Here is a 112,681-nt window from a genome sequence, read left to right on the forward strand (position 1 = left end):
GGCCGCTCATCATCACGGACCGCCCGGAAACCATGACGCTGCCTGTGGGCCTCACGCTGCTGCAGAACTCCGAGGGCAACGGTTCCGGCTGGGGCATCCTCATGGCGGGCGCGGTGCTGGTGATCGTCCCCATCCTGGTGGTGTTCGCAGCACTCCAGCGCTACATCGTGGCCGGCCTTACCCAGGGCAGCGTCACCGGCTAGGCCCGCAGTCCCGGGCGCATCCCCGCCAAGGCCGCATCCCTTTGGCGGTCAACAACAGCTTTCCCCCGCACCACCTGTCATCCAACCCGTACAACGAGTCAGCATGAGCAATCACCTTTGAGAGGATCCACAATGGGTATGAATCTTGACCGCAGGCATTTCCTGGGGCTTGCCGGTGCAGGAGCCGGCGCCGCTGCGCTGGCAGCCTGCGGCGGCCCGTCCACCGGCGGAACAACCCCCGCGAGCAAAGCCGCCGAAATCGACTTCAGCGGAGTGAAGCCCGCCGCCTCGATCGACTTCTGGACCAGCCACCCGGGTAAGTCCCAGGACGTGGAGAAGTCCATCATCGCGAAATTCCACGCCAAGTTCCCGGACATCAAGGTGAACCTGGTGACGGCAGGCGCCAACTATGAGGAAATCGCCCAGAAGTTCCAGACCTCACAGGCGGCCAAGGAGGCACTGCCCGGCGTTGTGGTGCTTTCGGACGTCTGGTGGTTCCGCTACTTCACCAACGGCAATATCATCCCGCTCGACGGCCTGGTCAAGCAGCTGGACATCAAGGTGGACGATTTCCAGAAGTCCCTCGTGGCGGACTACCAGTACGACGACAAGCAGTGGGCCCTCCCCTACGGCCGTTCCACGCCGCTTTTCTACTACAACAAGGACCACTTCAAGGCTGCCGGCCTGCCTGACCGCGCGCCCAAGACCTGGCAGGAGTTCGCCGAATGGGCCCCGAAGCTGAAGGCCAGCTCGGGCGCGCAGTACGCCTACATCTACCCGGCACTGGCGGGCTACGCGGGCTGGACCCTGCAGAACAACCTCTGGGGCTGGGGCGGCAGCTGGTCCAATGAGTGGACCATCAACTGCGACTCGGCGGAATCCGTCGAGGCACTGCAGTGGGCCCAGGACTCCATCTACAAGGACGGCTGGGCCGGAGTCTCCTCGAAGGAGGCGGCGGACGACTTTGCCGCCGGGATCACGTCCTCCACCATCTCCTCCACCGGTTCACTGCTCGGTGTGCTGAAGTCCGCCAAGTTCAACGTGGGCGTCGGCTTCTTGCCGGGCGGCCCCAAGGTGGAAAGCGGTGTGTGCCCCACGGGCGGCGCAGGCTTGGGCATCCCCAGCGGCGTGAGCAAGGAAGTGCAGCTGGCGGCAGGCACGTTCCTGAAGTTCATGACCGAGCCGGAAAACACTGCGGAATTCTCAGCGGCCACCGGCTACATGCCCACCCGGGTCTCCGCGGACATGACCTCGGTGCTGGCCAAAACCCCGCAGATCAAGACGGCCATGGACCAGCTCGCGGCCACCAAGGTCCAGGACAATGCACGGGTGTTCCTGCCGGGCGCGGACCAGGAGATGGCCAAGGCCGCGGCGAAGATCCTCACCCAGCAGGGCGACGTGAAGGCCACCATGACCGCACTGAAGTCCACGCTGGAGGGCATCTACACGAAGGACGTCAAGCCCAAGCTCAAGAGCTGACGCACCTTTCCGGACGCGCGGTCTCGACGCGCAAGGAGTCCTGCGATACGCAAAATCCCTGGCGCACCCGAAATTCCGGGTGCGCCAGGGATTTTCTGCGTCGCAGGGAACTTTGCGCGTCGCAGGGTAATTTGCCCGTCGCAGGGTAATTTGCGCGTCGCCGGGTAATTTGCGCGTCGCAGGGAACTTTGCGCGTCGCTGCGGTCGCGTCGCCGTGTGCCGGGGGCCTACGGGATCGGGACCGGAACGACGCCCAGCGGCGCAAGCCGCTCCGCACCGCCGTCGGGCGCTGAAAGAACCCAGATGCCCCTTTCATGCACGGCGACTGAGTGCTCCCACTGGCAGGAGCGCTTGCCGTCGGTGGTGACTACGGTCCAGTCGTCCTCGAGCACGGCGGTCTCAATGCTGCCGCGGACCAGCATGGGCTCAATGGCAAGGCACAGTCCCGGGCGGATCTTGGGGCCGCGGTGGCTGGTGCGGTAGTTCAATACGTCAGGCGCCATGTGCATTTCGGACCCGATGCCGTGGCCCACGTAGTCCTCCAGGATGCCCAGCGGCTTGCCGGGGACGGAAGAGACGTAGTCGTCCACCGCATTCCCGATATCGCCCACGAACTTTCCGGTGGCCAGTGCGGCAATGCCACGCCACATGGCTTCCTCGGTGACTTCGGACAACCGGACGTCTTCCGGGTCCGGGGTCCCGACAATCACGGTGCGGGCGGAGTCGGAGTGCCAGCCGTCCACAATGGCGCCGCCGTCAATCGAGATGATGTCGCCGTCGTTCAGCACGCGGCTGCCCGGGATGCCGTGGACGACTTCCTCGTTGACCGAGGTGCAGATGGTGGCCGGGAACCCGTGGTAGCCGAGGAAGTTGGACTTGGCGCCCGCCTCGTCCAGGACTGCGCGGAATACCGCGTCCAGCTGGGCCGTGGTGGCACCGGGGACTGCGGCGGCCACGGCGGCATCCAGCGCGCGGCTCAGGACCAGGCCGGCCTCATGCATGATGCGCATTTGGGCGTTGGTCTTGTATTCAATCCGGGGCTGTCCGAATGCCATTTATACCTCAGTGCTTCGTCTCGCTGGCGGGATGCGTTCATCCCAGGTCTCTGATCCATTCTCCCGCACTTGCGAAGCTGCTCGGGACAGGGTCCACTCCCAGCTCGTCCCGCAGGCGGCGTGTGCAGTAGGTACGCTCGAAGCCGAGCTGGCTAACGGCATAGCGCGTCAGCCGCGGCGGCCTGCGTGTCACGCCGGCCATCGCCTCGAGCGACGCCGCAATCGTCATCGCCGCGCGCATGGGGATAAAGCCGAGTTCGACGTCGGACCGGCCAGTGGCGTCCAGCACTTCCCGCAGGACTCCGCCCAGGGCCACGGGCCGGTGGTCTGCCACGTTGACGGGACCGGTGGCGTCCGAGGTGCAGGCGGCGAGCGCTGCCCGGGCCAGGTTGCCGATGGACGTCAGCTGGTGCAGGACATCGGGACCTCCGACGCTGAGCAACCTGTTATTGTTCACGTTGCTCATGAGGCGGGGCAGGAGGGTCCGGTCGCCCGGGCCGTAGACGCCGTGCGGCCGGAGGATCAGCGCATTGCCGTGCCTCGCTGCCGCTGCCTCCGCAAGGGCCTTTGAACTGGCGTACGCGTTCAGGTACCGGCCCGCCACCGGGTCCTCCGGCCGGTCGACGCACGGCTGCCACCACGGATAGACGCTGGAACTGGAAATGTGGACCAGCCGCGCACGGGGAAAAGTAGCCGCAACGGCCTCGGTCCCGTGTACATTGACGCGGTGGAACAGCTGCGGCGGCCCCCAGTCCGCCACGTGCGCTCCGGAATGCACGACGGCGTCCACTTCCGGCGGGTTGGACAGCGGCCCCGCGCTGAGGTCCCACACCGTTACGCCGGGGAGCCGGCGCCGGCCGTAGCGGACCACCTCCCAGCCGCGTTCCTCGGCAGCTTCGGCAACGGCTCCGCCGACGAAACCGCTGGCCCCGGTCACGGCGATCCTCATGGCGTCCCTCCCGAGGGGCGGGCTCGCGGCGGGGTGCCTACCGGCGGGCTCGCTTCCGGCGGGCGGTCCGCGAACAACGCCCGCAGGGCCACGCGGTCCGGCTTGCGGTGCCGGCCGGACGCCGGCAGCCTGGGCATGACCTCAATCCGGTCGGGCAGGGCCGATTCGTCGATGAGCCGGGGAAGTTCACGGTGGAGGGTCCGCAGCAGCGCCGCCTGATCCTGTCCCTGGTGCGGTTCGACGGCGAGCCACACCGCTTCGTCGCCGATGCCGTCCGGGATGCCGACCATCGCGGCCTGGGCCACGCCGTCGATGCCGGCAATCACCGGCTCATACAGGCCCGGGTAGATGTTGGTCTTGCCCCGGATGATCATGTCCTTCTTGCGCCCCAGCAGGACGAGCCTCGGCGTACCGGACGAGCCGGCCGGGCCGTGGTCCACGCGCACGAGGTCGCCGGTGGCGTGCTCGTCCATGGTGTCCTCGCCGAGGTAACCCAGGCACATGTTGGGCCCGGAGACGATCAGCTCATGGTCCTCAGCCACCCGGAAGCGCACGCCCGGAAGCGGGCCGCCGAGGTAGTCGCCCTCGCCGGAGCCGTCCGCGGTCCGGAATTCCGCGGTGCGTCCGGACGCGAAGTCCAGTTTCTCGTGCCCTTCCGCGATCGCGATGGGCAGGACTTCGGTCATCCCGTAGATGCAATGGAAGCGCACTCCGGGCAGGAGTCCGGCAGCCCGCGCCAGGAACGGGGCCAGCACGGGCGCGGCACCCAGCATCACCGTTTTCAGCGTTTCCGGCCACACCAGCTGTCCTGATTCCACGGCGTCAAGGATCGGCGCCAGCTGCGAGGGCACCAGGAACACGTGGGATGCCGCTTTATGCCCGGGCGAGGAGCCCAGCTCGGCCGCGAACCGCAGCGGATCGATGGTGGCGGACAACCCGTACGACGGCATCGTCCAGTGGGCACCGGCGATCAGGGCCGGCAAGCCCATCATCAGCTGTTCCGAGTGGATGCGGTCACCGGCCGCGAACGTGCAGCGTGTGCTCAGCTGGCCAAAGCCGGCCGCCAGGGTCCCGCGGCTGTGCACCACGCCCTTGGGCTTCCCGGTGGTGCCTGACGTGAAAATGATGACCGCTTCCTGCCCCGGCGCGGCTTCAACCGGCGGGAGACCGTCCGGCCTGCCGCCGTCGTCAGCGCCGCCGTATTGAGCAGCGCCGCTGCGGACGCCGCCGTCGTACTTGCTGTTACGGGAAGCGTTTCGGGACAGGGCACGGATGTTGGTGGACGTGAACGGGACCCCGGGAAGCCAGGGACCGGAGTGGAAGTGCCGGACCTTCATCGCTGCGTAGTCCGGAAGCAGCAGGCCGCGCCGCCGGGCAAGGCGCCGCTGCGGCCCGGGCGCGCTGAGCGCATAAAGCAGCGATTCGGAGGCAGCCCACCGCGGCGATGCGAGCGCCGTCCTGTTCCGGAAAAGTTCGGGACCAACCCCGGGATCGATGAAGACGATGGCCCCGCCGGCCCGGACGGCAGCCAAGGCAAGCGTGAAGGCCGCGGGCCCCGGCCGCACGGAAAACAGCAGGCGCTCCCCCGGACCGAATCCCTCGCGCCGCAGGCCCTCTGCGGTGGATTCAATCCCGGCGGCAAGGTCCCGGTAGCTGATGGTCTTGCCCGGCTTTCCGCTGCGTTTGCCGGGTGCCGTGATGGCCGGGTGGTCCGGGTACTTCGCAGCGGCGTCGTACACAGCGGCGATGAGGTCATCCGGCAGGTCAGTTTGCACGGGTCAGCTCCAGGGACTTGTAGTGCGGAATGAGCACCTTCCGGCTGACGGCCCGCGAGCGGATGCGCCACGCACCGCGGGCGTACTCGTCCAGCAGCACGGTCAATGCGCAGTTGATTTCGGCCATCGCCAGCGGCATACCGATGCAGAAGTGGGCTCCCGCCCCGAACCACAGCTGACGGGCCGCCGGCGGGATCGGCGTTGCCGGGTCGAAAGCGCCCAGGCTCTTGACGGCGTGCACCGTCGACAGCAGGATCCGGTCCCCCGGGCTGATCCGGACTCCGCCCAGCCGCCCGGCCGTTGTGGCCTCACGCAGCATCATCGGCGACGGCGCCGTGTACCGCAGGCCCTCGTTGACGGCGTCCGGGAGGCCGCTGCGGTCTGCTGCCAGCGCGGGCAGCCTGCCGTCGTCGAACAGCATGGCGGCGAGCCGCGGAACGTAGGACACCAGGGTTTCGGTCCCGGCGATCACAAAGGCACTGACAATCCCCACCGCTTCGTCCTCCCCGAGTCCCAGGACTCGGAGGCGGCCCGGAAAAGTGGAGGGGTCGTCGCTGCGGTAGGCGCTCCGTACGGGTCCGGCCAGAATTTCGACGGCGGCCTTCGCCTGTGCGACCTGAGCCGGCGTCAGCCGTGGCCGTCCCAACCGCACCAGCGAGGTGATGGAGGTGCCCAGGGTGAAGAGGTCGCTGTCCGGGAGGCGGCCGGGCGCATCGTCCGGGACACCCAGCAGCCTGCTGATCACTCCACCGGACAGTTCCGTGACAAGCCCAACGAACTCCACCGAGCCGCCATGCTCCAGCCCTGCAGCCAGCCGCTCGTGCAGCCGCTCGCCCGCCGGAGAGACGATGGCTTCAACGGCCCTGGGCGTGAACAGGCCGTTGAGGCGGCGCCGCAGTTCAAGGTGCTCTTCCCCGTGCATGTTCAACAGCGCACGGGGACCCACCACCGGGGTCCACAGCGCGCCGGAGGCCCTGGCGCCGGACTTCGAGTAGCCGGCGTCCATCAGCACTTCCCTGACCAGGGAGGCGTCGCTGACGAGTACCCCCAGCCCGGGCAGCCGAACAACGGGCCGGAGCTTCCCCAGCCCGCGGATCAGCGGGTAGGCCACAGGATGGGCGCCGACGTGGAGCCGCCGCTCCCACGCGGCCAGGGCGCCGGCGGCGGACGACCTTTCGGTCAGCGCGCGTTCCGAAACACCACTCACCGGATGTCCACGTGGTCCGGGCGGAACCGGTGGTCCGCGTACCAGGCGAGGGTGTTGGGCAGGCCCCAGGCCTGAACCCGGCGGGAGGAGCCGAACACCACCACGTTGCGCCGGAGGGCGTAGGAGCGCGTGAGTCTGCGGACCCGGTTGGAAAGCGCACGGTCCTCGTGCAGCTCCTCGATGCTGGTCCGCGGGAAACCGCCCGAGCGCAGATACAGCTCGGCGGTGATGGCCATGTTGCACCCGGGCAGCATCTGGTAGGGGCCAAGGTAGCCTTCCCCCTTGTTTCCCGGGCGGATGCGGCCGAAGAACGACGCGACCTCGACGGCCAGGAGCATCAGCCAGCGGCTGGTCCGAGCCAGGCCTTCATCCAGCCGCGGGTTCAGCTGGCCGGCAATCATCTCCAGGCCGTCGGCGAACGCTTCCATGATGCGCAGTGTCCAGTCGGCGGCCGGGAGGCAGTCCGAGTCGGTGCGCGCCAGCCACCGGGCGCCATTCAGGGCGCCGAAACGCATGCCGGTGTCCGCGGCGGCGCCGGTACCCTTCTGCGGCTCATGGACCAGGCGGATATCCATGGCCGGGTGAAGCCTGGCAAAGTCGGCGACGATTGACCTGGTGGCGTCCGTGGACCCGTTATCCACCACCACGAGCGTGAAGTCTTTGTGAAGCTGGGCCGCTAGCGCCTGCAGTGACTGGCCGATCAGCTTTTCCTCGTTGAGTGCCGGCATCGCGACACACAGCGCCCGCACCGGGGTTTCGTTTCCGGGCACCGGGGGTTGGCCTGCGGGCACCCGATCTGGAACCCGGCCGATCTGCGGTCCCCTCACAACCGCACCACGGCGATGCCCAGGCTCACGCCGCCGGCCAGACCCACCAGCGCCACCAGGTCGCCAGGTCCGCACCGGCCCAGGTCCTGTGCCAGCTTCAGCTGCAGGGGCAGGCTGACCGAGGCCATGTTGCCGTACTCCTCCACGGTCCTGACGAGCATGTCCGGCGGCACGCCTGCCCCTCGGGCGAAGATGTCCCGGTACGGCGCACTCACCTGGTGGACGCACACCACTGCGAAGTCCGTCCATGCCAGGCCCAGCTTCTCCAGGGTCTCGTCCAGGACTCCCCGCCCCAGGTCCAGGAAGGCATCTTTGAGCTTTTCGCCGTCCATGTTGAAATAGGTCGCTTCGAGGTCCCTCGGTGCGACGGAGCCGCCGGTGCCGAGCGTTCCCACGGCCCAGTGGCTGCTCTTCGCGGCGAACCCCGTGCCCAGCACCCGGGACGCGCCGTCGGCGTCGGGGTCTGCCGGTTCCAGCAGCAGCGCGCAGCCGGCGTCGCTCATGGTGTAACCCGGGAAGGCCGCGGCGAAAGTCTCCTGGTCCGGGACGGACCACCGAACGGCCCTGGAGGGCGACTCCCCGCTGACCAGGAGCACGCGCCGGTAACGTCCGGAGCCGATCAGGGCATCGGCTACTTCCAGGCCGTTGAGCAGGCTGTTGCAGGCGTTCTTAATGTCCATCACCGGGCAGCCCATGCCAAGTTTTGCGGCCACCATGTGCCCGGTGGCCGGTTCCACCATGTCCTGGCTGGCCGACGCAAATAGGAGGAGGTCGACGTCGGCGGGCTGGAGTCCGCGGGCCGCCAGCAGTTTCGCAGCGGCTACTGCCGCTAGGTCGGAGGCCTGCTCAGTCGCTGCCATCACAGATCTTGTGCGGATTCCGGTCAGCCGGCCGATCAGGCCCTTCGGGACGCGGAAACCGGGGCTGGCGGCAGCGAGCTGCTGCTCCAGCTGCGCGGTGCCCATCCGGCCTGGCGGCACATAGACTTCGAGGCCGGCGATTTTCGCCGCCCCCGGAAGGGTCTGGTTCATGCAATATCTCCCCACAGACAATGCGTCCGGTGATATCCGGCTCCGGTCCTGGGTGCCTGACGGCGTCACCGGCCCGCGGCGCCAACCCCCAAATCACCCCTCCAAACAAGGAAGGGCGCGTCCCGTACTCGATGGTACGGGACGCGCCCTTCAAGGCACTGGAGGCAAGCCGGATCTGCAGTCAGCCGCGGACCTCCGGCAAATCCCGGATCAGGCTGCCTGTGCTGCCTTGATGGCCTGCATGACGCGGTCGGTGACCTCGTCGATGCCGCCGATGCCGTCAACCTGGGTCAGGATGCCGCGCTCGGCGTACTTGGCCACAACGGCTTCGGTCTGCTCGTGGTAGAGGTCCAGACGGTGGCGGATGACGGCTTCATTGTCGTCGCTCCGGCCGGTCTCCTTGGCGCGGCCCAGGAGGCGGTGCACCAGTTCCTCGTCATCGGCGGTCAGCTGCAGGACGACGTCCAGCTTCTGCTCACCGTTGGCGAGGATCTCATCGAGGTAGTCCACCTGCGCGGTGGTGCGCGGGTAACCGTCCAGCAGGAAGCCGCCGTCGACGTCGTCCTCGCTCAGGCGGTCGCGCACCATCTTGTTGGTGACGCTGTCCGGCACGAAATCGCCGGCATCCATGTACTTCTTGGCCTCGACGCCCAGCGGCGTCTCACCCTTGACGTTGGCGCGGAAGATATCGCCGGTGGAGATCGCAACGACGCCGAGGCGCTCGGAGATCCGATCCGCCTGCGTTCCCTTGCCTGAACCCGGAGGTCCGATAATCAGCATTCTCGTCATCGCAAAAGCCCTTCGTAGTGACGTTGTTGTAGCTGCGCGTCAATCTGCTTGACCGTTTCCAGGCCCACGCCCACCATGATCAGGATCGAGGTTCCACCGAACGGGAAGTTCTGGTTGGCATTGATCAGGACCAAGGCGACCAGCGGGATCAATGCCACGAAGCCCAGGTAGAGGGCGCCGGGCAGGGTGATCCTGGAAAGGACGTACTGCAGATAGTCCGCCGTCGGCTTACCGGCCCGGATACCCGGGATGAAGCCGCCGTACTTCTTCATGTTGTCGGAAACCTCTTCAGGATTGAAAGTGATTGCGACATAGAAGTAGGTGAAGAAAACAATCATGGCGAAATAAAGTGCCATGTAGATGGGGTGGTCACCACGGGTGAGGTTGTTGTTGATCCACTCAACCCACGGTGCCATCTGTTCGCCCTGCTTGGGCTGGTTGAACTGTGAGATCAGGCCCGGCAGGTACAGCATCGAGGATGCAAAGATGACGGGCACGACGCCGGCCATGTTCACTTTGATGGGGATGTACGTGCTCGTGCCGCCCACAGTGCGCCGGCCGATCATTCGCTTGGCGTACTGCACCGGAATGCGGCGCTGGGACTGCTCCACGAAGACCACCAGGGCCACGGTCAGCAGGCCGATGGCCAGGACCATGAAGAAGGTGCCCGGACCCTGTGAGGTCCAGATGGCACCAAGGGAGGTCGGGAAGCTGGCAGCGATCGAGGTGAAGATGAGCAGCGACATGCCGTTACCCACGCCCTTCTCCGTGACGAGCTCGCCCATCCACATGATCAGGCCGGTGCCGGCCGTCAAGGTGATGATGATCAGGATCGTGGTAATGACGCTCGCATCCGGGATGATGTCCAACTGGCAGTTGGGCAGCAACTGGCCGGAACGTGCCAGCGACACCAGCGTCGTGGCGTTCAGCAGGCCCAGTGCGATGGTCAGGTAGCGCGTGTACTGCGTCAGCTTGGATTGCCCCGACGCGCCTTCTTCGTACAGCTCCTGGAAGCGGGGAATGACCACGCGCAGCAGCTGGACGATGATGCTCGCCGTGATGTACGGCATGATGCCCAGGGCGAAGATGGACACCTGTAGCAACGCACCGCCGCTAAACAGATTGACGAGCTGGTAGATCCCGCCCGAGGTCTGACCGCTCTGCAAGCATTGCTGGACATTCTGGTAGTTCACACCAGGCGAGGGGATGAAGGCACCCAAGCGGAAGATTGTGATGATTCCCAGCGTGAACAACAACTTGCGTCGCAGATCAGGCGTGCGAAAGGCCCGGCCAAATGCGCTAAGCAAGCGTCCTCCTGATGTGTAAATAAAGTCGTGTGAGATAGGTCAATAAACCCAACAACCGAGTCTAACGGGTTGATGCGCCGTGCGAATAATCGGTGAGGGTCCAAATGAGAAAAAACTCCCGGTACGCAGGGCCGAAGCCCCGGGTACCGGGAGTTCCTACAACGGGCGTATGCTCCGCCGCCTCTTGTTAGAGGGCGGTGGTGCTTCCGCCTGCTGCTGCAATCTTTTCTGCGGCGCTGGCCGAGAATGCGTGGGCGGTGACGTCAACCTTGACGGTGATGTCGCCGGTGCCCAGCACCTTGACGGGCTGGTTCTTGCGAACGGCACCCTTTTCGACCAGGTTCTCCACGGTGACTGCGCCACCTTCCGGGAACAGCTCGTTGAGCTTGTCCAGGTTTACAACCTGGAACTCAACCCGGAACGGGTTCTTGAAGCCGCGCAGCTTCGGCAGGCGCATGTGCAGCGGCAGCTGGCCGCCGGCAAAGCCAGCCTTGATCTGGTAGCGGGCCTTCGTACCCTTGGTACCGCGACCAGCGGTCTTACCCTTGGAACCTTCACCACGACCAACACGGGTCTTGGCGGTCTTGGCACCCGGGGCGGGACGCAGGTGGTGAACCTTCAGTGCGTTCTGCTTCTCAGCAGCGGCGCCCTGTGCCTTTTCGGCGGTGTTCTTCTCTGCCATTTACTTCGCCTCCTCTACCTTTACCAGGTGCGGAACCGTGTTGAGCATTCCGACGGTCACGGCATCGGCGGTGCGGACAACGGTGTGTCCGATCCGCTTCAGGCCGAGGGACCGAAGGGTGTCGCGCTGGTTCTGCTTGCCGCCAATGGCGGACTTGATCTGAGTGATCTCCAACTGAGTGTCGGAGGGAATCAGGTTCTTAGCCACGACTCAGACACCTGCCTTCTGGTTCATGAGTGCCTTCACCATTGCGGCCGGAGCGATCTCGTCGAGCGGGAGGCCGCGGCGTGCTGCCACTGCTGCCGGCTCTTCGAGGCGCTTCAGTGCATCAACGGTCGCGTGAACGATGTTGATGGCGTTGGAGGAACCGAGCGACTTGGAGAGGATGTCGTGGATGCCCACGCACTCCAGTACTGCACGGACCGGACCACCGGCGATAACACCGGTACCGGCGGAAGCCGGACGCAGCATAACGACGCCTGCAGCGGCTTCACCCTGAACGCGGTGCGGGATGGTGCTGCCGATGCGGGGAACGCGGAAGAAGGACTTCTTGGCCTCTTCAACGCCCTTCGCGATGGCGGCGGGAACTTCCTTGGCCTTGCCGTAGCCGACGCCGACCATACCGTTGCCGTCACCGACGACGACGAGTGCGGTGAAGCTGAAGCGACGACCACCCTTGACGACCTTGGAAACGCGGTTGATGGTTACAACGCGCTCTACGAACTGGCTCTTTTCGGCTTCGCGGCCACCATCGCGGCCACCACGGCCACCACGGTCGCCACGGCCCTGGCCGCGGTCGCCACGCTCGCCACGACGAGCGCCACCACGGCGGTCGTCAGTGGTAGCAGGCGCAGCGGTCTCAGTTGCCGGAGCAGCTACAGCTTCAGTCACCTGAATGTCCTTTTCGTTATTTTCGGTCACAGTGACAGCCCACCTTCACGTGCGCCGTCAGCGACGGCGGCGATCCGGCCGTGGTACTTGTTACCACCGCGGTCGAAGACAACTGCTTCGATACCGGCAGCCTTGGCACGCTCGGCGACGAGCTCGCCAACGCGCTTGGCCTTGGCGGTCTTGTCACCGTCGAATGCACGAAGGTCGGCTTCCAGAGTGGACGCGCTCGCTACGGTCAGGCCCTTGCTGTCATCGACAACCTGGACGAATACGTGGCGTGCGGAACGGTTGACGACCAGACGCGGACGTGCAGCCGTACCGGAGATGCGCTTGCGGATACGAAGCTGGCGGCGGCTGCGCTGGGCAGACTTGCTCTTGTTCGTACGCTTCTTGTTAATTGAGATGGCCATGGTTACTTACCAGCCTTTCCGACCTTGCGGCGGATGACTTCGCCGGCGTAGCGGATGCCCTTGCCCTTATAGGGGTCCGGCTTCCGCAGCTTGCGAATGTTGGCAGCAACCTCGCCGACCTGCTGCTTGGAGATACCTGAAACAGAGAGCTTGGTCGGGGTCTCTACTGCAAAGGTGATGCCGTTCGGTGCCGAGACGTTGACCGGGTGGCTGTAGCCCAGAGCGAACTCCAGGTCAGAACCCTTGGCCTGGACGCGGTAACCGGTACCGACAATCTCAAGCTTCTTCTCGTAGCCTGCGGTGACACCCTGGATCATGTTGGCGATCAGGGTGCGGGTCAGGCCGTGCAGCGAACGTGAGGCGCGCTCGTCGTTCGGGCGGGCGACAGTCAGGGTGCCATCTTCCAGGGTGACCTCGATCGGGCTGGCCACAGTGTGGCTCAGCTCGCCTTTGGAACCCTTGACGCTGACGACAGAGCCGTCAACCTTGACCTCAACGCCGGCAGGAACGGTGATGGGGAGACGTCCAATACGTGACATTATTCTCTTCCTTTCCCGTTACCAGACGTAAGCGAGGACTTCGCCGCCCACGCCCTTCTTGCCGGCCTGCTTGTCAGTCAAGAGGCCGGAAGAGGTGGACAGGATTGCGACACCCAGGCCACCGAGCACGTGCGGCAGGTTGGTGGACTTCGCGTAAACACGGAGTCCCGGCTTGGAAATACGACGAACGCCAGCGATTGAACGCTCGCGGTTCGGACCGAACTTGAGCTCGAGGGTCAGCTTCTTGCCAACCTCAGCGTCTTCTTCTTTCCAGGAGGCGATGTAACCTTCAGCCTTCAGGATGTCGGCAACGCGTGCCTTGAGCTTGCTGTACGGCATAGTCACGGTGTCGTGGTATGCCGAGTTTGCGTTGCGCAGACGCGTAAGCATGTCTGCGACGGGATCTGTCATGGTCATGTTGGGCTCTTGCCCTTCCTCATAACGGTTTCCGCCCTGCCATCCCCGTGGGGACGCGGCAAGGCCGGACCTTCTATGTAGCTAGATTAAGCTTCGGTCTTGAACGGGAAACCAAGCGCCTTGAGCAGCGCGCGGCCTTCGTCGTCGGTCTTGGCAGTGGTCACGACGGTGATGTCCATACCGCGAACGCGGTCGATGGAATCCTGGTCGATCTCGTGGAACATAACCTGCTCGGTCAGACCGAAGGTGTAGTTGCCGTTGCCATCAAACTGCTTGCCGCTGAGGCCCCGGAAGTCACGGATACGCGGCAGTGCCAGCGTTACCAGACGGTCCAGGAATTCCCACATGCGGTCTCCACGCAGAGTTGCGTGTGCACCGATGGGCATGCCTTCGCGCAGCTTGAACTGTGCGATCGACTTGCGGGCCTTGGTTACCTGCGGCTTCTGACCGGTGATCAGGGTGAGATCGCGGACAGCGCCGTCGATCAGCTTGGAGTCCTTGGCGGCATCTCCAACACCCATGTTCACAACGACCTTGACCAGACGGGGAACCTGGTTGACGTTTTCGTACTTGAATTCCTCGATGAGCGTGCTCTTGATGGAATCCGCGTACTTGGTCTTCAGACGAGGAACGATCTTGCTTGCCGGAGTCTCGAGAGTCTCAGTCATTAGATGTCCTTCCCGGAGCTCTTGGCCACGCGTACGCGCACTTCACGCTGCTTGCCGTTGCGCTCAACGGTCTCGGTACGGAAACCGACGCGAGTGGGCTTCTTGGTGGAGGGGTCAACCAGGGCCACGTTGGAGATGTGGATGGAAGCCTCAACGACCTCGATGCCACCGGTCTTGGTGCCGCGCTGCGACTGACCGACCTTGGTGTGCTTGGTTACGCGGTTAATGCCTTCAACCAACACGCGGTTGGTATCCGGGAATACGCGCAGAACCTTGCCCTGCTTGCCCTTGTCGCCGCCGCGCTCAGCCTTGGCGCCAGTGATGACCTGAACGAGGTCACCCTTTTTGATCTTAGCCATGGACTAGAGCACCTCCGGAGCCAGAGAAACGATCTTCATGAACTTCTTGTCACGAAGTTCACGACCAACCGGTCCGAAGATACGGGTACCGCGGGGGTCACCGTCGTTCTTCAGGATCACAGCTGCGTTCTCGTCAAACTTGATGTAGGAACCATCCGCACGGCGGCGTTCCTTCTTGGTACGGACGATGACAGCCTTGACGACATCGCCCTTCTTTACGTTGCCGCCCGGAATTGCGTCCTTGACGGTAGCGACGATGACGTCGCCAATGCCTGCGTAGCGACGGCCAGATCCACCGAGAACGCGAATGGTAAGGATTTCCTTAGCACCCGTGTTGTCGGCGACCTTGAGTCGCGACTCCTGCTGAATCACTATTTACTCCTTGCGTCGCGCTGGTTCTCAGACCGAAAATCTTCCTACGGAATGAGCCTTGCGGAACGGTTGATCGGGGTGTCTCTTGACCTGCCTGGATTTTGCCAGACCAGGCCTAAACTCCCGTGCCAAAAACATTTGCTTCCCAGGCGATTCCGACGGATCGGGGCGCAAGGGGGCACTATGCCGTGGCACGATTGTTTACGAGGTTGATGACGGCGCACGAACGGCGCCATACAAACTCAAAATCTTAGCACGTTTTGGGCGAATCCCCATATCACAGCCCGGGCGCCGGCGCAGGCAGGCCCGCACACGGCGAAACCCCCGCTCCCATAAAGGGAACGGGGGTTTCTTGCATTTCTGCAGGTGTTACTTGGCCTTCTCGAGGATCTCGACCAGACGCCACCGCTTGGTAGCGGAGAGCGGCCGGGTCTCGGCGAGGAGCACGAGGTCGCCGATGCCGGCGCTGTTCTCTTCGTCGTGTGCCTTGATCTTGGCGTTGCGGCGGATGACCTTGCCGTAGAGGGCGTGCTTCACGCGGTCTTCGACCTGGACAACGATGGTCTTTTCCATCTTGTCCGAGACGACGTAGCCGCGCTTCGTCTTACGGTAACCGCGCTCGTCAGCCTTGGCTGCGTCGGAAACAGTTTCCGTCACGTTCTCGTCCTTTTCACTCACTTGGCGTCCTCCTCGGTCTCAACCGTTTCAGCCTTGTCAGCCTTCTTGGTTGCAGCCTTCTTGGACTTCTTTTCTTCCTTGGCTTCCACAACCGGTGCGGCAACCTCGGCACGAATGCCCAGCTCGCGCTCACGGAGAACGGTGTAGATGCGGGCGATGTCCTTCTTTACCGCGCGCAGACGACCGTGGTTCTCCAGCTGACCGGTGGCGGACTGGAAACGCAGGTTGAACAGCTCTTCCTTAGCCTTGCGGAGTTCTTCAACGAGACGCTCGTTGTCGAAACCGTCCAGCTGCGCGGATGCAAGTTCCTTGGATCCTACTGCCATTTCTACTCACCACCTTCGCGACGCACAATGCGTGCCTTCAACGGCAGCTTGTGGATTGCCAGGCGCAGTGCCTCGCGAGCTACCTCTTCACTGACACCGGAGAGTTCGAAGAGAACCCGGCCCGGCTTGACGTTTGAGACCCACCATTCCGGAGAACCCTTACCGGAACCCATGCGGGTTTCAGCAGGCTTCTTCGTCAGCGGACGGTCCGGGTAGATGTTGATCCAGACCTTGCCGCCACGCTTGATGTGGCGGGTCATCGCGATACGGGCAGACTCGATCTGACGGTTGGTGACGTATGCCGGGCTCAGAGCCTGGATACCCCACTCGCCGAAGGAGACCTTGGTGCCGCCCGTGGCAGCGCCGGAACGACCCGGGTGGTGCTGCTTACGGTGCTTGACTCGACGTGGGATAAGCATTTAAGCCTGTCCTCCTTCTACTGCCTGTGCCGGCGCGGCAGAAGCTGCTTCAGCTGCCGGAGCTTCGGCAGCAGGTGCTGCCTCGGCTGCCGGACGGTCGGTACGACGGCGGCGGTCACCACGGTCAGCGCCACCCGGGCGGCCCGGGCGATCGCTGGCACCACGGCCGCGGGACGGAGCAGCAGCTGCCTGCTGAGCCAGTTCCTTGGAGGTGACGTCACCCTTGTAGATCCAGACCTTCACGCCGATGCGGCCGAAGGTGGTCTTGGCTTCGTAGAAGCCGTAGTCGATGTTCGCGCGGAGGGTGTGCAGGGGCACACGGCCTTCGCGGTAGAACTCCGAGCGGGACATTTCAGCGCCACCCAGTCGACCGGAGCAAGCGATACGGATGCCCTTGGCACCAGCGCGCTGTGCGGACTGCATTGCCTTCTTCATTGCACGGCGGAATGCCACGCGGGAAGTCAGCTGCTCTGCAACGCCCTGGGCAACAAGCTGTGCTTCCATCTCGGGGTTCTTGACCTCGAGGATGTTCAGCTGAACCTGCTTGCCGGTGAGCTTTTCGAGCTCGCCGCGGATGCGGTCTGCTTCAGCACCGCGGCGGCCGATGACGATGCCCGGACGTGCCGTGTGGATATCCACACGGACACGGTCGCGGGTGCGCTCGATTTCAACCTTGGCGATACCGGCGCGCTCCATGCCCGTGGACATGAGCTGGCGGATACGGATGTCTTCGCGAACGAAGTCCTTGTACCGCTGGCCGGCCTTGGTGCTGTCAGCAAACCAGTGCGATACGTGATCGGTGGTGATGCCGAGTCGGAACCCGTGCGGGTTAACTTTCTGTCCCACTTAGCGAGCCTCCTCTTTCTCCGGGGTAGCGACTACCACGGTGATGTGGCTCGTGCGCTTCTTGATCTGAAATGCACGACCCTGGGCTCGCGGCTGGAACCGCTTCATGGTCGGGCCTTCATCAACAAACGCTTCGCTGATGATGAGGTCACCTTCGTCAAACGCCACGCCGTCGCGGTCCGCGAGGACCCGGGCGTTGGAGATTGCCGACTGAACTACCTTGAATACCGGCTCAGAAGCTGCCTGGGGGGCAAACTTCAGAATTGCCAGAGCCTCGTTCGCTTGCTTACCACGAACAAGGTTGACGACGCGCCGGGCCTTCATAGGCGTTACGCGGATGTGACGCGCAATTGCCTTGGCTTCCATTGCTTTCCTTCTCTCGTCTTTGACGTAAGTGCAGGCGCCTAGCGGCGCTTGCCCTTACGGTCGTCCTTGACATGGCCGCGGAATGTCCGCGTGGGAGCGAATTCGCCGAGCTTGTGCCCGACCATCGACTCGGTGACAAACACCGGAATGTGCTTGCGTCCGTCGTGAACGGCGATCGTGTGCCCGAGCATGTCGGGGATGATCATCGAACGGCGGGACCAGGTCTTGATGACGTTCTTGGTGCCCTTTTCGTTTTCCCTGTCCACCTTTACAAAGAGGTGCTGGTCAACGAAAGGACCTTTTTTCAGGCTGCGTGGCATGTGTCCAGGCTCCTATCGCTTGTTCTTGCCAGTACGACGGCGACGAACAATAAGCTTGTCGCTCTCTTTGTTTGGACGGCGGGTGCGGCCTTCGCGCTTACCGTTCGGGTTGACGGGGTGACGTCCACCGGACGTCTTACCCTCGCCACCACCATGCGGGTGGTCAACCGGGTTCATCGCGACACCACGGACGGTCGGGCGAACGCCCTTCCAGCGCATGCGGCCGGCCTTGCCCCAGTTGATGTTCGACTGCTCGGCGTTGCCGACCTCGCCGATCGTTGCGCGGCAGCGCACGTCAACGTTGCGGATTTCGCCGGAAGGCAGACGCAGCTGGGCGAAGCGGCCTTCCTTTGCAACGAGCTGGATCGATGCGCCGGCGGAGCGGCCCATCTTGGCGCCGCCACCCGGACGCAGTTCAACTGCGTGGATTACGGTACCGACCGGGATGTTGAGCAGCGGCAGGTTGTTGCCGGGCTTGATGTCAGCACTGGCACCTGCTTCAACTACGTCACCCTGGGACAGCTTGTTCGGGGCGATGATGTAACGCTTGGTGCCATCAACGTAGTGCAGGAGGGCGATGCGAGCCGTGCGGTTCGGATCGTACTCGATTTCGGCAACGCGGGCGTTGACGCCGTCTTTGTCGTGGCGACGGAAGTCGATCAGACGGTACTGGCGCTTGTGGCCACCACCCTTGTGACGGGTCGTGATCTTACCGGTGTTGTTACGGCCACCCTTTTTCGGGAGGGGACGTACCAACGACTTTTCCGGCGTCGACCGCGTGATTTCAGTGAAGTCCGCTACGCTCGAGCCGCGACGGCCCGGGGTAGTCGGCTTATATTTACGGATTCCCATAATTTATTTCCTCGTTAAAGTGGTCTCCGCTACGAGAGCGGACCGCCGAAGATGTCGATTGTGCCTTCTTTGAGGCTCACAATTGCACGCTTGGTGTTCTTGCGGGTACCCCAGCCGAATTTGGTGCGCTTGCGCTTACCGGCACGGTTGATGGTGTTGATCGATTCGACCTTGACGGAGAAAATCTTCTCCACGGCCAGCTTGATCTCGGTCTTGTTCGAGCGGGGGTCCACCAGGAAGGTGTACTTTCCCTCATCGATCAGGCCGTAGCTCTTTTCCGATACGACGGGTGCAAGCACGACGTCGCGCGGGTCCTTGATGGTGGCTGCACTCACTTGGCATCCTCCTCGTTCTTTGCCTTGGCGGCAACGAATGCCTCGTAGGCAGCCTTGGTGAAGACTACGTCGTCAGAGACGAGCACGTCGTAGGTGTTCAGCTGGTCTGCGTACAGAACGTGAACATCTGCGAGGTTGCGCACAGACAGTGCAGCAACATCGTTGGCGCGCTCGATGACAACGAGCAGGTTCTTGCGCTCGGACACGCCGCGCAGCGTTGCCAGTGCGGCGCTGGAGGACGGCTTGGTGCCGGTTACCAGTTCAGCGACAACGTGGATGCGGCCGTTGCGGGCGCGGTCAGACAATGCGCCGCGCAGTGCAGCAGCAATCATCTTCTTGGGGGTCCGCTGGCTGTAGTCACGCGGGGTCGGGCCGTGGACAACGCCACCACCGGTCATGTGAGGAGCACGGATTGAACCCTGACGGGCGCGGCCGGTGCCCTTCTGCTTGAACGGCTTACGGCCTGCACCGGAAACTTCAGCGCGGGTCTTGGTCTTGTGGGTACCCTGACGAGCAGCAGCGAGCTGTGCAACGACGACCTGGTGCAGCAGCGGCACGTTGGTCTGTACGTCGAAGATCTCTGCAGGCAGGTCAACCTTGACAGTGCTAGTCATTGAACTAGGCTCCCTTCACGGCGGTGCGTACGAGGACGACCTGGCCGCGGGCGCCGGGAACGGCGCCCTTGATGAGGAGCAGCGACTTCTCGACGTCAACTGCGTGAACCGTGAGGTTCAGCGTCGTGTGACGAACGGCGCCCATACGGCCGGCCATTTTCATGCCCTTGAAGACGCGGCTCGGGGTGGATGCGCCACCGATTGAACCGGGCTTACGGTGGTTCTTGTGTGCACCGTGGGAAGCTCCAACGCCGTGGAAGCCGTGACGCTTCATAACACCGGCGAAGCCCTTACCCTTGGTGGTGCCAACGACGTCGATCTTCTGTCCGGCTTCGAAGACCTCAACGGAGAGCTCCTGGCCCAGCTCGTACTCAGCAGCATCTGCGGTACGAAGTTCGACAACGTGGCGGCGAGGCGTGACGCCTGCCTTTTCAAAGTGACCAGCCAGCGGCTTGGTGACCTTGCGGGGATCGATCTGGCCGTAGCCGATCTGAACGGCGACGTAGCCATCAACGTCTGCGTTACGCAGCTGGGTGATGACGTTTGAGTCAGCCTGGACAACAGTGACGGGGATGAGCTTGTTGTTCTCGTCCCAGACCTGGGTCATGCCGAGCTTCGTGCCCAGCAGGCCCTTTACGTTACGGGTTGCGGTCATAGTCTCTCAGCACCTCCCTACAGCTTGATTTCGATGTTCACGTCGGCGGGCAGGTCGAGACGCATAAGCGAGTCAACAGCCTTCGGCGTGGGGTCGATGATGTCGATCAGACGCTTGTGCGTGCGCATTTCAAAGTGCTCGCGGCTGTCCTTGTACTTGTGCGGAGAGCGGATAACGCAGTACACGTTCTTCTCCGTCGGCAGCGGCACGGGGCCAACTACCGTTGCGCCTGCGCGCGTGACCGTCTCAACGATCTTCCGTGCTGAAACGTCAATGACCTCGTGGTCATATGACTTCAGCCGGATGCGGATTTTTTGTCCCGCCATGTCGCCTGACTCTCTTTCAGTCTGTGCTTCCCCTGTTTGGGGCTGCCCTGTTTACTTACGCGTTGTGTGGCTGCCGAAGCATTCGAAGTCGTAACTACCACCCGCCGCACAAGCTGAATCCGGAAGAATCCGGGTTCCTCAACCTGCCGGCGTAACCGACCCCCGCGGTCGGGCGTGTCGCGCTCTGCACGCGTACTCGTCCGCAGTTCCATGGGGAGTGGGTTATGTTTGGGCTCCTACTTGGACCCTGGCACCCGGCATTATCCGGATCGGGACGCGAAGGAGCGCTTGAACAACTCATCTAGTATGCCGGATTTTGCGGGGAGAAGCGAATCGCGCTATCCAAGGCAGGGTGCGCCTGCCAGCCTCCCGGGTCATTGCCTTCAGCAACCGTCGAATGGATGATAGGGGCATGACTGTGCAGAACTCTGCGGCGTTGCAGAGCCTGGCCGAGCGGCTGGACCCGGATTTCATCCTGGGTGTGGCCGCAGCCGCGTTCCAAATTGAAGGATCCCTCAAGGCCGACGGCCGCGGACCCTCCGGCTGGGACGCCTTCGCCGAGAAACCTGGCAGCATCATGGACGGCCACTCCCCTGCCGTCGCCTGCGACCATTACAACCGCTCCGGCGAAGACGTCGCCCTGATGCGTGACCTGGGCGTTGACTCCTACCGCTTTTCCATTTCCTGGCCCCGGATCCAGCCTGACGGCCGCGGCGCCTTCAACAGCCAGGGACTGGACTTCTATGACCGGCTGATCGATCAGCTGCTCGACGCCGGCATCTCACCGATGGCCACTCTGTACCACTGGGACACTCCCCTGCCGCTGGAGCACAGTGGCGGTTGGCTGAACCGCTCAACGGCGGAACGCTTCGCCGAATACAGTGCCGCGGCCGGTGAACGGTACGGGGATCGCGTGGCGCAATGGGTGACGCTGAACGAGCCGGTTTCGGTGACGCTTAACGGTTACGCACTGGGTGTGCATGCTCCCGGCCACGACCTGCTCTTTGATGCCCTGCCGGCAGTGCACCACCAGTTGCTGGGCCACGGACTTGCCGTGCAGGCCCTGCGGGCAGCCGGTGTTGTGGGGACCGTCGGGGTAACCAACCTGCACTCCCCGGTGCGTCCGGCGTCGGGCAAGCTCACCGACAGGCTGCTGGCCAAAGTTTTCGACCTGATGCTGAACCGGGTGTATGCCGACCCCATCCTGCTGGGCAAGTATCCGAAGCCGCCGCTGCTCGCCAGGCCGTGGTTCCGGATCCTGTCCGGGGCCAAGGATGCGGACCTCCGGAACATCCACCAGCCCATCGACTTCTACGGCCTCAACTACTACTACCCGGTCAAGGTCGCCACGGGACGGGGGCCGGCCGACAGCCCTGCCGGCACGGCCGAAGCGATGGCCCGGGTGCCCTTCCATTTGGCGGCGTTCCCCGAGTATGACCTGACCGGCTTCGGCTGGCCCGTGGCCCCCGACCACATCGGCGTGCTGCTGCGCGAGATGAAGGACCGGTACGGCGACGCCCTGCCCCCGCTGTACATCACCGAGAGCGGCGCAAGTTTCCCGGAACCGGAACATGTCTCCGGTCCCATTCCGGACACCAACCGTATCGACTACCTGGCCGGCCACCTGAACCATGCACTGGCCGCCACGTCACCCGGCGGCCTCGCCGAGGACGTAAAACTGCTGGGCTACTACGTGTGGACTTTGCTGGACAACTTTGAGTGGGCCGCCGGCTACTCACAGCGATTCGGGCTGGTCCACGTGGATTTTGACACGCTGGAGCGTACGCCCAAGGAATCCTTCTACTGGTTCCAGGCTCTCAGCAGGGCGCGAAAGGCCTGAGTTCAGGCCTACTTGTTCTTGTTGGCCCGGTTGATGCGCTTTGCCCGCTCGATTTCCTGGCGGAAGTGCTTCTTCGCCCAAAACACGCCGGCCACGACCGCCGCGGCGACCAGAAGGAAAATTAACCATTCCATGATGCTGTCCTTTCGTTGTCAGCAACCCTACCAAGGCCGGACGACGAACGGTCCGTCGGGCTGCCGCGGCAACGTCATGGGGGCAAAAAACAGCCCCGCCGCGTAAATACGCAGCGGGGCTGTTGATAAGTCTCAGACGGCCGTCAGGCCTTCCGATCCCTGATCATCCAGTATTACTACTTGATGATCTTGGTGACGCGTCCCGAACCAACGGTGCGGCCGCCTTCGCGGATAGCGAAGCCGAGGCCCTCTTCCATAGCGATGGGCTGGATGAGCGCAACGGTCATCTCAGTGTTGTCGCCAGGCATAACCATTTCCGTGCCTTCCGGCAGGGTGATAACACCGGTTACGTCCGTGGTGCGGAAGTAGAACTGCGGGCGGTAGTTGGAGTAGAACGGGTTGTGACGTCCGCCTTCGTCCTTGGAGAGGATGTAGACGTTAGCCTCGAAGTCGGTGTGCGGGGTGATTGAACCCGGCTTGACGACAACCTGGCCACGCTCTACGTCATCACGCTTCAGACCGCGGAGCAGCAGGCCACAGTTCTCGCCGGCCCATGCTTCGTCGAGCTGCTTGTGGAACATCTCGATACCGGTAACCGTGGTCTTCTGGACCGGACGGATGCCGACGATCTCGACCTCAGAGTTGATCGCGAGGGTTCCACGCTCGGCGCGGCCCGTTACAACGGTGCCACGGCCGGTGATCGTGAAGACGTCTTCGATCGGCATGAGGAACGGCTTGTCACGGTCACGTACGGGGTCCGGAACGGACTCGTCGACAGCTTCCATGAGGTCCTCGACGGACTTGACCCAAACCGGGTCGCCTTCGAGTGCCTTTAGACCGGAAACGCGAACAACCGGAGCCTCATCGCCATCGAAGCCCTGAGCCGAAAGCAGCTCGCGAACTTCCATTTCGACGAGGTCGAGGAGCTCTTCGTCATCGACCATGTCCGACTTGTTCAGTGCAACCAGCAGGTAGGGAACGCCAACCTGGCGGGCGAGCAGGACGTGCTCGCGAGTCTGGGCCATCGGGCCGTCAGTGGCGGCAACCACGAGGATTGCACCGTCCATCTGTGCAGCACCGGTGATCATGTTCTTGATGTAGTCAGCGTGACCCGGAGCGTCTACGTGTGCGTAGTGGCGCTTCTCGGTCTGGTACTCAACGTGGGAGATGTTGATGGTAATGCCGCGCTGACGCTCTTCGGGAGCAGAGTCAATAGACGCGAAGTCGCGCTGCTCGTTGAGAGTCGGGTACTTGTCGTACAGCACCTTGGAAATGGCGGCCGTCAACGTCGTCTTACCGTGGTCAACGTGACCAATGGTACCGATGTTAACGTGCGGCTTAGTCCGCTCGAACTTTGCCTTTGCCACAGGTTCCTCCTAGAACGTTTTCAAATGACTTACCCTCCGGTCGCGCTTGTCGCGGCCGAAACTTCAGTAAGTCTACTTGGGGGGCTTTGGATTGGTGAAATTGCAGATTCAGGAACTAATACTAGTCCCTCGAGTCTGTTCGTGCAGATGGCCGGAAGCCGGCCACCTGCACAGGGCTAGTTTCCGAAAATGGAAACGCACCCGAGTTTGTCGCTTTGAAAGTCCAGTGGACTACTCGCCGCGGTTCTTCTGGATGATCTCGTCGGCGACTGCCTTCGGGACCTCGGCGTAGCTGTTGAACGTCATGGAGTACACAGCGCGGCCCTGGGTCTTCGAGCGCAGGTCACCGATGTAGCCGAACATGCCGGACAGCGGGACGTGCGCACGGATGACCTTGACGCCCTGGGCATCTTCCATGGACTGCATCTGGCCACGGCGGGAGTTAAGGTCACCGATAACTTCACCCATGTATTCCTCAGGGGTGCGGACCTCGACATCCATCAGCGGTTCGAGCAGGACAGGGTTCGCCTTGCGTGCGGCTTCCTTGAAAGCCATACGGCCGGCGATCTTGAACGCCATTTCCGAGGAGTCAACATCGTGGTACGCGCCGTCAATCAGCGTGGCCTTGATGCCGACAACCGGGTAACCGGCCAGGACGCCGTCGTTCAGTGCATCCTGGATACCGGCGTCAACCGACGGGATGTATTCGCGCGGAACGCGGCCACCGGTGACCTTGTTCTCGAACTCGTACATCTCGCCTTCGGACGTGTCCAGCGGCTCGATCGCGATCTGGATCTTTGCGAACTGGCCCGAACCACCGGTCTGCTTCTTGTGCGTGTAGTCGTGACGCTCTACAGCACGCTTGATGGTTTCGCGGTAAGCAACCTGCGGCTTGCCAACGTTTGCCTCGACCTTGAATTCGCGGCGCATGCGGTCCACCAGGATGTCCAGGTGAAGCTCGCCCATGCCGGCGATGATGGTCTGACCGGTGTCTTCGTTGAGGGAGACCTGGAAGGTCGGGTCCTCAGCGGAGAGCTTCTGGATGGCCGTGGAGAGCTTCTCCTGGTCACCCTTGGTGTTCGGCTCGATAGCAACCGAGATCACGGGCTCCGGGAAGCTCATGGACTCGAGGACGATCTGGTTGGCGGAATCGCACAGGGTGTCACCCGTGGTGGTGTCCTTCAGACCGATGGCTGCGTAGATGTGGCCGGCGGTAGCGCCCTCAACGGGCATTTCCTTGTTGGCGTGCATCTGGAACAGCTTGCCGATGCGCTCCTTCTTGCCCTTGGTGGAGTTGACCACCTGAGCGCCTGCTTCCACGTGACCGGAGTACACGCGGATGAAGGTGAGCTGGCCGAAGAACGGGTGCGCGGCGATCTTGAATGCCAGTGCGGAGAACGGCTCTTCAGAGGACGGCTTGCGAGTGAGTTCCTTCTCTTCGTCGCGAGGATCGTGACCGATCATCGGGGGGACGTCGAGCGGGTTCGGCAGGTAGTCAACCACGGCATCCAGCATCGGCTGAACGCCACGGTTCTTGAATGCGGAACCACAGAAGACCGGGTAGATCTCCGAGTTGATCGTCATCTTGCGGATGCCGGCCTTGAGCTCGTCGATGGAGATCTCTTCGCCCTCAAGGTACTTCTCCATGAGTTCTTCGGAGGCCTCTGCAACAGTCTCAATGAGCGTTGCGCGGTACTCTTCGGCCTTTTCCTTGAGGTCAGCCGGGATCTCGCGGATCTCGTACTTGGCACCCATGGTGACGTCACCCTTGGCATCGCCGGGCCAAACCAGTGCGCGCATGTAGAGCAGGTCGACGACGCCGATGAAGTCGTTCTCGGAACCGATCGGCAGCTGCATGACGAGCGGCTTGGCACCGAGGCGGCTGATGATGGTGTCTACGGTGAAGTAGAAGTCAGCGCCCAGCTTGTCCATCTTGTTGACGAAGCAGATACGCGGGACGTTGTACTTGTCAGCCTGGCGCCAGACAGTCTCGGACTGCGGCTCCACGCCTTCCTTGCCGTCGAACACGGCAACTGCACCGTCGAGGACGCGCAGGGAGCGCTCAACCTCAACCGTGAAGTCCACGTGGCCGGGGGTGTCGATGATGTTGATCTGGTTGTTTTCCCAGAAGCAGGTCACGGCGGCAGACGTGATGGTGATGCCGCGTTCCTTTTCCTGTTCCATCCAGTCGGTGGTCGAAGCGCCGTCGTGCGTTTCGCCGATCTTGTGGTTCACACCTGTGTAGAACAGAATGCGCTCGGTGGTGGTGGTCTTGCCGGCATCAATGTGGGCCATGATGCCGATATTGCGGACCTTACTAAGGTCGGTAAGCACGTCCTGTGCCACGGTGTCTCCCTTTCGGATGGACTGCACGTTCGCCGCCGGCTCGAGTGAGCCGGCGGCGTCCGGGAAGTATTACCAGCGGTAGTGTGCGAAGGCCTTGTTGGACTCGGCCATCTTGTGGGTGTCTTCGCGACGCTTCACAGCGGCACCGAGACCGTTCGAGGCATCCAGGATTTCGTTCTGGAGACGCTCGGTCATCGTCTTTTCGCGGCGGGCCTTGGAGTAGCCAACCAGCCAGCGAAGGGCGAGTGCCGTGGAGCGGCCCGGCTTGACCTCAACCGGAACCTGGTAGGTTGCGCCACCGACGCGGCGTGAGCGGACCTCAAGGGAAGGCTTGACGTTGTCCATGGCCTTCTTGAGTGCTGCTACGGGGTCGCCGCCGGACTTGGCGCGGGCGCCTTCGAGGGCACCGTAAACGATGCGCTCAGCGGTGGACTTCTTGCCGTCTACCAGCACCTTGTTGATCAGCTGGGTGACCAGCGGGGAGCCGTAAACGGGATCTAGTACTAGCGGCCGCTTGGGGGCCGGACCCTTGCGAGGCATATTACTTCTTCTCCATCTTTGCGCCGTAGCGGCTGCGGGCCTGCTTACGGTTCTTCACACCCTGGGTATCGAGGGCGCCACGGACGATCTTGTAACGGACACCCGGGAGGTCCTTCACACGACCGCCACGGACGAGCACAATGGAGTGCTCCTGGAGGTTGTGGCCTACACCGGGGATGTAAGCGGTAACCTCAACGCCACCGTTAAGGCGCACACGTGCAACCTTACGCAGAGCCGAGTTCGGCTTCTTCGGGGTGGTGGTGTAGACGCGGGTGCAAACACCGCGGCGCATCGGGCTGCCCTTAAGCGCGGGAGCCTTGGTCTTTGAGACCTTAGGCGTGCGGCCCTTACGGACCAACTGGTTAATCGTAGGCACTCTCGTGTTCTCCGTTTTATCCGGAGCGGCCGCTGACAGCCGCTCTCCTTTTGCTTTGCCCCGCCGCCCGAGCTTTGAAGAATCTCCAGAGCAGCTGAGGCGAAGCCTTAATAGTCGGATCGCAGACCGGGACCCGGACTTGCGTCCTGATCGGTCCCTAGGCATGCAAAAATGTGGCATACGTTGCACAAGAACCCTGCAAACCGGAAACGTCGCTCTGGCTTAGCCTTTCAGCTCAGCCGGCGCACTCATCCACTGCCACAATAACAATTGGTATCCAGTCTAACATGGACGGCCGCCAAGCCTTAATCGGCGGGTTAAACGGGGATGGTCCCCCACCTTGCGGTGCGGGACCATCCCTTGATCAGGCTATGACTGCCGGCTAGCGGAAGTCGCTGCCGAGATCGTAGTCATCCAGCGGGATGGCGTGGAACTCGGGAGCTCCGTCGCCGCCCAGGGTGTCGTAGGAGAAGTCGCTGAATGCGCTGGGACCTGTGAACAGGTTTGCCTTTGCTTCTTCAGTCGGCTCCACCGTGACCTCCGTGTAGCGCGGGAGACCCGTGCCGGCGGGGATGAGCTTACCGATGATGACGTTTTCCTTGAGGCCGAGCAGCGGGTCGCTCTTGCCTTCCATGGCCGCCTGCGTCAGGACGCGGGTGGTCTCCTGGAAGGAAGCTGCCGACAGCCAGGACTCGGTGGCCAGGGATGCCTTGGTGATACCCATGAGCTCAGGACGTCCGGAAGCCGGAGTCTTGCCCTCGGACACCACGCGGCGGTTGGCGTCTTCGAAGCGGCTGCGCTCCGCCAGCTCACCGGGGAGCAGGTCGGATTCACCCGATTCGATGACCGTGACGCGGCGCAGCATCTGGCGGACGATAACCTCGACGTGCTTGTCGTGGATGCCGATGCCCTGGCTGCGGTACACGCCCTGGACCTCGTCCACCAGGAACTTCTGTGCAGCACGGGGGCCCATGATGCGCAGAACCTGCTTGGGGTCGACCGGGCCGTTGATGAGCTTCTGGCCCACCGCGACGTGCTGGCCGTCTTCAATCAGGAGGCGTGAGCGGCGAAGGACCGGGTAAGCGATCTCTTCACTGCCGTCGTCCGGAGTGATGACCAGGCGCATTTGGCGCTCGGACTCTTCGATGGCGATGCGGCCGGCTGCTTCTGCAATCGGTGCGACACCCTTCGGAGTACGTGCTTCGAAAAGCTCCTGGATACGGGGCAGACCCTGGGTGATGTCGTCGCCGCCGCTGGCGGAAACAGCACCACCGGTGTGGAACGTACGCATGGTCAGCTGGGTACCGGGCTCACCGATGGACTGTGCGGCGATGATGCCCACTGCCTCACCGATGTCCACGGTCTTGCCGGTGGCCAGCGAACGGCCGTAGCACAGGGCGCAGGTGCCGACGCTGGACTCACAGGTGAGTACGGAGCGGACCTTGACCTCGGTGATACCGGCTGCAAACAGTTCAGCAATGACGACGTCGCCGCAGTCGGTGCCGCCGGCAGCCAGGACCTTGCCCTTGGAGTCAACGACATCCACGGCCAGGGTACGGGCGTACGCGCTGTTCTCAACGTTCTCGTCCAGCACCAGCTCACCGTTGGCATCAGCCACGGCAATCGGGGTGACGAGGCCGCGTTCGGTGCCGCAGTCCTCTTCACGGACGATGACGTCCTGCGAGACGTCCACCAGTCGACGGGTCAGGTAACCCGAGTTGGCGGTACGCAGCGCGGTGTCAGCCAGACCCTTACGGGCACCGTGCGTGGCGATGAAGTATTCCAGCACCGACAAGCCCTCGCGGTAGGAGGACTTGATCGGACGCGGGATGATCTCACCCTTAGGGTTGGCCACCAGGCCACGGATACCCGCGATCTGACGGACCTGCATCCAGTTACCACGTGCACCGGAGGAAACCATGCGGTTGATGGTGTTCATCGGCGACAGGTTGTCACGCATGACCTGTGCGATTTCGTTGGTTGCCTTGTTCCAGATCTCGATCAGTTCCTGGCGACGCTCGTCGTCGTCGATCAGGCCCTTGTCGTACTGTCCCTGGATCTTGGCAGCGCGCTCTTCGTAACCGGCGAGGATAACCGGCTTCTCGGCCGGAACCTCGATGTCGGAGATGGCGACGGTAACGCCTGAGCGGGTGGCCCAGTAGAAACCGGCATCCTTCAGGTTGTCCAGCGTTGCCGCGGTAACAACCTTCGGGTAACGCTCGGCGAGGTCGTTGACGATACGGGACAGTTCGCCCTTGTCGGCAACAGCCTCAACCCACGGGTAGTCCTCGGGGAGGGTCTGGTTGAAGATGACCTGGCCCAGGGAGGTCTGGACGAGCGCGGTCTGACCCGGCTCCCAGCCTTCCGGAGCTTCCCAGCCGGCGTAAGGAACAAAGCCCTCAAGCCGGATCTTGACCTGGGAGTTCAGGTGCAGCTCGTGCAGGTCGAACGCCATGATGGCTTCCGAAACCGAGGAGAAGATGCGGCCTTCGCCAGCTGAACCGACACGCTTGGTGGTCAGGTGGTAGAGGCCGATGATCATATCCTGCGAAGGAAGGGTCACCGGGCGGCCGTCAGACGGCTTCAGGATGTTGTTGGAGGACAGCATCAGGATGCGGGCTTCAGCCTGGGCTTCGGGGCTCAGCGGCAGGTGGACTGCCATCTGGTCGCCGTCGAAGTCAGCGTTGAAGGCGCCACAAACCAGCGGGTGAAGCTGGATTGCCTTGCCTTCCACTAGCTGCGGTTCGAAGGCCTGGATGCCGAGGCGGTGCAGGGTAGGTGCACGGTTGAGCAGCACCGGGTGTTCGGTGATGATCTCTTCCAGCACGTCCCAAACCTGCGGACGGTAACGCTCGACCATGCGCTTTGCCGACTTGATGTTCTGGGCGTGGTTGAGGTCAACCAGGCGCTTCATCACGAACGGCTTGAAGAGCTCCAGGGCCATCTGCTTGGGCAGACCACACTGGTGCAGCTTCAGCTGCGGGCCGACGACGATGACCGAACGGCCGGAGTAGTCAACGCGCTTGCCGAGCAGGTTCTGGCGGAAACGACCCTGCTTGCCCTTGAGCATGTCGCTCAGGGACTTCAGCGGACGGTTGCCCGGACCCGTTACCGGACGGCCACGACGGCCGTTGTCGAAGAGGCTGTCAACAGCTTCCTGAAGCATGCGCTTCTCGTTGTTGACGATGATCTCCGGAGCACCGAGGTCAAGCAGGCGCTTGAGTCGGTTGTTGCGGTTGATCACACGACGGTAGAGGTCGTTGAGGTCGGAGGTCGCGAATCGGCCACCGTCCAGCTGGACCATCGGGCGCAGTTCCGGCGGGATCACCGGGACGGCGTCCAGCACCATGCCGAGCGGGCTGTTGTTGGTGGTCAGGAACGCGTTGACCACCTTCAGGCGCTTCAGGGCTCGGGTCTTGCGCTGGCCCTTGCCGTTGGCAATGATGTCGCGCAGGAGGTCCGACTCGGCCTGCATGTCGAAGTTCTCAAGACGCTTCTTGATGGCTTCGGCACCCATGGAGCCTTCGAAGTACATGCCGTAGCGGTCACGCAGTTCGCGGTAGAGGCCTTCATCGCCTTCGAGGTCTGCGACCTTCAGGTTCTTGAAACGGTCCCAGACCTGCTCAAGGCGCTCGATGTCGGCGTCGGCACGCTTACGCACGTTGGCCATCTGACGGTCCGCGGAGTCGCGGGCCTTCTTCTTGTCGGCAGCCTTGGCGCCTTCGCCTTCGAGACGGGCAAGCTCGTTCTCGAGGTCGCGGGCGATCGTGGCGATGTCCGAGTCGCGGTTGTCGACCAGCTGCTTCTTCTCGATGTCGTGCTCAACCTGGAGGTTGGGCAGTTCTTCGTGGCGGCTGTCGGTGTCGACGCTCGTGATCATGTAGGCAGCGAAGTAGATGACCTTTTCGAGGTCCTTCGGTGCAAGGTCAAGGAGGTAGCCCAGGCGGGACGGAACACCCTTGAAGTACCAGATGTGCGTGACCGGTGCGGCCAGCTCGATGTGGCCCATGCGCTCACGGCGGACCTTGGCGCGGGTGACTTCAACGCCACACCGCTCGCAGATGATGCCCTTGAAGCGCACGCGCTTGTACTTGCCGCAGTAGCATTCCCAGTCGCGGGACGGGCCGAAGATCTTCTCGCAGAAGAGGCCGTCCTTCTCGGGCTTGAGCGTGCGGTAGTTGATGGTTTCCGGCTTCTTAACCTCGCCGTAAGACCAGCCACGGATGTCTTCCGCGGTGGCGAGGCCGATCTGCATGAGGCCGAAGGAGGATTCGCTGGACATATGGTCCCTGTTCTCTCTTGTTCTCTAAATTCTGAAGTCTTGGGTTACGGGAAGAGGGAGTACGACGGCGGGCAGTCACCCGCCGTCGTACTGCTAGACCTCTTCTACGGAACTGGGCTCTGCACGAGACAGATCGATGCCCAGTTCTTCCGCAGCCGTGAAGACTGCGTCATCAGAGTCACGCATTTCAATTGTGGTTCCGTCCGTGGAAAGCACTTCCACGTTCAGGCACAGCGACTGCATTTCCTTGATCAAGACCTTGAAGGACTCAGGAACGCCCGGCTCGGGGATGTTCTCGCCCTTGACGATGGCTTCGTAGACCTTCACACGACCGTGGATATCATCCGACTTGATCGTGAGGAGTTCCTGGAGAGTGTACGCGGCGCCGTAAGCTTCGAGCGCCCACACTTCCATTTCACCGAAGCGCTGGCCACCGAACTGTGCCTTACCACCCAGCGGCTGCTGCGTGATCATGGAGTACGGGCCGGTGGAGCGCGCGTGGATCTTGTCGTCCACCAGGTGGTGGAGCTTCAGGATGTACATGTAGCCGACCGAGATCGGATCCGGGAACGGCTCGCCGGAGCGGCCATCAAACAGGCGGGTCTTGCCCGAGGAGTTGATCAGGCGGTCGCCGTCGCGGGTCACGTTGGTGGAGTCGAGCAGGCCCGTGATTTCTTCTTCACGCGCACCGTCGAACACCGGCGTTGCAACAGTGGTTGAACCACTCTCGCGCGGCAGGTTCGGCAGCTGCTTGACCCACTCGGGCTCGCCTTCGATCTTCCAACCGGTCTTGGCAACCCAGCCGAGGTGCGTTTCGAGCACCTGGCCGACGTTCATACGGCCCGGAACACCCAGCGGGTTCAGGACGATATCAACGGGGGTGCCGTCGGCAAGGAAGGGCATGTCCTCGATCGGAAGGATCTTGGAAATAACACCCTTGTTGCCGTGGCGGCCGGCGAGCTTGTCGCCGTCGGTGATCTTGCGCTTTGCGGCCACGTAGACGCGGACCAGCTGGTTGACGCCCGGGGGCAGCTCGTCGTCATTGTCGCGGTCGAAGACGCGGACGCCGATGACGGTGCCGGACTCGCCGTGCGGAACCTTCAGGGACGTGTCGCGGACTTCGCGGGACTTCTCGCCGAAGATGGCGCGCAGCAGGCGCTCTTCCGGGGTCAGTTCGGTTTCACCCTTCGGGGTGACCTTTCCGACCAGGATGTCGCCGGCTTCAACCTCGGCACCAATGTGGATGATGCCGCGCTCGTCCAGGCCCGCAAGGACTTCCTCGGACACGTTGGGGATGTCACGGGTGATTTCCTCGGCACCAAGCTTGGTGTCGCGGGCATCGATCTCGTGCTCCTCGATGTGGATGGAGGAAAGGACGTCCTCGGCAACGATGCGCTGCGAGAGGATGATGGCGTCCTCGAAGTTGTGGCCTTCCCATGACATGAATGCCACGAGCAGGTTCTTACCGAGGGCGAGTTCACCCTGGTCCGTTGCCGGGCCGTCAGCGATGATGCCGCCGACCTCCAGGCGCTGGCCTTCGCTCACCAGGACACGGTGGTTGTAGCAGTTGCCCTGGTTGGAACGGGCGAACTTGTTGATGCGGTAGTTGGTTTCCGTGCCGTCGTCGTTGAGCATGATGACGAGTTCAGCGGACACCTCGGTGACCACACCGGCCTTCTTCGCGATGACAACGTCACCGGCGTCGACGGCAGCGGCGCGCTCCATGCCGGTACCGACGAACGGCGCCTCGGAACGGACCAGCGGCACAGCCTGGCGCTGCATGTTGGCACCCATGAGTGCGCGGTTGGCATCGTCATGCTCGAGGAACGGGATCAGCGCCGTAGCCACGGACACCATCTGGCGCGGGGAAACGTCCATGAACTCGACCTCGGCGGCGGGAACGAGCACGGGCTCGCCTCCACCACCACGGGCACGGACCAGGACGGTCTCTTCGGCGAACTTCTTGTTCTCGTCCAGCGGAGCGTTGGCCTGTGCGATCAGGACCTCTGCTTCGTCGTCGGCCGTCAGGTACTGGACCTCATCGGAAACGACACCTTCGGACACGAGGCGGTAAGGCGTCTCGATGAAGCCGAACGGGTTGATGCGGCCGTAGGAAGCCAGCGAACCGATCAGACCAATGTTCGGGCCTTCAGGGGTTTCGATGGGGCACATACGTCCGTAGTGGGACGGGTGAACGTCTCGGACTTCCATGCCTGCACGGTCACGGGACAGACCACCCGGGCCAAGCGCGGACAGACGGCGCTTGTGGGTCAGACCCGACAGCGGGTTGTTCTGGTCCATGAACTGGGACAGCTGGGAAGTTCCGAAGAACTCCTTGATGGCTGCCACAACGGGGCGGATGTTGATCAGTGTCTGCGGCGTGATGGCCTCGACGTCCTGCGTGGTCATACGCTCGCGGACGACGCGCTCCATACGGGACAGGCCGGTGCGGACCTGGTTCTCGATGAGCTCGCCGACGGCGCGGATGCGGCGGTTGCCGAAGTGGTCGATGTCATCGATCTCGACGCGCAGCTCGTGGTCCTGGCCGTCGCGCTTGCCCGTGAGGGTCTTCTCGCCGGCGTGCAGTGCAACCAGGAACTTGATCATCGCAACGATGTCTTCAACGTGCAGGACCGAAGCTTCCTTGTCGCCAAGGGAGCGGTCGATGCCAAGCTTGCGGTTGATCTTGTAACGGCCGACCTTGGCCAGATCGTAGCGCTTGGAGTTGAAGTACAGGTTGTCCAGCAGGGACTGGGCAGCCTCGACGGTGGGCGGCTCGCCCGGTCGCAGCTTCCGGTAGATGTCCAGCAAGGCGTCTTCGCGGGTTTCCGTGGCGTCCTTCTCCAGCGTTGCGCGCATGGAGTCGTACTGGCCAAACTCTTCGAGGATCTGGCCTTCGGTCCAGCCGAGGGCTTTCAGCAGCACCGTGACGGACTGCTTGCGCTTGCGGTCAAGGCGAACGCCGACCTGGTCGCGCTTGTCGATCTCGAGCTCGAACCAGGCACCGCGGGACGGGATGATCTTCGCAGTGAAGATGTCCTTGTCGCTGGTTTTGTCAGCGGTGCGCTCGAAGTAGGCGCCCGGGGAACGGACCAGCTGGGAGACAACGACACGCTCGGTGCCGTTGACGACGAAGGTGCCCTTCTCGGTCATCAGCGGGAAGTCACCCATGAACACGGTCTGCTGCTTGATTTCGCCCGTGTTGTTGTTCATGAATTCGGCTTTAACGTACAGCGGAGCCGAGTACGTAGCGTCCCGGTCCTTGCACTCGGCCATGGTGTATTTGGGATCAGCGAACTCCGGGTCGGAGAAGCTCAGGGACATGGTGCCCTGGAAATCCTCGATCGGGGAGATCTCTTCAAAGATGTCAGACAGACCGGAGCTAGTGGCGACGCTGAGGTCGCCTTCTTCGACGGCCTTCGCAACGCGTGCCTGCCAGCGTTCGTTTCCGACCAGCCAGTCGAAGCTGTCCGTTTGCAGGGCAAGCAGATTCGGAACGTCAAGAGGTTCGTGAATCTTTGCGAATGAGAGCCGGCGAGTGGCACCATCGGTGCTGTCGGCATTGATAGCGGTAGCGTTGTTTACATTAGAGGTGCTCGAGGCGACCAAGAGGGATCCTTCCACAGACCTTCAGGCGTTTTCAGATCTCCCCCGTTGCAAGCCCTGCAGAATGACTCCGCAGCGCTACCAGTCCGGTTCCGCTATATGACCCGGGACCCAGGCTGTTCATTTTGGTGCACGTCTCGGACGGCACGTCGATGGAACAGCTGCTAGGCAAAGCCCACCGCTATATGAAGGCTGAAGGTAAACAGGGAAGACGCAAATATCTACGATACGGCAAAGCGGCGCGCGTGTCTACCCCACTTCCTCGGTTATTGCAAGCACCGTTGCCGGAGGCACCTAGTTGGGTTCTACAGCGTGAGGGTCACGCCCTCGGCGGTGCAGGCGCCGGCGTTGGCAAACACGGCATCCCGGATGGCGTCCTTGGCGGCCTGGCTAACCGGGTCGCCGGTTTCGATCTCCGAGGCCTGGTCCAGGGCGAGGACAGCCATCGATGTGAACAGCCCCTTCAGGTTTCCGGACACTCTGTCCTTGGCGTCGGCCGCCGCCAGGTAGACGTCCTCCTGGGCATTGGAATCCCTCCCGGCCGCCCGGTACTGCACGTAGAGGGAGTTGAACTTCTCACAGGCCTCTTTCACGCCGAGAACTCCGGGATCGGATGCTTCGGAAGAGCGCGACGGCGATACCTGTGAAGGTGCGGGAGAAGCCGCGGCACTGGACGACGTCGTGCTTTCCGGCGCGGGAGTGGAGACGCTGCAAGCGGTAAGTCCTGCAAAGCTTGCCACGGCTGCCATCGCGAGGATTTTTTTCAAGATACTGCTCCCTGTGTTTTGCTGCCGGTGTGCGTTTGTCGTCGCCATCCACCCTACGCAGCCGTTTCCTGTACCGCACGTCGGCCGGATGGGCAACAGTCCCCATGAGGGGCGGAATGGACCCCGCACCGAAGGCGTTTAATGGATAGGTGATCCGGCTCACGATAGCCTTGGCCTACATCGTCACAGATCGGAAGAGATAACCATGAGCAACTCCCCAGACAACAACGATGTTGTCATCCTCGCTGCGGCACGTACGCCGCAGGGCCGCCTCAACGGCCAGATGGCCAGCTTCACGGCGGTGGAACTCGGGGCGCATGCCATCAAGGCGGCCCTCGCCGCAAGCGGCGTCGGCGCCGACAAGGTGGATGCGGTCATCATGGGCCAGGTGCTGCAGGCAGGAGCCGGCCAGAACCCGGCACGGCAGAGCGCCATCGGCGCCGGCATCGGCTGGAATGTCCCCACTGTCACCATTAACAAGGTGTGCCTTTCCGGCCTGACGGCAGTCATCGACGCCGCCCGCATGATCCGCAGCGGTGATGCCGCCGTCGTCGTCGCCGGCGGGCAGGAATCAATGACCCGGGCCCCGCACATCCTGCCGGGTTCCCGGCAGGGCTGGACCTACGGGACCGTCCAGGCACTGGACGTGGCAGCGCATGACGGCCTGACGGATGCCTTCGACGGACAGTCCATGGGACTGTCCACCGAAAGCAAGAACCTGGTCCTCGGCATCGACCGGGCGTCCCAGGACAACGTGGCGGCCCAGTCGCACCAGCGGGCCGCGCTGGCGGCCAAGAACGGCGTCTTCGACGACGAGATCGCTCCCATCAGCGTCAAGCAGCGCAAGGGCGATCCCATTGTCGTCTCAGAAGACGAAGGCGTGCGCCCCAACACGACGGTCGAGTCGCTGGCCGGTTTGCGCGCGGCCTTCGTCAGCGACGGCACCATCACGGCCGGCAACTCTTCTCCCCTCTCCGACGGGGCTTCGGCACTGGTGCTGACCACGCGGAAATTCGCGGAAGACCACGGCCTGGACTACCTGGCGGTTGTCGGCAAGCCGGGCCAGGTCGCGGGGCCGGACAACTCGCTGCATTCGCAGCCTTCCAATGCGATCAGGAATGCCCTCGACCGGGCGGGGTGGACCACCGAGGACCTCGACTTCATTGAGATCAACGAAGCCTTCGGTTCGGTGGCAGTCCAGTCCCTCAAGGACCTCAAGTACCCGCTGGAGAAGTGCAACATCCACGGCGGCGCCATCGCCCTGGGCCACCCGATTGGAGCGTCCGGTGCGCGCTTGGCCGGGCATGCCGCCCATGAACTGAAACGCCGCGGCACGGGAAGGGCCGCCGTATCCCTGTGCGGCGGCGGCGGGCAGGGCGAAGCCCTCCTGCTGTACCGGGACTGAACGTGGCCTCATCCGCGGACGCGGCGGGCAACGCTGACAGCGGCGTCGGCAGGGAGCGCTTCCTGCGCGACGCCGCTGCGCGCGGGCTCGACGTCGAAATAGTGGAGCGGCTCGCAGCGAAGAGCCTTGAGGAGGCCGCCGGCATCCTGGGTATTACGCCGGCGGACATTGTGAAGTCCCTGGTGGTCAAGCACAAGGACGGCAGTTTCCTGTTTGCCTTGGTACCCGGCGACCGGCAGATCTCCTGGCCCAAACTGAGGGGGCTGGTGGGCGTCAACAAGCTCTCGCTCCCGCCGGCGGACGTCGCGCTGGAAGCCACCGGCTATGAACGCGGCACCATCACCCCGCTGGGGAGCACCAGGGCGTGGCCCGTCTACGCGGACGCGACAATCGCGGGGCGGAGGATTTCCATGGGGGCCGGGCAGCACGGCTACAGCGCCTTCGTGGATGCCGACGCCCTGACCACGGCGCTGGGCGCCGTGGTCGCGGACATCAGCGACCCTGCCTAGGTGTGCGGCTGAGGATTCGCACCACTGAGGGACTGACCGTCAACGATTAGCCGTTGACCACCAGCCGCCAGTCGCTCTGAACTTCACCGGTTGTTGGTGCGGGCCGTTCGTGGGGGCGGTTAGTGCGGCCCCGGACGCAGAAAACCCCGCCCACCGGAGTGGACGGGGTTTCCGTGAAGCAGCGTGAGTTACTTGAGGGTAACGGTGGCGCCGGCAGCTTCGAGCTGCTCCTTGGCCTTCTCGGCAGCTTCCTTGGTGACGCCTTCGAGGACGGCCTTCGGAGCGCTGTCAACAACGTCCTTAGCTTCCTTGAGGCCCAGGGAAGTGATTGCGCGAACTTCCTTGATCACTGCGATCTTCTTGTCGCCAGCAGATTCGAGAACGACGTCGAATTCAGTCTTCTCTTCAGCTTCTTCAGCAGCACCGGCAGCGGGGCCAGCAACGGCAACAGCAGCAGCGGTAACTTCGAAGGTCTCTTCGAAGAGCTTGACGAACTCGGAGAGCTCGATGATGGTCAGTTCCTTGAAAGCTTCAATGAGCTCTTCGTTGGTGAGCTTCGCCATGGTGTGGCGTCCTTCCTATAGGTGGTGCTTGGCGGCCTGGGCCGTTGTCCTCGCACCGGAGTCTGGTCTAAAAGAGAGTTAGTTCTCTTCGGTGGCTGCGGCTTCGGCCGGAGCTTCGGTCTCTGCTGCTTCTGCGGCCGGTGCTTCTTCAGCGGCGGGCGCTTCGGCAGCTGCCGGTGCACCGTTCTCTTCTTCAAGCTTGAGGCGCAGGGCGTCGATGATGCGTGCAGCAGCGGCAGCAGGAGCCTTGAGGATGCCTGCAACCTTGGCGAGCTGCAGCTCGCGGGACTCGAGTGCTGCCAGGGCAGCAACTTCGCTGGCGTTCAGTGCCTTGCCCTCGAAGTAACCGGTCTTGATAACCAGCTGCTTGTTGGTCTTGGCAAAATCCGTCAGGCTCTTGGCAGCCGCAACTGCGTCACCCTTGATGAACGCGATTGCAGTGGGGCCGGCGAGCTGGCCGTCGAATGCTTCGACACCAGCTTCCTTGGCTGCAATGGCGGTCAGGGTGTTCTTGACGACCGAGAACTTGGTGTCCTGGCCGAGAGAAACACGCAGCTGCTTGAGCTGTGCAACAGTGAGCCCACGGTATTCGGTCAGGACAGCGGCGTTCGATTCCTTGAAATCGTTTGTGATCTCAGCTACTGCTGAAACCTTTGCAGGCGTTGCCATAACCCTCCTTCCGGGGATAGTGCCGGTATTCCGGGTCCCCGCTCAAGGTGAGCTAAAACTAAAAAACGCCCCGCGCAGATGCACGGGGCTTGGCTCAACACAGATCTAACCGCGGAGCTTTGCTTCGTTCACCTGCGCCGGCCGCCCTATGTTCAGGGTCCTTCGTCCGGAAACCCACTGACTCTCCCGCACACAACTGCAGAATTGAGCGATGCTCAGGAGAGTGGATTTCCAACAACCGACGGTCTTTGGTAGTTCAAGCTTACGGGCAAGGCTGCCCGTACTCCAAATCGGGCAGCTCAGCTGCTGCTGGGCCCGAGGTCCGGTAGGTCCTTCTGCCAGATCCCCGTGACTCCTGCCGTGGTGAACCCCAGCTGCTGGTTGACCTTGAGCAGGTATCGGTTCTCCGGAGCGTTCCAGGTGTAGATGACCCTGGCATCGGGGAACTGCTCGGTGAGCCGTTCCATGTTGGCCACCTTGATCAGCAGGCCCAGCTTGTTGCCCCGGTGTTCCTGCATCACCACCGTGTCGTCCTGGAACACGACGTCCTGCCGCTGGGAAAGAACGCTGATGGTGGTCAGCCCCACCAGCATCCCGGTGGCGATATGTTCGACGGCGGTGACCACCGTGCGCCGACCCTGCGCAATGGTGGCCTCTTCCGCTTTCCTGATCATGGCGCCGTCGAACACCATCTGCTCTTCGGTCCTTGACGACGGTTCAGTGTCCTCGCCTGCCTGGTTTTCGAGGGCGGCCACCCCCTCCAGCCACTGGTCCGGGCACCGGTCCGTCCAGTGATGCAGCCGGTAGCGGCCGGCATTGGCCTGCTCCGCTTCGTCCGCCAGCTCCGCGACCAGCTTGGTGTCCAGCGGCAGCAGGCACGAGCTGAACTGCTCGATGTGCTGCAGGGTGTAGCCGGTCTTGCGGGCAAACTCCACTTCCCGGCTTCCCATCGGAACGAAGCCTAGGCCGGAGCCCGGGACCAACTGGTCATCGACCGCGCTGTTCAACGAGACGCCGGGATGGTTGGTGTCGATCAGGATCGACGTCCGGCCTTCGGCTCGGGCAAACTGCTCTGCCGCTTCAAGCAACTGGCGGCCCACTCCCTGGCGCTGGAACTCGGGCAGGATGTCCAGCGTGAATTCCGCGAGGTCCAGGTTATCGGCCAGAGGCAGGGCGATGTCTGCCGTGCCCACAATTTCGCCGTCCACCCTGGCAACGAGGATGATCTGGCGTTCGTACGGGTCGGCAAGTTCCAGGAGCTTTTCCAGCGGGGTGTAGGCCAGATCGTCACTCCCCCATGTCTGCATCCGCACCTTCCGGCTCACTTCGACGGCGGCCAGGAAATCGTCGCTGTCGGGCCCGTCGAGGGAATCGGGAATCCAGAGTTGTTCGATCCGTACGTCTTTAACCATAGAGGGCGTCATTCCAGTCGTTTCTGCCACTCACCTTCAAAGCCGGCGGGCTTGAATCCAAGCGAAATATTAATCGCCAGCATATGCCGGTTTTCGCTGGCGTTCCATGCCGTCGGCGACGGCGGTGATCGGCAGCCCTTTCACAGCGTCTTCTGCCATTCGCCGTCGTACCCCGCGGGCCGGAAGCCGAGCGCTACATTGATGGACAGCATGTGATCGTTTTCGGCGGCGTTGAACGTGACAATTCGCTCCACCTGGGGATAGCCACCGAGCAGCCGCCGGATGTTGAGGATCTTGACCAGCATTCCCAGGCGGTGCCCGCGGTGTTGGCCGGCCACAAGGGTATCGTCCTGGTTGGCCAGCCACGGCTTCCCGTCCGACACTTGGAGGACGGTGTAAGCGGCCAGCTCTCCCGTTCCCCGATGCCGGGCACTTGCCACCAAGGAGCTCAGGCCGGCCCTCTTCCACGTGGTCTCCACGTGGCGGACCCGGGTCACGTCCCAGGTTTCCTTGTCGTAGTTGAGGGCGCCCACTGGCGTATCCGTGCTCATGCGGGACATCAGGACGGCGAGTTGTTCCGCATATTCCTCGGGGCAATGGTCCGTCCAATGCAGCAACTCGTACTGCTGTGCCGCCTTTTCCGCCGCCTCGCTTTCCAGCGCAGCAAGCGTCCCCTCGCCCACTGGGAGGGACAGGGCGCTGAAGCGTTCCACCTGTTCCAGCCGGTAGCCGGCCCGCAGGGCGAAACGCACCCCGTTCGCGCCTGCGGGCACGCCGCCCGTCCCCGTTGCCGGTTGGAGCAGCCCGGGTCCGTCGGCGTCGAAATCGGCCGGGTGCTCCGTGAACGCCTGAAGGGTGGTGCATCCGCGCGATGCGGCCACCTGCTCGGCGTGCCCCAGCAACGCCCGGCCGATGCCTCGGCCTGAAAACTCCTTCAGTACAGTCACATGCAGGAGTGCGGTCTGGACGTTCTCCTGGACGCCGAAGCGGATCCAGGACCGCGCTACCAGCCGCCCGTCCAGCCGCACAAAGAAGAGCCTCACCTGCGTGTAGGGGCTGTCCCGCCAGTATTGGAGCCTCGTTGCCAGCGGAGCCAGTCGGTCCGCATTACCCCAGGTTTCAAGCACCAGTGCATCGCTCAGCGCTCCGAACTCCAGGAATACGCCAGCATTCGGCGAATCGATTGCGTCGGGCAGGGCAAGCGGTTCGATGACGTACGGCGCTGCATTCACGGGGACAGCCTAACCGGGGGCGGGCTCTCAGCCAATGGAGGTTCCGCCGAGCGAAAAGAGATGGAGACGCAGAAAGACCGCCCCGCAACTGCGGGACGGTCTTTCATGCGGAACTGCTGAGGATTAGACCTCGGTCAGGACCTTGGTGACGTTGGGGTCAACGGAGATGCCCGGGCCGAACGTGGTAGCCACGGTGGCCTTCTGGATGTAGCGGCCCTTGGAAGCGGACGGCTTCAGGCGAAGGACCTCTTCCAGTGCTGCTGCGTAGTTCTCGGCCAGCTTGATGGCGTCGAAGGAAACCTTGCCGATGATGAAGTGCAGGTTGGAGTGCTTGTCGACGCGGAAGTCGATCTTGCCGCCCTTGATGTCGTTGACAGCCTTGGTGACGTCGGGGGTCACGGTGCCGGTCTTCGGGTTCGGCATCAGGTTACGAGGACCCAGGACCTTACCGAGGCGGCCAACCTTGCCCATGAGGTCAGGGGTGGCGACGGCGGCGTCGAAGTCGGTCCAGCCGGCTGCGATCTTTTCGATCAGGTCATCGGAACCAACGAAGTCGGCGCCGGCAGCGATTGCTGCCTCTGCCTTGTCGCCCGTTGCGAAGACGAGGACGCGGGCAACCTTACCGGTGCCGTGGGGCAGGTTGACCGTGCCGCGGACCATCTGGTCAGCCTTGCGAGGGTCTACGCCCAGGCGGAAAGCGACCTCTACGGTGGCGTCGAACTTGGACGGGTTGGTGTCCTTGGCGAGCGTCACTGCCTCGAACGGCGCGTAGAACTTCTCCGCGTCGATCTTGGCGGCGGCTGCCTCATATGCTTTGCTGCGCTTTGCCATGCTGCTTATTCTCCTTGTGCAGTTGTGGTCTGCGGACCGCGCTGGGCCCTGCCACAGTTGGAATCCCGAATGGTTTGTCCGGACCGGATGTCCAACATTTCAATGTTTAGGTGGTGCCGGTTGCCCGGCGGTGCCGTCCGCCGTCGTCATCGGTTTCTTACGTGTCCGAATGCCGACGCCGCATCAGCGGTGGGGAATTAACCCTCGACGGTGATACCCATGGAGCGGGCAGTGCCGGCGATGATCTTCGCTGCGCCTTCGAGGCTGGTGGCGTTGAGGTCTTCCATCTTGGTGGAAGCGATCTCGTTGACCTGGGCCTGGGTCAGCTTGGCAACCTTGACGGTGTGCGGGGTAGCTGAACCCTTGGCGACGCCTGCAGCCTTTTTGATGAGCTCTGCAGCCGGCGGGGTCTTGGTGATGAACGTGAACGAGCGGTCTTCGTAGACCGTGATTTCAACAGGAATAACGTTGCCGCGCTGGGCTTCCGTCGCAGCGTTGTACGCCTTGCAGAATTCCATGATGTTGACACCGTGCTGGCCAAGCGCAGGACCGATCGGCGGGGCCGGGTTAGCGGCACCTGCCTGGATCTGCAGCTTGATGAGGCCGGTGACCTTCTTCTTGGGAGCCAATGTAGGGTCCTTCTCTCAATTTCGTCCTGGGACACAGGAGCGTGCCTCAGGTTGGTGGCCGCCATGGCGAGGCGACCGGCCGCTCATGGCTGCTAAGCGGGCAGCCCTGAGCGAATTCTGGTGGGGTGTTGCTAGATCTTGGTGACCTGGTTGAACGCCAGGGTGACCGGGGTCTCGCGTTCGAAGATGGAGACCAGCACCACGAGGGTCTGCGAATCGATCTTGATCTCGGAGATCGTGGCGGGGAGGGTCTCGAAGGGACCTTCCTTGACGATGACGGACTCGCCGACTTCGAAGTCGACGTCCACGGGAGTGGCGGCGTGCTTGATCGGCTTGCCCTTCTCGGCCTGCTCTTCTTCGAAGACGGGGGCGAGCATGGAGAAGACCTCATCGAGCCGCAGCGGGACCGGGTTGTGGGCGTTGCCCACGAAGCCGGTGACGCCGGGGGTGTGCCGGACGGCGCCCCAGGAGGCGTCAGTCAGGTCCATGCGGACCAGCACGTAGCCCGGGATGCGGACGCGGTTGATGACCTTGCGCTGAGCGTTCTTGATCTCAACGACTTCTTCCATCGGGACCTGGATTTCGAAGATGTAATCTTCCATGTCCAGGGTCTGGATGCGGGTCTCAAGGTTGGCCTTGACGCGGTTTTCGTAACCCGCGTAGGAGTGGATGACGTACCAGTCGCCTTCCTGGCGGCGCAGCTTGGCCTTGAATTCCTCGGCGGGATCAACCTCAGCCTTGGCGGCCGCGGCGGCCAGGGCGTCGGCCTCATCGTCCTCGGAGCCGGCTTCGTCAGAGTCTTCGTCTGCTTCGGCGTCGTCAGCATCAGCGTCAGCGTCGGCCTCAGAGGAATCGTCGGTGGAATCGGGCGCAGCAGACTCAACCTCTGACTCTTCCCCGGCTACCGCCGCGGCGTCTGTTGTGCTGTCCGTGGACCCATCCAGCTCAGTCTCAGTTACCTCGAGCTCCTGCTCAGACACTTGGTCTCCTGCTTCCTCATTGCCTAACATGCCTATTTAAATGGCTCAATTCCGCACACCCCGTGAACGCTTCCGGATTCCCGGAGCATTCCACGCAGTCTGCGGACGGATCGCCTTAGCGGTCCGCGGGGCCTGTGCCGCCGAAGACCCAGCTCACTCCGGTCCCGAAAGCCAAGTCCAGGACGGTAACAATGAGCATCATGATGATCACGAACACCAGCACCACGAGCGTGTAATTGATCAGTTCCTTGCGGGTGGGTGCTACGACCTTCTTCAGTTCGCCGATGACCTGGCGGACGAAGAGTGCGATGCGAGCGAAGAAGCCGGCCTTGGCGGCATTCTTGGCGGGGCGGCCCTTGGAGCTGCTTGCAGCCGTTTCGGTCACCTGGTCCTCACTCATCCTCGCAAAGTCGGATACCCGGCTCTGAACTGAACCATGGTTGCTGCGCTGGCTCCGGCTAACCGCCGGAACCGCTTGCGCAGGGCAGACAGGACTCGAACCTGCAACCTGCGGTTTTGGAGACCGCTGCGCTACCAATTGCGCCACTACCCTATGGATCGAAAACCAATCACACCATACTTCCCGCAAACTTCACGGGGCGCAGGCCATCATCGTGTTTTCAACACCGGAGAACTAGTCTACGCAACAACTGCGCTTACGTCGAACCAGCCTCATTTCGGACCCTCTTCGCGGCTGCCAGGGCCTGCCGACCGGGACACGGTCACATTCCTGGCCGTCACGCTGAACGATCCGCTGAACAGCATAGAGTAGATCTCGTCGAATCCCACATCCAGCCATCGAGCTGCAAGCGAAGAATGGACCCCGCCATGCCTGCCGCCCGCGTTTCCCAACGCATTTCCGCTATCGCCGAATCCGCCACCCTGGCCGTTGATGCCAAGGCCAAGGCACTCAAGGCAGCCGGCCGGCCGGTCATCGGCTTCGGCGCCGGGGAACCCGACTTCCCGACACCCGGTTACATCGTTCAGGCCGCCATTGAGGCCGCCAGCCAGCCCAAGTATCACCGTTACTCCCCCGCCGGCGGGCTCCCGGAGCTCAAGCAGGCCATTGCGGACAAGACGCTGCGGGATTCCGGCTATAAGGCCGAGGCGTCACAGGTCCTGGTCACCAACGGCGGCAAGCAGGCCGTGTACAACACCTTCGCCACGCTGGTCGATCCGGGCGATGAGGTCATTGTTCCCACGCCGTTCTGGACCACGTACCCGGAAGCCATCCGGCTGGCCGGCGGCGTGCCCGTGGAGGTCTTCGCGGGCCCGGAACAGGACTACCTCGTCACCGTGGAGCAGCTCGAAGCCGCCCTGACCGAGCGCACCAAGATCCTGCTGTTCGTCTCGCCGTCCAACCCCACCGGTTCGGTGTACTCGCCTGAGCAGGTCCGCGAAGTCGGATTGTGGGCAGCCTCCAAGGGGCTGTGGGTGGTCACCGACGAAATCTACGAACACCTCACCTACGACGGCGTTCCCTTCACGTCGATCGCCACGGCCGTTCCGGAACTCGGCGACAAGGTGGTCATCCTCAACGGGGTGGCCAAGACCTACGCCATGACCGGCTGGCGCGTGGGCTGGATGATCGGCCCGGCGGACGTCATCAAGGCGGCCACCAACCTGCAGTCGCACGCCACCTCAAACGTGTCCAACATCCCGCAGGTTGCTGCCCTTGCGGCCGTCTCCGGCCCGCTCACCGCGGTGGACGAGATGAAGGTGGCCTTCGACCGCCGCCGGAAGGCGATTGTCGCCGGCCTGAACGCCATTGACGGGGTGGAATGCCCGACGCCGAAGGGCGCCTTCTACGTCTACGCGGACGTCCGCGGCCTGCTGGGCAAGGAATTCGAGACGGCGAACGGGACCGCCCGCCCGCAGACTTCCGCCGAGCTCGCTGCGCTCATCCTGGACGAGGTTGAGGTTGCGGTCGTACCGGGCGAGGCTTTCGGCCCCTCGGGCTTCCTGCGCCTCTCCTATGCACTTGGTGACGACGACCTGGCCACCGGTGTGGCGCGGCTCCAGAGCTTCCTCGGCAAGGCCAAGTAGGCACCCTCTCTCACTTTTCGCAGGAAAACTACAGACGCTCTCTCACTTTTTTCAGGAAAGTGAGAGAGCGTCTGTAGTTAAGCGGCAGGAAGTGAGAGAGCGTCTGTGGTTAAGCGGCAGGAAGTGAGAGAGCGTCTGTGATTAAGCGGCAGGAAGTGAGAGAGCGTCCGGGGTGGGTTAGAGGAGGCGGCGTTCAGCCGCCCACTTGGTCAGTTCGTGGCGGCTGGACAACTGCAGTTTCCGCAGCACGGCGGAGACGTGGGTCTCCACTGTCTTGATGGAGATGAAGAGCTCCTTGGCCACTTCCTTGTAGCTGTAGCCCCGCGCGATGAGCCGCATGACCTCCAGTTCGCGGGCGGAGAGGCGGTCGAGTTCGTCGTCTGCGATATCCGCCGGGGCCGTGCCGAACGCGTCGAGCACGAACCCCGCCAGCCGTGGCGAAAAGACGGCGTCCCCGCCGGCGACACGGAGGACGGCGTCGGTGATTTCCGTGCCGGAGATGCTTTTGGTCACATAGCCCCGGGCTCCGGCCCGGATGACCGAAACGACATCTTCCGCGGCGTCCGAGACACTCAGGGCCAGGAACCGGGTGCTGCCGAGCAGTGCGGCCGATCCGGCAATCACTTCGCGGCCGCCGCCGCCCAGCCCACCCGGCAGGTGGACATCCAGCAACACCACTTCGGGCCTCGCCTGCGCGATCACGGCGATGGCCTGCTCGACTGTTCCGGCCTCCCCCACCACGGTGACCCGGGTGTCCAGGTCCGCTTTGAGCCCGGACCGAAAAATGGCGTGGTCGTCCACGATGACCACGCGGATAGCTGGAACACCTCCTGCATGCGCGCCTGCTGTGTCGATGTTGCTCACGACTTTCCCTCTCCGTTGTCCGCGGCATCGGAAGGAAGCCTGAGCCGCACTTCCGTGCCGTCCGCGCTGCTGCTGATGACGGCGGTCCCACCGTGGCGGTTCATCCGTCCGACGATCGATTCCCTGACCCCCATGCGGTCGGCCGGAACCGACTGCGGGTCAAAACCGGGTCCGCGGTCCTTCACATAAACTTCCGCGCCGCCGTCGGCCACCTCGAGATAGACCGATACCGCGCCGCCGCCGTGGCGGGAGGCATTCACCATGGCCTCACGGCTGGCCTGCACGAGGGCTTCGTGCCGGGCGGTCATGGCGGTGTCTCCCACACTGACCACGTCCACGGCATGACCCAGGGAGTCCTCAACTTCCGCCGCAGCTGCCTTGATGCGCTCGGAGAGCTGCCCTGCATCCTTGTCGGGGTCGCGGTAGAGCCAGCCCCGCAGCTCCCGCTCCTGGGCGCGTGCCAGGCGAACGACGTCGTTCTCGTTGCCTGCCCGGCGCTGGATCAGCGCGAGCGTCTGCAGCACGGAATCGTGCAGGTGGGCGGCAATCTCCGCACGCTCCGTGGCCCGGACGCGGCCGGAGCGCTCCGCTTCCAGGTCCCGCCAGAATTTCAGTCCCCACGGGAGCAGCACCAGGGCCACGCCGCCAAGTACGGCCACGGAGGCAAGGAGCGCCAGCCAGGTCTGCTCCCAGGAGCCGGAGCCGGACACCATCACCAGCACACCGGCCACCACCAGGGCGAGACCGGCGGCGAGCCTGGCCCAGCCACCGGCCTGGTCCGCTTTGGTCTTGTCGAGGAGGCCGGCCCGGCGGGTTTCATCCAGCTGCATCCAGGCGATCGCCGCCCCGCCAAGGATCGCTGCGGCCGGGATCAGCGTCCCCAGCGGAACGTCGACGCCCACCATGCGTGCGGTCAGGATTCCGCCTGCCAGCAGGAGCCCGGCACCCAGCAATATTTCCTTGCCGTACGGCATGCTCCGGACGCGGAACCACGGGGCGCCCGCACCAGGTCCGCCGGAGGTCCCGCCGTCGGGGCCGCTGTCGGTACCGCCGGAAACCGAGGCACCCGGGCCACCCGGTGTGGCGCCGGTGGCCGCTGGAATGAAACCGCCCGCAACGCCGGGCAGCGCGTCCGGTAGCGGAGCGTCGGTGTAGGCGGCTGTGCCAGGGAAGGTGGCCGCGGCGGGTACTGTCCCGGACATGAAGTCCGGCGGTACCGGCAGCGGCCCCGGGGCGCTGACGGCCGGGGCAATGGGCGAGGCCGGACGGCGTGCGTTCCGCTTGGCGTTCTCGTCCGCAGTAGGAACCATGATCCAGAGCCACGCGTAGAAGGCCAGCCCTGCTCCGCCTGCGAGCGCGGCCACCACCATGCCGATCCGGACCATCCGCACCGGCCAGCCCAGGTGGGCGGCCAGGCCCGCGCAGACTCCTGCGATCACGCGGTCGCTGCTGCGGACCAGCGGGGGGCGGGTCATGGCGGTTGTCATGTGTCAATCCAAGCATGGATCAGGGTTCCGCACGCCTGATTCTGCAAGGAACCGGGGGTCACTCAGGGGCGGCTCAGGGTGTTCCCCAATAGAGCGCGGCGGCCGCGGACGGCAGGATCGAAGTATGAACTCGCACAATGCATACCCCGATGAAGATCCGCTGCCGTCCGGCCGTCCCGAGTCCGGGTCCGGTTCCGGTTCCGGCTCCACCGCCTCAACGGAAGGCACTTCCGACGACGGCGCCGGCTCAGTCCCTGCCTCAGCCGGGCACGCATCCGGCACAGGCTTCGGCTCTGATTCCGGCTCAACGCCCGGAGCTGAATTCCCCGGCGGCCCGCCGCCGCTCTATCCGAACGCACAGCTCCCCGGCGCTGAGTACCCCGGCGGCCCGACCCCCGGCACACACTCGGCGGATACCCGGTACGCCTACCCGCAGTCCCAGCCCCAGAACTTCTTCAACTGGGTCCGGAGCCACGGCATTCAGCGCGGACAGGACCGCTGGATCGGCGGCGTCGCCAGCGGCATCGCGCACCGGCTGGGCGTCGACCCGCTGATCGTGCGCGGCGTCTTCATCGTCCTGTCGATTTTCGCCGGCATCGGCGTGCTGCTTTACGGCATCGCCTGGGCACTGTTGCCGGAGCCCGACGGCCGCATCCATGCGCAGGAGGCCGGCGCCGGACGCTGGACCACCGGCATGACCGGAGCCCTCATCACCACGGTGATCGGCTTTCCCAGCCTTGGCAGCGGCTTCTGGGGCTGGGAGCGGAACGGGTTCGGCGGCTTCTTCTGGACCGTCTTCTGGATAGCAGGCGCCGTCTACCTCATCTACTACCTCTCGCAGCGCAACAAAGCCCCGAACGGAGCACCCCTCATGAACACCAGCACAGATGCGGGCTCCGCTGCCGGCGGAACCTTCGCTGCGACGTCGCCGGCTGGAACCTCGTCCCCGGCATCCGGCGCCTCCTATGAGCCCGGCTCCTACACGGGCGCGCCATACTCCGGCGGCTCCTACTCCGGCGCTCCGTACACCAGCGGCCCGTACGACGGCGGCGCTCCCGGCTCGGGCGGTTACGGCCCCACCCCGCCTTACGGCGGAGGCTACGGCGGACCGTCCACGCCCGCTCCCAAGGCTCCCAACGTTGGCCCCGGCGCCCCCGCCGTCGCGGTGACGGCAGGCGTGGCCCTGCTGGTGGGCGGTGGAATCAAAGCACTTGAAGCCCTCAACGTCATAAATCTGGGTGACGCCACGAACGCAGTGGTGTGGGCCAGCGGCGCCGCCGTCCTGGGCCTTGGCATCCTGATCGCCGGGCTCAGGGGCAGGACCTCCGGAATCCTCGGGTTCTTTGCGGTGGTGGCGCTCATCATCGGCGGCATCTTCAATGTGGTGCCCAACGGCGACCGTTTCCGCTTCCAGGACGCCAACTGGAACCCGGCCAGCATCGAACAGGCACGGGAAGGGTTCAACATCACGGGAGGCAGCGGAACCGCTGACCTGACGCGGCTGAACCTCACGCCGCCGCTGGGCACCGACGTCGTGATTCCCATGGACGTCACGGCCAGCAACCTGACCGTCGTCATTCCGGACACGGTTCCCGTGGAAATCCGGGCGGACATGACCCTGGGCAACCTCAACGAGGGATCGCAGAACCACGGCGGCATGACGTCGCAGCAAAGCAACTACAACACCGACAAGCCGGGCGCCGCGCTCATCCTCAAGATCGACGGCACCATGAGCAACATCACCATCCAGGAAGGAAACTGACATGAGCAGTTACGAACCTGCCCCGGACACAGCCTCCCCGGCGGAAGCGTCACGAGGCACCGGAGCGCGGCACGGCGGACCATCGCCGGCACGGGTAGGCACCGTGGTCTGGGGCCTCATCGTCCTCGCGCTGGCTGCCTTGATCATCATCGGCCAGCTCGGGATCGTGGCCCTGAACGGAACCTACGTACTCATCGGCCTGATGATCGGTGCCGGCGCCGCCCTGGTGGTAGGCGGGCTCCTCTCAGCCCGCGGACGTGACAAAGAAACCACAACAGGGAAGTCTTGAAGCATGGATAAGTTCTTCAGCATCGTCAGGGGCTTCGGCCTGAAGCGCGGACCGCAGCGGTGGCTGGGCGGAGTGTGCGGAGGGATCGCCGCGAAGCTCAACGTGGACGTCGCCTTCGTCCGGATCGCGTTCCTGCTCCTCAGCCTCCTGCCCGGTCCGGCCTTCGTGTTCTACCTCGCAGCGTGGCTCATCCTCCCGGACCAGCGAAACGCCATCATCCTCCAGTCCTTCCTGGACAAGCGATCGATCAACTGATCTGACCCAGCGGTCAAAGGACCCCCGTTCCCTCCGGATCGGGGGTCCTTTCGTTCGCCATGCAGCAAGGGCCTTTGTAACCAGTTTGTGTCGTAACCCACACTCACCACTAGAATCTAGGTGAGCTCAGCGTGGCGCTCTGCCTGTACACCCTCTCACCAGGATTTGAGCCGAGACATGAAAATTGGAATTCTCACCAGCGGTGGCGACTGCCCCGGACTGAACGCCGTGATCCGTGGCGCCGTCCTCAAGGGAATCGCCATCCACGGCCACGAATTCGTGGGATTCCTCGACGGCTGGCGCGGCGTCGTCGAAGGCGACATCATCCCCATCCCCCGCACCATGGTCCGCGGCATCGCCAAGCAGGGCGGCACCATCCTCGGCACGTCACGGACCAACCCGTTCGAAAACGGTGGCGGACCCGAGGTCATCAAGGGCCACATGGACCGGCTCGGCATCGACGCCATCATCGCCATCGGCGGCGAAGGGACACTGGCCGCAGCCAAGCGGCTGACCGATGCCGGCCTGAAGATCGTGGGTGTTCCCAAGACCGTGGACAACGATCTCGACGCCACGGACTACACGTTCGGCTTCGACACCGCCGTCCAGATTGCCACTGAGGCCATCGACCGCCTCCGCACCACGGGTGAATCGCACCACCGCTGCATGATCGCCGAGGTCATGGGCCGCCACGTGGGCTGGATCGCCCTGCACGCCGGCATGGCCTCTGGCGCCCACGCGATCCTCATTCCGGAGCAGAAAGCCTCCATGGACCAGATCACCGAGTGGGTGCAGGAGGCCCACGCCCGCGGCCGCGCGCCGCTGGTGGTGGTGGCCGAAGGGTTCGTCCCGGAAGGCCAGGAAGCTCCGCACTCCGAGCGCGGACTGGACACCTTCGGCCGCCCCCGCCTGGGCGGCATCGCCGAGATGCTGGCACCCGAGCTCGAAGCCCGGACCGGCATCGAAACCCGCGCCACCGTCCTGGGCCACATCCAGCGCGGCGGCGTCCCCTCCGCGTTCGACCGGGTCCTGGCCACGCGCCTGGGCATGGCCGCCATCGACTCAGTGGTGGACCACCGCTGGGGCACCATGGTGTCGCTGAACGGCACCGACATTGTCCATGTCGGCTTCGACGCAGCCCTGGGCAACCTCAAGCGCGTCCCGCAGGACCGTTACGACGAAGCCGCCGTCCTCTTCGGATAGGCCTGGTTTTAGGCCGGCTTCGCAAAGGCAGAGCAGGCGCGCCCAGTTGGGGCCCCTCCGGCACGGGCCCCAACTGTCCGTCCGCGCTTCCCTTCGCTGGGTAGGGTTGAGGCATGAATCTCGACCCCGGCTCCGCAGACATCATCCAGCTGGCCTGGGCCCGCCACTTGGGCCTTGACGACGGAGCCTTTGCCGCGGTGCGGAAGCTCGACGCCGACGCGGTCGTTTCCGGGGCCGTCCAGCTTGCCGCGGGCACACGGATCACCCGTGCGGACGAGTCACGGAAATCAGTGGATTTTGTGCGTTTGTTCGGCGCCTCGGCCCTCGTGGGACCCCAGTGGGCGCTCGACGCCGCGGCGGGCATTCCCGATGAGGAACTCGCCCAGCACGTGACGCTCCTGACCATCACCCGGCAGCACGGCGGCCACGGCAAGGGCGCGGCCGCCCTCTTTTTCGCCGATGACCTCCCCCTGCGCCAGCCGGCCGAAGAGCTGACCGTCTCGCACGGGAATCCCGAGGCCATTGAGCTGGAAGGCCTCTGCCCGCCCGACGACGTCAACGAGGTGGGGCTGTCCGATCTCGAACACCGGTTTACCATCCTGCGTGATGACAACGGCCGCAAGGTTCCTGTGGCCTGCGGCGCCTACTCCGAGTGGGAAGGGATCCTGGCCCAAATGGGCGTTCTCGTGGACCCTGACTGGCGGCGCCGTGGACTGGGTTCGCTGGCGGCGTCCATCGCTGCCCACGAGGCACTCGCGGCGGGACTCACCCTGCAGTGGCGTTCGGACGTCAGCAACAAGGGCGCCCTGGCGATCGCCCGCAGCCTCGGATTCTCGACCGGCGGCATCCACACCAGCGTCCTGCTGGGCTGACCCGGGTCAGCGCGACGTGGTGTCCGCGGCTCCGGCCCCGTTCGCGGCTCCAGCCCCGGCTCCGGCGTCGCTGGAGGCAGGCACGCTGACGGCGCCCCAGCCCTGAACCGGCTTGGGCTTGGCGAAAAACAGCGCGACGGCTGCGCCCAGCAGGATCACGGCCGCCGGCAGCATGATGGACTGGCCCATCGCCGTCGAGAACCCCTCGTGCAGCGCCTCCGGCAGTGAGCCGCCGAAGGCCATGGGGCTGGCCGCGCCGGAAGCGCCCTGCGCCGCCGGAAGCTCCGCCGCGAGCCTCGACTGGATGAGGACGGCAATGGCGGCGCTACCCAGGACCGCGCCGATCTGGCGCGTGGTGTTGTAGACGCCCGAGCCGGCGCCGGCCTGGCGCGGCGGCAGGTTGCGGGTGGCCGTGGAACTCAGCGGCGCCCAGATGCCCGCGTTCGCGAACCCCAGCACGGCACTGGGCAGGAGGAACAGCCAGATCGGCGTATCCGGGTGCATCAGGGCAGAGTTCCAGAACAGGGCCACCGACATCAGGACCAGGCCGGCCGCGGTGATGTACTTCGGGTTGACCCGGTCAATGATCTTGCCCACAACCGGCGCAAGGCCGCCCGAAATGAGCGCCATCGGGACCATCATCAGGGCAGACTGCGTGGGCGTCAGTCCGCGGACGATCTGGTAGTAAAAGATTAGCGGCAGGGTGAACGAGGTGACGGCGAAGCCCACCGTGGTGATCCCAATGTTCGCGAGGGAAAAGTTGCGGTCCTTGAACAGCGAGAGCGGAAGGAGCGGCTCGCCTTTGTTGAACCGCTGCCACAACACGAACCCTGCCAGGACTACAATTCCGGCGATGATCAGGCTCCACACCGTGATGGGGCCGGTGATCGTTCCCCAGTTGTACGTCTCGCCTTCCTGAATGCCGAAGACGAGCAGGAAGAGCCCGACGGCGCTGAGCAGCACGCCGGGGATGTCGAACCTGTGCGGGTGCGTGGTCAGCGAAGGAACGAAGCGCAGCGCCAGGATGAAGCCGGCGATTCCGACGGGCACATTGATGAAGAAGATCCATTCCCAGCCAAGCCCGTCCACCAGGACACCACCGAGGATCGGGCCCACCAAGGTGGCCACACCGGCGGTGGCACCCCAGATGCCCATGGCCGCGCCACGCCTGTCCGGCGGGAAGATCCGGGTGATCACCGCCATGGTCTGGGGCGTCATGATGGCGGCGCCGAAGCCCTGGAGCACGCGGGCCAGGATGAGGGTCTGGACATCTCCGGACAGCCCGCACCAGAGGGACGCGAGGGTGAACACCACCAGGCCGGTGAGGTACAGCTTTTTCGGTCCGAACCGGTCACCCAGCCGGCCGGTGATCAGCAGCGGAACGGCGTAGGCCAGCAGGTAGGCACTGGTCACCCAGATGACGGAATTGATGTCCGCGTTGAGGCCTTCCATGATCCGCGGGTTGGCCACCGAGACGATGGTGGTGTCGATCAGGATCATAAAGAAGCCGATCACCAGGGACCATAGGGCCGGCCACGGCCTAGCTACGTTTTCCATGTAAATCCTTCAGGTGTGGTTGTGGTGTGTTCCGCTACCACGGGAGTTCCCCGGAGCGGAGCTGGTCCTGCAGGCTGCGTATCCAGCCCATTTCGGACCTCAGCATGGTCTGTTGGTACTGCAGGTCGATCCAGTACTTGCGTGCGACGTCCTTTTTCAGGACGGCCGCCTCGCCGTTCTGAAGGAACTCCAGCTGGTCCTGCAGCAGCACCAGCCGGCGGTCCAGAAGCTCCAGTACGACGGCGGCAGGCAGGTTGTAGGCCTCGGCGACGGCCAGCGGGAACGACGGGTATTCGTTGACAGGTTCGGCGAGCATGTCCTGCAGGCGCTCCGTCAGGGCCTCCCGGCCTGCGGGCGTAATCCGGTACGTGGTCCGTTCCGGCCGGTTGCCCTCGCGGTCCGTTCCGGCTGTTTCCACGAGCCCGCGCTCCTCCAGCCGGCCGACGGCGTGATAGAGCGTTCCGGGGCGCACCTTGACCAGCCGGTCTTCGTGCCTGGCCATCAGGAGCTGGTACATCTCGTACGGATGCATCGGCTCCTCGACCAGCAGCGAGAGTGCAGAGATTCCGAGCGGCGTCAGCGGGGCGGATCGGGGCATGGTTCCGTTCCCTCCCCTGTCTTCGACGGCACGTGTTGTCCACGGCATAGCAAATATTCCGCTCCAACTATTCCACATGGAATATCAGGGCGCAAGAAAGCCCGCGGGTGCAAGGACCCGCGGGCTTTCAGTTGCTGCGTCGCGTCAGTGCGGGCTCAGCCCAGCAGGGCCTGGATATCGGACCGGGCAAACATCTCGGCTGCTGCACGCGCTGAAGGAGTCCCGGCGTCCGGATCAGCGCCCGCCCCAAGGAGCGCCTCGGCCACGTCCGCGTAGCCCTTGAAGGCAGCGCCGGCGAGCGGCGTCTGGCCGCGGTCATTGACGGCATTGGCATCCGCCCCGTGCTGCAGGAGCAGCTGCACCGCCGGGGCATGCCCGTGGTACGCCGCAAGCATCAGCAGGGAGTCGCCGGCCGAATTGGTCAAGTTGGCCGGGGCCCCGGCGTCGAGATAGCTGCGCAGCAGTGCTGCGTCGCCCTGCCGTGCCGCGTCAAAAAGCGCGTGGGCAAGGGCCAGGGTTTCGTCGTCGGGCCCGGCGGCCCCTTCGTTTCCCGGGTTGTCAGACATCGGGGTGTCAGTCATCGGTGTGTTCCTTTCAGGAATCCGGTCTGGCGGCCCACCACCTGGCCGGCGTCGGGAGCCACGATGACTTCCTGCGCAGCCGTGTAGGGTTCGTCGCCGTCTACGACCGTCAGTATTTCATCCGGAGAAACGGAACGCTTTATGACTGCAAGTGCGATCGGACCCATTTCGTAGTGCTGCACCACGGAGGTCACCGTTCCCACCTTCCGCTCACCCAGGCGCACCTCGCTGCCCACCGCGGGGAGGGTGTGCTGCGAGCCGTCCAGTTGGAGGAAGACGAGGCGCCGCGGCGGGTGGCCGAGGTTGTGCACCCGGGCAACCGTCTCCTGGCCCTTGTAGCACCCCTTGGCCAGGTGCACCGCGGTGCGCAGGAGGTCAAGCTCATGCGGGATGGTCTTGTCGTCGGTTTCCGCGCCAAGACGGGGGCGCCAGGCGGCGATTCGCAGCGCTTCCGAGGCCCAGACGCCGGCCAGCGGCCGGTCACCCACGGTGGCCTCGAGATCCGCGGCGGGTACCAGGTATTCGAACCATGGCCGTTCCATGCCCGGATGGGATTCTTCTCCGACAACCGAATAGGCGTAGCCGCCCGCGGCCACGTGCGGCCAGGGGTCTACCCACACCAACAGGTCCGGCCATTCCTCAACACGCCGGGTGGTTCCAATGACCCCCCAGTCGTCGGAAACATCGGCAATCTCGACCCGCAGCATGAACTTCATCCGGTTCAGCCACTCGGCCAGCGGCGCCGCTTCGGCGGCCTCCACAATGAGCCAGGTGGTCCCGCCGTCGTCAATCACCCGCGCGTCGAACTCAATACGCCCCTGGACGCTGAGCAGCAGCAGTTCGCTTGACTCCCCCGGCGCAAGGTTGGTGACCTGCTGGGAAGACAGGGTGTTGAGCCAGCTCAGGCGGTCCGGACCGGAGACGGTGACCACGCCACGGTGGGAAAGGTCGACGACGGCGGTGCCGGCAGCCAGCGCACGCTGCTCCCGCAGCGGCTCACCGTAGTGGGATGCGACGCCGGTGTCCGCGCCGCCGGCTTCAACGGCGCCAGGGCGCGACAACAGGGGGCTCTTGGTAGTCATATGTAGTAGAAGTCCTTAGTGGCTAGCGGTATTCCGGATTCTCGAAGTCGAACCGTGTCCCGGCCTTCCATTCTTCCGGCAGGTTGCCGTAGGGCGGGATCCCGCCGGCGTCCTTAAGCGTCCTCGCCAGGTGCAGCAGGTTCCACGTCATGAACGTGGTGTTGCGGTTGGTGAAGTCGCTCTGGGGACCGCCCGACCCCTCATCCAGGTAACTGGGACCGGGCCCCACGGGGCCGATCCAGCCGGCGTCGGCCTGCGGCGGGATGGTGAACCCGATGTGCTGCAGGCTGTAGAGGACGTTCATGGCACAGTGCTTGATGCCGTCCTCGTTGCCGGTGATGAGGCAGCCTCCAACCTTGGGGTAGAAGGCCCATTGGCCTTTTTCGTTCAGTTGTCCGGAGTGTGCGTACAGGCGTTCGATCAGCTTTTTCGTCTGGGACGAGTTGTCACCCAGCCAGATGGGGCCGGCCACCACCACGATGTCCGCTTCCCTGACCGCCGGGTACAGCTCCGGCCATTCGTCGGTTGCCCAGCCGTGCTCGCGCATGTCCGGATACACCCCGCTGGCAACGTCGTGGTCGACGGTCCGGATCACCCGGGTGGCAACGCCCTGCTTCTCCATGATGAGGCGGCTGACCTCGATCAGGCCGCCCGTGTTGCTGGTCTCCGGAGATTTTTTGAGGGTGCCGTTGAAGAAGACGGCTTTCAGATCGCCGTAGTTTGTTTCGTTGCGCTGGTCGGTCTTAGCCGGGTCCGGCTGCTGGCTGTTCACGGTCTTGCTCCCTGCACTCGTTGCGGACAACAAAAATCAGTGAGACCTGGCGGCCGGGCGGCCAGGGGCCCGCCAGCTTTAAGACGCCTTGCTGAGGATGGCCGAAGCGTGGGCTTCCAGTCCGCCGCCCGCTGTGGAGCTCTTCCCGCTGGCTACGTCCCAGCGCCAGAGGAGCTTTCCTTCCACGAGGCCGAAAATCCTCGTGGCGGCCGTGTACTCCTTCGAGTGGCTGCCGCGCATCACCATGTCGGTGCTGAGGTGTATCTGGGGGCCCTTGATCTGGCCGTAGTACAGCTCGGAGATTCCACCGGGGTGCGAAATGGAAACGGAAATGTCGAATCCCCCGTCGCTGTTGCGCAGCGCCTCGACTTCGTCGGCGCTCTTGAGCACGGGAACGATGTCAGCCGGGATCAGCCCCGGTCCGCCGTCTTCCTCGCGCTGCTTCCGCTCCAGCGCCCAGAACCCGGTTTCCACCGTCAGCGGCCGGAGCCTGGTGCCTTCATCGTCGGTCAGCCAGCTCTCGGCGCGGTACTGGAGGTACGGCAGTCCGTTGTGCGTGAACGATACGTGCTGGAAGAAGTGCTCGGAATCCTCCTCGCCGGCCCCCAGGCGTCCACTGCCTTCCCACTCACCAATGAGCCAGGACAACGGGACGAGCTCGGGCGTGAGGTCTGTAGGAATTTCAATCGGCACAGTAATTACCTCCGCAGACAACTAGCTCTGAACTGGTATTACTTCTGGCCCTTGAAGAGGCGGTAGACCACGAAACCAGCGAACCATGCCATGGAAAGGCTGGCAATACCAAGCAGGACAAGGAAGAAAATCTCAAATGCAAGTACGGACATGATGCCATCCTAACGCGTTAGTAGATGAGTAGTTTGTCTATGAAGTAGGCGAGCGAACCCACCGCCGCGACGGGCGCGAGGCCCATGCCAAGGGCGGCTGGAAAGTTAATCCGGTCCCCGCGGAGTATAACCAGTCTGCGCAGGCTGACGAGAACCGCACCCACCGCAACGCCCGCCACGGCGGCCGGTATTACGGCGATGTTGGAGAAGACCAGGCCTGCCAGCGGAGCCGAGAGACCTGCCAGCACAATGCCCAGCGGCGCCACGATCCGGTCCGGCCAGCGGATGAGGCCGGCAAGGAGAGCAAAGGCGGCACTGACGCCGGCCACCAGCAACATTTCCTTGACGCCGTTGAACCTTGACGCGGCAATCCAGCCCGCGCCAAGACAGGACAGGAGCACGCCGGCGCTCGAACCCAGCGTCGACTCCAGCCGCTGCGCCTGGCCCGTGCCCCGCAGGAGCTGCATGAGGAAAACGGCCATCACGCCGGCGGCGATAAAGGCCGGCGTCCAGTCGAGGAATCCCGGCGCCGGGACATAGGTGGCAGCTACGGCCGAACCGACTCCGGGGAGCCCGATGATTGCCGCGAGGGTCTTCTTGGCGGGAATGTCCAGGAAGTGGGGCCAGCCGATGCCGACAGCCAGGGCAACGAGGATTGCCACACCGAGCAGCACTTCAGGTGAGGCGTAGGCACCGCCGATAAAGACAGCAAGCCCGGCCAGCCCTATGGTTCCGATGGTCCACGGCTTCACTATTTACCCGCGCTCACTCTCTGCTGACGTCGTCGCTGCCTCCAATCCTGCCTTATGTGACCTGCTTATGTCGCAAAACGCTCACTGAAACCAGCCGGATCAGTGTCTGTTTAGGGGCGATTAGGTATACTCAAAGCTCAGCTACGCTTCCTTCGGAGGATGCGGGCCCGGCGGGAATTTCCGGCTGGCCAGTACCGACGCGGGCAGCCAGTACCGGCCGGTGAAAGCCCGGTTCAGACGCCCAATGATGCGCGGACAGCCCCTTGGAGGAACAATGTCGCACATCCTGCTACTGACGAACAGCACCGGGTCATCGGTGGACATTCTGCCTGCCTTGGAACTCCTGAACCACCGTGTTCATATCCTTCCGGCCGAGCCCACCGCCCTGCTGGAAACCGACCCCTGCGATGTCGTCCTGCTGGACGCACGCAAGGACCTGGTCGGAGCTCGCTCCCTTACCCAGTTGCTCAAGGCCACCGGCCTCAGCGCACCCCTGATGCTGATCCTCACCGAAGGCGGCATGGCGGCCGTCTCCTCGGCCTGGGCCGTGGATGACATCATCCTGGACTCCGCGGGCCCGGCCGAAGTCGAAGCCCGGATCCGCCTCTCGGTGGCCCGCGCCGTGCCCGAGCAGGAAGACACCCCCACCGAAATCCGGGCCGCCGGCGTCGTCATCGACGAAGCAAGCTACACGGCCAGGGTCAACGGTGCACCCTTGAACCTGACCTTCAAGGAGTTCGAACTCCTGAAGTACCTGGCGCAGCACCCCGGCCGGGTGTTCACGCGCCAGCAGCTACTCACCGAAGTTTGGGGCTATGACTACTACGGCGGCACCCGCACCGTGGACGTCCACGTCAGGCGGCTGCGCGCCAAGCTGGGCGCCGACCACGAGAACCTGATCAGCACCGTCCGCAACGTGGGTTACCGCCTGACCCTCGTCCGGCAGCCCGAAGAGGAACTGACAGAGGCCTAGCCAAACAAAGAAGCCCCGGACCACTGGTCCGGGGCTTCTTTGTTTGGCTTCTCAGCCTTCAGTGGAGGACATACGGGTCGAACGTATCGAGGCCACCCCAGTGGTGGATCCCCCTCAGATCCCGCTTCAGGAAGCCGGATCAGGTAATGACTATACGTGCCTGACCCTGCCTCATCAAATCGGCGCCAATGCCTCCGCCTTCCGGACGGGCCGTATAGCCTGTACACCATGAGTCCTGCGCATCCCGAGAACTGGCCCGTGCTCGTCGTCAAAGGCGGAGTGGACAACGATCTGCTCAGGGATTTTGCCGCCCTCGCCGCAGCAGCCGAAGAGTCGGACGGGAACCCTCCCCTGTCTGAACAGACCTTCGTGACGCTGCGCTCCGGTGAGTCCGGCAGCCACTCGCTCCTCAGCCTGGCGCTCTACGCACCGGATGAGGACTCAGATCCTGCCACCGCCCAGGACCTGGCGGGATTCGCCGTGGTGGTGGAGGAACCGGACGGCACCGGCGTGCTGGAGGTGGCAGTCCACCCCAGCTACCGGAACCAGGGGGTTGCGGACCGGCTGGTGGCCACCCTGAAGGCATCGCGCGGCTTTGACGGCCTCACGGCCTGGTCCCACGGGAACCATGAAGCCGCAGCAGACCTTGCGGCCAAATACGGTTACGCCCCCATCCGCGAACTGTGGAAGATGCGGCTCACCACCGCTGCCGCGGAACTGCCCGACGCCGCCCTCCCGGACAACGTGACCCTGCGGGCTTTCGTTCCCGGCCAGGACGAAGAGGCCTGGCTGGCAGCCAACAAGGCCGCCTTCGCGCACCACCCGGAGCAGGGCAACATGACGCGGCAGGACCTTGAGGCCAGGATGGCCGAGGACTGGTTCGATCCCGCGGGTTTCCTCCTGGCCGTCGACCCGTCGGACCGGATCCTCGGCTTCCACTGGACCAAGGTGCACCCTCGCCACGGCACCCATCCGGCGATCGGTGAGGTCTATGTAGTGGGGGTGGCCCCCGAAGCCCAGGGCATGGGACTGGGCAAGGCCCTCACTCTGGCCGGCATCAAATACCTGCACGAGAAGGGCCTCCACGCGGTCATGCTGTACACCGATGCGGACAATGCACCTGCTGTTTCGCTGTACCGCCGGCTCGGCTTCACCCGCTGGGATGCCGACGTGATGTATGGACCCAAAAACGCCGGTTAATCCGATTGGCTGACGCATGCATCACGGTCCAGGAAATCTACGTATCCCCCGAATCGAATGCTTGTAAGGTTGAAGGTAAACCGCGCCAGCTAAAAGGAGTGACCATGCAACCGGAACCTGCCGGAATCGCCACGTCTGAGGCCAAGGTGCTGCCGGTGCGCGCCCGCTTCGGATCCTCGGAGGTGCCGGCTTCCCGCGCCACGCAGGACCGGATCGACATTCCCGAGTTCGCGCCCAACCCCGAGCCCGCGGGCGACATCAGCCCCGACCGGTTCCTGGACCGTGAACTCAGCTGGCTGGCCTTCAACGCGCGGGTGCTCGAACTTGCGGAAGATCCCGACCTCCACCTGCTGGAGCGGGTCAGCTTCCTCTCCATCTTCGCCTCCAACCTGGACGAGTTCTTCATGGTCCGTGTGGCCGGACTGAAGCGCCGGATCGCCACCGGCCTGGCCGTCCCGTCGCCGGCGGGCCTGAGCCCCATGCAGGTGCTGGACCAGATCGGTGACGCCGCCCACCGCCTCGCGCAGCGCCATGCACGGGTCTATGCGGAACAGATCCGGCCGGCACTGGCGTATGAGCACATCCACCTCATGCACTGGGATGAGCTCGACGACCAGGCCAAGGACCAGCTCAGCGCGATGTTCGCGGAGAAAGTCTTCCCGATCCTGACCCCGCTGGCCGTGGACCCGGCCCACCCCTTCCCCTACATCTCGGGGCTGTCCCTGAACCTGGCCGTGGTGGTCCGCAATCCGGTCAGCGACAAGGAGCTCTTCGCCCGCGTCAAGGTTCCGGACCAGCTGCCGCGCCTCATTTCCATCGACGGCCCGCGCGCCGGTTCGGTGCCCGGTCGGGTGGCCCGGTTTATCGCCCTCGAAGAAGTCATCGCCGTCCACCTCGACCAGCTGTTCGCCGGCATGGAGGTCCTGGAACACCACACCTTCCGCGTCACCCGCAACGAGGACGTTGAGGTCGAAGAGGACGACGCCGAGAACCTGCTGCAGGCGCTCGAAAAGGAACTGCTGCGGCGCCGGTTCGGTCCGCCCGTGCGCCTCGAAGTCACCAACGACATCAACCCGAACATCCGGGCCCTCCTGATCCGCGAACTGGGCGTGGAGGAGTCCGAGGTCTACTCCGTGCCTGCACCGTTGGACCTGCGGGGCCTGTCCGTCATCGCCGGGATCGACCGTGCAGACCTGCACTACCCGAAGCACGTGCCCCACACCTCGCGGTACCTGAACGAATCCGAAACATCCAAAGCGGCAAACGTGTTCGCCGCCATGCGCCGCCGGGACATCCTCCTGCACCACCCGTACGATTCCTTCTCCACGTCCGTCCAGGCCTTCCTGGAACAGGCCGCAGCGGACCCGAAGGTACAGGCCATCAAGCAGACCCTGTACCGCACGTCAGGTGACTCCCCCATCGTCGATGCCCTCATCGACGCGGCAGAGGCAGGCAAGCAGGTCCTGGCCCTGGTGGAAATCAAGGCCCGGTTCGATGAACAGGCCAACATCTCCTGGGCGCGGAAACTGGAACAGGCCGGCGTGCACGTGGTGTACGGCATTGTTGGCCTGAAGACCCACTGCAAGCTTTCCCTCGTGGTTCGCCAGGAAGTGGACGGCCTGCGGCGCTACTGCCACATCGGCACCGGCAACTACCATCCGCGCACGGCCCGTTACTACGAGGACCTCGGTCTGCTGACGGCCAACGAGCAGGTGGGCGAGGACCTCTCCAAACTCTTCAACCAGCTCTCCGGCTACGCTCCGAAGTCCACGTTCAAGCGGCTCCTGGTGGCGCCCCGTTCTGTGCGTTCCGGCCTCATCGACCGCATCGAGAAGGAAATCCGCAACGCCAAGGCAGGCATTTCAGCCAGGGTGCAGATCAAGGTCAACTCCATGGTGGACGAGGCCATCATCGATTCGCTCTACCGTGCATCGCAGGCGGGTGTGAACGTTGACGTGATCGTCCGCGGCATCTGTTCGCTGCGCCCCGGCATCCCCGGGCTCAGCGAAAACATCACGGTGCGCTCGGTGCTGGGACGGTTCCTGGAGCACTCCCGGGTGTTCGCCTTTGCCAACGGCGGCGAACCTGTGGTGTACATCGGTTCGGCAGACATGATGCACCGTAACCTTGACCGGCGGGTGGAGGCACTCGTCCAGCTGACCAGCGGCGACGACACGTCCTATGTGCTGGACATGCTCCGCCGCTATATGGACCCGGGAACGTCCAGCTGGCATCTGGACAGTGAGGGCGAATGGACCAGGCACCACCTCGGCGAGGACGGCAAGCTCCTGGAAGACGTGCAGTCCTGGCTCCTCGCTTCACGTTCCCGCCAGCGCCAGACGATAAGGCGGTAGGACCCTGGCCTCGAAGAGTGACGCCAAAAGCGAAGTCAGCAATGACACGGCGAACGACACGCTTGCTCCGGACCAGACGGACCATCCCGGGGAACCGATTGCCGTCACCGCGGCGGGCGCGCTTCCTTGGCGCGTCAACAAAGACGTGCTCGAGGTCCTGCTGATTCACCGGCCCCGCTATGACGACTGGTCGTGGCCCAAAGGCAAGATCGACGCCGGCGAGACCATACCGGAGTGCGCGGTCCGCGAGATCGAAGAGGAGATCGGGATTACGGCCACCCTGGGCATCCCCCTTCCTCCCATCCACTACCACGTGTCCGCCGGCCTGAAGGTAGTCCATTACTGGGCCGTGGACGTGGACGGTGCCATCCTTCGTCCGGATGGCAAGGAAGTGGACAGCGTGATGTGGTGTTCACCGGAAAAGGCTGCATCCCTGCTGAGCAATCCCGGTGACATTGCGCCGCTCGAGCACCTCGTGGCGGCCCACGCCCGCAAGGAACTGGACACGTGGCCGCTGCTGGTGGTCCGCCATGCCAAAGCCAAACCCCGCTCGTCCTGGACCAAGGCCGAAGGGGACCGTCCGCTCGCGGCCACCGGACTGCGGCAGGCACAGGCTGTCCGGCGGCTGCTCCACGTGTGGAAGCCCCTTCGGGTGCACTCGAGCCCGTGGCAGCGCTGCGTCGCCACCATTGCCCCCTACGCCAAGTCCGCGGATGCCAAAGTGAAACTGCACGACGCCCTGACGGAACACCGCCATGCCAGGAGCCCGAAGAAGACCGCGGCCGTGGTCGAAGCACTCTTCGACAAGCAGCGCGCCATCGCCCTGTGCACCCACCGGCCCGCGCTGCCCACCGTCATGTCGCAGTTGGGTGAGCACATGAACGGCCGGCTGCGCGCGATGCTGCCCACCGCCGACCCCTACCTGGCGCCCGGCGAGATCATCGTGTGCCATGTGGCCCGCGGCAACAGCAACAAGATTGTGGCCGTGGAACAGTTCAGGCCCTTCGACGACTGACTCGACGACGGACGGGACGGACGGCGCTGCGGCCGCCGGTCACCCCGGCCAGGACCAGTCTTGACCCGGACATCTTTGTATCAAATACTTAGTACATTGATGCAAATCTGGGGGGATTATGCCGGTCCAATTCGAACTGCCGCCGATGCTGCTGCTGGGACCGCTGGCCGCCGCCGTCGTTCTTTACATCATCCTCAGGTGGGTGGTGTGGGAGCCCCGGATGGGCGCCTCCCCTGAGACTGTCTCCCAGCACGCGCTCTGGGTGGGCGTCATTGGCTGGATGACGAGTTCGCTGCAGGGCGCCATGAACATCGGCATCATTCCGGCGAACTCCGTCACCAGTCCGCTTATCAGCCCGCCCCTGACTGCCCCGGAGACGATCCTCCCCGCCCTTGCGTGGCCGGTCCTGGGCACCCTCGGGGTCCATGCGCTGGGCCAGCTCAGCTACCCGCGCCCCAGGGGTCCCCGCCGGAAGGCGAGCCTCCAGGTCCGGCACATGCGGGATTTCCTTCCGCTGCCGCTCGCCTGGACCACCCTGGCCATCTTCACGGCTGCGGCCGCCTACATCGCCTGGGCTGCCACGCTGCCGGCGTTCGATGCGATGCCCTACGGGACTGTGGCTGAGGACCCGCAGGGCTACCGGACAGTGGGCGGCGACGGCCGTATCCCGGGCATCACACTGGCGGCCTGGCTAGGCGGAGCCCTGGCGGTGCTGGCCGCAGGAACGTGGCTCGTGCTGCTGCTGATCGCCCGCCGCCGGCAGCTTGAGCAGCTGACAGAGCACGACAATTCACTGCTGCGGACCATCGCCATGAACAGGCTCCTGCGGACAGTCGCCACGGTGGCGTCCGGGCTCGCCGTCATCGCCGGAAACTACGTTGCCCGGCCGAACCCTGCCGCCGGCAGCACGTCCTGGACGAATTTCGCAGGCCTGGCGGGTGTCGCCGTGTTGCTGGCCATGCTGGTGTGGGCGCCATCGAAACTGGCGGGAACTGACGCGGCCGCCGCGGCCTTGCGGAACGCGAAGCACGGGCATTTCCGTTCCGCTCCGCACCCGGCAAGCAAGCTGGTTGTCTCCATCGGCGCCGCCCTGGGTGTTGCCGCCGCGTTGCCTCTGCTCGTAGGGATTTTCCTGGTCCCGGCCATCGTCGCTGCCGGCCCGTGGGGGCCCGCGGCCTTCGTGGCAGTGGCGGCGGGGCTGGTGCTGGTGGTTCTTGCCGCCGGGGAGCTGTTGCTTGAGCGGAATTACGCGAGCCCGGCTGAACCGCGGACCTGGCCACGGCAGCCGGTGGGTCCGGCGCTGCTCACCACGCTCATCCTCGCGGTGCTCGCCTTCGTGGCATCGCTGGTGGTCGCGGCGGCCGGGAACTCCCTCCTCGGCAGGGACACCGGTTGGTCCGTGCCGGCACTATTCGGCCTTGCGGGGGTCCTTCTCGCGGTCCCGGCATTCCTCGTGACCCGCCGGCGGCACGGCATCCCGGATGCTCCCGCCGGACTCGACGCCGCCTTGAGGGCCATCACCTTGAACCGGATCGTGCGCACGGTGTCGGCCATGTTCATGGCGCAGGCGGCCATGGCGCTGCTGGTGAACAGCCACGCGTGGGCGGCTGTTTTCGGAGTTGCCCCGATGCCGTCCGTTCCGTGGTTTCCAGCCACGCTCGCGGGCACCGTCCTTGCATTCGCGGCGATCGCCACGGCCCTCGTGCCGGTCAGGCCCCGGAGCGGGTCCGGTTCCGGTCCGGTTCCCCGGCCGCGGAAGGACCGCGTCACATGACGGCCGGCATTGCTGTTGATCTCCGTTCGGCGGTGCCGCCGTATGAGCAGATCCGCCTGCAGGTCACCTCCTTGATTGCCGTGGGCTCCCTGGCCGCCGGCACCCGTTTGCCCACCGTCCGCAGCCTCGCGGCGGACCTCGGCATCGCGGCGGGAACGGTGGCGCGGGCCTACAAGGAACTCGAGCAGGCGGGCCTGATCGAAACGCGGCGGCGGAACGGCACCGTCGTCGTCGGGATGCCGGACGCCGGTCTCCCCCCGGACGGTGCCGTTACCGCGGACCTGATTGCCGCCGTCGACCGCTACATCGCTGAAGGCCGCACCGCGGGCCTCGATGACGGCGCGCTCGAAGGCATTCTGCGTGTGAGACTCGGCCTCAGTAGACTGGAACAGTGAGCATCCCAACGCCCTATGAAGACCTCCTGCGTGACGTCCTTGCCAACGGCACGCACAAATCTGACCGCACCGGCACCGGCACCCTCAGCGTGTTCGGCCGGCAGATGCGCTTTGACCTGAGCCAAAGCTTCCCGCTGGTCACCACCAAGCGCGTCCATTTCAAGTCCGTGGCCGTGGAACTGCTGTGGTTCCTCCGTGGTGAAACCAACGTGAAGTGGATGCAGGACCAGGGCGTCACCATCTGGAACGAATGGGCAGATGCCGACGGCGAACTGGGCCCCGTCTACGGTGTCCAGTGGCGCAGCTGGCCGACCCCCGACGGCGGCCACATCGACCAGATCGCCGAGCTGGTGGAGAACCTCAAGTCCAACCCGGACTCGCGCCGGCACATTGTTTCCGCCTGGAATGTGGCCGAACTCCAGGACATGGCGCTACCGCCGTGCCACGCCTTCTTCCAGTTCTACGTTGCGGACGGCAAGCTGTCCTGCCAGCTGTACCAGCGCTCCGCGGACACGTTCCTGGGCGTCCCGTTCAACATCGCCTCCTATGCGCTGCTGACCTGCATGCTGGCCCAGCAGGTGGGGCTGGAACCGGGTGAGTTCGTCTGGACCGGCGGCGACGTTCACATCTACGACAACCACATGGACCAGGTGCTCAAGCAGCTGAAGCGGGAACCGTACGAATATCCGCAGCTGAAGATCCTCCGCAAGCCGGACTCTATTTTCGACTACACGCTGGACGACTTCGAAGTGGTCGGATACCAGCACCACCCTACGATTAAGGCGCCGATCGCAGTATGAGCACCGACAACGCCATGGATCCCCTGGCCTTCACTGAAAAAATCGCCGACGCCACCACCGGAGTGGGGCTCGTCTGGGCCCAGACCACGGCCGGCGTCATCGGCAAGGACGGCGACATGCCGTGGCACCTGCCCGAGGACATGAAGCACTTTACCCGGCTCACCAACGGGCACCCGGTGATCATGGGCCGCAAGACCTGGCTCTCATTCCCGGACAAGTACCGTCCGCTGCCCGGGCGCACGAACATTGTGGTGACGCGGCAGGAAGGCTGGGGTGACACGCCTGAGGCACAAGGCGCCCTCGCGGTGAAGTCGCTGGACGACGCGCTGCTGGAATCCCAGTTCGCCCCCGGCCACGAAACCGTGTGGGTCCTCGGCGGCGGGGAAATCTTTGCGCAGACCCTGGACATCGCCGATGTCGCGGTAGTGACGTTCATCGATTCCGAGACCGACGGCGACACCTATGCGCCGGAGCTCGGTTACGAATGGAAGCTGACCGCGAGTGAGCCCGCCACCGGCTGGCTCACGTCCGCTACCGGTACCCGGTACCGGTTCACCATGTGGCGTCGGACCGAGGCCTAGGAAGATGCTGAAGAAACCGGAAACACTCTTTGTCCTGGGCTACATGCTGCTTCCGCTGCTGGCCCTTCTCTCCGCGATCGTGGGGCTCACCATGATCCTGGGCGGCAACAAGATCGCCGGGGCCATTGTGCTGGTGGTGGTCACGCAGGCGTTCGCTTTCGGCGCCTTCTACGCCCTGCGCCTCCGCAAGGCCGCTGTGCTGGAACAGCACGACGCCGAGTAGCGGCTCTGGCGGCGGGTTGCCTTCAGCATGGGGAGAGCAGCCCATCGCGGGCGCTGCCGTTTAGCTACTAGAGTCATGCGAGCAGCTTGACGATTATCCGCTGCTCAGAACCTTTGGGGGGGTGCCTTGTGGCAGGAAACTTGTGGGGCGCGGACGTTGCCCAGCTGCGGACTCTGGCGCAGCAGCTCGGCAAAACATCCGACAGCCTGCTTCAGCAGTCAACACAGCTGAGCAACCAGATCAACAACAACCCCGCGTGGAAGGGTCAGGACGCGGTCACGTTCCGCGCCGACTGGAACAGCAGCCACCGTGCCCTCATTCAGAGAACAGCGTTGGCTCTCAAGCAGGAGTCGAAGAAGCTGCTGACCCAGGCCGAGCAGCAGGAGAAGGCCAGCTCTGGCGGCGGCGACTCCGCTGGTACTTCGGGCCCCACCGGCGGAAGCACTCCATGGGGCCCGGATTGGCTGGCGGACTCCAACTCGCCGTTCAGGGAGGGCTGGGACAACTACAACGGCGTGCTGGGCCTAAAGACTGTCCCGTTCGGGATCCGCGATATGACGCAGTTCGCGGGCCGCTACGGCGACGAAGTCGCTGAAGCCTGGCGCGCCGGAGACCGCGCTGGCGCCCTGGCCACGATAAAAACCAAAGAACTGTGGGAGACCGCCGCACGGCAGGACACATTGCGTGGTTTCTTCTCCGGCACCCCTGACCTCCTTAGCGGAAAGTTCGGAGACCTCGCGCAGACGGCCCGCGGGGCGGATGCTGCAGAACTTTCAAAACTCGGAAAGTTCGGGCTTAACTCCGCCGGTCATCTGCTGGGTGTCGCGGGGGTAGGTCTCGACGGACTCGACACGGCAAATGCCATCCGCGAGGGCGAAACCGGCGATGCGCTTCGGTCCGGCGTGAAGACCGCACTCGGTATAGCTTCATTCGCTCCTCCGCCCGTTGGTGTGACCTGCATGGTGATCAGCGGAGCCTGGGCTGCTGTGGAGTTGATTCCGGGAGCCAGCGACTCCATCGACGCCACATTCGACGGGATCGGCAACTGGGCCGAAGACACGACCAAGAACATCGGCGATGGCGTCAAAGACTTTTTCGGCTGGTGAACGGCCGCGATGAGAGGGAATGCAACTATGACCGAAGTACAGGCAGTTGAGGACATGTCACTGGGATTCGGCATTGCAGACATGGCCTACCTTCTGCAACTCCAGAACACCCAGGCATCGATCACCAGCGCGGCAATGCTTCGCCTCAGTGATGAAGCCAAAGAGGCAGGACTCGCACGTGCCGGCCTTTCATCCCTCATTGCGCGCGGACTCGCCAAGGTGGCGCCTGACTCTGCCGTGAGCTTCGATCCGCGCATCGATGTTGTTGCCTACACCGTCGCGAATGCCGTGCGGTGGACTCAACTGGATCTCCTGCAGTCAGCCGAAGTGGGAGATACTGTCCTTCAGATCGAGTCCGACAAAACAAGGCTCCTGCTTCAACCGAGGACCATGTTGACATGGTTCGCCGTGCCTCAGGATCCCGTTGTGTCACCGGAAGCGGCTGGATCGTATGTGATCGCCCAGCACCTCCTGGAACACCCGGACGGCGGTGTGCGCATCCGTACCACCGGGCCTGCAGGGTCGGCAGAACTTCTCGTGCGCCGGGACGAGGACCACTGGGTTTACGCCCCGTTGGACGGTGACGTAGTCGGCACGCAGGCAATTGCCGCCGATGAGGCTGGCTTGACCGGCGCCCTCCGCGAACTGCGGGCCACCACCGGAAATGCTACCCATGGAGAATGAAACAGCCACCAGGCGAAGAATCGATCGCGCGTACTACTTTGCCCAAGACGCAGAACGCCAAATATTCGCTTACACACGTGCGGAATGGGGCCTTGGTGGTGCCCAGCCGTTCGGCAACTACACAGCACGCAACGTCGTCACTATGAGCCTGGTGGTTGCTGGCCTGACCATCCCAGCACTCGCAGCTCCCCTGTTCCTGATCATGGGGATCATCGGGCTGAACATTGGCGCAATACTGCTTTCCCTGGTGTGCACGCTATTGTTCACGGGCGGTTGGTTACTCAGCATCCAGTCCCTGCGAGGAGAGCTCCTTGCGCGCAGGCTTCGTCGTGAACGGGGGCTGCCTAAGCCCTATGTGATTGTCACCGATGATCAGGCCAGGCATTGGTTCACGGCCTATCCGGGCAATGTCGCCGTCACGAGGGACAATTTCCCGGAGAGTACATACCCCTTTCCGGGCGAAGAAGACGAAGGCTGAATACACGGCACCCTTGGCTAGGAATTCTCTGTGAAACCTGATCGACCTGTTTTCCGGCGACCTGCCGGCACCCCATACGACCCAAACCGATTCAATGTGCGCCAGTACGAGGAGCAGCATGGTCCCGGAGGTGTTCCGGAAGGCTACGCGATGGCTGCCATAACGCCGTTGCAGAGCCCGCGACTGATCATCGCGGTTGGCGTCTTTCTTGTGTTTATGTCGGGAACCATGACGTATGGGGCGTTCGCGGCTGCAGCGGATTCGGAGCCCGGGCTGTCCGTCTACGCTGCCGTTATGGCCGGGCTGACTCTGGTCGCAGCGTGGTGGGCCTTCGTAATAGCCGGCCGTCGTCGTCGCTGGCTTCGGGAACGGTCAGCGAGCGGACCCGACGGCGGTATTCGACCGAGAGCGTGAGCGGCAGGACGACGCCGTGCCGGCGCCCTCCAGATAACGGGCTCACCGACAGCCAGGTGTTGGACCACCTCCGATCGTTTCGACAGGACTAGCGTGCAGAACGACATTCCCGGCAGCAATTCGGCGGCCGGCGTGGTTCCGCATTGCCGTCCGCCGGACCGTGACGTAACCGACTGCGCCGTGCCGGTTCCGAAGTCTAAACTGGTCGAATGACTACAGCAGCTACCCCCTCCGTCGGCCTGGTCGGATGGCGCGGCATGGTCGGCTCCGTCCTGATGCAGCGCATGCAGGACGAAGGCGACTTCGCCAACATCAACCCGGTGTTCTTCTCCACCTCCAACGCCGGAGGTGCCGCCCCGACTCTCGCCGGCTCTGCCGCGGGCGCGGCCGGCCAGCTCGAGGACGCGTTCGACGTCGACACGCTGGCTAAGCTGCCGATTATCGTCACCGCCCAGGGCGGCGACTACACCAAGCAGGTCCACGGCGAGCTGCGCAGCCGCGGCTGGGACGGCCTCTGGATCGACGCCGCCTCCACCCTTCGCATGAACGACGACTCGATCATCGTGCTGGACCCCATCAACCGCGACGTCATCGACAAGGGCCTCGCCAACGGCACCAAGGACTTCATCGGCGGCAACTGCACCGTGTCCTGCATGCTGATGGGGCTCGGCGGCCTGTTCAAGAACGGCCTCGTCGAGTGGGGCACCTCCATGACCTACCAGGCTGCCTCCGGCGGCGGCGCCCGCCACATGCGCGAGCTGCTCAGCCAGTTCGGCACGCTCAACGCCGAGGTCAGCTCGGAACTGGATGACCCGGCGTCGGCCATCCTGGAAATCGACCGCAAGGTCCTGGCGCACCAGCGCACCGACATCGACGCGACACAGTTCGGCGTCCCGCTGGCCGGCTCCCTGATCCCCTGGATCGACGCGGACCTGGGCAACGGCCAGTCCAAGGAAGAGTGGAAGGCGGGCGTCGAGACCAACAAGATCCTCGGTACCGCCGGCGAGAACCACATCATGATGGACGGCCTGTGCATCCGGATCGGCGCCATGCGGTCGCACTCCCAGGCCCTCACCCTCAAACTCCGCGAAGACCTCTCCGTGGCCGAGATCGAGAAGCTCCTGGCCGAGGACAACGAGTGGGCCAAGGTCATTCCGAACACCAAGGAAGACTCCATGGCGGGCCTCACCCCCGTGGCCGCTTCCGGCACCCTGGACATTCCCGTGGGCCGCATCCGCAAGCTCGAAATGGGCCCGGAATACATCAGCGCCTTCACCGTGGGCGACCAGCTCCTGTGGGGCGCCGCCGAGCCGCTGCGCCGCATGCTCAACATCGCCACCGGTACGCTCTAGCGGAGGAACTTCACGTACCTTGCGGCCTGCAGCTCAAATGACTTTTGGGCCGCGGGCCGCAGTCCGTTAACCGTGTCGAACGGTTCAGGCACGACGGCGGCCGTCCGGCCGGATCCTTTCCGCGCCCACGTACCGACCACTTCCCCGCCGGCCACAATGGTCCTCTTGAACATCCCGTTGCCGCCGGGGACCACCTTTTGGGCGTGTTCGGGCGGCAGGACCAGTGACCGGTCCGTGTAGCCCAGCAGGAACTCGTCGAACCCCGGCAGCGCCAGCACGGAGCGCTGGCCTGGAACGCCGTCGTCGAGCAGCGCCGCGGTGGCGGGCGCCATCCAGTAGCTGGCTCCCTCGAACTCCAGCTCGACGAGCTGGTCCTTCACGGCCGCCAGCGCGCTGCGGACCTCCGTCACCGGGGTGCCGGACCACCAGGCGAAGTCGCGCTCCGTGGCCGGGCCGTGGCTGAGCATGTACCGCAACACCAGCTCGGCGATACCCTCGGAGCGGTCCAGTTCCCGGGATTTCGGAATCCACTCGTCGAACGCCTTGATGAGCTGTTGGTTCCCCGCGAGCGGTCCCTGGACGAGCCAGGCCCGCTGGCACAGGACCCCCAGCAGGTGGATGCCGCGCTGGCCATTCGTGGACTGCCCCGCTGCTTCAAAAGCCGCGAAGAGCTCTTGGCGGGTGGCCGCTCCGCCGCCCGAGACGAGTTCCAGCGCCGCCTCGCGGGCAACGTCCACGTCGCGGGCAGCAATCTCCAACTCGCGGTGTCGCCCGCCCATTCCGCGCAGCAGGCGGTCGGCCGTGATGTCCAGGATCCACCGCAGGTCCTCGGGGGCCAGCAGGTGGAGTGTCCCGCGCATGGGCCACGAGCGGACAACCAGCCCTTCGTCCAGCGCAGACCGTACAGCGTCAACGCCGGCGTTGGGGACCCTCAGCCCCACGGCCCACAGGGCGGCCTGCAGGTCCTGGGCCTGCATGGCCGTCATCCACCGCACGGCCTCCGGCGGCGAGTCGAACCCCGGCGGCAGCAGTCCCTGCGCGGCCAGGCGCAGCCGTCCGATGACGTGCCGGGTGACCCTTGTCCTGACCTTGGTCCGTTCGCCAACTCCCATAGCCCCATCGTAGGTCGCGTGCGGGGCGATGCGGGTCTGTGGTCACTGGCAGTACACCGCAGGCTCCCAGCCGTTTTACAGCCGGGGTCCCTACGCTGGGTGGATGACCATCGGAGAGCTCTGGCCGCACCTGCGGCCCCTGTGCCGGGCCCTTGCCCTGCTGGGATGGGTCACCAGTGCCGCCGGAATGGGCGCGGGGCTCTCCATCGCCGTTGCCGGCGGAACAAGCCTCTCCCCCACCGTGCAGGCCCTGCAGTTCTTTTCGGCCGTGAGCATGGGAGTTGCCGTCCTCAGTTTTATCGCGGCCGCCCTGCTCCAGCCCCGGCACCGCGGCTGGCGCGCCGTTGACCACGACGGCGGCGGTGGCGCCCCTGAGCCGGGCAGCGAGATGCCGCCGACCGTCAAGAGTTTCCTGCTGGCTGCCTTCGCCCTGCTGGCGGGCGCTGTGGTGTTCGCCTGCGCCGGGCTGGTCCTCCGCAACGGCCCCAGTGCGCAGTCCGTGGCGTTTTGCCAGGTGTTCCTGCTGGGCGCAGCGGCTTCGGGGTTCACGTTCATGCTGTTCAGCAAGGTAGTTCCGCGCCATAGCGGGAACTGAGCGGGTGGTCCCTAAAGGTCGATCCCGATCAGCAGCGGTTCCGGGTGCAGTTCGATGCCAAAACGTTCGACGACGCCGGCCTTCACCTCACGTGCCACGGCCACCATGTCGGCCGCGCTCGCACCGCCCCGGTTGGTGATGGCCAGGGTGTGCTTGGTGGACAGCGAGGCCCGCCCGCCGGAGACGCTCCCGGTTTCCAGCCCGTATCCCTTCCCGAACCCGGCATGGTCAATCAGCCACGCGGCGGACAGCTTCACCAGCCCGTCAGCTCCGACCGGATACCGGGGAGCGTCCGCAGGGAGCGAATCGGCCGCTTCCGCGGGGACGATCGGATTGGTGAAGAACGATCCCGTGGAAAACGTGTCTCGGTCCGCCGTATCCAGGACCATGCCCTTGGACGCCCTGAGCCGCAGGACCTCCCGGCGCACGTCATTGGAGTACGCCCTCTTTCCGGGCTCAACGCCAAGGGACTTCGCAAGCTCCGCATACCTGATGGGGGCGCTCATCCGTCCCAGCGGCAGCTGGAACTCGACCGTGAGCACCACGTAGCGCGGGGAACCCTGGACCGTGGTCTGCTTCAGGATCGAATCCCGGTACCCGAACTTGAGCTCCGAATTCGTGAACGTACGGACGGCGTTCCGTTCCCGGTCCCAGGTCCGGACGGCGGCAATGGTCTGGGACACGTCCGAGCCGTAGGCGCCCACATTCTGCACGGGTGTGGCACCGGTGGACCCGGGGATGCCGGAAAGTGCTTCGATGCCGGACCATGCGTGGCGCACGGCATGCTCCACGAGGGCGTCCCAGTTGTGTCCGGCCTGGACCACGACGGCGACGCCGCCGCAGGAATCCTCGGCGGTGACGGTGAAGCCCTCAGAGGCGATCCGGAGCACCGTGCCGGGGTACCCGTCGTCGGAAATGAGAAGGTTGGACCCGCCCGCGATGATCAGCAACTGCTCACCGGCGGCGTCTGCGGTGCGCACGGCGTCGATAATTTCCGGCTCCGTGCGGGCTTCGATGTAGTTGCCGGCGGGACCGCCGACGGCGGCAGTGGTCAGGTCGGAAAGCAAAGTCTGGGTCACCTGTCCAGCCTATCGGTCATTCGGAAGGGACCGGGATTCAGGAAAGTTTCTTGGCCACCGGCGAAAGCAGGAAACTGACCACCAGCATCACCATCACGGCAAGCAGGGAGTGGAGGATGCCGACGTGTTCGGCCAGCAGCCCCAGGAGGGGAGGTCCGCACAGGAACGCGCCGTAGCCGATGGTGGACACCACGGAGACGCGGGCAGCGGCTTTGACCGGATCATCGGCGGCCGCGGACATGCCGACGGGGAAACCGAGGGAAGCGCCGAGGCCCCAGACAGCCAGCGCCACGAAGGCCAGCCACGGCACGGGGGCGAACACGAACAGCCCCAGTCCGGCGACTGCCAGTGCTGCGCACCAGCGCATCACGGGAACCCTGCCAAAGCGGTCCAGGACCAGGGTGCCGGCAAATCGGCCGATGGTCATGAAGGTGACGAACAGCCCGTAGCCTGCAGCTCCGGCAGCGTCCGTCTGCCCGTGGCCGTCCGCCAGGGCCAGCGCCACCCAGTCGCCGGCCGCCCCTTCGGCAAGTGCGAGCCCGAGGACAAGCACGCCCAGCAGCAGCGTGCGCTTGTCACGCCAGGCCTGGGCGATCAGGCGTTTGTTGTCCAGCGGCTCCTCCGGGACGGCGTCCGTCTGCCGGACGATCGGAATTGGTCCGGTGGACGGGTCCTCGAACGTGTCTGTCCCGGAGGCCTTGAACGGGCGTTCCCCCTGGACCGGGGTGATGTCCGCACGGAACCAGGAAGCGGCGGTTGCCACCGAGCCGGCAACCAGGAGGCCGCCCGCGGCCAGGTGCCAGAACACGGGAATGCCGGCGCCCGCGGCCCAGGCGCCGAGCCCGGCCCCGGCCACCGTTCCGAGGCTGAAGGACCCGTGCAGCCGGGGCATGATGTGCCGCCGGACGGCGCGTTCCACCGCGGCGCCTTCGACATTGGACGCGGTGTTCCAGCTGGCGGTGCCCAGCCCGATGACCGCCAGGCCCGCGGCAACCGCCACCGGGCTGGCGAGCACGGACGTGCCGAATCCGGCCAGCAGCAGCCCGACGCCCACCATGATGCTGCCGATCCGGATGGTCCTCTTGGAGCCCAGCCGAAGGACGATGAGCCCCGAAGCAGAGACGGAGAGGAAAGAGCCGGCGGTCATGCAGAGCAGGAGCAGTCCCACGGTGCCCGGTGTCAGGTCCAGTCCGTCCCTGATGGCCGGGAGCCGGGACACCCAGGTGGAAAACGCGATTCCGCTGGCCCCGTAGGCCACCACCACGGCGTTCCGCCAGTGGGTGATCTCGGCAGCCGGGACGAAGACGTCCTTGCTCACGGCAGCATCCTCGTCAGGCACACCGTGTCACGCAAGCCTGACGACGGCCTGGGCCTTCACAAGGACCTTCTGTCCGGCGTAGACCACGGTGAGGTCCACGCGGACGGTGCCCGCATCGGCGTCGAGCGCGCCAATGGCGCCACTGACCTCGATGACGGCCCCCGGTTCGTCTGTGCCGGTGGTGTCCGTGACCAGGACCGGCTTGGTGAAGCGGGTCTGGTAATCAACGACGGCGGCGGGGTCGCCCGCCCAGTCGGTCACCAGCTGGACTGCGGCCCCCATGGTGAACATGCCGTGGGCAATAACGCCGGGCAGCCCCACACCGGTGGCGAAGGCTTCGTTCCAGTGGATCGGGTTGAAGTCGCCGGATGCGCCGGCATACTTCACCAGGTCCTGGCGGGTGACGGTGATGCTGCGGCTGCCGATGTCCTGGCCGACGGCGAGATCCGAGAGAACGGGGGCGATGGCTGCTGTGCTCATGGTTACTGTCCCTCTCCGCGGACCAGGATGGACGAGGTGGTGGTGGAGACGGCCTCCCGGGCAACGCCCGAGCCTACTGTGCCGTCGCCGGTGAGTACGAAGATTTCTGACCGCGTGGTGATCATCGCACCGCCGCCCATGGCGCGGACACCGTCCACGTGCAGCTCTGCAACGAGCCTGTCGCCGGCAACAATCGGGCGGTGGTGGATAAAGCGCTGGTCTGCGTGGACCACTCGGGAGAAGTCAATGCCGGACTCCGGATCCTCGATCAGCTGGGCGTCTGCGCGCTGGGCAATGATGATGGCGAAGGTGGGCGGCGCCACGAGGTCGCTGTGGCCAAGGGCTTTGGCTGCTTCCAGGTCGAAGTGCGCGGGATGGGTGGCCTTGACCGCCCTGGCGAACTCGCGGATCTTCTCGCGGCCGACGTCGTACACCTCTGCGGCAGGGTAGCTACGGCCCTGCAGATCCGGATTGATAGTCATGGCCTCAAGCCTATCGCTCCCCCGCCGCAGGACGGCGGCCGGTTACGAGGAGAGGGCAGGCTGGCCGCCCACCCCAGGTCGCGGTATGATGAATTCATCATTTCATCAACTCACGCGGAGGCCTCCCCACCGGCTGCCGCAAAACCAGTCGACAGCGGGTCCCCATGATTTCCCCTGCACAGGCACCTTTGTATGAAATCAAGGCCAACCTCTTCAAGGCCCTGGCCCATCCGGCGCGCATCAGGATCCTTGAGCTGCTTTCAGCCGCCCCGGACACCGCAGCCCCGGTCAGCTTCCTCCTGGCCGAAACGGGACTGGAGGCCTCACACCTTTCCCAGCACCTGGCAACGCTGCGCCGGCACAGGGTGGTGACCTCGGTCCGCTCCGCGAATGCAGTGACTTACCGCCTGGCCCACCCCAAGATCGCAGAACTCCTGGCCATTGCCCGCACGTTCCTGCTGGACACCCTCGCGGACACCAATGAGCAGCTCCGTCTGGCGCAGGAGCTGCCTGGCGGGCATCTGGCCGGCCCTGGCGCTCAGCTGTCCGGTCCGTCCTCGTGAGCGGGCTGCGCACACTGCGGGCGTTCCTGCCGTCCCGCCGCGACTACGACGGGCTGCGGTCCTCGTGGAAGTCGGACCTCACGGCCGGCATCACGGTCGGGATTGTGGCACTCCCCCTCGCGCTGGCCTTCGGCGTCAGCTCGGGAGTGGGTGCAGAAGCCGGGCTGATCACGGCAGTGGTGGCCGGACTGGTGGCCGCCGTCATGGGCGGGTCCAATGTCCAGGTGTCCGGCCCTACAGGCGCCATGGTGGTGGTCCTCGCCCCCGTGGTGGCCATCCACGGTGCCGGCAGCATTCCGATTGTGTCGCTGCTGGCGGGGCTGATGGTTTGCGCGCTGGGCATCAGCGGACTGGGCCGCGCTGTCGCCTTCATCCCCTGGCCGGTGGTGGAAGGCTTCACCCTCGGCATTGCCGCCATCATCTTCCTGCAGCAGGTTCCGCTGGCCACGGGAACAGCGGGCATCCCGGGCCACAACACCCTCGTCGCGGCAGTCGAAGCCGCCTCGGGGGCGGCGTTTCCCACCGTGATCCAGACCCTGGCCGTGGTGGCGGGTGTGGGCGCCGTGATGTTCCTGCTCCCTAAGCTGAACAAAGCCCTGCCCGCGAGCCTGATCGCGGTTCTGCTGGCCACCGTGGCCGCGGAAATGCTTGGGCTGGACATCCCCCGAATCGGCGAGCTGCCGCATTCCCTGTCCGCGCCGTCCATGCCTTCCCTGGACGCGTCGACGCTGGGCGGGCTGCTGATGCCCGCGGTCTCCATCGCGGCGCTCGCCGCCATCGAGTCCCTGCTCTCCGCGCGGGTGGCGGCCGGAATGGTTGGACCTGACGGGAGGCCCTCGGGGGTTTACCGCCCCGACCGTGAGCTCACGGGACAGGGGCTGGCGTCCGTCGCGGCGGGGTTCTTTGGTGGAATGCCGGCCACGGGTGCCATCGCCCGGACCGCAGTGAACGTCCGGTCCGGCGCGAAGACCCGGCTCGCCGCGATTGTTCACGCGCTCGTTCTGCTGGCCATTATCTACCTGGCGGCCGGCCTGGTGGGGAAAATCCCGCTCGCGGTACTCGCCGGCATCCTGATGGTCACCGCCACGAGGATGGTCTCGACGCATACGGTGACAGCGATCATGCGTTCCACCCGGGCGGACGCCTTCGTGTTTGTCCTGACGGCCCTGATCACTGTTGCGTTCGACCTGATCGTGGCCATCGAGATCGGGCTCATCGCGGCGGCCCTCTTTACGCTGCGGAAATTCGCCTCGCTCAGCAGGGTGAAGCGCGAAGAAGTTCCGGGACCGCAGGTGGAGGGCGACAGGCACATAGCAATCTTCAGGCTGGACGGCGCCATGTTTTTCGGGGCGGCGGAACGGATCCTGCAGGAAATAAGCGAGGTCAAGGACATCCAGGTGGCCATCATCCGGCTGTCGCAGGTTCGGATGCTGGATGCCACGGGAGCGCACGCGCTGGTGGAGGTCATCTCAGCCCTGGAACTGCGCGGGATCACCGTCCTGCTGAAGGGCGTCCAGCCGGAGCACCTGGAACTGGTTACGAACGTCGGCGTGATCCGGTCCCTCCGGCACCACAATCACCTGTTCACGTCGCTGCCGGCCGCCGTGGAGCACGCCCGGAGCCATGTCCTGCGGAACGCGGCCGCTACCGCTACCGCTACCGCTTGAGGTTCTTCCGGATCTGCTGGCCGCGCACCACGATCCCCACAACGTGCAGGACCAGGCCGACGCCGATCACCGGCAAGGACGCCACGGCGAGGCCCTGGTTGCCGGACGTGTTGCCCACCAGGTTGAGGACAATGCCAACGGCGATCAGGCCCATGGCACTGAAGACGAGCACTTTGTAGGCGGTGGACGCGGTGGCCCAGAATTCAGTCAGCACCGTCCCATTCTAGGTGCCGGGCCTACGTGCCAGCTTCAGAACAAAGACTCCTGCACCGCCGGCACCTCCGAGGAATGGTGGTCGCCGAGCTCCACGGTCCGCGCCTTCAACCGGCCGAGGTTCACCACGAACTCCAGGTCGGCGCCGTCCAGGGCTGCCACCGCGATGCTGCCGCTCAGTGCCGCAATGCGGAATCCGTGTGCTCCGGCGTCCAGGTCATGCGGGTAGGCGTGCCGTGGCGCCGGCGTGCACGCGGCGTCGGCCAGTCCGAGCCGGGCCCACCGCTCATCCACAGTTTCGAAACCTTCGACGCCGACGCGCACCAGCAGTGCGCGGGCCTCGCCGGCCAGCCGCCGGTTCAGTGCATCCAGTTCGACGGCGGGTGCCGGGGCCACCAGCGCAGCGGCCTTGGCCGCCGAACGGACCTGCTGCGGCAGGCCGGCGTCGCGGGTCAGCATGTCTTCAAGAATCCGGACCACCCGGCCGTCGTCCGCGCGGGCCACATACCGGGCCACTACCGCCCCCTGCTCGGCCAGCCGGTTCCACTTCCGCAGGTTCGACGCAGTGCCCACCTTGCTGGCGCCGTTGGCGAACGTTGCCACATACAACCAGTGCGGCTGCATCAGGTAGGCGCGAAGCCCCTGGGGTACACCGCCGCCGCGGTGGAAGTCGTGGATGAGCCGGAAATCGTCCACCACGAAGCAGCGCTCGCACTGACTGCCTTTGACGGCCGGCGCCTTGGCCGGGCAGAGAACGTGGTCCCGGCGGGCCGGGCCGTGCACCTTATGGTGCCCAAGGCAGGACTTGCCACCGGCGGCTACGCGGAAACCCAGCCGGCTGCCGGCGTCGAGCTCCAGCTCCCGGAAACCGCCGGAAGGATCCTGCAGCCGCATGACCGGCGTCCCGCCGTCGCGCTTTCCGGACGGCGCGCCTTCCGCGGAACCGGGCGTCTGTGAAAAACCCGGCGGCGCACCATCCCAAAAGACCCCGTGCACCAGATAGCAGGTATCGGTCACGGGGTCTCCTTTGGCTGGCGGGCTGCCGGGGGCGCTAGAGCGCCGGCTGCACCCCAAAGGCTACCGCGAGCTTCATGATCTTCTCGGCGCGGCCCAGGCGGGGCAGGTCGGAACCGTCGCGGATGACGCGGCCGTTGGCCTCGAAGTCGGCCATGAAGTCCGTGGCCCAGGCGACATCCGACGGCGTCGGGCTGATGACTTCGTTGATGACGTGGGTCTGGTCAATGGCCAGGCAGAGCTTGCCGGTCATGCCCATCATCACGGTAATGCCCGTCTGCTCGCGCAGGATCGGGTGGTTGGTACCGACGGTGGGGCCGTCGATGGGGCCCGGGAGGTTGCCCACCCGGCTGGCAACAACCAGTTTGGCCCGCGGGTAGGCCATGGCCTCGGGGGTGGCCGCCATGCCGGTGTCGCGGCGGAAGTCGCCGGAACCGAAGGCCAGCCGGAACGCGCCCTGGGCCTTGGCGATGTTGTTGGCTTCCTCGATGCCGACGGCTGACTCCACGAGCGGAATCACGGGGGTTTTGCCGTCCATGCGGTGGAAGCTCTCGGTGACCTGGTCCGCGGACTCGGTCTTGGCCAGCATGATGCCGAGCAGGCCCGGGGTGCCGCGCAGCCCGGCGAGGTCCGCAGCCCAGAACGGGCTCGTGGCGTCGTTGATGCGCACCCAGGCCCGGCCGCCGGCGGTCAGCCAGTTGATGACGTGCTCGCGGGCGGTGTCCTTCTGCGAGGGGTCCACCGCGTCTTCGATGTCCAGGATGATCGAGTCCGCGCGCGACATGGCCGACACGTCAAAAAGCTCGGGCTTCATTGCGTTCACCAAAAGCCACGAACGGGCAATTTCGGCGGGGATGTTTCGTTCGGGCCGTGCGGTGTCGACGGCAGCGGAGGTAGAGGTGGTCATACTCCTACCGTATCCGCCCGGCATGCCCTAACGCGAAGTAACAGCTGTCCGCCCTGGAACAATACCGCGAACAATACGACCAAAATCCGGCACGTCCGGCGCGTCAAAGTCCTTCACGGGCCGTTACGGGGCGAAACCGGGCGTCTTGTGACCCGGCGTTGCGTCCTGTTTCCGCTCATTTCCGCGGGTTTCCCGGCGTGACAGCAACGCTTTTTTTGGCCGGAAAGGTGCGCTTACATCGTTCCAGCGGCAGGCAAACAAGCACCGCTGATTCACTCCGAACCTCCCCCAATGCTTACAAAGGATCCCCGAATGAAACGACACCTGACCATCATGAGTGCCGCGGCCGCCGTCGTCATCGCGATGACGGTGTCGGGCTGCGGGGGCAGCGCAGAAGCCGGTGCCGGCGGCGCCGCCGGTGGTGCCACCGAGGTGAAGGAGCTCCGCTACCAGGGCTGGGCCAACACGGTGACGCTCCCCGAGCTGGCCCAGGACCTCGGCTACTTCGGCGACGTCAAGCTCAACTGGGTGGGCAACACCATCAGCGGCCCGCAGGACATCCAGTCGGCAGCCACCGGGCAGACTGATTTCGGCGGTGCTTTCGCCGGGGCCGTGGTCAAGCTCGTGGAAGCGGGCGCCCCGGTGAAAGCGGTCATCAACTATTACGGCGAGGACGAGAAGACGTTCAACGGTTTTTACGTCAAGGAAGACAGCCCCATCCGCACCGCCCGGGACTTCATCGGCAAGAAGATCGCGGTGAACACGCTGGGCGCACACGCGGACGCCGTCATCAACACGTACCTGCAGAAGAACGGCCTGAGCGCCGGGGAAATCAAGCAGGTCCAGCTGGTGGTGGTCCCGCCGAACGACACCGAGGAAGCCATCCGCCGCGGCCAGGTGGACGCCGGGTCCCTGGGCAGCATCCTGCAGGACAAGGCAATCGCCAACGGCGGCCTGCGCTCGGTGTTCAGCGACGCCGAGCTCTTCGGCACCTTCGCCGGCGGCCCGTACGTGCTGCGCACCGACTTCATCGCCAAGAACCCTAACACCACACGGACGTTCACCACCGGCGTGGCGAAGGCCATCGAGTGGGAGCGGACCACACCGCGCGAGGAAGTCATCGCCCGCTTCACCAAAATCCTGCAGGAGCGCGGACGGAACGAGAACCCGGCTGCCCTGCAGTACTGGAAGAGCGTGGGCGTGCCCGCGAAGGGCGAGATCAAGGACGAGGACTTCACCCGCTGGGGCAAATGGCTCAAGGACACCGGAATCGTCAAGGGCGAGCTCGACCCGAAAAAGATCTACACCAACGAGTTCAACGGACTGGTGAACCCATGAGCCACCGCACTCCTCATGCAGCCGACCGGGACAGCGAAAGGACAGTCATGACGCCGAAAATCAGCCTGCGCAACGTCACCAAGGAATTCGCGGTGCGCCAGGGCAAGACGACGAAGAAGCAGGCCGGCCCGTCGGTGCTGACCGCCCTGGATGACCTCAGCCTGGACGTCGCCGCCGGAGAGTTCCTCACCCTCGTGGGGCCCAGCGGCTCCGGCAAGACCACCCTGCTGGATCTGCTCGCCGGCCTCTCCCGGCCCACGTCGGGCAGCGTGCTGGTGGACGGCAAGGAAGTGACAGGACCGGGCCCGGACCGCGCCGTCGTCTTCCAGCAGTACGCACTGTTCCCGTGGCGGACTGCCTCCGCCAACGTCTCCATCGGCCTGGAGAACTCCGGCCTGTCCCGGAAGGAACGGGCCGCGAAGGCCAGCGAATTCCTGGACCTCGTGGGGCTGGCGGGGTTCGAGGACCGCTTTCCGCACGAACTGTCCGGCGGCATGAAGCAGCGCGTGGCCATCGCCAGGAGCCTCGCCTATGAGCCGGACATCCTGCTGATGGACGAGCCGTTTGCCGCCCTCGACGCGCAGACCCGCGAGCAGCTCCAGGACGAGCTGCTGCGGATCTGGAAGGCAACGGGCAAGACCATCGTCTTCATCACGCACGGAATCGACGAGGCCGTCTACCTCGGCCAGCGCGTGGCAGTCCTCAGCGCACGCCCGGGCCGGCTGAAGGAGTTTGTGGACATCAATATCCCGGACCGCGACGGCGGGGACGACGTCCGCTCGCACCCGGCCTTCGTGGAACACCGGCATCAGGTCTGGTCCCTCCTGCACGACGAGGTCAAGCTCGCCCAGGACTCCGGACACCGCAAGATCCTCCCCGATGGATCGGCCCCCGATGAACAACCCCAGGAAAGGAGCGCTGCCTGATGAGCGCTGTGTTGACCCGACCGCCTGAGGCGGCTGCCGCCGTCGAACGTCCATTGCAGGCGGGACCCGGTCCGGAATACGGACAACGCCCGACGCCGGCGGGCAGGTTCGCTGCCCTCGCCGGGATCGCCGGACGGGCCGGCTGGAAATCACTCGCCGTGCTGCTGTTCCTCGCGTTGTGGGAGCTCGGCCCGACGTACCTTGCCAGCCCCTCCACCCGGGTGTTCCTGCCGCCGCTGCACGAAGTGCTTGCTGCAGGCGCGAAGCTGCTGGAGAACGGGCAGCTGCAGAGCCACCTGCAGGCGAGCCTCACCCGCTCGGTGTCCGGCTTCAGCATCGCGGTGGTGTCCGCCGTCGTGCTGGGGCTGCTGACCGCCTGGTATGGCTGGCTCAGCTCGTTCCTGAACCCGCTGCTGGAACTGTTCCGCAACACGGCCACGCTGGCACTGCTCCCCGTGTTCACGCTGCTGCTGGGCATCGGCGAGGAATCGAAGATCACCATCGTGGCCTACGCGGCGTTCTTCCCGGTCCTGCTGAACACCATCGCCGGCGTCCGGACCGTGGATCCGCTGCTCATCCGGGCGGCGAGGTCACTAGGGCTGAACAGCTTCCGGCTCTTCCAGAAGGTCATCCTGCCCTCCGCAGTCCCGACGATCTTCACGGGCATCCGGATGGCCGGCACATCCTCCATCCTGGTGCTGATCGCCGCCGAAATGGTGGGGGCCAAGGCCGGGCTGGGCTACCTGATCGTCAATTCCCAGATGAGCTTCCTGATCCCGGACATGTACGCCGGCATCCTCACCGTGTCCGTCCTGGGCCTCACGGTGAACGTCCTCCTGGTCGCCCTCGAGCGGCATTTCTCCCGCTGGCGCACCGCCGTCGGCTCCGGCAACTGACGCTTCAAACTGCATCATCCACACTCACCATCAACCAGTAAGGAAGTAGCAATGACCACCATCACCCAAACCAAGCTCGAATTCGCCAAACTGGGCTCCCGCATCGGGGCTGAAATCCGCGGCCTGGACCTGAGCGGGGACCTGTCCGCGGACACTGTGGCCCGGATCCGTGCCGCCCTGAACGAGCACAAGGCCCTGGTGTTCCGCGAGGCGAACATCCGCACGGACGAGGAGCAGGTGAAGTTCGCCAGCCACTTCGGTCCGCTCACCAAGGCACACCCCACCGTGGCCTCCGTGGAGGGGGAAGAGAACGTCCTGCCCGTGGACAGCGAGAACGGCTCCGCCAACAACTGGCACACGGACGTCACCTTCGTGGTCAACCCGCCGCAGGCATCCACGCTGCGCAGCATCGACCTGCCGGCGTACGGCGGGGAAACGCTGATCGCGTCCTCGGCCGGAGCGTACGCCGACCTGCCGGAGGAGCTGCGGAACTTCGCGGACACCCTGTGGGCCATCCACACCAACGACTACGACTACTCGGTGCCCAAGAACCTGGAGCACCAGAACGCCGAGGAACGGCGCAAGGAGTTCACCCGGCTGAAGTTCGAGACCGCCCACCCGGTGGTCCGGGTCCACCCGCTGACCGGCGAGCGCGGATTGTTCATTGGGGGCTTCGCGCAGCGGCTTCGGATCGTGGGGCTGTCCAACACCGAGTCGAAGGACATCATCCGGCTGCTGCAGGCCTACGTCACGCGTCCGGAGAACGTGGTGCGGGTGAACTGGGAGCCGAACCAGCTGGTGCTGTTCGACAACCGCATCACCCAGCATTACGCCCCGGACAACTACGACGGCCAGCCGCGCAAGCTCAACCGCGTCACCATTGCCGGCGACGTTCCGGTCGGCGTGGACGGCAAGCAGAGCCAGGCCCTGCAGGGCGACTCGTCCACGTACTCGGTGGTGGCCCCGCTGTAGGTGCCGCGTCGGCCAGCCCCAATGCGGGCGGCAAGCCCAACTAGGTCGCAGTTAATGTCGTGTTGAGGGCTCATAACGACATCTACTGCGACCTAGTTGGGTTAAGCGGCGGGTTAGGGGATGTTGCTCCCCCGGGCCGTGACCCACAGCCGGTACCACTCGGCGCGGGTCATGGCCGCGGCAACCCGGGCCGCTCCGGCGCAGGCACGGATGCGGTCCGGGTTGGCCGACCCGATCACTGGCGCGATCCCGGCCGGATGCCGCATGAGCCACCCGAGGAGGATCGCCTCCCTGGTGGTCCCCTTGGCCTTCGCCATCTCCGCGACGAGCGCCGCCGTGGCCGCCTCCGCCGGTGTCGGGCTTTCCGGCGGAGCTCCGCTGTAGTGGCCCTGGGCCAGCGCTCCGTAGGCCTGCAGGGTGATCCCCTGCCGGCTGCAGAACTCCACAGTGCCGTGCGGGAAGCTGTAATCCAGCCCCTCCGCGTGGTTCACCAGCACGGCGCTTTCCAGCCACGCCCGCCTCAGCAGGCTCATTTCCAGCTGGTTGGCCACCACCGCCGTTTCCAGATGATCCTGCAGCGCCTCGATCTGCGGGGCGGACATGTTGGACACACCCACCTCCCGCACTTTGCCTTCCCGCATCAACTGCCCGACGGCGGAAGCCACCTCGGCGGGGTCAGCCAGCGGGTCGGGGCGGTGCAGCAGGAGGACATCCACATAGTCGGTCTTCAGCCGCTTCAGGCTGCCGTTGACCCGCTCGAGGATTCCCTCGCGGCTCAGGTCGTAGTGTGTTTCGAGTCCCTGCTCGTTGAGCCGGATCCCGCACTTGGTCTGGAGCCGGATCCGTTCCCGCAGCCCCGGTGTGATCGCCAGGACCTCGCCGAAGACTGCTTCGGCCTTGCCGCCGCGGTAAATGTCAGCGTGGTCGAACAGCGTGATGCCAGCGTCGAGGGCAGCGTCGATTGCGGCGGCCCCCTGGTCCACGTGCTCAGGGGCGTAGGGCTCGGCGGACCAGCTGCCGCCAAGGCCCATGCAGCCGTAAATCAGTTCCTGGTTACGGTTCAGTTCCTGGCCGGACAGGCTAGCAGATTGTTCAGTCATGTCGTCACTCTTTCACTTGTTCCTCCGAAGGCCCAGCAGCAAAAAGCCCCGGTGGCGGCACCCTGTCCGGGCACCGCCACCGGGACGGGATTCATGGTGTGGCTAACGAGGCTGCGTGGCCCGGCCTTAGCGCAGCCAGACCGTGGTGTTGCCGGGCAGCAGCTTCCCGTCCAGCGGTGCGCTGCTGAGTAGCACTTCGCCGGCCGGGAGCTCCACCGGCTCAGCACCGAAGTTGGTCACTGACTGCCAGCCGCCGTGGCGGGTGAACTGCAGCACCTTGGGGTTGCCGGTCTCCACCCACTCCAGTTCCTCGGCCGTCTGCAGTTCGCGGCGCAGCTTCAGGGCCTTGCGGTATAGCTCCAGTGTGGAGCCCTCCACGCCGTCCTGGGCGTCCACGGCGTACCGGCCGAACCAGGCCGGCTGGGGCAGATGGGACCGGCCGGCGCCGAAACCGAAGGACGTGCCCTCAGTGGCCCAGGGCAGTGGAACGCGGCAGCCGTCACGGCCGATTTCCACACCCTTGTTGCGGAAGAAGGACGGGTCCTGGCGCTCCGCGTCGGGGATGTCGGCAACTTCCTGCAGCCCGAGCTCCTCGCCCTGGTACAGGTAGGCCGAGCCCGGGAGGGCCAGCATCAGCAGGCTGGCCGCACGGGCGCGGCGCAGGCCCAGCTCAACGTCCAGTTCCTCGGCCGGTGCCCCGGCCAGCAGCCAGCCCTTGCCGTCCTGGCCCTTGGCGTGCACTCCGCCGCCCATCGGCAGGCCATAGCGGGTGGCGTGCCGGACGACGTCGTGGTTGGAGAAGACCCAGGTGGAGGAGGCGCCGGTGGCCGTGGCCTCGGCGAGGTTCCGGGTGATGATTTCGTGGAACTCACCGGCGTCGAAATCGGCCTGCAGCAGGTCGAAGTTGAAAGCCTGGCCCAAACCTTGGGGGCTGGCGTAGCGGGCGCGGCGGGTGGCGTGCACCCAGGCTTCGGCGACGGCGGTGCGCGGCGGGTTGTACTCGTTGAACACCTCGCGCCATTCGGCGTAGATCTCGTGGACCTCGTCGCGGTCCCAGAACGGGTGCGATCCGTCGGCGAAACCGTCAGTGCCGGTGTTCGCCTCGCTCAGTTCGACCTTGGAGAGCAGCGGCTCCGTGAGGTCCTTGGTGAGGGCGTGCGCCACGTCCACGCGGAAGCCGTCCACGCCGCGGTCGGACCAGAAGCGCAGCGTCTTCAGGAAGTCGTCGCGGATCTCGCGGTTGGACCAGTTCAGGTCCGGCTGTTCCTTGGCGAAGATGTGCATGTACCACTGGCCGGGGGTGCCGTCCGGTTCGGTGATGCGCTCCCAGGCGGGACCGCCGAAGACGGAGTCCCAGTCCGACGGCGGCAGCTCGCCGTTCTTGCCCAGGCCGTCACGGAAGATGTAGCGCTCGCGGGCAGCTGAGCCCCGCGGGGAGGCCAGGGCTTCCTTGAACCATTCGTGCCGGTCCGAGGAGTGGTTGGGGACGATGTCCGCGATGAGCTTGATGCCGGCTTCGTGCAGCGCGGCGGACATTTCGGCGAAGTCCTCCAAGGTGCCCAGCTTGGGGTCCACGTTGCGGTAATCGTCGACGTCGTAGCCGCCGTCGGCGAGCGCCGACGGGTAGAACGGGCTGAGCCAGACGGCGTCGATCCCCAGTTCCTTCAGGTACGGCACTTTGGCTGTGATGCCCTTGATGTCGCCCAGGCCGTCACCGTTCGAATCCGAGAAGCTGCGCGGATAGATCTGGTATACGGAGGCCTGGCGCCACCAGTTGGGATCGGCTGCGAGGTTTGAATCGGACAGGGTTGCCAGAGTGGCGGTGGTGGACAAAGGAGATTCCTTTTCTGGTGTTGGTTGTTCTTTGGTAAAGGGAAAATTGGATGGGTACCGGGATGCTGCGCCCTGCTTGCTTGCGCCCTGCTTCAGTGCGCTGTCCTACTTCACTGCGCCCCGCATGACTCCGGAGAGTACCCAACGTTGGGCCAGGATGTAAACCACCAGGGTGGGCGCCATGGCCATCAGGTAAGACGCGAAAGCGAGGCTATAGTTGGTGTTGAATTCGCCCTGGAACAGCATCTGCACTACCGGCAGTGTCTGCAGCGCCGGATCCGCAATCAACATCTGCGGCAACAGGAAATCGTTCCAGGAGCCGAGGAAGGCGAAGATCCCGACCGTGGCGTTCATGGGGGCCAGCAGCGGGAAGATGATCTTGCGGAACACCTGCCACGTGGTGGCGCCGTCCATGCGGGCCGACTCCTCGAGTTCCACCGGGATGGAGCGCACGAAGGCGATGTAGAGCAGGGTGTTGAACGAGATGCCGCCGAGGACGTGCAGGAACACGACGCCGGCGGGGTTGTCCAGGCCGAGGAGTGCCGTCTGCTTGATCAGGGGCAGGATGATCACCGGGAACGGGATGAACATTGCCGAGAGCAGGTAGACGAAGGAGCCCCGGAAGAACCGGTGGTTCCAGTTCCGCGCAATAGCGTAGGCCACCAGGGAGCTGCTGGCCAGCGAGCCAAGGACGCTCAACACGGTCACGAACGCCGTGGACATAAAGGCCCGCGGGAAGTTGGTGGCCACGTAGGCGGCGGCGAAGTTGTCCCAGTTCATCGGGTTCGGCCAGGCGAGCCCCGTGCCGGTGCCGATCTGGTCCGGGGACTTGAGCGCCATGGCAACGGTGAAGTAGAGCGGCAGCAGGACGGTCAACGAAGCGGCCAGCATCAGCGCGGTGAGCCACCAGTTGATCCTGAAGCCCTCGCGGTTGGACCGGCGGTTGCTGCGGGCGGGGGCGTCCGCGGTCCGATGTTTGGAAGCGGCAAGTGTGGATGCGGTCATTAGAGTGAAACCCCCCGGCGCTGGATGAGGCGCAGCTGGATGACGGAGATCAGCAAGGTGATCAGGAAGTAGATGACGGCGTTCGCCATCTGGTAGGAGTAGTCGCCGCCGGTGAAGCCGGAGAAGATGCGCATGGCCACGGACTGCGTTGCCATGCCGGGGCCGCCGCCGGTGAGGCCCACGATGATCTCATAGGTTCCGAGGAACCCTTTGAAGCCAAGGATCACATTGATCACGAGGTATCCCAGGATCAGCGGGAGCGTCAGGCTGAGGAACTGCCGGAAGCTGCCGGCACCGTCGAGGTCCGCGGCTTCGTAGACCTCGGAAGGCACGCTTTGGAGCCCTGCCAGGTAGATGATGGTGGCGCCGGGCGCCGCCTGCCACACCGTGACGAGGACGATGGCGAGCCAGGCGAGGTTCTCGTTGGCGAGGACGCTCGTGGCCAGCGGGGTCACGCCGAACCGTTCAGCCAGCACCGGAAGCGTGTTGGAGAACAGGTAGTTGAACACGAAGGAGACGATCAGGGCGGAAAGCACCATGGGGATGAAGAACACGGTGCGGATGCCGGTGCGCCATTTGATCTTCGCGTTGAGGCCCAGGGCGATGGCGAGGGCCACGACGTTCACCACCACGGTGGTGGTCAGGGCGAACACAAACGTGAAGATGTACGACTGCAGGACGGCGGGGTCCTTAAAGATGTTCACGTAGTTCATCAGCCCGATGAACTTCCAGTCGCCGTAGCCGGCGTAGTTGGTGAGGCTGAAGAAGACGCCCACGAGTGCCGGCAGGGTGATGAAGAAGGCGAACAGTGCCAGGACGGGCACCACCATCCAGTAATACGTGGGATCGATCCGGCTCTTGGACCGGACGGTGCCGGCGGCGGACGTGGGGTTGTTGGGTCCTGCGGGAGGGGCTGTCTGGGCCACCCGGGATGTTGTAGTCATTGAGGCTCCTGGAATTGGGTGGGGGTCAGACCGCAGTACGCTCGGCGACGCGGCGCCATTCGTCGTCGAGGGCGGCGAGGAACTGCTCGCCGTTCTTGCTGTACACAAAGGACTGGATGTAGTTGTTCACGGGCACCGACGGCGGGAAGTAGGTGACTGCGCCCTGGAAGTAGCGCGCCTCCTGCACCGCTGCATTCAGTCCGCTGATCTGTGGATTGCTGACGGCAGGAGCGTCCGTGAGCGGTGAGAACGCCGCGTTCTTCTCGTTGTACGTGTTCACCACGGACGGTTCCAGCAGGTAGTTGACGAACCGCTGTGCCGCGGCCATTTTGGGCGTGTTCCGGGTGATGGAGAGCGCCATGTCCACGTTCACGCGGGCCTTGGTGTCCTCCGGGTTGTTGGTCACCGGCAGCGGGAAGCTTCCCAGCCTGATGTTCTTGTTGGCCGCCACAAGCTGTGAAAGCGCCCACGGGCCCTGCAGGTACATGGCCGCCTGCCCCTTGGCGAACGCGGCGTTGCCGTCCGCGTAGTTCTTGCTGGCCGCACCGTTCTGCGAGAACGAGGCGAGCTGGAGCATCTTGGGGAGGGCGGGGCCGAAGCTGTTGGCAAACGACTCGGGGGCATCCTTCGTGATCTTGGCACCCTTGGCGTTGAGCTTCGTGAAGAATTCCCCGACATCCAGCGCACCGCCGGCCGCGTAGTCGAACATGCCCTGGGCGAGGGTCCACGGATCCTTGTACGTTCCATAGATCGGCGCGATGCCGGCGGCTTTGAACTTCTCGCAGGCCGCAACGAAGCCGTCCCAGGTGGTGGGGACTGACACGCCCTGCGCCTCGAAGATGTCGCGGTTGTAGATGACGCCGGCCGCCGCAAGCGAGAACGGCAGGGCACTGGTCTCGGTCCCCTTGTACTGGCCCCAGGAGTTGACGAGCTCCTGCATCTTCGGGTCGATGGTCTTCGCAACGGGCATGTCAGAGAGGTCGGCGAAGATGCCCTTTTTGACGAAGTCGGCAGTGGCCTGGGCGAAGCCGCGGGTCACCACATCCGGCGGATCGTTACGGACGAGGCCCGGAACAAAGTTTCCCTCGTTGAAGTCCTGGACCACGCGGATGTCCGGGTTCAGCGTCTCGAAGCCTTTGATGACCTCGTTGAAGTAGTCCACCACCTCGGGCTTGTTCTGCATGAACCGGAGCGTGGTGACTCCGTTCTGTGCAGCGGGCGTGGCGCCGCAGCCGGAGAGAGGAACCATCAAGGCGGCCCCGGCGAGGCCGGCGGTCCGGAGCAGGGAACGCCTGCTGAGCAGTGATGCGGGCAGGGCCGCGTTCACAGGGCGGGGGCTGACGTGCGGTGGTGAGTGGGCTGTGCCTGCGGTGCGGGCGGGCAGTGCTTCAGGATGCGGTTCACAGTTGCTCCTTTGCAAAAGGCTGAGTGAAGGGCTGGAGGTAGAGCCTGCAGTCGGCGGCCGTCCGGTCCACGATGCTCTAAGTTTATATGGAATCTAAATTTAGTTCCTCAAGTATTATGTGGTGCAGAGCACAGAGAGGTCAACACCATGTCGGAAATGACGGCGGCAACGCCCCAGCTGCTGCGCCGTGTGAGCGCCGGGGCAGTGCTTGAGTTCATGCGCGCTTCCCAGGCGGTGACGGTCACGGAGGTCATGGAAGCCACGGGACTCACGCGGGCCACCGCCATTGCCGTCTGCGAGGACCTCATGCAGCGCGGCTGGATCAGGGAGCTGGAAAACCAGCGGGCCTTCGGCGGCTACCAGAAGGGAAGGCCGGCGCGCCGGTTCGAGCTCAACGAGCGCGCAGGGTGCGTCCTGGGCATGGATGTGGGAATTTCCAAAGCCACGGTGGTGGTGTCCGATCTCCGCGGCAGGGCCCTGGGCCGGTCCAGCCAGCCGTTCGCAGGTGCCGAGATCTCGGCGGAAGAACGGGTCGCCGTCGTCGACCGGACCGCTTTGATGGCCCTCCACAGCGTGGGTGCCTCCCCCGACTCCGTGCTCGCCGTTGGTGCCGGAATCGCCGCACCCGTGGACCGCAACGGGGAGGTGCTGGTGACCCAGCACTTCTGGGGACTGTTCGACGTCGGCCTGAAGGCTGCGCTCAAGGACCTGCACGGCTGGACAGTCCTCCTGGAAAACGACGCCAACCTCGCCGCCCTGGGTGAGCGCTGGCGCGGTGCGGCGGCCGGCGTGGACGACGTCGTCGTGATTCTCGCCAGTGAACGCCTCGGTTCGGGGGTGATCGACGGCGGGCGGCTGCTGCACGGCCGTGCCGGCGGTGCCGGCGAGCTTGCGTTCCTTGACATGGTGGAGGGCGTCGGCGACACCTTCGGCATCGCTGCCCTGGCCCGCGTCTGGGCTGCCGAAGCCCTTGCGGGGAAGGCCAGGACCTTGCTCCGGGAGCACGCAGGCGACGGCGTCGAGGCGGAGCATGTTTTTGCCGCGGCCGCCGCGGGGGATGCCGTTGCCCTGGCAATCCTCGACCGGCTGGCGGACAGGATGGCCAGGGTTATCGGGGCCGTGGCCACCATCATCAACCCCGAGCTGGTGGTGATTGGCGGCGCCGTGGCAAACTCGGCAGGCGTGCTGCTGGGGCCGATCGCTGAACGCCTGCCCGGGTACACCGCCACTCCCCCGGCCGTGGCGGCGTCCCCGCTGGGTGACTCAATCGTGACCGTGGGTGCCGTCCGCTGCGCCCTGGACTTCGTGGAGAAGAACACGCTTGACCTGGAGCTCGCGGCCCCCGCTTAGGCATCGTCGCCCCAAGCAGGCCCGTCCCAGCCTGCCAGTCCAGAAAGCGCGAACGGACAGTTGAGGCCCCGGAATCCGGGGCCTCAAGTGTCCGTTCGCGCTGATCCTACTCCGGCATGATCATGGTGCGCAGGTCCAGCTGGCGCAGCACACGGTCCGCGACTTCCGGATCCATGTCCGGTTCGTTCCGGGCGGCCACCACTTCCTGGCGGGCGGCATCAAGCGCAACAGTCTGCACGGCGATGGCCAGTTCCCGCCCGCGCTGGCGTTTCTCGTCCAGGGATTCGTGCCGGAGGCTTCCATCCAGCAGTTCGGCGTGCAGCCTCGTCATCTTTTCCTTGACGAGCGCCACTTTCTCCGGCGGGAGCTCCTTGACGAGGTCGTTGTCCTTCAGGGCGGCGATTGCGGCCTGCTGGGCGCGTTTGGCCAGGACCCGGGCCGCGTCCCGTTCTTCCGAACCGTCGCCGCTGGCCTTCAGGACTTTCATCAGCCAGGGCAGCGTCAGGCCGGGCAGCACCAGTGTGGCCAGCAGTACCGCGCAGGCGATGACCAGCAGCTGGTCCCGGGCAGGGAACGGCGTCCCGTCGGCCAGCGTCAGGGGCAGGGCGAGGGCTAGCGCCAGGGTGGCGAGGCCCCGCATGCCGCACCAGGTCAGGATGAGGACCTCCTTGGCGGACGTGGGCTGCAGGAGGTTCTCCCGCTTCCGCGCCGAGGCCGCCAGCAGGGCCAGCCACAGGAAACGGACCGCAAACACGATGACGCACACCACCACCGCGGTGCCGATCATGCCGTAGATCTCCGTACCCTCGTCGTGGATGACCTGGCGGATCTCCAGCCCCACCAGCCCGAAGGCCAGCCCGGTTACCAGCAGCTCCACCACGTCCCAGAAGGCCGTGCGGGTGACCCGTTCGGCGGCGTCCTGCGGCCGCGAGTGCCGCTTCATCTCCAAGGCGGTAACCACGACGGCGATCACGCCTGAGGCGTGCACCTCTTCCGCCAGGATGTAGGCGGCAAACGGCACCACCAGGGTGACCGCGCTGCGCGCCACCATGGAGGTCACCAGCCGCGTGATCAGCGCCGTGACCCAGCCCATGGCGATGCCGACCAGCACCGCAACCGCAGCCCCCGCCACGAACTTGAGGACGACGTCGGGCCCTACCCTGCTGCCCGAAACGGTGGCAGCCACGGCAGCCTGGAAAATGACGATGGCGGCGGCGTCGTTGAAGAGGCCCTCGCTTTGCAGGACCGTGATGAGCCGCCGCGGCATGTGCACGCGGCCGGCCACGGATTCGACGGCCACCGGGTCCGGCGGGGCCACCATGGCGCCCAGGGCGATCGCGGCGGGAATTCCGATGCCCGGGATCATCAGCCAGGCCGCCCCTGCCACGGCAGCGGTGGACACGACCACCAGGGCCACCGCGAGCATGATCAGCGTGCGCCAGCGGACCCGGAACACGGCCCAGGAGCTGCGCTGGGCCGTCGCGAACAGCAGCGGCGGCAGGAAGATGGGCAGGATCAGCTCCGGCGAGATGTCCATTTCAGGAAAGCCGGGGATGAAGGTCAGCGATGCCGCCAGGATCAGCATGAGCACGGGATAGGGCAGCCGGAGCTTATCCCCCAGACCCACCGCCACCACCGTGGCAAGCAGCAGTCCGATAATCAGTGCCAACTGGTCCATAGGCTCACTTTCCCCGAAGTGGAGGCGCCGCAGTGCTCTGCAGGCGCCTCCTCCCACGATATCGGGTGCGGGCCGGTGGCTACTCCGTGTTCAGGCGGCGGGGCCTACTGCGCCGGCTGCAGCGCCGCTGCGACGGGCAGGGTGCCGTCCCGGAACTCGATGGTGCGTCCGGCGGTTTCCGGCAAGCCCAGGACGGCGGCGGTCACGAGTGCCACGTTGGCCCGTGATGTGGCGGTGCCGGCGGAGGTGTCCGCCGGATCGACGTCGATGAGGCCGTTGCCGGGGCCGTCCGTCAGGGTTCCGGGGCCCAGGATGGTCCAGGCCAGGTCCGTGCCGCGCAGGTGCTGGTCCGCGGCGGCCTTCGCCTCGGCGTAAGCGTGGAAGCTGTTGTCCGCCGGGACTCCGTGGTCCGGTCCGGCGCCGAAGTAGGACACCATGACGTAACGCCCGACGCCGGCTTCCGCCGCCGCCTCCATCGAACGGATGGCCGCGTCCCGGTCCACCGCATAGGTGCGGTCGGGGCTGCCGCCGCCGGCGCCGGCGGACCACACCACGGCGTCCTGGCCGCTGAGGGCGGCGGCGAGTTCCGCCGTCGTCGAGTGTTCAACATCCAGGACCGAGGGCGTGGCGCCCGTTGCCGCGACGTCCTCCGTATGGTCCGGGTTGCGGAAGAAGGACGTGACGTCCTCTCCCTCCGTGGTGAGAATCCTGGCCAGTTCCAAAGCCACTTTGCCGTGGCCGCCGATGATTGCGATGCGCGTCATTGACCCATTCTGTCCCAAGAGCTAAGAGTTGGCACAGATAGGATACTCGCTAGCTGACCGGTCCCCACATGAAGGCATCATGACACAACCCATAGCAGTAAGACATCGTGCCGCAGCGGTGCCAAAGCCAAGACGAAAAGACATCCAGGGGCTGCGCGCCGTCGCTGTCCTGGCAGTGATCGCTAACCACGTCTTCGGATTTCCTGGCGGCGGCTTCGTTGGCGTCGATGTCTTTTTCGTCATCTCCGGATTCGTGATCACGGGCGTCCTGCTGCGCGAGCATGACCGGCACGGTCGAATCGATTTCGTTGGCTTCTATAAGCACCGGGTCCGCCGGATCATCCCAGCGTCCACCGTGGCACTTGTTGCCACGGCTATTGCCGCCTGGCTGACCTACTTGCCCGGCCGCGCCAATACCACCATCACTGACGGAGTGTGGGCGCTTCTATTTGCGGGGAACTGGCGGTTTGCGAACAACGGCACCGACTATTGGGCCGCCGACGCGCCTGTTTCGCCGCTGCAGCACTACTGGTCGCTAGGCGTCGAAGAACAGTTCTACTTCGTTTGGCCCGCCATTGTCGCGTTGGTACTTGTTGGTGCCGGCGCGAAACGAGCCGGCGGCCGGGTCCCCCTCGCGCTCACCCTCACGGTGCTCCTGCTTGCCTCGTTCGCGTGGGCGGTCCATGAGACGGCCGCAAGCCCGTCCTGGGCCTACTTCTCCACCTTCTCCCGCGCCTGGGAACTGTGCGTCGGAGCGCTCGTCGCAGTCACGGCGGGAGCATTCGCTCGCATCCCGGCATCGGCGCGCCCGGTGCTGGCGTGGATCGGTTTGGCCGGCATTGCTGCCAGTCTCGCGGCAGTGACCAAGGACTCGGCTTTCCCCGCGCCCTGGGCTGCCCTTCCGGTCATTGCAACGGCGCTGATCATCATCAGCGGAACCGGCGTTGAGTCACGCGGCATCCGCCCGCTGACCTGCCGGCCAATGACGTACGTGGGCGATATCTCCTACTCCTTGTATCTTTGGCATTTCCCGGTAGCAATCCTGCTGGCGTCATTTCTGCCCGGTGCCGGCCCGATCTACTATCTGACGGCGTGCGCGGCCACGGCATTACTGTCTGTGCTCTCCTACTACTTCGTTGAACAAGCAGTGCTGAAGTCGGCGTGGCTGAATACCCCGCCCGGGAAGACGGCCTCTGCCCGGCTCTCCGCAGGTCAACGGACCGGGCTTTTCGTCGTTGGGGCCACAGCTGTTGCCATACTGTGCCTGGCCATCACCACACCGGCAGCCCCGGGAGGTGCTGGCGCACCAATGGCCTCAACGCCTTCTGTTCCGGGGTCCGCGGATACCGGAGCGCCGGCGAACCAGGCAGCGCTGACTGCCCGACTTGACGCAGCGCTTGCCAGCACGGACTGGCCGGAACTGAAGCCGTCCCTGGATACAATCCTGTCCGACACCCGCCCGGACGAGGACAAAGAAGGGTGCGGAAAGACCGATCTCAGCAAGCCCGACTGTTCGTGGGACACCGGTAAGCGGGAAACGGTGGTTGTGCTTGGCGATTCCACCGGCATCACCCTCCTTCCCACGGTGAGGGCCGCGTTGGAAGACAGTTACAACATACGCGGTATGACCATGGCCGGTTGCGGGGCCACCGACGTGCAGGTCAAGGCGGACAAGCAGGAGTTTACGGAGGAGTGCGCCCGGTTCAGGGCCGAATCAATTGCAGCCATCAACACCCTTAGACCCTCCATGGTGTTCCTGTCCAGCACTTCCGATGTACTGGACAAACTGGCCTCCGGCATTCCCGAGGAGCAGGCCGGAGCCGAATGGCGGCAAGGCACCGCCAAGGTGTTGAACGCACTGGCGCCGAGCGGAGCCAAACTCTTCGTAGTGTCGGGCCCCCCTGCAGGTAAGCCTCCGGTCGAGTGCGCCACGCGGTCCAGCACACCAATGGACTGCCAGTACGCGGTGCCGCCGAGTTTCACCATTACCGCAAACGCCATGGAGGATGCGGCAGCAGAGGCGGGCTCCAGCTTCATTGACACGAGCGCCTGGTTTTGCTCCGGAAACAAGTGCCCGGCCTTCATCGGAGAAACCCCGCTCAAACGCGACGCCGTGCATACCACCAAACAGTACGCCGCGCTCCTCTCGAAAGTGTTCAAGGAGGCCGTTGCCTCCGGGCGTTAGCGGACAGGGCACCCGGCCGCGGCCGGAGGGGCCGCGCCGGAGAGTGGCACCGGCGTCGTCAGTCCCACAAGTCCCTGCTTGTGCGTAAGCTTGTCGGAATTGGGCGGGCAAGGGCCGGCTCACCTCAATTGATGCACGGCTGGCCATGTGCCCAGCCGATCGGGAGAACGTGAAAAACAACCTGAAGATGTGGGACGTCCTGAGGATGCTCGTCCCTCTGCTCGCCGTACCGTACTTGTTCCAACAGGCCATGCTCGACGGACTCGATCTTAAGGTCTACTGGGCCGCAACCAGGGAGTTGGCCAACGGGGGCGAGCTTTATGCGCCAGGGCTGCCGGGGACCCCCTACGGGGGCATGGCGTTTACTTACCCGCCCTTCGCGGCAGCGATCCTGGCTCCAATGGCGATGCTCCCGGTGGAAGCTGCCCTCGTGATCCAGACCCTCTCCAACTTCCTCATTGCTGCGGCTCTGGGCGCCGGGATAACGCGCTATCTCTTCATCAAGGGCGTAATCCGGGTGCCGCCCGGACTAACGCAGTATCTCCTGACCTCCGCTTTCGTCATGGGCCTGCTTCTCATGCTCGGCCCGTGGCGGAACTCGATGGCACTTGGTCAAATAAACCCTTTGCTGATGGGGCTCATCGTGGCTGACCTGCTCGGTTCAACCCGCCGCCGGCCTAACGGGCTCCTTCCGCGGGGAATCCTCACCGGCATCGCTGCCGGGATTAAGCTCACTCCCCTGGTCTTCCTGCTCTATTTTGTGGTCCGGAAGGACTTCAAAGGCGCCGCGCGGATGCTGGGAACGTTCGCGGCCACCGTGGCGATCATGGCGGTGACAGCACCGTCGTTGTCGCTTCAGTACTGGCTATCGTCGCTGCGGGACACCAATCGCGTGGGAACTCTTTCACGCTTTGAAAACGTCTCCATCCGTGGCTTCATCGCCCGGCTCAGGGTGGACGATGGGCTGGCCTCTATCTTGTGGATCGTGGCGTCACTGGCCGTCATCGGCCTCGGGGCGCTGGCGGTCTACCGCCTGCGGTCGATGGAAGACCACTGGGCGGCGGTGTCAGCGACAGCACTCGTTATGCTGTTGATTTCGCCGGTCTCCTGGAGCCACCACTGGGTGTGGGTGGCAGTCGTGGTCCCTGCTCTTATGGGCCGCTTCGCCAACGAGGGCACGGAACCGTTCCAGTGGCGGAGGTTCCTGGGATCTTGGCCCGGAGTGCTCTCGATGCTGGTGGTCGCCACATTCGCCTTGCAGCCGCCCGAAGCCGCCAAAGTGTCCGGCTCCCCTGAACCGTATGCGGCAATATCAACCATCTCCGAAGTCGTGGTCGAAAGCGGAATCTTTGCAGGCGTGCTCACCTTGTTGTGGTTTGCACTGGCGCGCATCCCAGGCAACGAAGCTCGGATTCCTGGATTCAGCCCCGCTACGAGTATCTGAGGCTGAGGAGCATGGTCTTCAGCTGCGCATATCGTTCGCTCCCCATCCATTCCCGCGCCGCATCTGGCGTGGCGAAGACGGGCTGTTTTTCGGAGTCGAACACGACATAGGCCGACATGACGCCGTTGGGCAGGCGGATCTGGTTGGTGCCGGAACTGTCCTGGGTGGGCAGGAATTCCTGCGCCAGCCTGACGTCCATGAAGTAGTAGGCGGGGGTGCTGTCCGCGGGCTCCGTGGGGTCCGGCATCCCGGGATAGGGGACGGGGAGGATCTGGTCAGCGGCGAAACCGAACTCGGCAGGGTTCCCTGACGTGTCGGTGATGCCTGGTACGGGCGCATGGTCAAGAACAGTGCGCTTGACGCTGCCTGCCGCCCCGTCGCCGTACATCCCGCTGAGGACCCGGGCCACCTCCGCGCCGGCGTCGTCAGTCACCACCGCGACGACGGCCCCGGCCTTCGCCTCCTCAGTCAGGTAGGGTCCCTGTTCCGTCCGGACACTCCACTCCCGCGGATGCGAGAACGACAGGTGCCCGTCAGGGAAGACAAAGGTTCCGAGGGCTGCGGGCCGGGCCGGCGCCGTTGACGGTGTTGCCGGGGGCGTCGCCGGCGTCGCTGCTGTCGGCGTCGCCGTCGGGTTTTCCGATGCGGTGACGGTCGTGGCCGGTCCTGGCGCGGACGTCACCGGACCGAGGTTGGTGGACGCCAGCACACCGGCGGTGACTGCGGCAGCTGCCAAAGTGATCACGCCGGCCAGGCGTGCGCGCCGCAGCCTGCGTTCCTCGAGCAAGGTTGCTCCCGCCGGGAGTCGGTCGCTGAACGCGGCCGGTTCGGACAGCATCCGACGAAGCGCCGCTTCACCGTCGGGGGTGGACGGATCGTTGCGCACGGGATCGGTCGCGGAAATCCTGTTCTTGATCGGATCCATTTCAGGCACCCATCCTCTGTGTGATCGATTCTGCGCCCGCAGGCATGTTTTTCCGGAACGCCGCCCGCGCCCGGTGCAGGCGGACCTTGGCGGCGGACTCGCTGCACTGCAGCACACCGGCGATCTCCGCCGTGCCCAAGCCGTCCCAGTAGGCCAGCTGGAGAATGTCCCGGTCTTTCTCCCGCAGACCGGCCAGGGCATCATGCACGGCCAGGTTTTCGGATCCGTCTCCGAAACTCAGGACCGCCGTGGCACGCAGCCTCTCCTGCAGCGCCCGCTGGCGGTCACGGCTCCGGTACGCATTACCGATCAGGTTCCGGGCAATCGACAGCAGCCAGGCGATCTCGGGGCCCTGCTCGTCAGTTTCTTTCTGCCACACCACACGAAAGACATCGGCAGCGATTTCCTCCGCCACTTCCGGGGATTCCACCCTCCGGCGCACGAACCTGAAAACCGCTGGATAGCTGTCTTTGTGTAACGCGATAAACGCCAGTTCCCGCTCGGAAAGCACGATATCCCCCTGATGAGTAGTCCTGAGCCGCCCTCTATCCGTATTGTTTCCGGACCACCGCCACCCGTTACGCAAGTTCCAGGAAATTTTCGGCCTTCCCCGGGCCGGCGTTGTCCAGGATCACCGCCGCGAGGGAACGTGACCGTTACCGGGCGCAGGCCGCTGCGTGACGACGAACTGCTGTGCCAGGGTCCAGAGGTTGGAAACGGTCCAGTAGATCAGGACACCGATGGGGAAGACGATTCCACCGGCCCCGAAGACGACGGGAAGGATGTAAAGGATCATCTTCTGCTGCATCATGACCGGACCCGACGGCACTTCCTCGGACGGGGTCCTGGCCATGATCAGCTTCTGCGTGAAGAACTGTGCCGCCGTCATGGCCAGGATCATCACGATCGAGAGGGTCCAAACAGCCACCACGTTGCCGCCAGCAGGCGTGCCGTGCAGCAGGGTGGCGGACAGCGGTGCACCGAAAATGCTCGACTCGTCGAACTGGACAACTTGTTCGTGGCTCATGGCGCCAATGCCGGCACCCTTATCGCGGGCCGCCGTGATGCCGGAGAGCACCTGGAAGAGGGCCAGGAAGAAGGGCGTCTGGATCAGCAGTGGCAGGCACGCCGAGAACGGGTTGGTTCCGTGCTTCTTGTAGAGCTCCATCTGCTCCTGCGCCATGGCCTGGCGGGACAGCTGGTCCGTCTTGCCCTTGTACTTGTCCTGCAGCTTCTTCAGGTCCGGCTGCAGGAGGCGCATGCGGCGCTGGGCGTTGACCTGTTTCAGGAACACGGGGATCAGCGCGGCGCGGATGACCAGTACCAGCCCGATGATGGCGAGCGTCCAGGTCCAGCCGCTGGCGGCCGGCATGCCGAGGGTTCCCAGCCCTTCGTGGAAGCCCACGATGATGACGGAAACCAGCCACTTGAACGGAAGCATGATTGCTTCAATGAAGTCCACTGAGATCCCCGTCCGCCAGTTGCTGCAAAGCTACTGCGAATCGTGGCGCTTGTCACGGTGCAGGCCTGCGGCACGTCCGCCCGCTGGACTGGAAGGGAAAACAGGAAAGCCCCCGGAATCTTGAGGATTCCGGGGGCTTATCCTGTAGCGGTGGGGAGGCTCGATCTCCCGACCTCACGATTATGAGTCGTGCGCTCTAACCAACTGAGCTACACCGCCACGAATGAGAAAAACCTGCATCAAGCCGGTCAAAAACCGCCTTGACACAGGCCCTCATTCAGAGCCCCCCACCGGAATCGATCCGGTGACCTCGTTCTTACCAAGAACGCGCTCTACCACTGAGCTAGGGGGGCAACGAGTAAATACTCTACCGGAAGATTCCGCTCCCAACAAATCGGCGGCGACACAGCTCTGCGGCGCGGATAAATCAGCGGAAAAGCGCGGAAATCCGGGCCAAAAACTGCCGCAGCGGCCTTTGCAGGGGCTCCCGGTGGCCAGCCCGCCGCTCCGATGTGATGAAGCGAACACTGGCGGAAACAGGCGGCCGGTTAAAGAAAAACGGGCCGGCTCGAAAGCCGGCCCGTTTTCAGCGCCTGGTGCTGCTAGGTCCTACCACTTGCCCTTGCGGTTGAAGTCGCGGTGTCCGCCTTCGTTGCCGTGGCGGGGCTTGCGTGCGCCGTCGCCGTGGCCGCCAAAGCGGGAGTCGCTGGCCTGGCCGCGGTTGGCGCCGCTGTCGGCGCCAACGCTGCGCTCCGAGCGGTCGCTGTAAGAGCGGCCGCCGCGGTCAGCGGAGGACCGCTCGCCGTCGGTCTTGCGGAATTCCTTCTTGAACCCGCCGCTGCCCTTGAAGTTGCCGCCGCGGTCGCCGCCGCCGGAGTAGCCGCCGCGGTCGCCGCCACGGTTGCCCTGGTAACCGCCACGCTCGCCGCCGCCGGACGGCTTGCGTCCGTTGTCCAGCTCGAGGTGGATCAGCTCGCCGCCGATCCGTGTGCGGGACAGGGCGCGCAGCTGCTCGGGGCTCAGGTCTGCCGGGAGCTCCACGAGGGAGTGGTCCGAGCGGATGTCGATGCCGCCGATTTGGGCGGAGGAGATGCCGCCTTCGTTGGCAATGGCGCCAACGATGGAACCCGGCATAACGCGCTGACGGCGTCCGACGGCGATCCGGTAGGTGGCGTTGCCCTCGGTCAGGGTGCGGGTCGGGCCGCGTGAGCCGAAGCCGTCCTTGGAGCGCTCACGCTTCTGGAACTCGGGAGCCGCGGGCAGTTCCTTGACCAGGAGCGGCTGGCCGCCCTGGGCCATGACGGCCAGTGCCGCCGCGATCTCCGAGGCAGGAACGTTGTGCTCTTCCTCGTAAGAGGAGATGAGGTCGCGGAAAGCTGCAACGTCCTCGGACTCCAGGGTCTCGGTGATGCGCTCGGCGAACTTGCCCAGGCGCAGCGTGTTCACGGTCTCGGCCGTGGGAAGGTGCATCTGCTCCACCGGCTGGCGGGTTGCCTTCTCGATGGAACGCAGCAGGTACTTCTCCCGCGGCGTCATGAACAGGATGGCGTCGCCGGACCGGCCTGCACGGCCGGTGCGGCCGATGCGGTGGACGTAGGACTCCGTGTCGTGGGGAATGTCGTAGTTGACCACGTGGCTGATGCGCTCCACGTCAAGGCCTCGGGCCGCGACGTCGGTGGCTACCAGGATGTCGATGCGGCCTTCCTTCAGCGCGTCGACAGTGCGTTCGCGCTGCTGCTGCGGAATGTCGCCGTTGATGGCGGCAGCCTGGAAGCCCCGGGCCTTCAGCTTGTCGGCCAGGTCCTCGGTGGCCATCTTGGTGCGAACGAAGGCGATGACGCCGTCGAACTCTTCAACCTCGAGGATGCGGGTCAGCGCGTCGAGCTTGTGCGGGCCCATGACCTGCAGGTACCGCTGGCGGGTGTTGGCGCCGGTGGTGGTCTTGGACTTGACCGAGATCTCGGCCGGGTTGTTCAGGTACTGCTTGGACATCCGGCGGATCTGGCTGGGCATGGTGGCCGAGAACAGCGCGACCTGACGGTCCGAAGGCGTCTGCTGGAAGATCTGCTCCACGTCTTCGGCGAAGCCCATGCGCAGCATTTCGTCGGCCTCGTCCAGTACCAGGTACTGGAGTTCGGACAGGTCCAGGGAACCCTTGGAGATGTGGTCGATCACACGGCCGGGGGTACCGACAACAACCTGGGCACCGCGGCGCAGGCCGGCGAGCTGGGGGCCGTAGGCGGAGCCGCCGTAGACGGGGAGGACCGTGAAGTCATCGATGTGCTTGGCGTAGGAGGTGAAGGCCTCGGCAACCTGGAGCGCGAGCTCGCGGGTCGGAGCGAGGACCAGGGCCTGCGTCTTGCGGGACGGACCGTTGAGGTCGTGGAGCTCGGCCAGGCGGGACAGTGCCGGTACTGCGAATGCTGCAGTCTTACCGGTTCCGGTCTGGGCCAGGCCCACGACGTCGCGGCCTTCGAGCAGCAGCGGGATGGTTGCTGCCTGGATGGGGGACGGCTTCTCGTAGCCGACGTCCTGCAGGGCGGCGAGGACGCGGCCATCGATGCCGAGGTCGGCGAAGCGGACACCTTCAGCTTCGGTGTCATCGTCGCCGCTGGCCGGATCAGCTTTGGGGGCTTCGGCCTTCGGGGCTTCGGTGGCGGGGCGTTCTTCACCGGCAGGCGCTTCGGCCTTCGGGGCTTCGGCGGCAGGCGCTTCGGCAGGTGCCGGGGCCTCGGTGAAGACGGGGGCGGAGCCAGCTACGGGAGCAGCGGTCTCGGGGGTTTCTACGGCCATCTCGGCAGTTGCTGCTTCGGCGGTGGCGTCGTTGTGATTTTCGGGCATAGGGAAGTTTTCCTCATCCATAGGGGGCCAGGCGGCACAACCCGAGGTGAGCGGAGCCGCAGTGCATGTGCCGTTTGGATGCCGGGCAAACATTGACCGGCCGGTCACGTAGAAGTCCGGCGCTTTCGCAATCCCGTGGCAGGACTTCCCGCTGCATCTCTTGGCTGCTATCCCAGCAGTCTGTACAGCGTTTTCTTTAGCCGGCTCTCCCTATGAAAATGCCCGCATCGCTTGTGCGGGCCCCAACACTTGCCAGTCCTGCCTCAAAAATTGGGCAGGAATAAGGGATTTCCGGAGTGGGGGATGTTTCAAGTGTAAGGCATGGTTCCGCGTTGCACTAACCCGCCAGCCGCCCAAGGGCGGTGACGTTGCGCACACGGGCTGCGCGGGGCCCGGCGGAACTAGACGCCAAGGCGCCGCTGAAGCTTCTCGAATTCCTCGTGGTATTCCGGCTGCAGGCGGATCTCCCCGTCGGCATCTGCATCACGCAGCGCTTCTACATCCTCGATGGTGGGCTCGCTGAACCACTTGCCGATGGTGACGCCGTGCTTGGGAACGAACAGCCGGTGGATGTGGTCCCCGGCCCGGATGGTCCCCGGCTTAATGACCCGGAGGTAAGTGCCCACCCGGCCCGCCTCGGTAAAACGCTTCACCCACTGGGGTTCGTCCATGCGGCGCTGGAACGTGGCGCAGGGAACGCGGGGAGATGTAACTTCGACCTCGACGTCGAGGCCGATCTGCCACCGTTCGCCGATCACCGCGGTGGTGGTCCCGATGCCGGCAACGCGCAGGTTCTCGCCGAACACCCCCGGCAGGAGCTCTCGTTGCAGCTCCCCCACCCAGTAGTCGGCGTCATCCTGTGAATAGGCATACAGCGCCTGGTCCACGCCGCCGTGGTGGATGCGGCTCGCCTGGATGTCCCCGTGGAGTCCGAGCTTGTGCACCTTGACCGGGCCGTCGACGGCACGTTTGTCGATGGCCGTGACGCCCACGCTCCCCTCATCACGCAGGAGCTGGTGTACCCGGCAGACGGCAAGCACAGATGCGGTGTCCATGGCTACAGTCTAGGTTCTTCCGTCCGGATTGCCGCGGACGCTTCCTGCCACCCTCCGGCGCTTTGGCGTCAGGGATCGAAGCGGTACCCCATCCCGGCCTCCGTGTGCAGGTGGCGCGGCCTCGCCGGGTCCTGCTCCAGTTTGCGCCGCAGCTGTGCCAGGTAGACGCGAAGGTACTGGGTTTCCTTCGCGTACGCCTGCCCCCACACCTGGGTGAGCAGCTGCTGCTGGCTGACCAGCTTCCCGGCATTGCGGACCAAGAGCTCGAGGATATTCCACTCCGTGGGCGTGAGCCGGACTTCCTGCCCGTCCCGGACCACTTTCCGGGCGGCGAGGTCCACCACGAAGTCCGCCGTCTCCACCGTGGGCGCTTCGCGCTGCGCCGGCGAGCGCCGGGAAGCGGCCCGCAGCCGCGCCAGGAGCTCGTCGAGGCCGAACGGCTTGGTCACGTAGTCGTCCGCCCCGGCGTCGAGCGCTTCCACTTTGTCCTCCGAGGCGTGGCGGGCGGACAGCACAATGACGGGCACGGAGCTCCACCCCCGGATCCCCCGGATGACGTCCACACCGTCCATATCCGGCAGCCCGAGGTCCAGGACCACGATGTCCACCGGGTGCTGGGCGGCCAGTTTCAGTCCGTCCGCGCCGAGGCCCGCGGTGATGGCCTGGTAGCCGTGGGCGCGGAGGTTGATCTGCATGGCCCGGGCCAGCTGGGCTTCGTCTTCGATGATCAGTACCAGGGTCACGGCATCGGACCTTCCCACAGCGGCAGGGTGACCACCATGGTCAGCCCGCCGCCCGGCGTCGGCTCCGCTGCCAGGGTTCCTCCCATGGCTTCGCTGAAGCCGTTGGCAACAGCAAGGCCCAGTCCGATCCCCACGTTACGGCCACTGCCGGTGCGCTGGTAATCGTTGAGCCGCTGGAACGGCTGGAACATGTCCATGACGGCGGCCGTGGCCACCCCTGAGCCGTGGTCCACCACGCGGAACTCGCTGGCCGGCCTGCCGGCCAGCGCGATCCCCTCCCCCGCACGGGCTGTCAGCACCACATCGGCCTCCGGCGCGTATTTGAGCGCGTTCTCCACCAGGTTCGCCACCACGCGCTCCAACATCCCGGCATCGGCTTCCACACGAGGGAGGTTGGGCGGCAGTTCCACCCGGATGCGTGCCGCGGGCAGCCCCCTCAGCGCATCCGGCAGGACGTCCGTCCAGCCCAGTCCGCGCAGGAGCGGGTTGACCGAATCAGCCGTAATCCTGGACATGTCCAGCAGGTTGCCGATCAGGTGGTCCAGACGGTCGGCCGAGTCCTCGATGGTGGCGAGCAGCTCGCGTTCGTCTTCCGGGGAAAACTTCACATCCTCCTGGCGAAGGCTGCTGACCGCCAGCTTGATTCCGGCCAGCGGGGTGCGGAGGTCGTGGCTGACGGCCCGAAGGATGGATGTGCGCATCTTGTTGCCCTCGGACAGCCGCTGGTTGTCCTCCATGCTCGCCACGAGTTGCCGCCGTTCCAGGATGGCCACCAGGAACGCCCCGAAGGCGGCCAGCATCCGCTGGTGCTGGCCGGTAAAGGGCTGACCGGCCGGCGGCCCGCCGTTGATCAGCAGCGTGTATCGGGAATCGACGACGACGGCGTGGTGGGCGGCCGCGCGGGTCACCGGCGGGGTGGTCCCGGCGCTGGCAAGCACTGTCCCGCCGGCGTTGCTTTCCGTCCCTCGTCCAGGACCGCGGCCGACGGCGGATCCCGTACCCCGGGCGCCGCCCGGGGTACGGGAGCCACCCGGTGCGCTTCCCGCCACCAGGGTGACTGCATCTACTCCCAACCGGCTGCGGACCTTCTCGAGGAACGTCTCCAGGCTGCCGTCGGAACTGAGGATCCGCAGGGAGAGCTCGCTCAGTGCCGTGGCTTCGGCCCCGGAACGCGCGGCTTCCTGCGCCCGGCGGCTCGCCAGGCCCACGGCAAGGGCCACACTGCAGGCCACCGCCAGGAACACCAGGAGGGTGAACAGGGTGGAGGGATCGGCAATGGACAGCGAACCCACCGGATCGGCGGAGAAGTAATTGAGGAGCGTTGTGCCCAGGACCGCCGCCACGACGGCGGGCCAGAATCCCCCGATCGCAGCCACCGCCACGGCGACCGCAAGGTGGAGCAACATGATGATGGCGAAGTTCCGATATCCCGCGAGCGTCACCAGGACTTCCACGGCAGGCGGCAGCACCGCCGCAAGCACGATGCCGATGAGGAAACGGCTCCGCCCGATTCCCTGGAGCGCGGAGCGCGCCCTCCCGGAACCTGCCGTCCCCGAACGTACTGTCCGCGCACGTACTGTCCGCGCACCTGGCGTCCCGGAACCGCCAGGGCCGGATCGGGCGGCGCCACCGCGGGCGGATTCAACTGCTGCCATGGCTCCATCTTGGCATGGGCAGCTCTCCCCCGTTTTCCGTTAACAGCGCCTCGGTCCAGGCACTAGGCTGACTTCAGGATTTACACAGCTGTGTCTTGCCGGGACGGCCTTCCCGCACGTGCTTCTACGCCCGTGGCCGGTCACAGATTGAGCATGGACAACCGAGGGGGACCCATGGAACCGCAGGACCCGAACCAGGATCCTTCAAAGGATCCGAAGAACACCCGTTCCGGTCAACAGGGCGGCACGCCGGAAGGGACCCCCGGTCCGGAAGGCTCCACGCCAGGCTGGATGACCGCGCCCGGGGATTTCACGCCGCAGCCGCACGATCCCGCCACCGGGCAACTACCGCCCTGGCAGGTGCCCAAACCAGAGCTTCGACCGGAACTGCTCAACGGTTCCGCGGCGGGCGGCCGGACTGCCGATGCAGGGAAGCCGGACGCCGGGAAAAAGGCCGGGCGGCGGCAAAAGGGCGCGGCTGCAGGGCAGGGTCCCGTGTCAGGACCGGGTATGCCCGGAGCGCCGGGCACCGGTCCGGGCCCTGTGATCGACCCCTTCGAACACGAACGCGAGCGGGAAGCAGCGGCACGTAAGAAGCGCTCGCAACGCCGTACCGTCGTCGTCGGCCTCGGCGTCACTGCCCTGCTGGCAGGCACCATCACCGCCATTGTGGCCAGCAACGAGGCGGAGGCCGACTACGCGCAGGTCTGCTTCAACGACGAAACCGGCGAGCGCGTGGATGACGCCCAGTGCGACAACAGCAGCAGCGCCGGCCGGAGCTCCGCCATCTACGCCTGGTACTTCTACTCCCGCGGCTCCAGCGTCCCGGCCGTCGGGCAGAACCGCTCGCAGTACCCCAGCTTCACGAAGACCGCTCCGCAGGGGGCGAAAACGTCCAAGGGCTACAGCACCAAGGGCGGCACGGTCAGCAGGGGCGGCTTCGGCAGCAGCTCCAAGGGCGGAAGTACGGGAGGCTAGGCATGAAGAGACTGAGTGCAACCCCCAGGCCCGACTGGAAACAGAAGATCGAGGAACAGGGGCTCGTCTTTTCCACCACCACCATGCCGGACGGCAAGAAGATCGAGTACTGGAACGAATCGGCCTACTACGAATTCACCATGGACGAGGTGGAAACCCTCGAAAAGACGGCCGAGGATATGCACCTGATGTGCCTTGAGGCGGCCAAGTACCTTGCAACCGGAGCCATGGGCAACATCGGGATCGGACCGCAGGCGCTGGAGCTGGCCGCTGAATCCCTGCAGGCCGGGGACATGGACATCTACGGCCGGTTCGATTTCGTCTACGACGGTCACGGCGGCCCGGCCAAGATGCTGGAGTACAACGCGGACACCCCCACTGGGCTGATCGAGGCTTCGGTGGCGCAGTGGTTCTGGCTGCAGGACGTGTTCCCGGAGAAGGACCAATGGAACGGCATCCATGAAGCCCTGATCCGGCAGTGGAAGAAGCTCCAGTACCGCACCGGCATGAGCACCCTGCACATTGCGCACTCGGAAGCGGAGCAGTCCGGCGAGGACTGGATGACGGCGGCCTACATGCGCGACGTCGCGGGCCAGGGCGGCTGGACCACCATCGGCATCAACATGTCCGACATCGGCTGGGACCCCAACCTGAACCGCTTTGTGGACCTGGACAACTTCATGATCAGCACCATCTTCAAGCTGTATCCGTGGGAGCTGATGATGAAGGAGCCCTTCGGCCAGCGGCTGCTCCAGCGCGCCCACAATCCGCGCTGGGTGGAGCCGGCGTGGAAGATGCTGCTGTCCAACAAGGCGCTCCTGGCAGCGCTGTGGCACCTGTACCCGGAGCACCCGAACCTCCTCCCGGCGTACCTGAACGAGCCCGGACCGCTGAAGGAATGGGTGGCGAAGCCCCTGCACGGCCGCGAGGGGGACAACATCAAGATCCACGCGGCCGGCATCAACATGGAACAGCCGGGCGGCTACGGGCGCGAAGGCTGGTGCTACCAGCAGTTCCACTCGCTGCCCGATTTCGACGGCAACCACCCCGTCCTGGGGCTGTGGGTGGTGGATGGCGAGTCCGTGGGCTGCGGCATCTGCGAATCCGACGGCCCCATCACCGATTACTTCTGCCGGTTCGTCCCCAACACGATCGACGCCCCGGCCCCTCTTTCAGTCCAGGCCGCCTCGGCCTCCTCCAGCAAAGCAGGTATCGCACTATGAGCACAGGGAACTCGACGGCGGGAGTTCCGTCCAAGGGGCTGCGTGCCGGCATCCTGGACCTGGGCGACTCCGTCATGCTGGGCCTGGCTTCCACCGCTCCTGTCTATTCGCTGGCCGCCACGCTGGGCCTGATCGTCGCAGTGAACGGCAACTACACGCCGCTGATCCTGCTCCTGGGCTTTGTGCCGGTGCTCTTCATCGCCTACGCCTTCCGGGAACTCAACAGCGCCATGCCGGACTGCGGCACCACCTTCATCTGGGCCCGCCGGACGTTCGGCCCGTGGGCCGGCTGGCTGGGCGGCTGGGGCGTTGCCCTGGCCGGCATCGTGGTGCTCGCCAACCTGGCCCAGGTGGCCGGGCAGTACCTGTGGCTGCTGATCGGCGACGGTTCGCTGGCGGAAAACGACCTGCTGGTGACGGCCACGGGCGTAGTGTTCATCATTTTCATGACACTGGTGAACTACCGCGGCATCCGGCTTGGCGAGCATGTCCAGCGGGTCCTGACGTACGTGCAGTATGTCTCGCTGGGCATATTTGGCCTGGCCATCGTGTTCCGGATCGCCGGCGGGGCGCCGGAGGGCCAGGCTTTCAACATCGAGTGGTTCAACCCAGCAGGCGCCTTTGCCGACCCCGGCGCAGTGGTGCACGGCGCCCTCCTGGCACTCTTCATCTACTGGGGCTGGGACACCTGCCTGGCCGTGAACGAGGAAACCGAGAATCCGGCGACGACGCCCGGCCGCGGCGCCGTCATCTCGGCCGTCGTCCTTATGGCGATCTACGTCTCGGTGGCGCTGCTGGTGATGATGTATGCCACGGTGGGCACGGACGGCATCGGCCTGGGCAACGCCGAGAACCAGGACGACGTCTTCCTCGCAATGAAGGACGTTGTGCTGGGGCCCTGGGGCTGGCTGATCGTGGTGGCGGTACTGGCGTCGGTGCTGTCCTCGACCCAGACCACCATCCTGCCCACCGCCCGCGGCACGCTGTCCATGGGCGTCCACGGCGCCCTGCCGGCCAAGTTCGGCGAGGTCCACCCGCGCAACCAGACGCCGGGGTTCTCCACGCAGGTGATGGGGGCTGCCGCCGTCGTGTATTACGTGGCCATGAGCTTCCTCAGCCAGAACCTGCTCTCCGACTCGATCAGCGCCATCAGCCTGTTCATCGCGTTCTACTACGCGCTGACCGGCTTCGCGTGCTTCTGGTTCTTCCGCGGGACGCTGCGCGATTCCGCCCGCAACCTGTGGTTCCGGGGCCTCCTGCCGCTGCTTGGCGCCCTGATGCTGACCGCCGCGTTCTTCACCTCCGCCGTCCAGATGTGGGATCCCTCGTACGGCGACACGGAGATCTTCGGCGTGGGCGGTGCCTTCGTCAGCGGCGTGGTGCTGCTGGCCTTGGGCGTCGTGCTGGCCGTGGTGTGCCGCTTCGCCCCTGCCACCCGGGACTACTTCCTGGCGAAGCGGCCGGCGACCAGCAGACTCTAGCCGCCGCGGGATGAAGCCCCGCGAAAGGCGGAAGCCGTAGGATGCTCCAATGAGCAACGCCGCTGACCTGCCCTCTGTTTCGGACACCTCCGATGTCCTCGCCCTGGACGCCCTGCTGACCGCTGAAGAACTGGCGGTCCGTGAGCGGATCCGCGATTTCACGGAGCAACGGATCAAGCCGGACATTGCCCGCTGGTACGACGACGCCGTCTTTCCGCTCGACCTTGCCCCCGAACTGGGCGAGCTGGGCGTGCTCGGCATGCATCTGCAGGGTTACCGCTGCCCGGGCCGCTCCGCGGTCGAGTACGGTCTGGCCGCCATGGAGCTGGAGGCCGGGGACTCCGGGATCCGCACCTTCGTCTCGGTCCAGGGATCCCTTGCCATGACGGCCATCCACCGCTGGGGGTCAGAGGACCAGAAGCAGGAATGGCTCCCCCGGATGGCAGCCGGCGAGGTGATCGGCTGCTTCGCCCTGACCGAACCTTCGGCGGGCTCGGATCCTTCCTCAATGACCACCGTCGCACGCCGCGACGGTTCCGGGGACGACGC

Annotated in this window: 113 protein-coding genes and 3 tRNA genes (2 of these 116 running past the window's edge); 38 read left to right on the forward strand and 78 right to left on the reverse strand. The window is 64.9% G+C overall.

Annotated features, from left to right (window positions below; all coding sequences use genetic code 11):
• Positions 1–203, forward strand: partial view of a carbohydrate ABC transporter permease gene (locus tag ACSQ1X_RS14995; RefSeq protein ID WP_436058238.1) — the 3' portion only. It extends 652 nt beyond the left edge of the window; 203 of the gene's 855 nt are visible here — the last part of the coding sequence; the start codon falls outside the window, past its left edge; it ends in the stop codon at positions 201–203.
• A gap of 132 nt (positions 204–335) precedes the next feature.
• On the forward strand, positions 336–1,682 hold the full coding sequence (locus ACSQ1X_RS15000; protein WP_436058239.1) for an ABC transporter substrate-binding protein: 1,347 nt from the start codon (positions 336–338) through the stop codon (positions 1,680–1,682).
• 227 nt (positions 1,683–1,909) lie between these two features.
• On the opposite strand, the gene map is transcribed toward ACSQ1X_RS15000, so the two are convergent.
• The 28 genes from map to rpsJ all read right to left on the reverse strand — a co-directional run bounded on the left by map (position 1,910) and on the right by rpsJ (position 20,697).
• Positions 1,910–2,737, reverse strand: a complete 828-nt coding sequence (map, locus tag ACSQ1X_RS15005) for a type I methionyl aminopeptidase (RefSeq protein WP_436058240.1) — start codon at positions 2,735–2,737, stop codon at positions 1,910–1,912.
• Between the two features lie 37 nt (positions 2,738–2,774).
• Positions 2,775–3,686, reverse strand: coding sequence for an NAD-dependent epimerase/dehydratase family protein (locus tag ACSQ1X_RS15010; protein WP_436058241.1), 912 nt, complete (start codon positions 3,684–3,686; stop codon positions 2,775–2,777).
• Positions 3,683–5,461 carry a class I adenylate-forming enzyme family protein gene (locus ACSQ1X_RS15015; protein ID WP_436058242.1) on the reverse strand — a complete coding sequence of 593 codons (1,779 nt, stop codon included), beginning with the start codon at positions 5,459–5,461 and terminating at the stop codon, positions 3,683–3,685. The genes ACSQ1X_RS15010 and ACSQ1X_RS15015 overlap by 4 nt, the downstream gene beginning before the upstream one ends.
• Positions 5,451–6,668, reverse strand: a complete 1,218-nt coding sequence (locus ACSQ1X_RS15020; protein WP_436058243.1) for a cytochrome P450 — start codon at positions 6,666–6,668, stop codon at positions 5,451–5,453. The genes ACSQ1X_RS15015 and ACSQ1X_RS15020 overlap by 11 nt, the downstream gene beginning before the upstream one ends.
• Complete coding sequence (locus ACSQ1X_RS15025) at positions 6,665–7,438, reverse strand: glycosyltransferase family A protein (protein WP_436058244.1); 774 nt, start codon at positions 7,436–7,438, stop codon at positions 6,665–6,667. Before ACSQ1X_RS15025 ends, ACSQ1X_RS15020 begins: the two co-directional genes overlap by 4 nt.
• 53 nt (positions 7,439–7,491) lie before the next feature.
• Positions 7,492–8,526, reverse strand: a complete 1,035-nt coding sequence (locus ACSQ1X_RS15030) for a 3-oxoacyl-ACP synthase III family protein (RefSeq protein ID WP_436058245.1) — start codon at positions 8,524–8,526, stop codon at positions 7,492–7,494.
• A 210-nt stretch (positions 8,527–8,736) separates the two neighbouring features.
• Positions 8,737–9,306 (reverse strand): adenylate kinase, encoded by a 570-nt coding sequence (locus ACSQ1X_RS15035; RefSeq protein WP_436059347.1) that lies wholly within the window; start codon positions 9,304–9,306, stop codon positions 8,737–8,739.
• A gap of 5 nt (positions 9,307–9,311) precedes the next feature.
• Positions 9,312–10,622, reverse strand: a complete 1,311-nt coding sequence (secY, locus tag ACSQ1X_RS15040; protein ID WP_028269572.1) for a preprotein translocase subunit SecY — start codon at positions 10,620–10,622, stop codon at positions 9,312–9,314.
• Positions 10,623–10,809: 187 nt separating this feature from the next.
• A complete protein-coding gene (gene rplO / locus ACSQ1X_RS15045; protein WP_051628706.1) occupies positions 10,810–11,304 on the reverse strand; it encodes a 50S ribosomal protein L15 in 495 nt (164 codons plus the stop codon).
• Positions 11,305–11,511 carry a 50S ribosomal protein L30 gene (rpmD, locus tag ACSQ1X_RS15050; protein ID WP_028269574.1) on the reverse strand — a complete coding sequence of 69 codons (207 nt, stop codon included), beginning with the start codon at positions 11,509–11,511 and terminating at the stop codon, positions 11,305–11,307. It lies immediately after the preceding gene.
• 3 nt (positions 11,512–11,514) lie between these two features.
• Positions 11,515–12,195 carry a 30S ribosomal protein S5 gene (gene rpsE / locus ACSQ1X_RS15055; protein ID WP_197024890.1) on the reverse strand — a complete coding sequence of 227 codons (681 nt, stop codon included), beginning with the start codon at positions 12,193–12,195 and terminating at the stop codon, positions 11,515–11,517.
• A gap of 26 nt (positions 12,196–12,221) precedes the next feature.
• On the reverse strand, positions 12,222–12,605 hold the full coding sequence (rplR, locus tag ACSQ1X_RS15060) for a 50S ribosomal protein L18 (RefSeq protein ID WP_436058246.1): 384 nt from the start codon (positions 12,603–12,605) through the stop codon (positions 12,222–12,224).
• 2 nt (positions 12,606–12,607) lie between these two features.
• Positions 12,608–13,144, reverse strand: a complete 537-nt coding sequence (gene rplF, locus ACSQ1X_RS15065) for a 50S ribosomal protein L6 (protein WP_028269576.1) — start codon at positions 13,142–13,144, stop codon at positions 12,608–12,610.
• A gap of 18 nt (positions 13,145–13,162) precedes the next feature.
• The gene (gene rpsH / locus ACSQ1X_RS15070) at positions 13,163–13,561 is read right to left on the reverse strand and encodes a 30S ribosomal protein S8 (protein WP_011692798.1); all 399 of its coding nucleotides are present in this window, start codon (positions 13,559–13,561) and stop codon (positions 13,163–13,165) included.
• A gap of 86 nt (positions 13,562–13,647) precedes the next feature.
• On the reverse strand, positions 13,648–14,229 hold the full coding sequence (gene rplE / locus ACSQ1X_RS15075; RefSeq protein WP_011692799.1) for a 50S ribosomal protein L5: 582 nt from the start codon (positions 14,227–14,229) through the stop codon (positions 13,648–13,650).
• Positions 14,229–14,588, reverse strand: coding sequence for a 50S ribosomal protein L24 (rplX, locus tag ACSQ1X_RS15080; RefSeq protein ID WP_055797140.1), 360 nt, complete (start codon positions 14,586–14,588; stop codon positions 14,229–14,231). The genes rplE and rplX overlap by 1 nt, the downstream gene beginning before the upstream one ends.
• 3 nt (positions 14,589–14,591) lie before the next feature.
• The gene (rplN, locus tag ACSQ1X_RS15085) at positions 14,592–14,960 is read right to left on the reverse strand and encodes a 50S ribosomal protein L14 (RefSeq protein ID WP_003803789.1); all 369 of its coding nucleotides are present in this window, start codon (positions 14,958–14,960) and stop codon (positions 14,592–14,594) included.
• Between the two features lie 369 nt (positions 14,961–15,329).
• A complete protein-coding gene (gene rpsQ / locus ACSQ1X_RS15090) occupies positions 15,330–15,638 on the reverse strand; it encodes a 30S ribosomal protein S17 (protein WP_051628707.1) in 309 nt (102 codons plus the stop codon).
• On the reverse strand, positions 15,635–15,964 hold the full coding sequence (gene rpmC / locus ACSQ1X_RS15095; RefSeq protein WP_011692802.1) for a 50S ribosomal protein L29: 330 nt from the start codon (positions 15,962–15,964) through the stop codon (positions 15,635–15,637). The genes rpsQ and rpmC overlap by 4 nt, the downstream gene beginning before the upstream one ends.
• A 2-nt stretch (positions 15,965–15,966) precedes the next feature.
• Positions 15,967–16,383, reverse strand: a complete 417-nt coding sequence (gene rplP, locus ACSQ1X_RS15100; protein ID WP_011692803.1) for a 50S ribosomal protein L16 — start codon at positions 16,381–16,383, stop codon at positions 15,967–15,969.
• A complete protein-coding gene (gene rpsC, locus ACSQ1X_RS15105) occupies positions 16,384–17,229 on the reverse strand; it encodes a 30S ribosomal protein S3 (protein WP_055797143.1) in 846 nt (281 codons plus the stop codon).
• A complete protein-coding gene (rplV, locus tag ACSQ1X_RS15110) occupies positions 17,230–17,595 on the reverse strand; it encodes a 50S ribosomal protein L22 (protein ID WP_003803798.1) in 366 nt (121 codons plus the stop codon).
• A 38-nt stretch (positions 17,596–17,633) separates the two neighbouring features.
• Positions 17,634–17,915, reverse strand: coding sequence for a 30S ribosomal protein S19 (rpsS, locus tag ACSQ1X_RS15115; RefSeq protein ID WP_011692805.1), 282 nt, complete (start codon positions 17,913–17,915; stop codon positions 17,634–17,636).
• A 12-nt stretch (positions 17,916–17,927) separates the two neighbouring features.
• A complete protein-coding gene (gene rplB / locus ACSQ1X_RS15120; RefSeq protein ID WP_028269580.1) occupies positions 17,928–18,767 on the reverse strand; it encodes a 50S ribosomal protein L2 in 840 nt (279 codons plus the stop codon).
• Between the two features lie 29 nt (positions 18,768–18,796).
• A complete protein-coding gene (rplW, locus tag ACSQ1X_RS15125; protein ID WP_018773664.1) occupies positions 18,797–19,102 on the reverse strand; it encodes a 50S ribosomal protein L23 in 306 nt (101 codons plus the stop codon).
• The gene (rplD, locus tag ACSQ1X_RS15130; RefSeq protein ID WP_028269581.1) at positions 19,099–19,716 is read right to left on the reverse strand and encodes a 50S ribosomal protein L4; all 618 of its coding nucleotides are present in this window, start codon (positions 19,714–19,716) and stop codon (positions 19,099–19,101) included. The genes rplW and rplD overlap by 4 nt, the downstream gene beginning before the upstream one ends.
• Before the next feature lie 4 nt (positions 19,717–19,720).
• On the reverse strand, positions 19,721–20,371 hold the full coding sequence (gene rplC, locus ACSQ1X_RS15135) for a 50S ribosomal protein L3 (RefSeq protein ID WP_011692809.1): 651 nt from the start codon (positions 20,369–20,371) through the stop codon (positions 19,721–19,723).
• A 17-nt stretch (positions 20,372–20,388) separates the two neighbouring features.
• Positions 20,389–20,697 (reverse strand): 30S ribosomal protein S10, encoded by a 309-nt coding sequence (gene rpsJ, locus ACSQ1X_RS15140; protein ID WP_003803825.1) that lies wholly within the window; start codon positions 20,695–20,697, stop codon positions 20,389–20,391.
• A gap of 412 nt (positions 20,698–21,109) precedes the next feature.
• Here rpsJ and ACSQ1X_RS15145 point away from each other — a divergent pair, with 412 nt between their 5' ends.
• Positions 21,110–22,537, forward strand: coding sequence for a GH1 family beta-glucosidase (locus ACSQ1X_RS15145; RefSeq protein ID WP_436058247.1), 1,428 nt, complete (start codon positions 21,110–21,112; stop codon positions 22,535–22,537).
• An 8-nt stretch (positions 22,538–22,545) separates the two neighbouring features.
• On the opposite strand, the gene ACSQ1X_RS15150 is transcribed toward ACSQ1X_RS15145, so the two are convergent.
• From ACSQ1X_RS15150 to ACSQ1X_RS15185, 8 genes are all read right to left on the reverse strand, one after another.
• Positions 22,546–22,671: a hypothetical protein gene (locus tag ACSQ1X_RS15150; RefSeq protein ID WP_268760402.1), complete on the reverse strand. Its 126-nt coding sequence runs from the start codon at positions 22,669–22,671 to the stop codon at positions 22,546–22,548.
• Positions 22,672–22,847: 176 nt separating this feature from the next.
• The gene (tuf, locus tag ACSQ1X_RS15155) at positions 22,848–24,038 is read right to left on the reverse strand and encodes an elongation factor Tu (RefSeq protein ID WP_055797147.1); all 1,191 of its coding nucleotides are present in this window, start codon (positions 24,036–24,038) and stop codon (positions 22,848–22,850) included.
• Positions 24,039–24,269: 231 nt separating this feature from the next.
• On the reverse strand, positions 24,270–26,384 hold the full coding sequence (gene fusA / locus ACSQ1X_RS15160; RefSeq protein ID WP_055797150.1) for an elongation factor G: 2,115 nt from the start codon (positions 26,382–26,384) through the stop codon (positions 24,270–24,272).
• A 69-nt stretch (positions 26,385–26,453) separates the two neighbouring features.
• Positions 26,454–26,924 (reverse strand): 30S ribosomal protein S7, encoded by a 471-nt coding sequence (gene rpsG / locus ACSQ1X_RS15165; RefSeq protein ID WP_026531948.1) that lies wholly within the window; start codon positions 26,922–26,924, stop codon positions 26,454–26,456.
• 1 nt (position 26,925) lies between these two features.
• On the reverse strand, positions 26,926–27,300 hold the full coding sequence (gene rpsL / locus ACSQ1X_RS15170; RefSeq protein ID WP_009358312.1) for a 30S ribosomal protein S12: 375 nt from the start codon (positions 27,298–27,300) through the stop codon (positions 26,926–26,928).
• A gap of 382 nt (positions 27,301–27,682) precedes the next feature.
• A complete protein-coding gene (locus tag ACSQ1X_RS15175; protein ID WP_011692815.1) occupies positions 27,683–31,582 on the reverse strand; it encodes a DNA-directed RNA polymerase subunit beta' in 3,900 nt (1,299 codons plus the stop codon).
• Between the two features lie 93 nt (positions 31,583–31,675).
• Positions 31,676–35,191 (reverse strand): DNA-directed RNA polymerase subunit beta, encoded by a 3,516-nt coding sequence (rpoB, locus tag ACSQ1X_RS15180; protein ID WP_028269585.1) that lies wholly within the window; start codon positions 35,189–35,191, stop codon positions 31,676–31,678.
• A gap of 302 nt (positions 35,192–35,493) precedes the next feature.
• Positions 35,494–35,955, reverse strand: coding sequence for a hypothetical protein (locus ACSQ1X_RS15185; protein WP_436058248.1), 462 nt, complete (start codon positions 35,953–35,955; stop codon positions 35,494–35,496).
• 205 nt (positions 35,956–36,160) lie between these two features.
• On the opposite strand from ACSQ1X_RS15185, the gene ACSQ1X_RS15190 reads away from it, so the two are divergent.
• On the forward strand, positions 36,161–37,360 hold the full coding sequence (locus ACSQ1X_RS15190) for an acetyl-CoA C-acetyltransferase (protein WP_436058249.1): 1,200 nt from the start codon (positions 36,161–36,163) through the stop codon (positions 37,358–37,360).
• Positions 37,361–37,362: 2 nt separating this feature from the next.
• Complete coding sequence (locus ACSQ1X_RS15195; protein WP_055797159.1) at positions 37,363–37,869, forward strand: aminoacyl-tRNA deacylase; 507 nt, start codon at positions 37,363–37,365, stop codon at positions 37,867–37,869.
• Positions 37,870–38,057: 188 nt separating this feature from the next.
• Here the strand turns inward: ACSQ1X_RS15195 and rplL are convergent, their stop codons facing one another.
• The 9 genes from rplL to ACSQ1X_RS15240 all read right to left on the reverse strand — a co-directional run bounded on the left by rplL (position 38,058) and on the right by ACSQ1X_RS15240 (position 44,738).
• Positions 38,058–38,432 carry a 50S ribosomal protein L7/L12 gene (gene rplL / locus ACSQ1X_RS15200; protein ID WP_028269590.1) on the reverse strand — a complete coding sequence of 125 codons (375 nt, stop codon included), beginning with the start codon at positions 38,430–38,432 and terminating at the stop codon, positions 38,058–38,060.
• A 78-nt stretch (positions 38,433–38,510) separates the two neighbouring features.
• Entirely contained in the window at positions 38,511–39,101 is a 591-nt protein-coding gene (gene rplJ, locus ACSQ1X_RS15205; RefSeq protein WP_028269591.1) for a 50S ribosomal protein L10, read from the reverse strand.
• 299 nt (positions 39,102–39,400) lie between these two features.
• Positions 39,401–40,513, reverse strand: coding sequence for a GNAT family N-acetyltransferase (locus tag ACSQ1X_RS15210; RefSeq protein ID WP_055797162.1), 1,113 nt, complete (start codon positions 40,511–40,513; stop codon positions 39,401–39,403).
• Positions 40,514–40,653: 140 nt separating this feature from the next.
• The gene (locus ACSQ1X_RS15215; RefSeq protein WP_436058250.1) at positions 40,654–41,745 is read right to left on the reverse strand and encodes a GNAT family N-acetyltransferase; all 1,092 of its coding nucleotides are present in this window, start codon (positions 41,743–41,745) and stop codon (positions 40,654–40,656) included.
• A gap of 123 nt (positions 41,746–41,868) precedes the next feature.
• Positions 41,869–42,576, reverse strand: a complete 708-nt coding sequence (gene rplA, locus ACSQ1X_RS15220) for a 50S ribosomal protein L1 (RefSeq protein ID WP_011692825.1) — start codon at positions 42,574–42,576, stop codon at positions 41,869–41,871.
• Between the two features lie 197 nt (positions 42,577–42,773).
• On the reverse strand, positions 42,774–43,205 hold the full coding sequence (gene rplK, locus ACSQ1X_RS15225; RefSeq protein WP_003803853.1) for a 50S ribosomal protein L11: 432 nt from the start codon (positions 43,203–43,205) through the stop codon (positions 42,774–42,776).
• A gap of 131 nt (positions 43,206–43,336) precedes the next feature.
• Complete coding sequence (gene nusG / locus ACSQ1X_RS15230; protein WP_436058251.1) at positions 43,337–44,185, reverse strand: transcription termination/antitermination protein NusG; 849 nt, start codon at positions 44,183–44,185, stop codon at positions 43,337–43,339.
• 115 nt (positions 44,186–44,300) lie between these two features.
• Entirely contained in the window at positions 44,301–44,585 is a 285-nt protein-coding gene (secE, locus tag ACSQ1X_RS15235; protein ID WP_028269597.1) for a preprotein translocase subunit SecE, read from the reverse strand.
• 80 nt (positions 44,586–44,665) lie between these two features.
• Positions 44,666–44,738 (reverse strand) — tRNA-Trp (locus tag ACSQ1X_RS15240).
• Between the two features lie 275 nt (positions 44,739–45,013).
• On the opposite strand from ACSQ1X_RS15240, the gene ACSQ1X_RS15245 reads away from it, so the two are divergent.
• Complete coding sequence (locus tag ACSQ1X_RS15245) at positions 45,014–46,231, forward strand: pyridoxal phosphate-dependent aminotransferase (protein ID WP_436058252.1); 1,218 nt, start codon at positions 45,014–45,016, stop codon at positions 46,229–46,231.
• Between the two features lie 177 nt (positions 46,232–46,408).
• Here the strand turns inward: ACSQ1X_RS15245 and ACSQ1X_RS15250 are convergent, their stop codons facing one another.
• Both ACSQ1X_RS15250 and ACSQ1X_RS15255 read right to left on the reverse strand, forming a co-directional pair.
• Complete coding sequence (locus ACSQ1X_RS15250) at positions 46,409–47,095, reverse strand: response regulator transcription factor (RefSeq protein WP_326949470.1); 687 nt, start codon at positions 47,093–47,095, stop codon at positions 46,409–46,411.
• Entirely contained in the window at positions 47,092–48,582 is a 1,491-nt protein-coding gene (locus tag ACSQ1X_RS15255) for an ATP-binding protein (RefSeq protein ID WP_436058253.1), read from the reverse strand. The genes ACSQ1X_RS15250 and ACSQ1X_RS15255 overlap by 4 nt, the downstream gene beginning before the upstream one ends.
• A gap of 124 nt (positions 48,583–48,706) precedes the next feature.
• Here ACSQ1X_RS15255 and ACSQ1X_RS15260 point away from each other — a divergent pair, with 124 nt between their 5' ends.
• The 5 genes from ACSQ1X_RS15260 (at position 48,707) to ACSQ1X_RS15280 (ending at position 52,963) form a co-directional block, all read left to right on the forward strand.
• A complete protein-coding gene (locus tag ACSQ1X_RS15260) occupies positions 48,707–50,344 on the forward strand; it encodes a PspC domain-containing protein (RefSeq protein WP_436058254.1) in 1,638 nt (545 codons plus the stop codon).
• Between the two features lies 1 nt (position 50,345).
• The gene (locus tag ACSQ1X_RS15265) at positions 50,346–50,633 is read left to right on the forward strand and encodes a hypothetical protein (protein WP_436058255.1); all 288 of its coding nucleotides are present in this window, start codon (positions 50,346–50,348) and stop codon (positions 50,631–50,633) included.
• Positions 50,634–50,636: 3 nt separating this feature from the next.
• Positions 50,637–50,888: a PspC domain-containing protein gene (locus tag ACSQ1X_RS15270; RefSeq protein ID WP_028269603.1), complete on the forward strand. Its 252-nt coding sequence runs from the start codon at positions 50,637–50,639 to the stop codon at positions 50,886–50,888.
• 177 nt (positions 50,889–51,065) lie between these two features.
• On the forward strand, positions 51,066–52,091 hold the full coding sequence (locus tag ACSQ1X_RS15275) for a 6-phosphofructokinase (RefSeq protein ID WP_055799524.1): 1,026 nt from the start codon (positions 51,066–51,068) through the stop codon (positions 52,089–52,091).
• A gap of 113 nt (positions 52,092–52,204) precedes the next feature.
• Positions 52,205–52,963, forward strand: a complete 759-nt coding sequence (locus ACSQ1X_RS15280; protein WP_436058256.1) for a GNAT family N-acetyltransferase — start codon at positions 52,205–52,207, stop codon at positions 52,961–52,963.
• A 6-nt stretch (positions 52,964–52,969) separates the two neighbouring features.
• On the opposite strand, the gene ACSQ1X_RS15285 is transcribed toward ACSQ1X_RS15280, so the two are convergent.
• The 7 genes from ACSQ1X_RS15285 to ACSQ1X_RS15315 form a co-directional block, all read right to left on the reverse strand.
• Positions 52,970–54,520, reverse strand: coding sequence for a DHA2 family efflux MFS transporter permease subunit (locus tag ACSQ1X_RS15285; protein ID WP_055799528.1), 1,551 nt, complete (start codon positions 54,518–54,520; stop codon positions 52,970–52,972).
• Between the two features lie 34 nt (positions 54,521–54,554).
• Entirely contained in the window at positions 54,555–55,118 is a 564-nt protein-coding gene (locus tag ACSQ1X_RS15290; RefSeq protein ID WP_436058257.1) for a PadR family transcriptional regulator, read from the reverse strand.
• A 155-nt stretch (positions 55,119–55,273) separates the two neighbouring features.
• Entirely contained in the window at positions 55,274–55,699 is a 426-nt protein-coding gene (locus ACSQ1X_RS15295; protein WP_436058258.1) for an ankyrin repeat domain-containing protein, read from the reverse strand.
• A complete protein-coding gene (gene ygfZ, locus ACSQ1X_RS15300) occupies positions 55,696–56,781 on the reverse strand; it encodes a CAF17-like 4Fe-4S cluster assembly/insertion protein YgfZ (protein WP_436058259.1) in 1,086 nt (361 codons plus the stop codon). The genes ACSQ1X_RS15295 and ygfZ overlap by 4 nt, the downstream gene beginning before the upstream one ends.
• 22 nt (positions 56,782–56,803) lie before the next feature.
• On the reverse strand, positions 56,804–57,553 hold the full coding sequence (locus ACSQ1X_RS15305; RefSeq protein ID WP_436058260.1) for a flavodoxin family protein: 750 nt from the start codon (positions 57,551–57,553) through the stop codon (positions 56,804–56,806).
• Positions 57,554–57,631: 78 nt separating this feature from the next.
• Positions 57,632–58,246 (reverse strand): FABP family protein, encoded by a 615-nt coding sequence (locus ACSQ1X_RS15310; protein WP_436058261.1) that lies wholly within the window; start codon positions 58,244–58,246, stop codon positions 57,632–57,634.
• 169 nt (positions 58,247–58,415) lie between these two features.
• Complete coding sequence (locus ACSQ1X_RS15315; RefSeq protein WP_055799540.1) at positions 58,416–59,150, reverse strand: hypothetical protein; 735 nt, start codon at positions 59,148–59,150, stop codon at positions 58,416–58,418.
• Between the two features lie 274 nt (positions 59,151–59,424).
• On the opposite strand from ACSQ1X_RS15315, the gene ACSQ1X_RS15320 reads away from it, so the two are divergent.
• The 13 genes from ACSQ1X_RS15320 (at position 59,425) to asd (ending at position 72,499) form a co-directional block, all read left to right on the forward strand.
• On the forward strand, positions 59,425–60,123 hold the full coding sequence (locus ACSQ1X_RS15320; protein WP_028269612.1) for a winged helix-turn-helix transcriptional regulator: 699 nt from the start codon (positions 59,425–59,427) through the stop codon (positions 60,121–60,123).
• 228 nt (positions 60,124–60,351) lie between these two features.
• Positions 60,352–61,323, forward strand: coding sequence for a mycothiol synthase (gene mshD / locus ACSQ1X_RS15325; RefSeq protein ID WP_436058262.1), 972 nt, complete (start codon positions 60,352–60,354; stop codon positions 61,321–61,323).
• Between the two features lie 104 nt (positions 61,324–61,427).
• Entirely contained in the window at positions 61,428–63,677 is a 2,250-nt protein-coding gene (locus ACSQ1X_RS15330; protein ID WP_055799546.1) for an RNA degradosome polyphosphate kinase, read from the forward strand.
• Between the two features lie 97 nt (positions 63,678–63,774).
• Positions 63,775–64,692 (forward strand): NUDIX hydrolase, encoded by a 918-nt coding sequence (locus ACSQ1X_RS15335; RefSeq protein ID WP_436059348.1) that lies wholly within the window; start codon positions 63,775–63,777, stop codon positions 64,690–64,692.
• Positions 64,693–64,810: 118 nt separating this feature from the next.
• On the forward strand, positions 64,811–66,466 hold the full coding sequence (locus tag ACSQ1X_RS15340) for a hypothetical protein (protein WP_436058263.1): 1,656 nt from the start codon (positions 64,811–64,813) through the stop codon (positions 66,464–66,466).
• Positions 66,463–66,861, forward strand: a complete 399-nt coding sequence (locus tag ACSQ1X_RS15345) for a GntR family transcriptional regulator (RefSeq protein ID WP_055799551.1) — start codon at positions 66,463–66,465, stop codon at positions 66,859–66,861. Before ACSQ1X_RS15340 ends, ACSQ1X_RS15345 begins: the two co-directional genes overlap by 4 nt.
• Complete coding sequence (locus ACSQ1X_RS15350; RefSeq protein WP_028269617.1) at positions 66,858–67,661, forward strand: thymidylate synthase; 804 nt, start codon at positions 66,858–66,860, stop codon at positions 67,659–67,661. The genes ACSQ1X_RS15345 and ACSQ1X_RS15350 overlap by 4 nt, the downstream gene beginning before the upstream one ends.
• Complete coding sequence (locus ACSQ1X_RS15355; RefSeq protein WP_028269618.1) at positions 67,658–68,242, forward strand: dihydrofolate reductase; 585 nt, start codon at positions 67,658–67,660, stop codon at positions 68,240–68,242. Before ACSQ1X_RS15350 ends, ACSQ1X_RS15355 begins: the two co-directional genes overlap by 4 nt.
• Before the next feature lie 4 nt (positions 68,243–68,246).
• Positions 68,247–68,465, forward strand: a complete 219-nt coding sequence (locus ACSQ1X_RS15360; RefSeq protein ID WP_028269619.1) for an NF038396 family protein — start codon at positions 68,247–68,249, stop codon at positions 68,463–68,465.
• A 128-nt stretch (positions 68,466–68,593) separates the two neighbouring features.
• Positions 68,594–69,571, forward strand: coding sequence for a hypothetical protein (locus ACSQ1X_RS15365; protein ID WP_436058264.1), 978 nt, complete (start codon positions 68,594–68,596; stop codon positions 69,569–69,571).
• A 27-nt stretch (positions 69,572–69,598) separates the two neighbouring features.
• Positions 69,599–70,255 (forward strand): hypothetical protein, encoded by a 657-nt coding sequence (locus ACSQ1X_RS15370; RefSeq protein ID WP_436058265.1) that lies wholly within the window; start codon positions 69,599–69,601, stop codon positions 70,253–70,255.
• On the forward strand, positions 70,245–70,733 hold the full coding sequence (locus tag ACSQ1X_RS15375; RefSeq protein WP_436058266.1) for a hypothetical protein: 489 nt from the start codon (positions 70,245–70,247) through the stop codon (positions 70,731–70,733). The genes ACSQ1X_RS15370 and ACSQ1X_RS15375 overlap by 11 nt, the downstream gene beginning before the upstream one ends.
• Positions 70,734–71,356: 623 nt before the next feature.
• Entirely contained in the window at positions 71,357–72,499 is a 1,143-nt protein-coding gene (asd, locus tag ACSQ1X_RS15380) for an aspartate-semialdehyde dehydrogenase (RefSeq protein ID WP_436058267.1), read from the forward strand.
• Here asd and ACSQ1X_RS15385 read toward each other — a convergent pair.
• On the reverse strand, positions 72,496–73,611 hold the full coding sequence (locus ACSQ1X_RS15385) for a winged helix DNA-binding domain-containing protein (protein ID WP_436058268.1): 1,116 nt from the start codon (positions 73,609–73,611) through the stop codon (positions 72,496–72,498). The genes asd and ACSQ1X_RS15385 overlap by 4 nt on opposite strands.
• A 103-nt stretch (positions 73,612–73,714) precedes the next feature.
• Here ACSQ1X_RS15385 and ACSQ1X_RS15390 point away from each other — a divergent pair, with 103 nt between their 5' ends.
• Positions 73,715–74,206 carry a hypothetical protein gene (locus tag ACSQ1X_RS15390; protein WP_436058269.1) on the forward strand — a complete coding sequence of 164 codons (492 nt, stop codon included), beginning with the start codon at positions 73,715–73,717 and terminating at the stop codon, positions 74,204–74,206.
• Positions 74,207–74,217: 11 nt separating this feature from the next.
• On the opposite strand, the gene ACSQ1X_RS15395 is transcribed toward ACSQ1X_RS15390, so the two are convergent.
• The 4 genes from ACSQ1X_RS15395 to ACSQ1X_RS15410 are packed head-to-tail and all read right to left on the reverse strand — an operon-like array spanning position 74,218 to position 77,565.
• Positions 74,218–75,285 (reverse strand): UDP-N-acetylmuramate dehydrogenase, encoded by a 1,068-nt coding sequence (locus ACSQ1X_RS15395; protein WP_436058270.1) that lies wholly within the window; start codon positions 75,283–75,285, stop codon positions 74,218–74,220.
• A gap of 37 nt (positions 75,286–75,322) precedes the next feature.
• Positions 75,323–76,603, reverse strand: a complete 1,281-nt coding sequence (locus tag ACSQ1X_RS15400) for an MFS transporter (protein WP_436058271.1) — start codon at positions 76,601–76,603, stop codon at positions 75,323–75,325.
• Positions 76,604–76,630: 27 nt separating this feature from the next.
• Positions 76,631–77,083, reverse strand: a complete 453-nt coding sequence (locus ACSQ1X_RS15405; protein WP_436058272.1) for a MaoC family dehydratase — start codon at positions 77,081–77,083, stop codon at positions 76,631–76,633.
• A gap of 2 nt (positions 77,084–77,085) precedes the next feature.
• Complete coding sequence (locus ACSQ1X_RS15410) at positions 77,086–77,565, reverse strand: FAS1-like dehydratase domain-containing protein (RefSeq protein ID WP_436058273.1); 480 nt, start codon at positions 77,563–77,565, stop codon at positions 77,086–77,088.
• A 164-nt stretch (positions 77,566–77,729) separates the two neighbouring features.
• Between ACSQ1X_RS15410 and ACSQ1X_RS15415 the strand changes: the two genes are divergently transcribed.
• Both ACSQ1X_RS15415 and ACSQ1X_RS15420 read left to right on the forward strand, forming a co-directional pair.
• A complete protein-coding gene (locus ACSQ1X_RS15415) occupies positions 77,730–78,128 on the forward strand; it encodes an ArsR/SmtB family transcription factor (RefSeq protein WP_055799582.1) in 399 nt (132 codons plus the stop codon).
• The gene (locus tag ACSQ1X_RS15420; RefSeq protein ID WP_436058274.1) at positions 78,125–79,795 is read left to right on the forward strand and encodes a SulP family inorganic anion transporter; all 1,671 of its coding nucleotides are present in this window, start codon (positions 78,125–78,127) and stop codon (positions 79,793–79,795) included. The genes ACSQ1X_RS15415 and ACSQ1X_RS15420 overlap by 4 nt, the downstream gene beginning before the upstream one ends.
• On the opposite strand, the gene ACSQ1X_RS15425 is transcribed toward ACSQ1X_RS15420, so the two are convergent.
• From ACSQ1X_RS15425 to ACSQ1X_RS15435, 3 genes are read right to left on the reverse strand one after another with little or no spacing between them, the layout of a single operon-like run.
• Positions 79,785–80,009 (reverse strand): DUF3188 domain-containing protein, encoded by a 225-nt coding sequence (locus tag ACSQ1X_RS15425; protein ID WP_055799585.1) that lies wholly within the window; start codon positions 80,007–80,009, stop codon positions 79,785–79,787. The two genes, ACSQ1X_RS15420 and ACSQ1X_RS15425, sit on opposite strands and share 11 nt — an antisense overlap.
• A 35-nt stretch (positions 80,010–80,044) precedes the next feature.
• Positions 80,045–81,025: a DUF2797 domain-containing protein gene (locus ACSQ1X_RS15430; RefSeq protein WP_436058275.1), complete on the reverse strand. Its 981-nt coding sequence runs from the start codon at positions 81,023–81,025 to the stop codon at positions 80,045–80,047.
• 34 nt (positions 81,026–81,059) lie between these two features.
• Complete coding sequence (locus ACSQ1X_RS15435) at positions 81,060–81,929, reverse strand: HpcH/HpaI aldolase/citrate lyase family protein (RefSeq protein ID WP_055799588.1); 870 nt, start codon at positions 81,927–81,929, stop codon at positions 81,060–81,062.
• Positions 81,930–82,241: 312 nt separating this feature from the next.
• Between ACSQ1X_RS15435 and ACSQ1X_RS15440 the strand changes: the two genes are divergently transcribed.
• The 4 genes from ACSQ1X_RS15440 to ACSQ1X_RS15455 are packed head-to-tail and all read left to right on the forward strand — an operon-like array spanning position 82,242 to position 86,061.
• A complete protein-coding gene (locus ACSQ1X_RS15440; protein WP_436058276.1) occupies positions 82,242–83,267 on the forward strand; it encodes an ABC transporter substrate-binding protein in 1,026 nt (341 codons plus the stop codon).
• Positions 83,268–83,314: 47 nt separating this feature from the next.
• Entirely contained in the window at positions 83,315–84,193 is an 879-nt protein-coding gene (locus tag ACSQ1X_RS15445; RefSeq protein WP_055799594.1) for an ABC transporter ATP-binding protein, read from the forward strand.
• On the forward strand, positions 84,193–85,089 hold the full coding sequence (locus ACSQ1X_RS15450) for an ABC transporter permease (RefSeq protein ID WP_436058277.1): 897 nt from the start codon (positions 84,193–84,195) through the stop codon (positions 85,087–85,089). Before ACSQ1X_RS15445 ends, ACSQ1X_RS15450 begins: the two co-directional genes overlap by 1 nt.
• Positions 85,090–85,140: 51 nt before the next feature.
• Positions 85,141–86,061, forward strand: coding sequence for a TauD/TfdA dioxygenase family protein (locus tag ACSQ1X_RS15455; protein WP_436058278.1), 921 nt, complete (start codon positions 85,141–85,143; stop codon positions 86,059–86,061).
• Positions 86,062–86,174: 113 nt separating this feature from the next.
• Here ACSQ1X_RS15455 and ACSQ1X_RS15460 read toward each other — a convergent pair whose 3' ends face one another.
• From ACSQ1X_RS15460 to ACSQ1X_RS15480, 5 genes are all read right to left on the reverse strand, one after another.
• Complete coding sequence (locus ACSQ1X_RS15460) at positions 86,175–87,161, reverse strand: aldo/keto reductase (protein WP_436058279.1); 987 nt, start codon at positions 87,159–87,161, stop codon at positions 86,175–86,177.
• 126 nt (positions 87,162–87,287) lie between these two features.
• Positions 87,288–88,994 carry a glycoside hydrolase family 13 protein gene (locus ACSQ1X_RS15465; RefSeq protein WP_436058280.1) on the reverse strand — a complete coding sequence of 569 codons (1,707 nt, stop codon included), beginning with the start codon at positions 88,992–88,994 and terminating at the stop codon, positions 87,288–87,290.
• Positions 88,995–89,099: 105 nt separating this feature from the next.
• Positions 89,100–89,999 (reverse strand): carbohydrate ABC transporter permease, encoded by a 900-nt coding sequence (locus tag ACSQ1X_RS15470; RefSeq protein WP_436058281.1) that lies wholly within the window; start codon positions 89,997–89,999, stop codon positions 89,100–89,102.
• Entirely contained in the window at positions 89,999–90,943 is a 945-nt protein-coding gene (locus ACSQ1X_RS15475) for a carbohydrate ABC transporter permease (RefSeq protein WP_436058282.1), read from the reverse strand. Before ACSQ1X_RS15475 ends, ACSQ1X_RS15470 begins: the two co-directional genes overlap by 1 nt.
• A gap of 25 nt (positions 90,944–90,968) precedes the next feature.
• Positions 90,969–92,270 (reverse strand): ABC transporter substrate-binding protein, encoded by a 1,302-nt coding sequence (locus ACSQ1X_RS15480; protein WP_436058283.1) that lies wholly within the window; start codon positions 92,268–92,270, stop codon positions 90,969–90,971.
• 225 nt (positions 92,271–92,495) lie between these two features.
• Between ACSQ1X_RS15480 and ACSQ1X_RS15485 the strand changes: the two genes are divergently transcribed.
• Positions 92,496–93,698, forward strand: a complete 1,203-nt coding sequence (locus ACSQ1X_RS15485; RefSeq protein ID WP_436058284.1) for an ROK family protein — start codon at positions 92,496–92,498, stop codon at positions 93,696–93,698.
• Positions 93,699–93,804: 106 nt separating this feature from the next.
• Here ACSQ1X_RS15485 and ACSQ1X_RS15490 read toward each other — a convergent pair whose 3' ends face one another.
• Both ACSQ1X_RS15490 and ACSQ1X_RS15495 read right to left on the reverse strand, forming a co-directional pair.
• Positions 93,805–95,376 (reverse strand): Na+/H+ antiporter, encoded by a 1,572-nt coding sequence (locus tag ACSQ1X_RS15490; protein ID WP_436058285.1) that lies wholly within the window; start codon positions 95,374–95,376, stop codon positions 93,805–93,807.
• A 104-nt stretch (positions 95,377–95,480) separates the two neighbouring features.
• Positions 95,481–96,140 (reverse strand): SDR family oxidoreductase, encoded by a 660-nt coding sequence (locus tag ACSQ1X_RS15495; protein WP_436058286.1) that lies wholly within the window; start codon positions 96,138–96,140, stop codon positions 95,481–95,483.
• Between the two features lie 118 nt (positions 96,141–96,258).
• Between ACSQ1X_RS15495 and ACSQ1X_RS15500 the strand changes: the two genes are divergently transcribed.
• Positions 96,259–98,325: an acyltransferase family protein gene (locus ACSQ1X_RS15500; protein ID WP_436058287.1), complete on the forward strand. Its 2,067-nt coding sequence runs from the start codon at positions 96,259–96,261 to the stop codon at positions 98,323–98,325.
• 169 nt (positions 98,326–98,494) lie between these two features.
• Positions 98,495–99,769, forward strand: coding sequence for a glycosyltransferase family 87 protein (locus ACSQ1X_RS15505; RefSeq protein WP_436058288.1), 1,275 nt, complete (start codon positions 98,495–98,497; stop codon positions 99,767–99,769).
• Here the strand turns inward: ACSQ1X_RS15505 and ACSQ1X_RS15510 are convergent.
• The 9 genes from ACSQ1X_RS15510 to ACSQ1X_RS15550 all read right to left on the reverse strand — a co-directional run bounded on the left by ACSQ1X_RS15510 (position 99,756) and on the right by ACSQ1X_RS15550 (position 108,450).
• Positions 99,756–100,694, reverse strand: coding sequence for a hypothetical protein (locus tag ACSQ1X_RS15510; RefSeq protein WP_436058289.1), 939 nt, complete (start codon positions 100,692–100,694; stop codon positions 99,756–99,758). The two genes, ACSQ1X_RS15505 and ACSQ1X_RS15510, sit on opposite strands and share 14 nt — an antisense overlap.
• 1 nt (position 100,695) lies before the next feature.
• A complete protein-coding gene (locus ACSQ1X_RS15515) occupies positions 100,696–101,205 on the reverse strand; it encodes an RNA polymerase sigma factor (RefSeq protein WP_055799627.1) in 510 nt (169 codons plus the stop codon).
• A 120-nt stretch (positions 101,206–101,325) separates the two neighbouring features.
• Entirely contained in the window at positions 101,326–102,156 is an 831-nt protein-coding gene (yidC, locus tag ACSQ1X_RS15520) for a membrane protein insertase YidC (protein WP_436058290.1), read from the reverse strand.
• Positions 102,157–102,301: 145 nt separating this feature from the next.
• Positions 102,302–102,375: transfer RNA gene (locus ACSQ1X_RS15525), tRNA-Met, on the reverse strand.
• A 62-nt stretch (positions 102,376–102,437) separates the two neighbouring features.
• Positions 102,438–102,509: transfer RNA gene (locus ACSQ1X_RS15530), tRNA-Thr, on the reverse strand.
• Between the two features lie 256 nt (positions 102,510–102,765).
• On the reverse strand, positions 102,766–104,997 hold the full coding sequence (locus ACSQ1X_RS15535) for a DEAD/DEAH box helicase (RefSeq protein WP_436058291.1): 2,232 nt from the start codon (positions 104,995–104,997) through the stop codon (positions 102,766–102,768).
• A 401-nt stretch (positions 104,998–105,398) separates the two neighbouring features.
• Positions 105,399–106,052, reverse strand: a complete 654-nt coding sequence (locus tag ACSQ1X_RS15540) for an MOSC domain-containing protein (protein ID WP_436058292.1) — start codon at positions 106,050–106,052, stop codon at positions 105,399–105,401.
• A gap of 68 nt (positions 106,053–106,120) precedes the next feature.
• A complete protein-coding gene (locus ACSQ1X_RS15545) occupies positions 106,121–106,795 on the reverse strand; it encodes a response regulator (RefSeq protein ID WP_055799635.1) in 675 nt (224 codons plus the stop codon).
• Positions 106,792–108,450: a sensor histidine kinase gene (locus ACSQ1X_RS15550; protein ID WP_436058293.1), complete on the reverse strand. Its 1,659-nt coding sequence runs from the start codon at positions 108,448–108,450 to the stop codon at positions 106,792–106,794. The genes ACSQ1X_RS15545 and ACSQ1X_RS15550 overlap by 4 nt, the downstream gene beginning before the upstream one ends.
• 174 nt (positions 108,451–108,624) lie before the next feature.
• On the opposite strand from ACSQ1X_RS15550, the gene ACSQ1X_RS15555 reads away from it, so the two are divergent.
• The 4 genes in view from ACSQ1X_RS15555 to ACSQ1X_RS15570 are tightly spaced (at most 49 nt apart) and all read left to right on the forward strand, a layout consistent with a single transcriptional unit that may run on beyond the window.
• A complete protein-coding gene (locus tag ACSQ1X_RS15555) occupies positions 108,625–109,428 on the forward strand; it encodes a Tat pathway signal protein (protein WP_436058294.1) in 804 nt (267 codons plus the stop codon).
• Positions 109,429–109,430: 2 nt separating this feature from the next.
• The gene (locus tag ACSQ1X_RS15560) at positions 109,431–110,651 is read left to right on the forward strand and encodes a glutathionylspermidine synthase family protein (RefSeq protein ID WP_436058295.1); all 1,221 of its coding nucleotides are present in this window, start codon (positions 109,431–109,433) and stop codon (positions 110,649–110,651) included.
• Complete coding sequence (locus ACSQ1X_RS15565) at positions 110,648–112,132, forward strand: APC family permease (protein ID WP_436058296.1); 1,485 nt, start codon at positions 110,648–110,650, stop codon at positions 112,130–112,132. The genes ACSQ1X_RS15560 and ACSQ1X_RS15565 overlap by 4 nt, the downstream gene beginning before the upstream one ends.
• A gap of 49 nt (positions 112,133–112,181) precedes the next feature.
• On the forward strand, positions 112,182–112,681 hold the 5' portion of the coding sequence (locus ACSQ1X_RS15570; protein WP_436058297.1) for an acyl-CoA dehydrogenase family protein. Its footprint extends 700 nt past the window's final position; the window shows 500 of its 1,200 coding nt (coding positions 1–500); its start codon is at positions 112,182–112,184; its stop codon lies off the right edge, out of view.

The sequence above is a fragment of the Arthrobacter sp. LjRoot78 genome (assembly GCF_964254335.1).
Lineage (GTDB): Bacteria > Actinomycetota > Actinomycetes > Actinomycetales > Micrococcaceae > Arthrobacter.

Coding starts and splice junctions, on each gene's coding strand:
- ACSQ1X_RS15000 (WP_436058239.1), top strand. CDS start 336: ATGGGTATGAATCTTGACCGCAGGCATTTCCTGGGGCTTGCCGGTGCA.
- map (WP_436058240.1), bottom strand. CDS start 2,737: ATGGCATTCGGACAGCCCCGGATTGAATACAAGACCAACGCCCAAATG.
- ACSQ1X_RS15010 (WP_436058241.1), bottom strand. CDS start 3,686: ATGAGGATCGCCGTGACCGGGGCCAGCGGTTTCGTCGGCGGAGCCGTT.
- ACSQ1X_RS15030 (WP_436058245.1), bottom strand. CDS start 8,526: ATGAACCAGACCCTTCCGGGGGCGGCGAAAATCGCCGGCCTCGAAGTC.
- ACSQ1X_RS15035 (WP_436059347.1), bottom strand. CDS start 9,306: ATGCTGATTATCGGACCTCCGGGTTCAGGCAAGGGAACGCAGGCGGAT.
- rplO (WP_051628706.1), bottom strand. CDS start 11,304: ATGGCAGAGAAGAACACCGCCGAAAAGGCACAGGGCGCCGCTGCTGAG.
- rplR (WP_436058246.1), bottom strand. CDS start 12,605: ATGGCCATCTCAATTAACAAGAAGCGTACGAACAAGAGCAAGTCTGCC.
- rplF (WP_028269576.1), bottom strand. CDS start 13,144: ATGTCACGTATTGGACGTCTCCCCATCACCGTTCCTGCCGGCGTTGAG.
- rpsH (WP_011692798.1), bottom strand. CDS start 13,561: ATGACCATGACAGATCCCGTCGCAGACATGCTTACGCGTCTGCGCAAC.
- rplE (WP_011692799.1), bottom strand. CDS start 14,229: ATGACTGAGACTCTCGAGACTCCGGCAAGCAAGATCGTTCCTCGTCTG.
- rplX (WP_055797140.1), bottom strand. CDS start 14,588: ATGGCTAAGATCAAAAAGGGTGACCTCGTTCAGGTCATCACTGGCGCC.
- rpmC (WP_011692802.1), bottom strand. CDS start 15,964: ATGGCAGTAGGATCCAAGGAACTTGCATCCGCGCAGCTGGACGGTTTC.
- rplP (WP_011692803.1), bottom strand. CDS start 16,383: ATGCTTATCCCACGTCGAGTCAAGCACCGTAAGCAGCACCACCCGGGT.
- rplV (WP_003803798.1), bottom strand. CDS start 17,595: ATGGAAGCCAAGGCAATTGCGCGTCACATCCGCGTAACGCCTATGAAG.
- rpsS (WP_011692805.1), bottom strand. CDS start 17,915: ATGCCACGCAGCCTGAAAAAAGGTCCTTTCGTTGACCAGCACCTCTTT.
- rplB (WP_028269580.1), bottom strand. CDS start 18,767: ATGGGAATCCGTAAATATAAGCCGACTACCCCGGGCCGTCGCGGCTCG.
- rplD (WP_028269581.1), bottom strand. CDS start 19,716: ATGACTAGCACTGTCAAGGTTGACCTGCCTGCAGAGATCTTCGACGTA.
- rplC (WP_011692809.1), bottom strand. CDS start 20,371: ATGACCGCAACCCGTAACGTAAAGGGCCTGCTGGGCACGAAGCTCGGC.
- rpsJ (WP_003803825.1), bottom strand. CDS start 20,697: ATGGCGGGACAAAAAATCCGCATCCGGCTGAAGTCATATGACCACGAG.
- ACSQ1X_RS15145 (WP_436058247.1), top strand. CDS start 21,110: ATGACTGTGCAGAACTCTGCGGCGTTGCAGAGCCTGGCCGAGCGGCTG.
- ACSQ1X_RS15150 (WP_268760402.1), bottom strand. CDS start 22,671: ATGGAATGGTTAATTTTCCTTCTGGTCGCCGCGGCGGTCGTGGCCGGC.
- rpsG (WP_026531948.1), bottom strand. CDS start 26,924: ATGCCTCGCAAGGGTCCGGCCCCCAAGCGGCCGCTAGTACTAGATCCC.
- ACSQ1X_RS15175 (WP_011692815.1), bottom strand. CDS start 31,582: ATGTCCAGCGAATCCTCCTTCGGCCTCATGCAGATCGGCCTCGCCACC.
- ACSQ1X_RS15190 (WP_436058249.1), top strand. CDS start 36,161: ATGAGCAACTCCCCAGACAACAACGATGTTGTCATCCTCGCTGCGGCA.
- rplL (WP_028269590.1), bottom strand. CDS start 38,432: ATGGCGAAGCTCACCAACGAAGAGCTCATTGAAGCTTTCAAGGAACTG.
- rplJ (WP_028269591.1), bottom strand. CDS start 39,101: ATGGCAACGCCTGCAAAGGTTTCAGCAGTAGCTGAGATCACAAACGAT.
- ACSQ1X_RS15210 (WP_055797162.1), bottom strand. CDS start 40,513: ATGGTTAAAGACGTACGGATCGAACAACTCTGGATTCCCGATTCCCTC.
- rplA (WP_011692825.1), bottom strand. CDS start 42,576: ATGGCAAAGCGCAGCAAAGCATATGAGGCAGCCGCCGCCAAGATCGAC.
- secE (WP_028269597.1), bottom strand. CDS start 44,585: ATGAGTGAGGACCAGGTGACCGAAACGGCTGCAAGCAGCTCCAAGGGC.
- ACSQ1X_RS15245 (WP_436058252.1), top strand. CDS start 45,014: ATGCCTGCCGCCCGCGTTTCCCAACGCATTTCCGCTATCGCCGAATCC.
- ACSQ1X_RS15255 (WP_436058253.1), bottom strand. CDS start 48,582: ATGACAACCGCCATGACCCGCCCCCCGCTGGTCCGCAGCAGCGACCGC.
- ACSQ1X_RS15260 (WP_436058254.1), top strand. CDS start 48,707: ATGAACTCGCACAATGCATACCCCGATGAAGATCCGCTGCCGTCCGGC.
- ACSQ1X_RS15265 (WP_436058255.1), top strand. CDS start 50,346: ATGAGCAGTTACGAACCTGCCCCGGACACAGCCTCCCCGGCGGAAGCG.
- ACSQ1X_RS15270 (WP_028269603.1), top strand. CDS start 50,637: ATGGATAAGTTCTTCAGCATCGTCAGGGGCTTCGGCCTGAAGCGCGGA.
- ACSQ1X_RS15275 (WP_055799524.1), top strand. CDS start 51,066: ATGAAAATTGGAATTCTCACCAGCGGTGGCGACTGCCCCGGACTGAAC.
- ACSQ1X_RS15280 (WP_436058256.1), top strand. CDS start 52,205: ATGAATCTCGACCCCGGCTCCGCAGACATCATCCAGCTGGCCTGGGCC.
- ACSQ1X_RS15285 (WP_055799528.1), bottom strand. CDS start 54,520: ATGGAAAACGTAGCTAGGCCGTGGCCGGCCCTATGGTCCCTGGTGATC.
- ACSQ1X_RS15290 (WP_436058257.1), bottom strand. CDS start 55,118: ATGCCCCGATCCGCCCCGCTGACGCCGCTCGGAATCTCTGCACTCTCG.
- ACSQ1X_RS15295 (WP_436058258.1), bottom strand. CDS start 55,699: ATGACTGACACCCCGATGTCTGACAACCCGGGAAACGAAGGGGCCGCC.
- ygfZ (WP_436058259.1), bottom strand. CDS start 56,781: ATGACTACCAAGAGCCCCCTGTTGTCGCGCCCTGGCGCCGTTGAAGCC.
- ACSQ1X_RS15320 (WP_028269612.1), top strand. CDS start 59,425: ATGTCGCACATCCTGCTACTGACGAACAGCACCGGGTCATCGGTGGAC.
- mshD (WP_436058262.1), top strand. CDS start 60,352: ATGAGTCCTGCGCATCCCGAGAACTGGCCCGTGCTCGTCGTCAAAGGC.
- ACSQ1X_RS15330 (WP_055799546.1), top strand. CDS start 61,428: ATGCAACCGGAACCTGCCGGAATCGCCACGTCTGAGGCCAAGGTGCTG.
- ACSQ1X_RS15340 (WP_436058263.1), top strand. CDS start 64,811: ATGCCGGTCCAATTCGAACTGCCGCCGATGCTGCTGCTGGGACCGCTG.
- ACSQ1X_RS15345 (WP_055799551.1), top strand. CDS start 66,463: ATGACGGCCGGCATTGCTGTTGATCTCCGTTCGGCGGTGCCGCCGTAT.
- ACSQ1X_RS15355 (WP_028269618.1), top strand. CDS start 67,658: ATGAGCACCGACAACGCCATGGATCCCCTGGCCTTCACTGAAAAAATC.
- ACSQ1X_RS15360 (WP_028269619.1), top strand. CDS start 68,247: ATGCTGAAGAAACCGGAAACACTCTTTGTCCTGGGCTACATGCTGCTT.
- ACSQ1X_RS15370 (WP_436058265.1), top strand. CDS start 69,599: ATGACCGAAGTACAGGCAGTTGAGGACATGTCACTGGGATTCGGCATT.
- ACSQ1X_RS15375 (WP_436058266.1), top strand. CDS start 70,245: ATGGAGAATGAAACAGCCACCAGGCGAAGAATCGATCGCGCGTACTAC.
- asd (WP_436058267.1), top strand. CDS start 71,357: ATGACTACAGCAGCTACCCCCTCCGTCGGCCTGGTCGGATGGCGCGGC.
- ACSQ1X_RS15385 (WP_436058268.1), bottom strand. CDS start 73,611: ATGGGAGTTGGCGAACGGACCAAGGTCAGGACAAGGGTCACCCGGCAC.
- ACSQ1X_RS15390 (WP_436058269.1), top strand. CDS start 73,715: ATGACCATCGGAGAGCTCTGGCCGCACCTGCGGCCCCTGTGCCGGGCC.
- ACSQ1X_RS15405 (WP_436058272.1), bottom strand. CDS start 77,083: ATGAGCACAGCAGCCATCGCCCCCGTTCTCTCGGATCTCGCCGTCGGC.
- ACSQ1X_RS15410 (WP_436058273.1), bottom strand. CDS start 77,565: ATGACTATCAATCCGGATCTGCAGGGCCGTAGCTACCCTGCCGCAGAG.
- ACSQ1X_RS15415 (WP_055799582.1), top strand. CDS start 77,730: ATGATTTCCCCTGCACAGGCACCTTTGTATGAAATCAAGGCCAACCTC.
- ACSQ1X_RS15435 (WP_055799588.1), bottom strand. CDS start 81,929: ATGACCACCTCTACCTCCGCTGCCGTCGACACCGCACGGCCCGAACGA.
- ACSQ1X_RS15440 (WP_436058276.1), top strand. CDS start 82,242: ATGAAACGACACCTGACCATCATGAGTGCCGCGGCCGCCGTCGTCATC.
- ACSQ1X_RS15445 (WP_055799594.1), top strand. CDS start 83,315: ATGACGCCGAAAATCAGCCTGCGCAACGTCACCAAGGAATTCGCGGTG.
- ACSQ1X_RS15450 (WP_436058277.1), top strand. CDS start 84,193: ATGAGCGCTGTGTTGACCCGACCGCCTGAGGCGGCTGCCGCCGTCGAA.
- ACSQ1X_RS15455 (WP_436058278.1), top strand. CDS start 85,141: ATGACCACCATCACCCAAACCAAGCTCGAATTCGCCAAACTGGGCTCC.
- ACSQ1X_RS15460 (WP_436058279.1), bottom strand. CDS start 87,161: ATGACTGAACAATCTGCTAGCCTGTCCGGCCAGGAACTGAACCGTAAC.
- ACSQ1X_RS15470 (WP_436058281.1), bottom strand. CDS start 89,999: ATGACCGCATCCACACTTGCCGCTTCCAAACATCGGACCGCGGACGCC.
- ACSQ1X_RS15475 (WP_436058282.1), bottom strand. CDS start 90,943: ATGACTACAACATCCCGGGTGGCCCAGACAGCCCCTCCCGCAGGACCC.
- ACSQ1X_RS15485 (WP_436058284.1), top strand. CDS start 92,496: ATGTCGGAAATGACGGCGGCAACGCCCCAGCTGCTGCGCCGTGTGAGC.
- ACSQ1X_RS15490 (WP_436058285.1), bottom strand. CDS start 95,376: ATGGACCAGTTGGCACTGATTATCGGACTGCTGCTTGCCACGGTGGTG.
- ACSQ1X_RS15495 (WP_436058286.1), bottom strand. CDS start 96,140: ATGACGCGCATCGCAATCATCGGCGGCCACGGCAAAGTGGCTTTGGAA.
- ACSQ1X_RS15510 (WP_436058289.1), bottom strand. CDS start 100,694: ATGGATCCGATCAAGAACAGGATTTCCGCGACCGATCCCGTGCGCAAC.
- ACSQ1X_RS15535 (WP_436058291.1), bottom strand. CDS start 104,997: ATGCCCGAAAATCACAACGACGCCACCGCCGAAGCAGCAACTGCCGAG.
- ACSQ1X_RS15540 (WP_436058292.1), bottom strand. CDS start 106,052: ATGGACACCGCATCTGTGCTTGCCGTCTGCCGGGTACACCAGCTCCTG.
- ACSQ1X_RS15550 (WP_436058293.1), bottom strand. CDS start 108,450: ATGGCAGCAGTTGAATCCGCCCGCGGTGGCGCCGCCCGATCCGGCCCT.
- ACSQ1X_RS15555 (WP_436058294.1), top strand. CDS start 108,625: ATGGAACCGCAGGACCCGAACCAGGATCCTTCAAAGGATCCGAAGAAC.
- ACSQ1X_RS15560 (WP_436058295.1), top strand. CDS start 109,431: ATGAAGAGACTGAGTGCAACCCCCAGGCCCGACTGGAAACAGAAGATC.
- ACSQ1X_RS15565 (WP_436058296.1), top strand. CDS start 110,648: ATGAGCACAGGGAACTCGACGGCGGGAGTTCCGTCCAAGGGGCTGCGT.